Below are 115,343 nucleotides of genomic sequence, written 5' to 3' on the forward strand. Positions count from 1 at the left end.
CATCCTCATTTATAATTTTTTAGTTTTAGAAATATAATAAAATCATTTCATGCCTGAAGATAATGCACAGCCAATACCAAACACATATTTATTATTAACAATCAATAAGTTACCTAGCTAGATATGAAAAAAAATGTTTTTTATAACCGAAAAAAACAATAATTGAAAAAAATACCGACAATATAGTAATTTACTGTGACATATGTAACAAATACACCATACATTAAACCTTAACAATATCATGAAAATAAAAAGCCCGTATATTTTACTAATAAAAACAATAGGTTAAATATTTTCCTTTAAATAATCGCTGTCGAAATACTTTACACAACTTATTTATTGACATAGAAATCTGATAGCTTTTATCTAAAAAACACACATATAACTGTAGATACTATAAAAAAACATTCTGTTTTAACCAATTTAAAGCCAATGTTTATACTTAATTAATAAAAACACGTATCGCACAATATTATTTATGCCTAAAACTACATACTACATATATCCATTAAATTAATATAAAAATCATTTCACTAAACTTAAGTAAAGTCATATGTTAATTTTCTACAACGAGACAACATTCATAAAATAGCTTAGACTTCGTACTTACTATTAAACCCTTATCACAGCCGTTGTATATTAATAATGAACAAAAAATTTCAAGAAATCTTAGCTCTTGCTCAAACAGGGAAAGTAGATGGAGCATTACAAAAAAGCATAAAAGCTGTAAAGAAAAAACCAAAAGACATTAACTTTATATTATTAACCGCAAGTTTGTATGCTCAATTAAATGACTTTGATAAGGTTATTACTTATTGTTTAAAAGCTCTCGATTTAGATAAAAACAATGAAAGTGCTTTATATAATATTGGTATCGCCTTTTTAAAAGCGCATGATTATAAAAATGCCCTTCAATATAACAACAAGGCCATTGCACTAAACCCCAAAAACCCAAAAACACTTACCAATGCAGGTTTAGCTAGCTGGAATTTAGGTGATTTTGACAGCGCAACAAACAAATATATTGCTGCTCTTAAATTAGATGCCAATAATGCAAATACACATAACAATCTTGGTTTAGCTTATAAAAGTTTAAAAACTTATGATTTAGCAATAGAGCACTTCCAGAAAGCTATTAAATTGCAGCCAAGCATGGCAGAAGGTTTATACAACCTTGGCATCACCTTAATTGACACGGGTGATACATCAGGTAATGAATACGTTGACCGGGCATTATTGACAAACCCCAACTACCCTGAAGCAAACAACTTTAAAGGCCTGGCATTATTTGAAAACAACCAAAATACTCTGGCTATTGAGCATTTTACAAAGGCTATAAAAAACAAAGAAGACTACTTTGAGGCATACTGCAACCTTGGTAATGCATACATGCAAGATAGACTCTTTCATGCAGCTGAAAAAATGTACCGCAAAGCCATAGAATATAAGCCAGACTATGCAAATGCACTCAATAATTTAGGCAATGCCCTTCTAGATCAGGAAAATTATAGCCAACACTACGAAGAAGCTGAAGCGCTATATTTAAAGGCTATTGAACTTTCACCTGACATTCCAGATGCTTATAAAAATCTTGCGGTATGTTATCAAGGACAAGGCAAGCACGACCTAGCACTTAAATACTTTAATGAATATGACATAAAAATACCCAATGATGAAGTATGTGTTGCAGGCATGGCATCTATTTACGAACACCAGGCAAATCATGATCAGGGCCTGGAAATAATAAAACCATACCTTGATAAAGAAGAAGTACACACTGAAATTGTATTAGCGTACGGAAAACTGGCAAAACATCATAAACTTGAAGAACATGCTATTACACTATTAGAAGCTTTGGATGACGAGCAATTAATAACCAAGCATAAAGTAGAAAAATATTTTGCCTTAGGTAAGTTATATGAATCATCCAAAATTACGGATAAGACATTTATAAGTTACAAAAAAGCCAATGATCTTGACGAAGACAAACATGATTTAGATGAAACGAAAAAAATGTTTAACAACATTAAAGAGTATTTCACCAAAGAAAAAATACAAAGTTTAAAACGATCTGAAAACAATAGTGATATGCCTATTTTCATCGTTGGTATGCCGCGATCTGGCACTAGTCTTGCCGAGCAAATTTTAGCCAGTCACCCGACGGTATATGGCGCAGGTGAGTTAGAGAACATTCATAACATTGTGCAACAAATTGCAGTAGACCTTAAACCAGCTGATTCATATCCACAGTGTCTGGATAATATGAGCACAAAATATGCAACTGAAATTGCAACTCAACATCTGACAACACTCCAGGCTATGTCACCAGATGCTGCAAAAATTATCGATAAAATGCCACATAACTTTCTAGGCCTGGGAATAATTAATTTACTGTTTCCAAATGCGACCGTTATTAACTGCTTGCGAAGTTCAATAGATGTGTGTCTTTCCATCTATTTCCAGCATTTCAATAAACACCACTCCTACTCCAATAGCCTTGAAATGCTAGGCAAGTATTACAATTTATACGCTGATTTAATGGAACACTGGAAAGACACATTAGATATAAATCTCATCGAGCTTAAATATGAAAATGTAATAACCAACCCGGAGCAGGAAATAAGAGCACTTTTAGAAAAATGTAATTTGGAATGGAATCCTGCCTGCCTTGAGTTTCATAAAAACAAGCGTACGGTTATGACACCAAGCTATGATCAGGTAAGACGCCCTATCTATACTAGCTCAGTGGAAAAATGGAGAAAATACGAAACCTTTTTACCGGAATTAATTGATAACCTTGGCGACAGGGCTTTTTAAAAAAATCATTTTATATAATTAATACGACATTACTACAACACAGTTATTGGAAGAACATTGGCAAATATAAAACCTAAAGAGTTGAAAGCAATCAACCAGGCAAGAACTCTCATTTCTCAAAACAATGCACTTGCAGCCAAAGAGTCACTCTTAGCCTACTCGGCCAAAAGCAAGCTTAGCCCCTACGGTGGTTATATTTTATGCCTAAGCCATGCACTATTAGGTGAGTTTAATCACTCAAAAACACTTGCCTTACAACTATTAAAAAAAGACCCTCAAAATATTGATACGTTGAAACTGCTAGGCAGTTCATACCATGAACTGCGTGACTACAGCGCAGCTTCTAAAGCATTTACTAAAGCCGTTAATATCAATAACCAAGACATAACTGCACTATCCAATCTAGCAGGCGCATTAAAAGAAGAAGGTAAATTAGAAGAAGCAGAAAAATACTTCACCTCCTCCCTTCAAGTAAAAAGAGCACAACCAGCCGCCTTAACAAATTATGGCTTACTCAAACAAATGACTGGTAACCTGAATGAAGCGATTCTATTACATCAAGAAGCTTTAAATTACGATAACCAGAACCTGACCATGATATATAACCTCGCTTTCGCTTTAAGTGAACAGGGTTCATTTGATCAATCATTGGAAATATACGAGCAAATTTTAAAAATAACACCACAAAATATAAGAGCTATTTGTGATGTTTCACAAATTTACATTAAACAAAAGAGACTTGATGAAGCACTAAGCCTGCTTGATAACGCAAAATCAATTAATTCTAATGATGAACATATACATTTAAATATGGGCGTAATTTACAAATTAAAAGACCAGTTTGAAAATGCGGAAATCAGCCTTAGAGAAGCACTCAGAATCAACCCTAACAACTCAACTGCACAATACTATTTATCAATAGTTACTGGTGATACATCTATTCAAAGCTCGCCCGAAGACTATGTAACAGACCTGTTCGATGGATATGCTGAGACATTCGATGAACAATTAGTTGGTGAATTACAATACAAAACACCAACGCTAATTGGAGAACTGGTTAATAAATATATTTCAACCGACAGAAAATATAATATCTTAGATTTAGGTTGCGGAACTGGCTTAGCAGGGATTCACTTTGCCGATGTATCAGAAAAGATGGTAGGTATAGATTTATCACCCAAAATGTTAAACAAAGCCAAAGACAGAAATATTTATGATGAACTACTGGCTACCGATATAGAAAAATACTTTAACACATATGATTTTAAGCCAGACATTGTTATATCTGCTGATGTATTTGTATATATTGGTGATATTGACAGCATCTTCTCATGCGTATCAAACGCAATGAATGAAGGCGGAATATTTGCATTTTCAACAGAAGACACGACGGATACCGACAGTTTCCGACTTAAAGATTCTGGTAGATTTTCTCATAGCGAGACATACATCTCTGCGCTTGCTAAGAAATATAATTTTTCTATTGCCGAACAAAAAGCGACGACCATTCGTCATGAGGCAGGAAAACCTATCCAGGGAAAAATTTACATTCTTCAAAACTAATAAAGCATGGAAAAAATAGAGTCTCTGTATAAATCTGCACTTCACCTGATATCTACAGGTGATTTTGCAGGCGCAAAATTAAAACTTTTACTCTTACTAAAAAAATCACCTGCGTACGCACCTGCGTATTATCAAATGGCTTTAATCAACTTACATCAGGATGATGATAAGCAAGCCATAGCAAACTTAATAAAATGTATTGATATAAATATCAACACATCAAATGCTGCTCTACTTTTAGCTGAAACACAGCTACGCAATTCCCAACTAACAGAAGCCTTAGCAACTTACACTAAGACTGCACTACTTAAAGATTTCAAACAAGAAGCCATTTCAGGTCAGGCGAAATCACTTAGATTATTAGACCGAACACAGGAAGCATATGACCTTATACAACAAGAGGTTGATATCACTGACCACCCTTCACTTATATTAGCATTTTCAGAGATATGCATTGAGTTAAAATGCTATTCAGAAGCAACGGATAAAATAGAACGTCTCTTGTCAAAAGAAAATATGTCAGATATTGAAGTAAAGAAAAATTTATTACATACACTTGGAAAGTTATATGACAAGGAAAAAAAATATAAAGAGTCCTTTAAAGCACATAAAGATGCTAACAATTTAACACCTCATCTATATTTGCCAAACAACTTCAACCAATTGACGTTTAGAATTCAAAACACTTATTCAGAAGATTTCATTAACCATTTTCCAAAATCAAATAATAAAAGTAAGCATCAACCTATTTTTATAGTAGGTATGCCGAGATCTGGCACTAGCTTACTGGAACAAATTCTATGCTCTCACTCGGAGATATATGGAGCTGGTGAGCGTAACGAGGTACAACAAGCCATTTCCTTTATGTGCAAAGGCGGCTACCCTGAAAAGATGCAAGCCATCACCTCAGCCCAACTTGATCAAGCTACGAAATTTTATACGAATAGCGTCTGCTCAAAAAGGCATAAATATACGATCGACAAAATGCCACATAATTATCTACACATTGGCGCAATACTTCAGTTATTTCCTGAGAGTAAAATAATTAATATCACCAGAGACCCAATTGATAATTGTCTTTCCATCTATTTTCAATATTTCAACAGTTCTCACCGATACGCAACTAAACTGGATAATATTGCCCATCATTACTCAAGATATAATATGTTGGTAAGTTATTGGAAACAGCTCTTCCCGGACAATTTAATTAACATAAAATATGAAAACATCATCAACAACACAGAGTCAGAAATAAAGAGTTTGCTAAATCATTTATCACTAGAATGGGAAGACGGATGTTTAGAACATTATAAAAATAAACGACACGTTAAAACAGCTAGCCAACAACAGGTAAACCAACCTATCTACAATGAATCCGTAAGCCGCTGGAAAAATTATGAAGATGATATCCAACCCCTATTAACTCAGTTAAAGTCATATGACTTAATATAAAGCGCTTAAATTCAATACAAACCTATAAAAAGTAGACATATAGTCTTTATAAACTATATATGATAACAATATGAAATATAAAATTTCTAACGATGACATACTCAAACCGGAAAATTATTTTCACAAGTTTGATTTAAGAAATAATCAGGTATCATTTTTAAAAATGGATAGGGACTCATTTAAAAAAAGCCCATTTTTAGACCATAGAATTCAATGCGCGTCTATTACATCAACTTCTATCGACTTAACAGATAGCTGTATAGAAAGCTTATTTTCCACCAATCACCACTACACATGTAATTTTATCTTTCACACAGCATATTGCTGCTCAACCTTACTTAGCCGTGCAGTCGACATATCGAATAAAACAATGGTTTATAGAGAACCCGTGACTCTACACCAATTAGCTGTAATGCAACGTCGAAAAGAAGAGTTCCCTGAGCAACACATTAATTCATGGGACAAATACTTTCATTTTACTTTGAAAATGCTTTCAAAGACCTGGTCTAAGAATGAAATTTCCATCATTAAACCAACAGACTCTTGTAATAACATAATTCCACAAATAATGACCGTATCAGAGAATTCCAAAGCCATTTTACTTTACTCAAAACTGAAAGACTTTATAGCTTCCAATTTAAAATCAGAAGGCAGACGCAAGTTTTTAAAAAATTTTGTAATGCGCTCAACCAGAGATGCGAAAAAATATTCAATATTTAACTCCATCAACCCTGAAACATTAGACGATGCTAAATCTGCAACATTTGTCTGGATGGTTTCAATTATGCTTTATCTAGATGCTATTGATAAAAGTGCACATTGCAAGACTTTAGATGCAGAGAAGTTACTTGATGATCCATTTAATAAGCTCAAGCTTGTTAGTAAACATCTAAGAATCAATCTGACAGATAATGAGATTGAAGATATTCTAAGTAGCCCTTCATGGAATAAACACGCAAAAAATACAAACGATGTTACTTATAGCAACGCAGATCGACAAAAAGAAAAAATTAATGTTCTCAAACAGAATGCAAACCAAGTAGAAGAAGCTATAAAATGGTCTCAATCTATTTTTAACTGGGAAGATGCTCTTTTAAAACTAGAAAAAGTCGCTTTATAATTTTCACGTATACGAAACATTTACAGAAAATTAATAAATTATAAAAACTTAATAGAAAATACTTTTTATTATCTATCTTTCACAATTAAAAAGGGCTGCTAAATAAGCGGCACTTTTTAATTAATAGACTTATGAAACTGCATTACGCTTTACGGCGTTTTGCAACTCCAAACAATCCAATAAGACCTGAACCAAATAACCATACAGCAGCAGGTACTGGTACTGCAGATACAGACGCCAATGTTGCAGAATTTATAGCGGTATCATCAAAGTTCCCATCGGTATAAGTACCACCGATAAGAAGTGAAGCACCCTCAGCAGCTGTAAAATCAAAACTAAAGCCTAAAACTGAGCTTCCAACTTCACCATAGATATCACCACCAAACTGACGCCATCCGTTCCCGAAAACATCACCTAGATCTGAATCACCACCACCTACATTTGAAATACTACCTGACCCTGTAATATCCATTATGAAGTCATAACCATAACTGGTATCACCTTCAACATCATAATAAAGATCCAAACTCGTTGTACCCGCAGAAAGCGACAATGTATTTTGCGAACTTAAAAATGGATTTGCACCACTTTCAACGACCCAAACATTCATTGCTTGCGTTGATGCTGATCCCATAATTAACAGTATTGAAATAACATACTTAATCATTTTTTTCATATTTAACATCCTTCTCTCTTTTTATTAATACTATTTACTAATTACCCGCCGCGACACATACCTGACGAAGACCTGGAGGCAAACCGAGTAATGAGCGTTGAATTATGACGGCATCGGTATTTGTGCATGCACCATCGCCACTCACATCGCAGAAATCAACTTCAAACTTTGATGGTAAACCGATCAAGTGGCGCTTAATTAATACGGAATCTGTATTGGTAATTTTACCATCGCCATTAATGTCACCACACTGACACGCATCACCAATACCATCGGGGGAATTTGAATCAAGGCCACCATTATCTTTTTGATCTTGATTAAATGTATTGGGACAGTTATCAACCAGGTTTTGAATACCATCACCATCTGTATCAAATGGATCAAGGCTAGGTGCTGCATTAAAGTTGGCATAAAAACCAATAAACGGACCATCCACCATGGGTGAACCATTGATACCATCACCATTTACATCCGTTGAAACTAACATCCACGTAGACGCTGGATCAGGAGCTGAACCTGCATCACCACCAAACAAATTATTTTTAATATTCGACACGCCATCGGCATCATCCCATACCGCATCTCTATTCCAGACATTAACCATATCAATATTGGTATTTCCATTCCAGTCGATAAGAATATGTGCACCAACCTGCCCTTCTTCTACGGTCATACTTAAGAACTGCTCTGTTTGAGATTCAGATAAAGGATTATTACAAACATTCAATCCAGCCTCTAGTTGCCATACTGCACATGTAGTATCAAAAAGATAAGTACCAGGACCAAACACGCGGATATGATGAGTCACCCATGAAAAACCAAACAAGGGTTGGGGAAGCTCTGAACTAATAGTCATATTAAAATTAATATCGGTCTCAAACGTATTAAACGACTCATCCCAATTAAATACGACATCATTAGTGCCACCAAAGGTCGAACCTTCAGCCGTTAACAAAGTGAAATTTCCACCACCCTCATTAAGTCTAAATTCTACTTTTCGTGTCACTTGTACCGCTGAGTTTGAATCACTGTCTGTCACATCGTAATAAACGGTGTAAGGTCCATTATGCTCACTCGCTACAATTGAATTCACAATGGATGATGAGTTATCACGAATAGTAATATTATGTATCAAGTAATTTCCTAGTGCGCCAACACCGGCTGATGTTCCTGATGTGGTAATGGCCGTTAAGTCACCATCTTGTACATCATGCACATTGAAACCTTGTTCTACATATACATCATCTATAACTAAACTTACGTCACCGCCAACTAAAGTGATAACGGGTTCTGATCGGGTTACGGTTACGACCTGATTACTTTGTGTTTCGTTTGGCGTGTTTGCGCTATCTGTTGCAAAGTACCTTAAGGTACTTTGCAATGTATCTTGCCCAGCTGGGACAACAAAATTTACAGAATCCGTTGTTGTCGCCACTCCACCAAAAACAGGGTTACAGTCATTATTGGCATCAACAGCTGTTGCCATTGGCACAACATAATTATCAGCCTGACTAGATTCAATATTGATTGAAGCACCACCGAAAATGCTAACAATCGGTTTTGCTGTATCAACAATATTAATGCTTCTGGTTTCTGTAATTGCAGCTAACGGTGCGCCAGATGCATTACCCTCGCCTGAATCTGTCACATCATAATTAATCAGGTATGTATTTCCATTTTCGTTAAGTGTAAGCCCTTCGATGGTATTACCACTAACCACAATATTTTGTGTTAATACATTATCATCATCTTGTGGATCGGATGCAGTTGCACCGGCATCAAAATATGCCGTACATGCCTGATGAACAAATGGGTTATAACTGTTAATCGTTAAAACGGGACCATCAGGGTCTGTAACGAAAACGGTAAGAATTGCAGGTGCAGATGTATTACCGGCGTAATAGTCATTCAAAGGCTCATCATAAGCACTGTCTGTGCAACGATACTCAACCTGATACGAACCAACTACATCTGTATTAACGTTACTATTGACAGTAAAACTTAACCTAGGATTAACCCCTGGTGATTGAGTTATGATATCAATACCATCTCTATTATCTGTACAAGTGACCGTTACACCCGGGTTATATGGGTCAAACGAACTTGCACTGGTAAAAATATTATCATGACTTAATGTAACCACGGGCGGTGTTGTATCAGCAATATAGCCTGTAAAAGTTAATTTTGAGAAATCAAAATTTGCACTAAAACCCTGAAATGGGCCATTATCCATCGGCGAACCACCAAGACCGTCATCACCTGTGATTGAAACTCCATCCGTGTCTAAAGTAGATGTTGCAATAGGTAAAGGCCCCATTGGAAGCATTCCTTTCCTCATGCCGTCAGTGCCACCAAGCACACCCGTACCATCAATAACATCACCATTTTGAATGCTCGCTAATGAGGTTAACAAGCCTTGCATATCAATAACGACTGATATAGAAATGGAGCTATTACCATTCCAATCGAATAACATATTGGCTAGCCATAAAGTCCCTGTTGGATCACTCGCATCATCCAGATCGGTTAATGTAATATCATGGGGAACAGCAGGGCCTGAAGCAAAAAAATCAAATGGGTTAATTGTCATGGAACCCGTCCCTGCACCTGTATCAATCGTTAAGTTACCACCTAATTGAGTACGAAAACCATAATGCCATGTGTAATCACCGTAATACGGGTAACTTGTATTCATAATTGGATCACCACTGGGACTTACAATGGTAAAAAGAGCATCACCTGGTCCAGTACATGTACCTGTTGAACAGCCACCATTTTCAAAGGTAAACTCATAAACATCAGCTTGGGCACTAGATAACGAGCCAGCAGTTAAAATAGTTGCAATAGCCGTAGAAATAAATGTTTTTCGGATAGTATTTACTGGTTGTTTTTTCATCATTTTTTTCAGCCCGAGTAATTTATAATTTATTTTAATTAAATTCAAAAATATTATGCTTTACAAATGAAGCTGACATTAACTGCTAGATAGTTTCATGGAAATTCCTTTTTCATTTCTACTTTTTATTTTTTCATTAGATGTAATTGCAAGCTACGTGCCATACTCTACCTCCCCCATTCAGGGGGCTTTGTTATTCTAATGAATATTTTAACCACCTAAAACTGTAAATAATCCCGACGAATCCCCCGCTTAAATAAGCTAAATCGACACATTTTATATAAGAATATAACTCTTTATTAAATACTAATTAATAAATACAGCTAGAAAATCTGAACATATGCCACATATCAATTTCATGTCTGATCACCAATAAACAAGAATTAATAATTTGTTAATAATTGTTAAAAAGGTTTTTGAGCGGTAGAAAAATTTAAATTATAAAGTTTTCGTCATACCTGCGAAGGCAAGTATCCCGTTTCTTTAGTTAACAAAAATCACTGGATCCCGACTTAAAAGCATACCTGGATGATGAAGCTTAGTTTTTCTGAATTATCTGGTTTCGTGTAAAGTTTTCATAAAATATAAACAATTCACGCATATAGCCCTGAACAACATTACACCTTATTAAAAACAATTCATTAATAAGCTTTTCTATCGGCTATTAATTACACATAAATCTCACATTAATTTTTAATTATTTACAGACATAAAAAAGGCCGCCAATAGAGCGGCCTTTAAAAAGATTATTAAGTATTTACTAAGCGTTACGACGCTTAGCAAATGAGCATAACCCTATAAGACCTGAACCAAATAACCATACAGCAGCTGGTACTGGTACTGGTGATACCGCTGCCAATGTTGAAGCGTTTATAGCGGTATCATCAAAATTTCCATCGGTATAAGTACCAGCGATAAGAAGTGAAGCACCCTCAGCAGCTGTGAAATCAAAACTAAAGCCTAAAACTGAGCTTCCAACTTCACCATAGATATCACCACCAAACTGACGCCATCCGTTCCCGAAAACATCACCTAGATCTGAATCACCACCACCTACATTTGAAATACTACCTGACCCTGTAATATCCATTATGAAGTCATAACCATAACTGGTATCACCTTCAACATCATAATAAAGATCCAAACTCGTTGTACCCGCAGAAAGCGACAATGTATTTTGCGAACTTAAAAATGGATTTGCACCACTTTCAACGACCCAAACATTCATTGCCTGCGTTGATGCCGACCCCATAATTAGCAACATTGCCGTGATATGCTTTATAATTATTTTCATTACTTCTACCTCATTACTTCATTTAATTTTTTAAATATTTTTTAATTACCAGCTGCTGTACATGTTTGACGAATGCCTGGTGGTAAACCAAGTATTGAACGCTGCACTAAAACTGCATCGGTATTCGTACAATTACCATCGCCGTTTACATCGCAGAAGTCAGCATCAAAGCTTGATGGTAAGCCTAATAAATGACGTTTCATTAATACTGCATCTGAGTTAGTCACTTTGCCATCCCCACTTACATCACCACATTGGCATGCATCACCAATACCATCTGCTAAAGTTGAATCAACACCACCTTTATCACTTTGATCTGCATTTGCAGTATTTGGACAGTTATCAGTAAAATCATCAATACCATCACCATCAACATCACTTAAATTAGCAATCTGTTGAGAAATACCGCTTTCATCGTTGTTGTATGCATATTGCCCAATAACCGAAGGAACATTACTCAAATCTGAATACGCTGCGTAATCCATTGCTTCAATTACACGAATACCATCAGCACGTAAGATATAAGCATAACCACCATACGAATGATCTTGCCATGTACCACCGGCAGTAGTACATGAGGTCTCATCGGTCGCATCTAGCAATCCAGTATATTTTTTAACGCTAGTATTAGTAAGACCTACTCCACCAACCCAGTCAGGATTCAATATTCCGCATTGAGCTTTGCCTGCTTTTTCAAGCACCCCAGCACCCATAAAAGAAACCAAATTATACTGATTTGGATCTGCAGGCGCTCCACCTACTTGCGCAGTGTGAAGAAGAGGATCAGGACTTGTATTATTTACAACAGCGCTAGCACTATATACTTGAGGGTATTGCCCTAGCTCATTACGCACATCAACAGAAACCGTTCCGTAACTGCGCATTTCAAAATCTCTAACAATTTCAGTACTGCTGTAGGTGTATACGCCGGGCGATGTTTGATGGTAAACATCGAAAGCGAAATCAAAGGTAATCTGGCCAGCCATAGGCTCTAGTGCACCCGGATTAGTTGCCATTACCGAACCACACCAGCCTTTAGCATTAGATAAAACATAGGGCTGGAATGCGATATTTGTGTAGTATGTTCCGTCTACCTGATATTTAGGATCAGTGTCGGGCAGTGTACCGTGGTGCTCGTATGTGTCATAAAGAAGAAACGTCATGTCTTCCTGAGCAATAAAATAGTCGCCATCTGTATCAACAAGCATATTATTAAATGTTGAACCACCTTTTGTGGTGTATGCCCATTTATAAAAATTAACGGCACCATCCATATTACTACCACCGAACCAGGCACCACCCGTAACATCAGGTCTGTGATTATAAGTAGCATCAGGCGTCAGGTAATCAGGATCTCTGGTAACAACATGCTGTCTTTGGCCCACAGAATCGGCATTAAACCCGTTAACAGGTTCAAAATCAGTTGCTGTTCGACCATTTGGACCAATAAAACCCCAGTCATCAAATGTAATGGTACCAACATTACCGTATGTGGCTGCATCGATGGTTTTAACGTGAATATCAGCTTGCACTGGAATCGCACCAACGCTAACCCCTATGACCATTACAAGGCCCGCTTTAACAAATGACTTATTATTTTTCAACATGACGAATGTGCCTTTTTTCATTTAATATTTAGTTTAGAAATATCCGTATGTTGATACTAATTTTTATTATTTAGCCTGTATGTAATAAAACACACATACTCTTATATTATTAGAACTTTTTATTAATTAGTTAAAAAAACCAGCTATATTTTTAATTTCAAATCTTATCTATCAATACAACACATAGAACATATCAGCATTAATCTAGTTATATCCTTATATCAAGCTATTATAGGAGACTTACTATTACTCTCAATTCAAACTTATCTACTCAATAATAATTTAATTTTAATGATACTTAACTATAATACAGGACATTTACTCGCTAATAACTCATAAATAATGTAAATTTTTTAATAAAAAGTGTAAATATTTTACAATTACTAGATATAAATTAATTTTAACGACATCTTACTGATTTCATTAAACTTAATGAGAATTCACAAAATATAAAAATTGGATAAATAAAAAACACCAAGATACTTTAACTATTGATATGCAAAAATATTCATATAAATACAAATTAGCAAATAAAAACAAGACCAATATAGGTATTCATTTTAATATTTAAGCACAAACTTTAACTTTTGAAATCTTTCTTGAAGTATTACAGTGAATTACTTTTCTTATACAGAACCTATGATTTTATCCTGCGTCTAATTCACAATAACGAATTATATTGTGACAGGCACCTTAAATTTTAATCAAGAGCATTTTCAGCATGAGAAAATAAAAACCTCAAAAACTACAGCAAACAGAAGGTAGCCTCCATTATTCCATTAACAACCAGCCTGTTGCTGTATAACGCTTTCCTCTTGCATAATTAGCAACCTGAGAAACGTAATGCAATGCAGGAACTTTAAAAATTGTAAGCGAATTGAAAAATGGCTCTATGATATCCAAAATTGTTTGCTCTCCATCCAACATATGTAGCAGACCACCCCAATCATTATTCCAAATCGGTGTAAAGTTAAAAACATAGGCCGCCGCACGCTTTTCCTTGTCTGTTTTATCTGTATGCTTTCTCAAAAAACATCCAGGTGAAAAACTGGCCAACTGTCCATTTAAGTTATTAATAGTTAATTCGCCAGTAACATTTCGGCAAAAATTTAAGAACTCTTCTCCACGTAAATCTTGATAAAATTCTTGAAGCACTTTATTCGTTGAATTAACTAGATCTGATCGATAATAGAAATACGAAAAGCCTTTCTGTGCCATGGCCATTATATTTTGATTCAATTGAGAAGACTGCTGAGGAGTATATTTAGATAGCTCTTCTGCACTAATGGATACGGGTCCATTCTCAGATAAATAACATAGCTCCCATGTTATTTCTTTATAAATAGATTGCGCTATACGCTTCACATATCCATCTTCTAAAATATTTTCAATAGCAACATAACCTTGATTATTGAACTGATCTTTTATCGCTTCTAAATCCAATTTTTTATTTAACATCTACAGCTTCTTCTGCATCGGTTGATTAATAAGAGCCACATTAAAAGCGATAGACACTCTTTCCTCATTAGAATGATTGGCCTCTACACTATGCTCCATCCACGCAGGGAAAAAAAGCACGCTGCCTTCTTTTGGTGGTACTTTTATTGTATATGAGTTCATTAAATTCTGTTCCTGAAACGGCAATTGTAAATAACGCATAGGACGCGAAAAGTCTTCTAATACAAACTGACCACTATTTTTAGGAACTTTAACATAATAACACCCACTGATAACCAATGGATTTGGCATGCCTACAGGCGATTGATGAGAGTGCATTGCATTTGAACAAGCTTTATCATTAATATTTGCCCACATAGACGTCACTTTAAGTTTTGATGACATTGCACCAAAACCATAATCTTTACCCACCTGCAATAAATGTTCATTTATAAGGTCTACAAGATTTTTAAACTCTTCTTTAAAATGCAACTTACCATGACTCTGCCAGCCACCCCGATTTGATATTGACACACCAGAATCCATTTTCTTTTCTTCTTTAACTGCCTGAAGCAACTGTTTATTTAGCACTAAAGGACTTTCTGCTTTAAACGTCCATAATGGGACTGAAAATAACATTGATAAGTTTTGACTCATTATTCTTCTCTATAAATGACAATTATTTAGTTTGTGGATCTTTAATTATATCCATACACATATACCCTAAAAAACAATCCAATACTTTATAATTTATTAACAATAACAAATTATGCTTGATATATTGATAGACATCAAATTCCGGAAATATTATAAATATTAGTAATCAATTATTCATGTTTACACCCATCTATTTTAAACATAACTTTAAGCGATTTAAATTAGGCTACTTGAAATTTTTAATGATATATTATTTAACTCTAATAAAGTAAACCGAATACAGAAAAAATATAGTTTATACCCATAATAAACTCATTAAAATTACAAAAAATTTTAAACTATTTAATAAAGGATTAATTTATACGCTGGAACTATTAAAGTAACAATCAAAACTGTTGTTTATAGTTAGAGGTGTTGAATTTGAGATAGAGAATTCATCTTTTTTAAAGCTGATTCGACATTGCTAAAAAACAGCCTTCCCCTACAACAAATTACATAATGAAGCAGAGACATATCATTGACTGGGAAACAAATAAATACTTACACATTTATGCCTAATTTTTGTATCAAATCATAAAGTGTAGGACGACTTACACCTAACAACTCTGCCGCCGGTGAAACCTTTCCATTGGTATGATTCAATGCTTTAGTGATAACCTGTCGCTCAACAGCTACTCTAACTTCACGCAAATCAAATGAATTAACTTCATTAGAATCTTCAGCAGGGGTTAACTCCAAATCAACTGCTGTAATATGTTTACCATCAGCCATTATCACTGCACGTTTAATTCTATTTTTAAGCTCTCGTACATTACCGGGCCATTTGTGTGCATCTAGGGCAGTTAGTGCATCTTTAGTAAATCCTTTTAATTTTTTACCCTGTTCCAAATTTATTTGATCAAAAAAAGATCGAGCTAAAAGCAGTACATCCCCATCCCTGTCCTTCAATGGGGGGATATTAATTGGAATTTCATTGATACGATAATACAGATCTTCACGAAATTCTTTCTTTTCTATTTTATCTTCTAGATCCTGGTGGGTTGCACAGATGACTCGTACATTTACCGCAATTTCTTCACGCCCCCCTATACGTTCAACTACACGCTCCTGTAAAAATCGTAACAATTTTGCCTGTAGTGACATGGGTAATTCACCCATTTCATCCAGAAATAAAGTACCACCTTCTGCATACTCAATTTTACCTGGTGTTGTTTTCGTTGCGCCCGTAAACGCACCTTTTTCATAACCAAATAATTCACTTTCGAGCAGGTTTTCTGGAATGGCTGCACAATTGATTGCAACAAAACGACCGCTAATGGACGGGTTTTTGCCATGAAGTGCTCGGGCGCAAACCTCTTTACCTGTACCACTATCACCAAGTAACAGTACGGTAGCATCAGAGGGGGCTACTTTTTCAACACGCTGACAAACAGTCTGCATTTGCGGACTGTTCGCGATCATACCTTCCATAGAAACATCAATGTGCTCCATGGTTAATCTGCGATTTTCTTCTTCTAACTCAAAAACATGGTGGGCACGGGTAACAATTTGATTTAATAATTCAGAATCAATCGGTTTCTGGTAAAAATCATAAGCACCTGATGCAACAGCCTGAACAGCATTTGATCGCTCATCATTACCACTCACAACTATTACTTTTGTATTAGGTGCAGCTGCTAAAATATCTTCAACGGTTGCCAGACCTTCTGTTGAACCTTCCGGGTCAGGGGGCAAACCTAAATCAACTGTTGCAACAGATGGATGCTCTTTGGCGATTATCTTTAACGCTTCTTTTCTATCACCAGCAACAAAAACTTCAAAATCGTCAAAGCTCCATTTCATTTGTTTTTGCAAACCGGGATCATCTTCTACAACAAGAATTTTTTTAGTGCTTTCCATTTATATCGCTATTCACATATTTAACTGAATCATTGATTCTGCAACAGATATTTTGTGTAATCAAGTTAAAATTGTCGGTTTTTTTTACTATTTTTATATCCATTTTTTACCTGGTAAGTGGGGTACAATAACTGATGGTTGAGTATATTCTAATAAATTCTACCAAATTAATCATATTGGTGAAGTTACCTGAATATGTTACTTATTTGAGTTTGCCTGATAATCAGCATATGCCTGCTCAATAACTCGCTGCAAACGATCTAACTCTACAGGTTTAGGATAATACTCAAAAGCACCATTACTTCTTGCTAATTCTGCATTACCCACACCTTCTGAGCCAGAAACAATAACAATCTTTGTATCAGGCGCTTTTTGTAAAATTTCTTTAAGCGTAGCAAAACCTTCCGTAGTGCCTTCAGCATCTGGAGGCAAACCTAAGTCAAGTGTCACTAATGGTGGGTGATGAAGCTCAAACTGTTCTATTGCATGCAGGCGTGAATCTGCGGTAATGACATCATAACCCTCAAGCCCCCATTTAAGTTGTGTTCGCATTCCCTCATCATCATCAACAATTAGTATTTTAGGATTTGTCATTAACGCTTACGCTTCTCATGTTCATTTAAATGTACAACTTGCGGGTGACTTGTGGTTTCCTGAGACTGGCTCAAGGGGATATGCAAACGGAATATAGTGCCCTGACCTATCTGGCTCTCAACATCTAGCTGACCACCTAACTTATGCACGTATTCACGTACTTGAAACACACCAATACCCATCGTTCCTTTAGTCGACTCAAAAGGCTGGAATAGACGATCGTGGATAAAAGCTTCATCCATACCTTCTCCCGTATCTTCAACTTCTATAATAGCAAAATTGCCTTGCTTGCTTAATCTCACTGTAATACTGTCCTTTTCATTCGTTGCATCCTGTGCATTTTGAATAATATGGGCAATATTTGCTGACATACGATCTTTATCTGCAGTTACCTGTACATTCTGATTTAAACAATTTAAAACAGGAATTGGCAAGGTTCCAGCTTTAGTACAGTTACGAATACTATCTTCCAGCAACGCGCATAAACCAACAGGACCATACCCATCAGATTCACCGCCGCCTCGTAGACGCACGAGGAGTTTATTCATTTTATTCACTGAATTTTCCACAGTGATAATGGCATCATCAATAAACATCGGATTGCTTTTATGTTTGGCCGCATTAGAAACCACCATTGAAAGCTGTCCAACCATATTTTTAACATCATGAACGATAAATGCAGAGAGCCTGTTTACTTCTTCAAACCTTTTAGCACTGACTAATGCCTGGGCCGCATCGTATTGAGCCAGATGACTTGCCGCCTGACGACCAGCTGTTTTTAACAGGTCACTATCTTCCCAGTTAAAGTAACGTTCATGTGCAGGTGAACGTAATAAAACGACAAAACCCATCATATGATCCTGCAACATGAGAGGTACGACTAACCAGGCATCCTTATTGCCAGAAATCCACTCAGGTATCTCCAACGGACCTAGTCTGGTATACATATCCGGATCATTGTTATACTCATCAAGACTAATTACAAACTGCTGCTCTGAAAGGAATTTAATAAAAGCTGAATCTGCAGGCTCACGCACACTTATACTTCTATAGTTCCAGCGCTCATCTGATTCAAAACAACCATTTTCTCTCTCCATAACCAATAAGCCACCCGGGCTATCAATGATTTGAGCCAGAGCACGAATGGCTCTCTCATGTAAACGAATGGATTTATCATGTGATGATAATGTACGGATAATTCTCAGCCATTCTTCACGATAATCATATTTATAGTGAAAAAAGTGCTTATCAATGCCGACTTTCAAACGAGCTCGAATTCTCCCAGAAAATAGCAATACAGCTAAAATCATCACTGCTGCAAATAAAAAGGTTGCCTGCGCAACAGCCCCCCATTCTCCACCCATATCACGAACATAATAACCACCAAAACCGATAAATATAAGGTAGGCACCCGCACCTAATAAAGTAGTGGTATGAAAAACCATACGTCGGGACAGGAAGATATCAATTGAATCATCACCAATTGACCAACGCATTTCACGTTTGATTGCCACCGCAATTAACGGTACAACCATCGCATGAATAAAACCACGCGCATTCCAGAGCTCATTATCTATACGTTGAAAAAGGAATGCATCGGAGTAAAGATAAAAATCATAAGCAAACATACCACCTATGCCTATCCATAAATATTTCAGGGCCCAGCGATGCTCTTCAGACGTGTTGCGATAGAGTTGTTCGATGATAACAATACCGCCTATAGAAATAAGCAAATGCCCTATTAATACATCATTACCCGCTATTAACTCGAAGAATGAACCACCTGCCACACGATAAAGCACCAGAAGCATTAAACCAAGAATGAAAATACTTAAACCAGCAAAGGTAATTTTAAAGTTTTTATTTACCTGATCAGAGGATTTGTATGCTGTACGTAGCATAACCAGTAAGAATGCAAACCAGGCTAACGAACGGAACAATTCAAGTAAAAGAGTGGTTTCAAGTAAAAAACTAGAGTTGAGTGAACTTCCATATGCAGCAAGATAAGTTACAGCACCAGACCAGACAGCACTAGCAAGAGAAGCCACCGCCAACATAGTTTTTGGCAGATTATCACGCTGCCCTGTGAGCATTACCAGCCCTAATATTAAAAATAGAGCGGTAGAAATACCAAAACTGATGACTTCAATATACATTAAGGATTCGGGAGTTTCTCGTAATTACGTACACTTATAATAGTACAATTTACGCTCGCTGTTTTAAATACAATCAGCAAATAGATCTTCCGTGAGATTATCACTTTCGTTTGATTACCTCACAGAAGACCTATCAATAGCGGTTAAATTGACTTCAATAGTTTTGTAGCTTCATCCCTCCCTACAAACTCCTGCTCACTTGATGCAGCGATTTCTAAGTGTGATTTAGCTGCTGCCTTATCGCCCATATGATATAAGGCATAACCTAAATGATATCTAAACACAGCAATCTTAGGTGACTTTTCAACTATTGGTTTAAGAATTTCGACTGCTTTAGCATTTTTTCCTGTTTTAGCATATGCCCAAGCTAAAGTATCTTGAAGCGCAGATTGTTGATTTTTTTCAAAAGACTCAGATAAATCTAGTGCTTTTACATAATCCGACTGATTCCCATGATCAAGCAATAAAGATGCATAGTTGTTAGCTGCTAATTTATTAGTAGGATTATCAACAAGAATTTGTTTGTATATTTCCATAGCCTTTACAAAATCTTTTTGAAGCTCATAAAGTCCCGCTAGTTGTATTTGCGCTGTCGATTTATTTAACATTTTAGTAATAGCATTTTGATAAACCTCAACGGCCTTTTCAAAATCTTTTTCACTAATATATGTTGATGCTAGGCTAGAGTAAGGCACCATCCATGAACTCGAATCTTGTATTGCAATCTTGAATTTCGCTCTCGCATCATTCACTTTATTCTGCGACAAATACACTTGTCCAAGCAATTGGTTTGAAACAGCATCATTAGGGTTAATCTCCAATTGCTTTTGTAACCGTGTAAGCGCTTTATTATTTTGTTTATTATATACATATGTTTTAACTATAAGTTCGAGTGGTTTAAATTTATCAACTGACTTTTCAAAAGCCTTTTCAAACTCTTCGATAGCCTTATCCATATTACCTTTTGATAACTGAATTTTACCTTTTATAAGATTTACATCTGCTTTTGATGAATCGGCTACCTCCATTAAATCTAAGATGGACTGTACTTCTAATTTCTTACCTTGAGAACCTGCAATTTTTAATTTTATAGATAATAAGTCATAACTTTCTTTAAAATAAACCATAGCTTTATCAACTACATTAACAGCCTCATCGATACGCCCTTTACTTACAAGGTAACGTGCATAGTTTGCATGGGTAATATCATTAACTGGATTTGATTCAATTGATCTCTTTAACACTTCTTCAGCTAGCGAACTCTCAGCATTAATTTCATGGGCTTTAGCAAGCAATAAAGCTGCCTCAGAATTTTTAGGATTATTTTTAACAACGGTACGCAAACCATTAATTGCAGAAACCGGATCTTGATTTGCTAGAGAAATCTTCCCACTCAGTAACAAAGCATCATTATTACTTGGGTACTCAGTAATAACCTCTTTCAAATACACACTTGCACCCAGCTTATCTCCTTCATTAAGTAGAATTCTCGCTAGTTCATTCCTAGCTTTAGTGCCCTCAACATCAAAGCCTTTTTCACCAATAATTTGTTTTAAAACAGCTTTAGCTTCACTAGCTCTACCAATAGAATTATAAAATTTTATTAATGAAAATCTTAAGCTATATAACTCTGGTTTCGAATCAATGGCTTTTAATAATTCACGCTCTGCGATATTTGTGCCTTTTCTTGATGCCAGCAGTTCAATCAGCATCAAATAACGCCTCACATCATCGTCATCTTGTTTTATCGCATTTTTAAGAATAACCTCAGCCTTATCAATTTGATCTGTTCGTGCGTAAAAACCTGAAAGAGCTACTGTTAATGTGAAATTTTCAGGATCAATTTCAACAAGTTCCTTTAAAACTCTTTCACTAGAAACCGCATCTTTAAGCCCATTAGCATATAATTCTGCCAATCTCATACGTATTTTTATATCTTTTGGATTGTTCTCTGACGATTTAATTAGTAAACTTTTTGCCTTATCATATTGTTTATTTTTAATATAAATATTCGCTAGTAATAACGCCCCATCAACTAGAGTAATATCTTTATCAACAATTAATTCCAATGATTTTGTAGCTTTCTCTTTCGATCCCACTTTATACTCTAATGTAGCGGCAATCAAGCTGGCTTCAATATTTTCTGGTTCAGTTTTTTTCACTTCATCTAGAAGCCGCATTGCTTCTTTTATTGTATGATCAGTACCTGCTATTACATATATTCTGGCTGTATTTATTTTTGCCTGATTTAGTTCTGGATTAAGTTCTATAGCCTTTTGGTAATTCCCAATTGCTTTAATAAGTTCCATTTTACTTTCTTCTACTTTACCAAGAAGAAAGTAAGCTTCCGCAAATTTTGGATCAATCTGCAGTACATTTTTTATTTCAACTTTTGCTTTTTTATAATTTTTTTCTGCCAGGTACGCTTTACCCTTTTCTAAATATTTAATCTTACGTTCTTCCGCTCCACCACATGCATATAGTGAAACCACTAAAATTGATGTCACAGTTAATTTCGTTAATTCTGTAAAAAGTTGTTTCATTAACAGTATCCTGCCATATATTTAATTTATGTTTTCAGAACAACTACTTAATATGAGTAATGTTCTATCGTATTTTTTCTGTTGAAATAATAATATTTATGTACTTATTCATCGCTATTATAAACTTCATTTTTACACAATCTATTTTTTATGAACTTCACCTTACACTATTTGACCTTATTATTTTATAAAATATCAATGAGAAACCAATAACAACATGAATATAATATTTTATTCGACATTTATAATCTAGAATCAAAAACCTCTGATAGCCATAACTACTAAAGTCCCTATTGTACCAAAACGTATTAAGTCCCAATTACTCTTTCTAAGCCCCATCACGGCTTCACTAGCATAAAATAGAATAACTAACTTTACTGCCATTTCACCAATTCCGCTATCTTCAAGATGGGCTTCTGGGAGGTTGGGCACAATTATTACCAAAATAATTACAAGATAATCTAAGGGTGTAATTTGAAATGTATTTTCATAGGCAAAATGCACTCTTAATACAAATGCAACCACAAGCAATACAAATAATATATTAACTATATTGTAATTAACTAATTCACTATTATTTATTGACATTAGATAGACCGCCATTACAGCAACAATATAAACAACTGCCTTTTCAATTATCTCTACACTAGCAACCTTTAATAAAATTGAAGCCATTATAATTATTAAGAGAAAAGAAGATAGTATAGACATATCCCGCTGAATATCCGTCGCTAGAAAAGCAGCAATAAGCAACAGAAATGGGACTAAAAACTTTAGCACTAACGTAGGAATTGTTGTCAACCACCCCTTCTTAAGCATATAGCAAATAAACCCTCTTAATATGGATGATTCTGATAAACCACTTGCATGAAGTTTCCATTTCGAGATACGTGCATAATGAAAAAAACCTAATACGAAAAAACTGGTTATTGCATATATTAATAACAAAACAGCATCAGATTCATACAGCATAAAATATGCTACAGCTATAAGAACACTCTGTAGTAAGTATATTACGAAAACAGCCTCATATTGATCAAAGCCTATATCAAGCAACTTATGATGGATATGATTTTTATCAGGTGAAAAAGGAGAGCGCCTTTCATATAAACGCTGAACCATAACCGCCATAGTATCTAGTATCGGCAAACCAAGAATAAATAACGGAATTAGAGGGCTCATTGCTGAGTTAACCGATTGAGAAAGAATAATAACTAATACACCAAGACTAAATCCTAAAAACTGACTTCCTGTATCACCCATAAATAATTGAGCTGGATATGTATTATGCCTTAAAAAACCCAGTATAGAACCCGCCACAGCCATAGAAATAAGTACAACAATTTCACTGTTAGCATCAAAGGCTAACAATGCAATAATACTAATTGTTATTAATGATGTCCCTCCAGCTAAACCATCTAAACCATCAGAAAGATTAATAGCATTTGTTATACCTACTAAAGCAAAAATAGTTAGAGGAATAGCAAAGTAATAAGGCAGATGTTCGTCTATGAATGGAAAAGTGCGAACAACCACATCACCCCAGATCACAACAATAATAACAGCAAGCAACTGACCTAAAAATTTAATTTTATAATTTAAATCACACTTGTCATCCCATAAACCAAAAGCCCATATAACTATAAAGCCAACCAGAATTGCAATGAGTTGCTGATTTAATTCCGCCAGTAATAAAATAGAGATAACACTACCCGCTACCATAGCAATACCACCTACACGTGGTATTGCCTGCGTATGCACTTTACGCGCATCAGGTATATCAATAGCACCTATTTTATCCGCCCACTTCATAACAGGTGGAATTAAAATCATGGTTACTACCAGTGAAATAATAAATGCAAAAATAAATAACATATTAAAAGCGATTATTTACCTGGTATAAATTCTGGAATGATCGGTGATATTTTACGACTAAAGTCCTGCAATCGTTTATCTGCGATAGATATATCCTGCCCTGGCTTTAATATTGTAACTAAACGCATCAGTGCACCATCGGTTCGATGCATATTCATCGAATCCCAGAAAAGCCACCACTTCATCATATATTCGTTAGTTATGATACGACCACGCTGCTGAAACCAGTAATAAACCAATTGCCTGGTTTCATCTTTTTGAATGACAAGACGGTTTACTTCTAGTAGAACTCCACTAATTTCTGCACCTTCAATACTGTGCTGCGTAAGGCTGGCAATACGCCAACCACCGCCAGGAATACACGAACGTGGTGAATGAGCAGATGCACCTTTCTTTTGAGAAGAATAATATGCTGAATAGAAATTAACTGCCCCACCATCCTCACCCTGATAATCATTCATTACATAATCATTAAGCTTTAAAACATCAATATAAATTTGTTCTAAATAACCAGCACTACCCTGCCAACCATCAAATTCAAGAGGAAACTCAGCATACTGCTTGCGTTCCGGCTCAATTTCAACCTGATCAGGTAAAGCAAACACACTCACCGCCACTATTAATATAACCCCTAAAGATGCATAAAAAGGTTTCGGAATATCACGATAGACAATTTTTGTATCTTTAGGTGTAATCGCAGGAAAATCGAGACCAAAGGCCTCACGCAATGGCAACTTATCTTTGCCTACTTGAGCTAACAACCACATTTCACCAATAAGAATAGCAATGCAGCTCATAAATACTACCCAGCCTTCAAAGTCATGCAGGAAACCTTCTGCCATTTCAGGGCCCCAGTATTCAACTGTTACACCTATTGCTCCTATTCGGAAACTATTCATCAAAATTGTTATTGGAATAGATGACAAGAAAATTATACTTTTTTTCCAGATAGTACCCGTGAAGAAATATGCCGAAATAAACGCTAAAGTCATTAAAGGAAACAGGTAATTCAAACCACTACAAGCTTCAACCACCTGAAGTTTGTATACACCTAAATCGATTACATTTCCTTCGAGATATACACTAATATCAAACAACCGTATAACAGCTACACCAATTAGTGATGATATTAATTGAAGCTGTGAAGATAAATTATGAAGAATGAAATTAGGTAACGGTATCATAAACAATAAAATAATAAGGGGAACAAAAATAATTTTAAACGCAGATCCTCCCATTACAGATAAAATAACGCCAAATAATGCAATTATGAAGGCGTATTGAATCACCGTATATATTGAGCTTAACTCGCCCATATAAAACAATATTAAACCAAATATAACGACAATAAGACCCGCCCAGGATCCTTTAAAAGTCATTAACTCAAGCTTGTCACTTTTTTGCCAAATCAAAAATAATGTAATAAAAGGAATGATATAACCATGTCCATACTCTTCTTTAGCATCCCACATTTCCACCATATAAGATAAGCCTTCCTGATATATGAATATCAATGTTGCCAATATCAAAACACCAAAAAATATAAATACAGGTCCTTCTCTTAATATTTGAATATCTTTTTTGTCTAACATAACTTTCACTACTATTAACCTTTCATTAAGCCAAATTTAGATTTTAATATCATAAGCAAGAATAAGGGGCTAGATATGAAATTTCTTCTAAATAAACGACGAGGCTCACGCACTAAACGTGGCAGCCATTCCAATCCCATTTTACACGCCCACTCAGGAGAGCGCTTAACCGTTCCTGCATAAAAATCAAACACCGCACCAATAGCCCCCATAATCGGAACTTCTAATTTATCTTTATTTTGAAATATCCATTTTTCTTGTTTAGGAGCTGTCATACCAACCCATAGTACATCTGGTTTAGCTTTATTTATCTGCTCAATCATTGCTAGATTATCGCTATCAGAAAACTCTTGCTTGAAAGGTGGTGATAAAGTACCGCAAACTTCAATATTAGGAAATTCTTTAGCCATTCGATCAGTTATTTTACTCAATACTTCTTCTGTAGAACCAAGAAAAAAATACTTTAATCCATCTGATGAATTTGCTTTATGTGATAAGCCAAGAAACAAATCAGAACCAGCTACTCGTTCAGTTAAGTTAATACCTAGTATTTTTGCAGCAAGCACTATACCAATACCATCAGGTAATAGAATATTTGCATTTTGTAACGATTCACTAAAGTAAGAATCAGTTTTAGCTACTACAAGTGAGTGCGGATTAGTACACGCTATATAACTCCCTTTTGACCCAGATTTAATTAAGTCCCAGGTTGTTTCAACATCGCCTTTCACACCAGAGGCACTAGTTTGATAACCAAGAATGTCTACATTAATACCCATAAATCTACCACGCCCCGAATTTTTAAATAGTAAAAATAATAAATATTTTTTTACCGTATATAATTAATGCTTAGAGTTTTTCATATCAGATATAGCATCATTGTAAATATCCATTAAAATTTTAAAGTTAATATCTTGTGAATATTTTTTGTCAAACACAGATCTTGCATTTAAAGCCAATCTGGTTCTTTTTGCAGTATCTGCAAGTAAACCTTTTATTTTTTCAACTAAATCTTTCTCGTTTTTAGGCTCAAATAAAACCCCTGTTTCTTCATCATCAATGATTTCTTGCAAGCTCCCAAGACAAGAAGCTATCACAGGTGTACCACATGAAAAAGCCTCTAACACTGACACTGGAAAACCTTCATAACATTCTGATGGAATAATTTGAAGGGAGGCTCTTTTGATAACCTCTAACAACTCCTGTTGAGAACAAAAACCTAAAAACTCTACATTACTCTTTTTAGCTCTAACTTCTTCCTCAAGACTCTCTCTTAAATGTCCATCACCAAGAACTTTTAACTTAACATTATTAATTTCAGACCAGGCGTGAATAAGTGTTTTAATACCTTTTTCCTCACTTAGCCGACCAACAAAAACAACATAATTTTCTTTTTCAACACATAATTCAGTATTAACTCCGAGAAAATTAGGTTTAATGGTCAATTTACTCTCTAAAAGAGCACCTCGAATAAATCTATCTTTCGCGAACTGAGTCAGTGCAATATAACGATTAACGTATTTATTGTATGCCCCATTAAATCTATTTCTAGCAATCATTAAAGCTAAGGGTAAAGTTGCTGTAATTGAATTACGGTAACACTTATGCTTAATAGATGGTGTAGGAAATTTTGAGCCATCTAGACATAATTCGCATGAATTTGCATTTCGTAACAGCATACCACCCGGACAAACTAGACGATAATTATGTAATGTTTGAACCACAGCTACATTATTATCATAACAAGCTTTATATACACTAGGTGAAAGTTGTGGAAATGTATTATGAAAATGCACAACATCTGGGGAGTGCTTTTTAATAAGACCTACTAATTCACTATAACTAGAAGATGACCAAATAGTATTGATAGCCGTATTAACACTATCAAAAATTGTAGATATCTTTACATCATCATTATATTTCTCATAAGGAATAACTTCTACTTTGTTTATTTCTAAAAGCTCTTTTTCACTCCTAAAAACTGAATCTTCACCACTAGGTGCACTAGACCTATAATAGCAATGGGCTAGTAATACTTTCATATAACTTCTACCAAATTTAAAACATTACTTCGTAACAAACTCAAATCAATAAGTATATTATAATATAACTACATAAAAACATGTCTTTTGTTAATAATAAAGCTCGCGGTACAATATCAAACTTTAAAAATATATTATATACAAAGCATACAATTTACCCATGTATTTCATATAAAATCGATATATTAACTTATCTCAGTCTCACACTATCAAATTTTTCATTTTGTCCACCAGTTTCTACTTTTTCTATTACATTATTTGGCTCTTTATCTTCATCACTTAAATGAATACTTGACGATATAGCGAGCCCGATAAGTGCATATACATAATGTCCAAATTCTGTAACATAATTTAAAGAATTGTCTGTAAACAAAGTAATCAGATAAAAACCAATTCCGCCGATTGCAATAGCTGAATACATTTTACTAACATTATTCTGTTTAGAAACTTTTAAGAGTTTAAGAATAATTTGTAACAGACCTAATAAATACAATACTAAACCAATAACACCCAAATCTAGATACAATCTCAAATATTCTGAATGAAGCTCTAAAGACTTAAACTCCTTATCCATCAGCATATCTAATGAACCAACCCCACCCCCAATAAAACCGTTGGACTCTTCATAATGCTCTAAAACTTTTGACCAGAGAAATATTCGACCTGAAGTATCAAAGTTCTTTTCAAATTTTTCAGGACTTTCAATTGCTTCTGAAAAGTCAAACTCATCGGCATTATAAAACATTCTGTCTCTAAACTTATCCACAGTAAAAAGCATTAATATAAAACCAAATACAACAACTAATGGAAACACATATTTAACAAATTTATTTTTAATTAAAATAAACATGCATATACCACTTGCAAAAACCAAACCTGCCATTGATATTCTGGTAAAAGCAGCAAAAACAATAGCAGCTAGCACTAAGAAGACAATGAGATATTTTGTTTGCCTATAGTAAAAATAGTTACCTATGGAAAATATTGCGCCTATTGAGATAAAAAAAGAAAAATTAGCTGGACTCATGTATGGCGCGGTAAAAACACCTAAAGGAATCCATTTATATTTAACTTTATCCCCACCTATTGCCCCTCCAGATGCAAAATTTATTATAGCCAGTAGTATTACAACTATGACACATGCCAATAAAACCTTTTCAACATTTTGAAAATCTTTTTTTGATTTAATTGATCCCACTACAGCCATATACAATAAGAAAGGAGATATTATTTTGACTGTAAATCTTAAGCCATATATAAAACTATCACTCCATGTCAGTGAAAATAAAACATATATTATGAAAAGCGCATAAAATTTAAATTTAAATAAAGCCCTTAACATCATGCCATCAGAAAACATAATAATAAAAGCTAAAGCACCCACTATGAAAAATAAAAATGCTGCCTGAGGTGCCAAACCACCCAAAAAACCCAAAAGAATCAGGTCAGGCATAAAAGTCGTTAAAGGAATACCTCCAATAAATAATACATATAACACCAATTTTTTAGACGATGTAAACGTAAAATAACTTAGTGGTACTAAAAAAATAAGTAAACTTAAATATCCAATCATTTAAATTATCCAATAGCTGCTTAATCAGGCCATTTGGTTTTGACATTATGTTTAAATAGCTTATTTTTAAACAATGAATGAAGTTCATCCGTAACTTTTGAATAAGGGTAAAAGGCAACCCCACTATCCCACTTACTCCTTGAAAACCTTACTAGCTTTTCCACTTTATTAGAAGCACGAGTTGAAACAACTTTTCCATCTTTCTCAGAAACGCCCATAAGAACCACAACTTTCTCTGGGTCATCAACCTCACGCTTAACCAGATCAACATTCATAAAATCAAAATCACTTTTATAATTCATAGTATAAATCACATCAATTAAGCCTTTATTTAACCACTTTATTGCATTTCTACCCTGCCTTGATTGGCCCAGGAACAATGGTTTTGGGTGGGCATCTACACTAATAATTACTTTTGGTTTAATAGAGCGTATATTTTTAGATAATCTAATTACGATATCATCTATAGGATTATTTACAAAATCCTGTACATTATTATTCCAGGCATGATTACCGTCAATATCTTTTATTTCTGAAAGCAGTGCTTTATTATACTTTTTCAGAAACTTATTTTTAGACTTTATACTTTTAGATATTCCCATAGTTCTAATATAATCAAGATTTACACCATCCACATCGTATCTTTTTACTAAATCAGTAATGAACTCAACTATAAAATCTCTAAACTTGATATTTTGAACATCAAATGCTTTTGGTGGCGTACCTTTATCATAAAAATTTTTAAGAAATTTCTTTGATCTGTAAGTTACAGTTACCCAGGGGTGAACCTCAATACCAAACTCATGTGCTACTTCAATCAAGTACCTTAAAGGTTCTCCTTTCCCCTTGTAACTAGCAAATGGAGCTACGTTAGAATTAAATCTTGCACCATCACCATACCATACACACGGAATATAAACATTAATACCAGATTCATATAATTTTTTAACTGTTTTTAAAGCCTGCTCTCTAGTCTGCCAGGACGCAGGATAGCTATCAAACATAACACGATTTTCAGGTGCCTTTTCATCATGAGCGATCGTTCCTTTATTTTCATTCAAAAAAGCATGTTCAATATTGTCTATTTTATTTTTTGATATGCCAATACTTTTAAGAACTTCATTTTCAGATAATGTAACATTATATATTTTTACATCATCTATAACAGCATCAACCCATCGAGAAGCAAATAGGCTAGTACCTTTATCACACCCTATAATTAACTCATTAGCATAATTACCTGATCCAATTGTTTTTTCTCTACTAGATATTAATTTTCCATTTTTATATAAATTAATTTGTTTAGCAGTTTTATTCCACGTAACGGCCAAATTAACCCATTGATTTTTTTTGTATATAATTTTTCCATGTGTATGATTATATTTTTTATTATTGAATATAAAATACGTAAATTGACTACCCCCAGATTTCTCCCACCACCCATCACTTAGTACTAAATAACTACCATCACTCCACTTCATTGACATAAATGAGTGAGAAATTAACTTCCCATCATTATTTTTATAATAATCCCAATCTGGTTTTAACCACATTGAGAAACTTCCATTTTCAGACTCCAAAGTTTTTTTTAACTTTAGCGATATACACTCTTTTTTAAGAGCTAGCCCCTTACCTATCAGTCCATCTACATACCTTAAATCAGATTCATCACTATTATTTAAACTATTAAATTCATCTAGATTTTCCCCCCTGTCAAAATCTAACGTCATAATAGGTAATGGTATAGAAACTGCAGCTTCCGGTAGAACTAGCAGTAACAAATATATACACTTTTTGAGTATTCTTACAAACATTAGCTAGTTGTAATTCTTTCATACAACCTAGAGCATTCCATCAACAAATGAGTGTTTTCAGGCAATTCAAGCTGTTGTTTAAATTCTTGTTTAATATTTTTGCGACTATCTGATGGTCTTGCAACATGAGACTCCCTTAATCCACCTCCAGAATCCTCTATTTCCATGTCTTCAACTAATTTAAATATATTCTTTTCACTTTCTTTATTGTGATCAAACAACGAATATTCAGTTTTATATTTAATATTGACTTCATTTATAAATGAAGAAAAATCATTAGTTACTTGATTGAAATCTGCTATAACACAACCATCTATAATTGGTAATATAGATTGGTGATACCATATATATGTTTTCAGGGCATTTTTAAGAGAAATAGTTTCATCTCTTATTGCTAAGGATATAATTGCATCCATAGGCTTTCGTATTAGCAAGATAACGGGTAAGCCCGCTGCTACTGCAGACATAATTTGAGCAGGAGCATGAGTATGCCTTCCTATAACTACCTTTCTATTTTGTGAGTAATTAAAGGCAGCTACCGCAAATGTATTGGCTGACCTTGGATAACCTTCTATTACAATTTCTGTATCTTTATTCACTATTATATTTTTAAACTTAGACCGTTTACTCATTATCGCAATAAATAAACCAGGTCTGGTTCTAATATATTTATTAATAAATCGGCGTAACCACAAAAATCTAAACATATTCACCTCTACTATTTTTAAGCATTATAAATATCCATATTTTTTTAATCTAAAATATGTAAGAAGAGTTACAATATTATTATTTAATTTAGAAAGCCTAGAAACCCATTGATCATCCGATCTTAATTCTATGTCTCCCACCTTAAATCTCATAGGGTTGCCCGATACAGTATGATCTACAGCTAAATTTATTTTTCTTCCTTTAATGAAGGATAAATCTTTATTATGAAGACCTGCATCGGCTAATATATTTGAAATTGTACTTGTTGGTTCTTGCATGAAATCTTCATATTTAACCAACGAATAACTACACCTGCTTTTCATTATGTCCATCGAGTAATTCATTACATTCCATTGTAATGCAGTTTTATAAGCGGGTGTCACTGCCATATATTCATCTTTCCAGTGAATTTCTGGTCTTTTTTTCTTACGCAAACGCGAAAAAGCTACAGCTCTGCTATCTCGAACAAGGTGAATAACATGTAAATCTATATTATCTAAATTCATTAAATGCATTGCATAACTCGAGTTTTTTGATGAATCAATTATAAACTCGGGTGCAACTACATTTTCAATACTGCTATAAATAGTTTCAAGCGCAGCATGATATTCATTCATTTTTTTATTAAATTGAATATCTCTCAGAAAAGGAAACCAAATTTGTGGTATTTTTTTAAATCTATCTACATCACGAGATAGCTTATGAATTTGATTAGCATATTTTTTATCTAAATTAGAATCATCAACTATATTTTTCCATATATCACATTCGTTAAACTTATTACTACAGCCACATAACTGATTTTCTCCAAAGGATCTTAACCATATATTTCGAAGCTCACCTACACTAAAGCCACCTTCAACCTGACTTAAAACTCGGTCTAAAATAGTGCTCCCACTTCGACTATGAGCTGCTATATATAAAACTTTCTGTTTAGACACCTTTAATCACCTTTAGTGGATTTATAAAGGGTAATGTATATATATTCATAATTTTTTTCACTTTATATAATGAAATGATGTTTTGTATTGCCATGCTCAATGAAAATGATATAGCTGCGCCAACTAGGCCATATTCTGGAATTAAAACAATATTCATAACAATACATAAAAGCATTGTTATGAATAAGTTATTTCTCATTACCTTTTCATTTCCACTCATTATCAATAATATACCAACTGAACCAGTAATAATGTTCGCAAATTGACCAAAAACTAAAATCTGTAACACATTAGCATGATCTAAAAATTCACTACCAAATAATCCAAGAACAGTATCAGCGAATATAAAAATAATTAGACCAAAAGGCAAGGTAATGTACAAGAGTATTGTTGACGCACTTCTACACATATTTTCTAATGCGGAGTGGTTATTACTTTTATACATTTCAGCAATTTTTGGAGCTGTAATACTATTCACAGCCATCAAGAAAAAACCCATCAATGTAACTACCCTGATTGCCATACCTAGCACACCTACATCAGCCTCAGTTGAATATATGCCTAGCACTATAAATGACAACCAATTGATTGTCATTTGCATAACAGACACCCAGAACAGCGGAATACAACTATCTAGTATTTTTTTTGTTTCATATGTCTTATTAATACAAACATCTTTAGGTATTATTTTTTTCCATAAATACAATGATGCAAAGTACGTCAAAATTATTGACACTGTATACGCTATAACGACACCTAATACACTATATTTTGAGATCAATATCATAGCGCCTATAAGTGCTATGAGTGGCACAGATAAATTTAAAATAATGGTAGATTCTTTTATTCTCTTAAGGCCTTGAATGGCCTGAGCGTTTACTACACTAAGAGCTAAAGGTACGATAGAGATTGAGATCACTTCAAGATGAATGACCATTTCAGTAGAAGAGAACAAAATAACAGATAATGCTTCAGAGGTAAAAAAAACCCCCATGGCTGTAAATAATGAGAAAACAAAGGCAATTTGCATGCATTTTTTATGAGAACTTAATATTAGACCCCAATTATTATTATAAGATTCTTTCGCGACTATTCTTAATACTGTATTTTCTAGTCCAAATCTACCTATTACAGAACCAATAGTTAAAACTGTTAAGCCTAAAAAGAATATACCAGCACTTTCTGCTCCAAGCACTCTACCTAAATACAAATAAAACAAAAAAGTAACACCCGCTGATACTATTTTTATAACTAATGCAGAAGATGCCCCTTTTATTATCTCATTAATATGCTTATTAGCCATACATATTCCACATACATCTAAATTTATGCCTGTTACATATGCAACTTGACAGAAATTATTTCCTATACATTTCCTGATTACTTAAAAACCAGTCATATGTAGTTTTGACACCATCAATAAGCAGTACTTTAGCTTTCCATCCAGCTTGCTCTAACTTACTTACATCCAGTAACTTACGTGGAGTTCCATCAGGCTTAGTTGAATCAAATTTTAACTCACCTTCGAAGCCAACTGTCTTTTTAATTATTTCAGCTAGTTCCATAATTGATACATCTTCACCAACACCTACATTAATAAATTCTTCTCCATCATAATTATTCATCAGAAAAACTGAAGCATCCGCCATATCATCAACATGCAAAAATTCTCTTTTAGGTTTACCTGTGCCCCACACTTCAACTACTGACATGTTATTAATTTTAGCATCATGAAATTTACGTATTAATGCAGGCATTACATGTGAGTTTTCTAGATTAAAGTTATCACCTGGACCATACAAATTAGTCGGCATCAATGAAATAGCATTAAATCCATATTGTTTTTTATATGCCTGACACATTTTGATACCAGCAATTTTCGCTATCGCATACCATTCATTTGTCGACTCAAGCTCACCTGTCAATAAGTGTTCTTCTTTCATTGGCTGAGGTGAAAACTTTGGATAAATACATGATGAGCCTAAAAACAAAAGTTTTTTTGCCTTACTTCTATATGCAGAATCAATGACATTAGTCTGAATCTGTAAATTATCTCTTATAAAATCAGCAGGATATGTGTCATTAGCATGTATACCACCAACTTTAGCCGCTGCAAGGAAGACATAGTCAGGTTTTTCAGTTTCAAAAAACTGATTTACATCAGCCTGATTTGTAAGATCTAACTCATTACTCGTTCGAAATACAAAATTATTAAATCCATTTTTTTCTAAATTTCTAACAATTGCACTACCAACTAGTCCGCGGTGCCCCGCTACATATATTTTATCTTGATTATTCATAATAACGATTCGTTCTAAAACCTTCTTTTTCACACAGGGCATCACGTTTAGCAATCATAAGATCATGCTCAACCATTTCAGTAACCATTTCTTCTAATGTAATCTTAGGTACCCAACCAAGTTTTTCTTTTGCTTTTGTTGGGTCACCTAACAAAGTTTCTACTTCAGTGGGTCTGAAATATCTTGGATCAACTTCTACAAGGCACTTACCCGTAATTTTATCATAACCTTTTTCATCGGAACCCTCTCCTTTCCATTCCATTTCTATATCTACAGCTTTTGCGGCTTTATTTACAAAGTCTCTTACTGAATATTGAACACCTGTAGCAATAACAAAATCTTCTGCGTGATCTTGCTGAAGCATTAACCACTGCATTTCTACATAATCTTTTGCATGACCCCAATCACGCTTCGCACTCATATTTCCGAGAAATAATTTATCTTGCAAGCCGAGTTTAATTCGAGCAAAAGCACGGGTAATTTTTCTTGTAACAAAGGTTTCACCACGAATAGGTGACTCATGATTAAACAGAATTCCATTACAGGCATATAGACCATACGCTTCTCTGTAGTTAACAGTTATCCAGTATGCATAAAGTTTTGCCGCAGCATAAGGAGATCTTGGATAGAAAGGTGTTTTTTCTGTTTGTGGAGTTTCCTGCACTTCACCGTATAACTCTGATGTAGATGCCTGATAATAGCGTGTTTTCTTTTCCAGACCTGAGATCCTAATAGCATCCAATATTCTTAACGCACCTATACCTACCGTATCTGCAGTGTATTCTGGACTTTCAAATGAAACGGCTACGTGACTTTGAGCACCAAGATTGTATATTTCATCAGGCTCAATTTGCTGAATAATTCTTACTAGATTCATTGAATCATTCAAATCACCATAATGAAGAAAAAATCTCTGTTTATCTTCATGAGGATCCTGATACAGGTGATCTATACGATCGGTATTAAACGATGAAGCTCTACGTTTGATGCCATGAACTTCATAACCCTTATTTAACAGAAACTCAGCCAGATATGCACCATCCTGTCCTGTAATGCCCGTTATTAATGCTTTTTTAACCATTGTTATACCTAATTATTTAATATTAATCTGTTATCACGGACTTAAAGCAACTGCATGCTAAGTCTCTATTACATCCCATTTTTTATCAAAACAGGATTGGCCTACTACTTAATTGTCTTAATTTTTATCTTCTCTTCCATATACGTCATCAAACCTTACTATATCATCTTCACCAAGGTAACTACCTGTTTGAACTTCTATTAACTCTAGTGGAATCTTACCAGTGTTTTCGAGACGATGTTTTTCACCAAGAGGTATATAGGTTGACTCATTTTCTGACATTAAAAATACCTTGTCACCACATGTCACCCTTGCTGTTCCCTGCACAATTATCCAGTGCTCAGCCCTGTGATGATGAAGCTGCAATGACAACCGAGCACCCACGTTAACTGTAATACGTTTCACCTGAAAGCGCGAGTCATGATCAATGCATTCATACGCACCCCAGGGACGATAGGCCTTATGATGAATAATAGCCTCATCACGATTTGCATCTTTCAGTTGTTCCACAATCTCTTTTACATTCTGGGCTTTTTCTCTATGAGCAACTAAAATTGCATCCGCTGTTTCTACAACTACGAGATCATTTAAACCTACAGTTGTAACAAGCCTGCTATCAGCATGCACATATGTATTATTAGTATCTTCTAATACGACATCGCCATGGGTTACATTTCCCTTCGCATCTGAATCGCCAACTTCCCATAATGCAGACCATGAACCAATATCATTCCATTGCATATCAACGGGAATTACAGCTGCTTCACTGGTTTTTTCCATTACCGCATAATCAATTGAATCTGATGGACAATTTGCAAAGATATCCCGATCAAGTCGGATAAAATCCATATCCATCGCTGCAGTTTCAAGCGACTGCTTTGAACAGTTATACATATCATTATTATGTTTCTCAAGTTCCCGCAAATAAACAGAAGCTTTAAACATAAACATACCACTATTCCAGTAGTAGCTACCTTCATCAAGATAAGATTGAGCCGTGACTACATCTGGTTTTTCAACAAACTTATCTACACTAAAAACCTGATCATCTCCTGATTTAGAACCTGATTTTATATAACCATAACCTGTTTCCGGCGCATCTGGTATAATTCCAAATGTAACTAATTTGTTATCCATTGCAGCTTGGTAACCAGCCTGGACTGCCGAATGAAATGCTACTGTATTTCCTATAACATGATCAGCAGGTAAAACGAGTAACACCGGATCGTTTTCATTTTTTTGAGACTGTAAAGCTGATATAGCAACTGCTGGTGCAGTATTTTTTCCAAAGGGCTCAAGAATAATTGCTGATGGATTAATGCTCATTTCTCGCATCTGTTCCGCAATTGTAAATCTGTGTTCTTCATTACAGACGATAATGGGATCAGCGATATCCGTTATACCCGTTAAACGAGTAACCGTATCCTGAATCATGGTGTGATTAGACACCATACTGAGTAACTGCTTCGGGCGCATAGCTCGAGACAAAGGCCATAATCGAGTACCTGAACCACCTGAAAGTATTACTGGAATAATCATTACTTATCCTGTTTAATTTTTCTTAATTTTATTATATTCGTATTTTTATTTAAGACTTTAAGCAATATAACCTTCTTTAAATAAATAAAGCATTATTTTCTGCGCACATTCCACTGGAGTTTTTCCCATTGTATCTATTTTTATTTCGGGTTTAACTGGTTCTTCATATGGGTCACTTATGCCTGTAAAATTTTTAATAATACCTTTGCGTGCTTTTGCATACATCCCTTTTCTATCTCTGCCCTCACAGGTTTCTAATGATGTCGCCACATGTATTTCAATAAACGCCCCATACTGTTCAATCATGCTTCGCACTGATTCACGAGTATTTTCATAAGGTGCAATAGGTGCACATATTGCGACACCTCTATTCTTTGTTATCTCACTAGCTACATAACCGATGCGTTTTACATTTATATCACGATGCTCTTTAGAAAAGGTAAGTTCACTGGATAAATTTGTTCTAACCACATCACCATCAAGCAAAGTAACAGGCCTGTCACCCTGCTCTATAAATTTTGCATCAATTAGTTTAGCTAACGTTGATTTCCCTGAACCAGACAAACCCGTGAAAAATAAAGTAAGGCCTTTATGTTTACGCGACAACCTAACCTTACTTAGTTCGGATATCACTTCCGGGTATGAATACCAGTCTGGCACAGGCTGATCATGTTCTAGCGCCTGATTCAAATCTTTTTCACAGTAATTATGGGTTTCTAATTTTTCTTTTTCTGCAATTACACAGGGAACATATATTCTGCGTTCTTCTGAGTACCCCATTTCTTCAACCGGTACCATTTGTATATCTAGTTTGTTTTGAAATTCAGCAACCAGTTTTTGTGCCGAATAACGCTCATAAAAACGCCGGCTACCCGATCTAACCCCAGGAGGTGACGTATGCTCAGGCCCGATAATAAAATGAGAGCAACCATAATTCTGGCGAATAATCATATTATGAATTGCTTCACGAGGCCCCGCCATTCGCATAGCCTGTGGTACCAGTGATAACATGGCCAGGTATTTTGGGTAATATTGCATTATAGCCTGGTAACAATGCACTCGACTATAATAGGCAAGATCTCCCGGTTTACCCACACCAGAAAGTGGGTGAATTAAAACATTAGCTCCAATTGACTTGGCTGCATTTGTCGTTATTTCATAATGTACGCGATGCATCGGTTTACTAGTATGAAAAGCAACAACATTATCCCAGCCAGATTTTTTGAATTCACGGCGTAAAGCGTCTGGAGTGTGTCTAATAGATTCAAAATCATAATGAGTGGGTAACTGCATACCCCTGACTTCACCACCGATATAGTATTCTTTTACTTCCGAAATTAAGTACTGAACACCAGGGTGTGCCGAATCTATTGTGTTATATATTTTTTCCGCTTCTTTATTTTTATCAGCCTTCCAGACCGATCGAACATCCATAACCGCCAGCATGAAACCTTCTTCATCACATAGGCCTATCTGAGTATCTCCATCAAAGCCATCTAACTGTTCTTTTGATATATCCAGTGTAACGGGTAATGACCACAATAAAGAATTATTCAGAGTCATATTTTCAAGCACTGAATTATAATCTAATTCATTCATGAAACCATTTAATGGATTCATTGCACCATTCATAATCATTTCCAGATCACATAATTGACGCTGACTTAACGTCACTGTGCAATTAACCGGAATTTCTTTTTTTAATTGTTCACTTTCTTCTTCTGATAGAAGAGCTGAAAATAATTCGGTGCCGTAATATTTCATAGTATCTCTTTGTCAGTACCCTTTCAGGTATACATTCCTTAGTAGTTCTTCCTATAATCTTTCATCAACCAGATAAAGCTAACGATGGGTAAGCTCAATATTAATTAACTGTGGTACTCTTTATACCAGTCAACAAATTTTTGTATTCCATCTTTCAATGGTGTTGCAGGCTTAAAACCAACCGCTTCTATTAATGCATCTATATTTGCGAAGGTCGCAACCACATCGCCATCCTGCATACCCATCATATTTTTTTCAGCTTTTTTACCGACTGCATTTTCAATAGTTTCAATAAACTCCATTAATTCAACTGGCTCATTGTTACCTATGTTATAAACTCGATATGGCGCATAACTTGTAGCTGGATCAGGCAATGATTTATCATACTGCTCGTTAGGTTCTGCAACCTTATCAATCACACGTATGACACCCTCTACAATATCATCAATATAAGTGAAATCTCGCTGCATCCTACCTTTATTAAACACGTTTATCGCTTCATCACGTAAAATAGCACCCGCAAACAATGAAGGTGACATATCAGGTCGCCCCCAAGGGCCGTAAACGGTAAAGAAGCGTAAACCCGTTGTCGGTAGATTATATAAATGACTATAAGTATGCGCCATTAACTCACCTGATTTTTTAGTAGCTGCATACAAACTAACAGGATGATCAACATTGTCATGCACACTAAACGGCATATCCGTGTTTGACCCGTAGACACTTGAACTACTCGCATAAACCAGATGCTCCACTTTGTTATGCCTACAACCCTCAAGTATGTTGGCAAAACCAACCAAATTACTATCGACATAAGCAAGTGGATTTTCTAAAGAATAACGAACACCAGCCTGAGCAGCTAAATTCATTACGCGATTGAATTGCTGCTCTTTAAATAGCTTAGCCATCGCTTCACGATCAGCCATATCCATTTTAATAAAAGTAAATTTATCAAAATTTGCCAGCTGTTTTAGTCGATCATGCTTTAGTTGAACCTCATAATAATCATTAAGATTATCAATACCAACAACTTCGTCACCTCTTTCTAGAAGACGCTTTGAAAGATGCATACCTATAAAACCAGCTGCACCGGTTACTAAAATTTTCATAGCATTACCATTTCACTCTTTACTTTAGTGCTTCTACAGGTGCACATATATCAATTTTTTCATTAGTTTAAAAATATGCACCTTAAGGAGCACCTACAATCAATTCACTACCTGCCTACACAGGTGTATTTAAACCCATGTTCTTCCATGATTTCTTTTTCATATACATTTCTCAAATCTACAAATACATTTCCTTTCATCATCGATTTAACTTTTGCCAAGTCCAGACCACGATATTGATTCCATTCCGTCATCAAAACAATCGCATCTGCGCCCTTTATTGCTTCATCAATGTTATTCATATATTGAATTGCTTCAGGTAATAATTTTTTAGCCTCTTCTACACCTTCAGGATCATGTGCTTTTATAGTCGCCCCCTTATCTACCATAGCAGGTAATATTGCCAAAGAAGGTGAATCACGCATATCATCCGTTTCTGGTTTAAACGTTAAACCTAGAACAGCAATCGTTTTTTCTGCCTCTGATCCACCAAGTGCATTTCGAATTTTAGAAACCATTCTTGCTTTCTGCGATGCGTTAACCTCAACGACTGATTCAACTATTCGACTAGACACTCCATGTTCTTGTGCTATACGTATTAAAGCCAATGTGTCTTTTGGAAAGCATGAACCACCATAACCAGGTCCTGCATGTAGGAATTTTTTTCCTATTCGGCCATCAAGCCCCATTCCTTTGGATACTGAATGTACATCCGCACCTACTTTTTCACACAACTGGGATATTTCGTTAATAAAACTAATTTTAGTTGCTAGAAACGCATTTGATGCATATTTTATAATCTCAGCACTTTCAAGGTTTGTTATATGCAGTGGCGCTTCAATTAAATTTAACGGACGATAAAGCTCACGTAATAAATTTTCTGCTTTTTCTGATTCAACACCCAGAACAACTCTATCTGGCCGCATAAAGTCACCAATTGCAGAACCTTCTCTTAAAAACTCAGGATTAGAAGCCACATCAAAATCAGCTGATGGATTTGCCTTTTCGATTATTCTATGCACTTCACGTGCGGTTCCAACAGGAACCGTCGATTTATCAATAATTACGGTATACCCCGTCAAATAACCGGCCAGCTCTTCTGCAGCCGCATAAACATACTTTAAATCAGCATGGCCATCACCTCGACGTGTAGGTGTGCCTACAGCAATAAAAACCAAATCAGCTTTTGATACTGCATTTTCTAATTCTAGCGAAAAATTTAAACGCCCTGACTCAACGTTTCGCCTGACAAGATCATCAAGACCAGGTTCATAAATGGGAATTGCACCCTTTAATAAAGCATTTATTTTAGACTCATCTTTATCTACACAAATTACATTTGCACCAAATTCAGCAAAACAGGCACCAGAAACCAAGCCTACATAACCTGAGCCAATCATTACAACTTTCATTTTAGTATCCTAAATTTAATAAGCTCACTTTCACTAACTTTAATTACAATTTCGAGATTCTCGACTAACATAATTATCAATTTCATTTTTTAAAAACCGTACAACACCTTTTCGATTAATATGTAATTTACAGTCTTTATATGGTGAAGCTAATGGCTCACCAACAAATAAACCCTGTCCCGGCATTTGAACGCTTTTCCAATAAGCCTCAAGTAATGTTTCGCCTGACATATACCTTTGCATTAAAATAACCGGGTTAGGAAATTTTTGTGCAAAATTACATGGCTCAACTACTGTTCCATATGTTCCAGTTACGCCTGCATCAATCCATTCGATCACGCTCATTTGCTTACCATTAAACAGATGACCACCGGTAGAAGTCAAATGATCAGCAACAGCCCCAGGTAAATATTTATTTTTATTTACCCATTTTACTTTCTCTTGCCCCGTAAAATAAAACATAACATCATTTGCATTTTTTATAGCATCAGCTTTTATAACTTCAACATTTAAAACATCACCTAGTGTTTTCTTTATATGTGGGTAATATACTGCCCTCACATTACGCTGCTTGTCACTAGTACTGAGAAGATAAGCAGATGCAACTGGCCGACTATAATCGGCTAACTCACCTCTATCAATTAACTGTTTTACACCTTCAACTGTACCAGCCGACAACATCATAGATGGTCTTATTTTATAATCCATATAAGGTTGCTTACTATGGCTATTAAAATACTTAACCGGCTTAGATAGTTTACATCCCTTAGCACAATAGTCCTTACTAAAACCAAGCGAAAGCGCAGAGGTCATTGACATACAATCTGCTCGCCAGGGCTTTCTCCACGCTAAAACATAAGCCTGTATATTTTCTGGTACTCGATCTTTAAGCTGCATTTCTATTTCTTTAAACTCTGCCTCGCTAAGCGAACTTAACTTTGCACTAAAGCTTAAATAAATAATATTTCCATCAGGTATTAACCTTGTTTTTTGATAGTGTTTTGCTATCTCTAAACTTTCAGGGTCATTTTGATTAACCAGAACAGCTAATGTCTGGTTATTTATTTCCGCTTTTACAGAAGTAATTACCAGTATAGCAATCACTGTTAATAAAATTTTATATTTGAAAATTACTTTCGTATCCACTTATCTGCATATTCACTGGCAAAAAACACCTATATAATGAGTTTACATCCAGAATATAAAATTAAACTATTAATTAACAACTTTAACCTATGCCGACTTCTTACCTAATTTCGATAAAATCTGTGCAAATAAACCTGGTTTCAGATCTAAACCAGCATAATCTTTATCAGTTGTATATGCTTTATTTAACACAGTACCTATCACCTCATTACCCTGTAATATTTCAAACGCCTGCTTCAATTCTGTCTCCTGTGTTTTCCCTTCCTCTATTACTACCAGAGTTGTATCTGCATTGGGTATAAAAGCTAATGTATCTGAACTTTCCAGTAAAGGAGGTAAATCAAAAATAACAATACGCGATGGATACCTGTGTTTTACTTCTTCTACCAATCTTTGCATTTTTGGTGAACTTAACATTTCAGATGAGTTTGCAATGGCACGACCCGCAGGTAAGACAACAAAACGTGAAACTCCTTCTGGATTAACCAGCATTTCATCCAACGGTTTATCGTTCAATAAATAATCACTTAATCCATAGTCGGTATGAAAATCAAAATACTTATCCAGCTTGGGTGAGCGTAAATTTGCATCTACTAATAATACAGTATTATCAATTTCACGCGCCAGGCTCATTGCTAGATTAATCGCTGTAAGTGACTTACCTTCTCCATTACCAGGACTTGTAATAGCCAGTGTATTCCAGTTTTTTTCATTTAGCCGCTGCAATACCTGGGTACGCAATATTCTATAGGCATCTGAAATATTATTTTGCTGTTCAGTAATAATTCGTTTTTCTCTGAATTCATTCACTGGCATGGGTACGGTACGGGTATTTGTATACTTAATATCCTGACCTTCAATACTCTGCTGATTTGTTACGGGTTTTGCTATTGACCCAGTAATTCTGCCGCCATTCTTAATACGTTCCTGACGGGCAAGCTCTAATGCCTGTTTAATACGCTCCATTATAAACCCCTCTTATAAATCCATCACGTTTTCAGCTTTACGCAACCCTCTAAACCAGAGAACATCCAGCGGGGTCCAGAAAAAATGAATTAATAACATCACGCTAATAATGCTGCCTACTACCGAACCAATGATTAACTGATTTGTGCGCTGTTTATGTCGTAAATCATAAGTATTATAAATAATTGGAATAACTGCCAACGGTGCAGCTGTTAATATTTTATGTATGCTTGCTACACCACGAACTGAACCATCCATAGCCTCTTTCAGAATTGCCACACCTAGTCCTGCTGCAATTGAAAATATTAGTGACAAAAATACAATGGCTACCCGATTAGGCTTAACCGGTTTCTCTGGAAACTGAGCGGGATCAATTAATAAAAATGACTCTCCTTTACTCTCTTTTTCAAGTTCCTGCCCAATTTCTGCTTCCATTTGTCGTGCTTTGATATCCTGAAAACGTGATAATGCACTTTGTTGCTCACGAGTCAGCACCATAAATTCTTTTTCAACCTGTGGACTTTTTGATATTCTTTCCTCAAGATCCAAAAGTTTCTTATCAAGTCGCTTTTTTCTTGAACTGTTTGATGTAATTTCTGTTTCTACTGTTTTAAGTTGTGTCTGAACGGTAATATAAGCTGGATTATCTGGCTGGAGTTTCATTACCCCTTTCTCAATTTTCATAGGATTATCAGCAATCAGTTTTTCAAGAACGACTATTTCCGATTCAAGCTTTATAACATCAGGATGGCTTACAGAATATTTCTCTTTAACTAATGCATATTCACTACGTTTTTGGGTTAATTTTATTGCATGCTCCTGAAGATTAATTCCATGACCCGTAGTCTGACGAAGGCCCGCTATTTCTCTTTTTATTTTAACAATATCCGGATGCTTGTCTGAGTACTTTGTTGATAAGCTTGCGAATTCAGATTCAAGTGCTTTTAACCTTGATACAGGATCAAGAATTGATTGCCCGGTAGCTGAACGCATATTGGTTAAAGGATTGATCTGGTCTAGCTGACTTTGTAAATAGAATTTTCTCTCTTTTAATGCCCTTAACTCAGCATCTACTGAATCAAGTTCCGACTCTGTTCGATTTAGCATCGATAAATTCATTGCCGACATTTCTGGCAAGCTGTGAGCATTTTTTTCTTTAAATTCAGCTAGTTTTTTTCCAGATTCTGCAATTTTATCTTCTAATTTAGACGTTTCATCTGTTAAAAACGAGTAGGTTTCAGCCGCTTTATCTTTACGTGTTTTCAGGTTTTCGGCTAAAAAAAGGCTAGTTAATTCACCTGCTACTTTTTGTGTTGAGTCAGGGTCGCTACCTTCATAAGACAACTTAAAAGCAATTGTTGCCACACCAGGCCTGCCAGTACGTGGATCCATAACATCGGCACTAATCATGTTCAAACCAATATCATCACGCATTTCTTCTAACACTTCTTCAGTGGTATTACGTTTTCTTTCTTTTACATAAAGTTTATACTTTTCGACTATTTCCATTAAATTAGGTCGCGTCATCACACTCTGACTAATTGTTTGAATACGCTGAGCAGCAAACGAGGTAACTGTTGAACGAACAAGCTCAGTTGGAATTTCCTGCTCTTTAATCAAAATAGTTGCAGATGACCGATAAGTAGGCGGCCATACAAGCGCAGTAATCAGACCCAGTAGAAACACTACCAATCCTGTGGCAATAATTGCTGCTTTTCTACGACTTAAAACTGCCAGATAATCTTGGATACTTTTTTCTTGCTCTTCCATATTTATTTCTTATTAATAAGTTGAGGCCAATTTCGGCCAATGTAGATTTAGATTAACATAGACAGCATTTGAAGAACTGCCTTCATCACTATTTGATATATTTTGTTCAATATACCTATACAAAACATCCAGGTTCCAGTTTTTATTTAGCTTATATCTAACAGATGGCTCGAACCTATAACGGGTTCTATCATTTGATGAATCAACACCACTTATGGTTTCTGTCTTATATGCATTTAGTATAAAACTGGTCGAAAATCTTTCTGTATTTTTAATACTGAACTGATAGGTAGCACTACGTTTCTCCTGTGCCCCCCCGAAACTGGAAGGTATTACTGTTCTTCCGCCAGTAAAATTATGTGATGTTGTTTCTGATTTACTACTATATGACAAATTAACAACTGTTCCATCATCTTTACTTTTAACATCGTCAAAAATAGGTATGACTCTTAGAACCAGGAATGATGGAGGGCATAGTCCATTAGAATAATTTTCAATAGGTTCGACACCGAAATTTTCACCTGTAGCTGTATTTATCAACTCACACCCTATTAGCTGGTCTTTTATTAATGACTCCAGTCTACGTCCCCCGACGGATAAACTTACATCTGAAATCTGATTTATTGTGTACGTATAATCAACCTGTAATATAGATTGATCGTAAGAAAAGCCAGCATCTGGGCTATCATATTCCGAATATGATCCTGTAAATCCTACTTGATGACTTTGTGTAATTATCCAGAGCGAATTAAAACTAGCACTATCATAATCATAGTCCTCATAATTCAGATTTGTTTTCTCATCATAAGCCACATTCGTATTATTTAAGCTAAAACTAATTTGAGAAGTTTCACTCAAACTCCATCTAACAGAAGGAGAAACTGAAGCCGTTTTACGCTCAGTATGGTCATCCAGCAAACCTGCATCTGGGCTTTCAGTATCAAAATCAGTATCAAAATTTGAGTTTCGTTGAAAACTGGTATTTAATCGCCAATTAGATCGTTCAGTCTGTCTACCACCATCAAATATAAAGAAAGCATTATCACTATCAGCATCTTCAACATCTTGATATTGAGTGACTTTACCTCTGGCATCAATCGCCACATCCCACACTCTTTGTTCTTCACCTGAAAACTTGACCCTGGGTTCGAATGTAAAACCAGTTGAACTCTCTGGATTGCTATTATCAGGACGCATTCTAACATTATCGTTATATAGTGCTTTTAGAAAAATACTGGGCTCAACTTTCCATTCTGCCGCATTTACTGTTGTTATTGAAAACACACAAACACTCAATACGGTTAATTTGATTTGAAATAATTTCAACTTAAAACTCATAAAATCAACTACTCAACAAGTTTTAAGGAACTACAACAACATCACCACTTTGCAGTATGATGTTCTGTTTTAATTTATAACCACCAGCAACTTCATCATACTCAAACAACATACTTTTAATATTGCCATTTACTCGGCGTAAAATTTTAATATTGTTGGAGCTAGCGTAAGCATTTAAACCGCCTGCCATTGCTAATGCCTGCATAACATCTATGTAAGATGTACCAATATATTCACCCGGGCGATTTACCTTTCCAACAACAAAAATTTTGTTATTTTCAATTTTACGTACCGCAACTGTTACCACAGGATCTGGAATATATTGCTTAATTTTACTGGCAAGTAACTTTTGAAGTTGACTCACACTTTTACCACCCGCATGCAAATCACCTGCAAGTGGAAAACTCATACCTCCATCAGGGCGTATTAATACTTCCTGCTGCAAACCTTCTTCTTTCCAGACGGAAATATTTAAAATATCACCCGGGCCAATCTTATACGATGGCATTGAAGTCGCAGTTTTTGAAGGCGCCGCCAGCACAACCGAACTGGACAACATAAATATAATTAAACCCTGAAAAAATGTTTGTAATACTGTTTTTGATGATTTTCTAATATATCTATTCATTAATAATCGCTAATATAGTTCCATTTAAATATGACACATAATAGGCAATCTAGGGGTTTGATGCAAAGCTTTTAAGGCATTAAGTCCTTCAACTTCTTAAGGAAATTTTGTTTTGCCTAAATTATTCGTTTTTTGTAAGAAAGTACTAACCCGTTTGAAGTATTAACATGAAACTAATTTAAATTTACTGGCAGAATATCAATATTTTAATTTCCAGATCTGGGCAAGCAAAGTAAAACCCATTTATCATGATTTTCTAATATTAGCCTATCATTACCTCTTTAGGCACACCCAGATGATAACCCTGCACATAATCTACCCCCATATCTTTTAACATATTGAGCGTGTCTTCATTCTCCACCCACTCTGCAATTACTTTTACCTTCATTACATGCCCTACACGAACAATTGCTTCAACCATTGCCCTGTCGATCGGATCATTAATCATATCCACAACAAATGTGCCATCTATCTTGATGTAATCTACTGGTAAGGTTTTAAGATAGGTAAATGAACTGAGGCCGCTACCAAAATCATCCAGTGAAAAACGACACCCCTTATCTTTTAGGGCTTTAATAAACTGAGTTGCTTTAGCCAGGTTGCTAATGGCTGCGGTTTCTGTAATTTCAAAGCAAATTCTATTCAGGTCTGTCTGATGCCTGTCTGCCAGTTCCAGTATATATGTCAACAGGTTCTCATCTGCCAACGACGTACCTGACAGATTTATTGCCACAACATTGTCCATACCAGCGCAACTTGTCGAGCCCATGTACTCAAACACCTGGCTAATAACCCAACGATCAACTGTTGTCATTAAGTTATAACGTTCTGCGGCTGGAATAAATGCATCAGGGCGAACAATATCATCCTTTTCATCTCGCATACGAATCAGAATTTCACAATGCTTACGCTCAACCTCATTCTCCTTAATACCCACAACTGGTTGTTCAAATAGCACCATACGCTGATCTTCTAGCGCTTTGGTAATACGACCTGCCCAGTGCATCTGACCATGACGCTCAGATAACAGGGCATCTGAAGGCTCATAAACATGCACCCTGTTTCGCCCCATATCTTTAGCTGCATAACAGGCCATATCAGCTGATGCAAGAATGGTTGCAAGATCCATATTATCAATATTAATACCCACTACACCGATACTCGCACCAATTTCAAATGTTCTGTCCTGCCAGACAAAGCGAAAATTCTTTACCGATTCTCTTACTTTTTCTGCAACCTGAGTCGCCTGTTTTAATGCGCAGTTTTCCAGTAATAAACCAAATTCATCTCCACCTAAACGAGCAAGCGTATCACCCTCTCGTATACAGGATTTAAACAGATCACCCAACTGACGCAACAACTCATCACCCGCCACATGACCACAGGTATCATTGACGATTTTAAACTGATCAAGATCGAGATAACAAAGTGCATGATGTCGATCTTCTACCCCCACATTCATTAATGCTGCTTCTAGCTGCTCTTCAAACATACGGCGGTTAAACAGGCCTGTAAGCATGTCGTGGCTTGCCTGATAAGACAGCTGACGACTTAATTTACGCTCCTGACTAACATCCTGAAACACCATTACCGAACCAATAACTTCACCTTTATCATTACGCATAGGCGCAGCTGTGGCTTCTATCGGAATTGCTTTACCGTCATTTCTGATTAGAGCTGAGTGATTTACCAGCACTTCAACCTGCCTGTTTTTTAAACAGGAAACGGTTGGACTAGGCACATCCTCCCCTGTATCTTCATTAATAAGCTTAATCGCATCACTTAAATCAGAATCTTTTACCTGACTCGAACTCAAACCTAATAAACGCTCTGCAACCGGGTTAAAGTACTGAATAACATTACTTGAATTGGTGGTTATCACGCCATCCATGATTGAATGCAGAGTAACCTCTGCCTGCACCTTTTCTTCAAAAAGTGCTTTTTGTGATACCTCAAGCTCTCGCTGGTGAGAAATCACCGAATCCAGAGCCTGATTAATGAATTTCGCCAGATAACCAAATTCATCATTTCGATTTTCATTAAATCGAACCGACTGGTCTTCTTTCGCAAATCTCTGCGCCGATGTCATCATATTCAAAAGAGGCTTCGATAACACTTTTTGCAGTATTTGCTGCAATATCATGCCAAATGTGAAAACCAGCGTGCCAATTATCAATAACATCTGTTTTCTGGAGTCGGTTATCGTTTGCTCAAAACTGCGCATATACACATCTAAATCGACCACCTTGATATCGGTATTAGACTCTACCCTTAGAAGCAACTGACCTTTTATCTGCACCTGATCACGACTTAGCTCACCAAAATGATATTGATGACCTGCAAACTCATAACGAATAGACTCAATTGGGTATTTATCTGAAAAGGACTGAAAAAGGCCTGCGACCCTATTAGACATATATTGATGGTCAAAAATATTTTTATGATGAAGGATATAGAGGTTTTCTATTTCATGCTTAACATAGAGAATATTATTATTATATTCGTCAGTGAGCTGAGATTCTCTCTGATTAAGAATATAAGTGGCAACCAGCAAGCCTACTAACACCATACCCCAAAACACAATGCCCGTAACCTTAGCGGACAATGACGTACTAACCGGTTGATTCTGCTGCATTTTATTTTTATTCTGACTCATTTAAACCCAAGCCAGCGTACTGCTAGCAAAACAGGGCAAATACCGCTTAAACCAGCACCAAATATAGCAAATCCCATAAACCAGGGGAAAAACCAGAGCGCTTCAACCAGAAAATAACCGACACACAGAAAAGAACCAACAATGATTCGCCACAAACGCTCAGACTCTATATCAAACTTCGCATTTTCAACAAGAGCAGAATCTGCATACACATACTCCTGTTTAAGCACATTACTTCGCACCAGACCAACTAGCATCGGCACACGCATATTGGTTATGCCTTCAAAAAATAAAACACCAATAATTGCATACATCACATAATTAAGGTCAAAATACAGCACCACCAGTAACGCAAGGCCCATTATAGTTCTATAGGTTCTATCGGACATATCCATCTCCAAACCGGAAAGTAACACTCAAACAACTTAATACCATTTGCTTTATCAAATCAGGGCCGTAATCAGCACCAATTTAGCAATTTTCATTCATATCTACTTACTAATATTAGCAGTTCATTTATAAAATGAACTGTAATTGAGGCAATTATAAAAAGAAAAATACTGAAATTAACTACATAACAAAGCTTTCCATGCGTAATCGCTCCCGATTAAGCTGCAACCATTGCAAAGCAATAAGAGGAATTGCAGCGCAGATCTTGCCCGAAACCATCAGATCATGTAAATCGGTATAATCGACAACAAACACTTTAATATCTTCACCTTCATGCTCAACACCATGTATACCTTCTGCCCGAGCACTATCTACCAGAGCACATAAAACGTGAATTTTTTCAGAGCAACCGCCCGGGCTTGAGTAAAAACTATGCACATTTTCAAAACTATGCACATCTAAACCCGCCTCTTCCATACACTCTCGACGAGCCACATCGACAACGGACTCTCCCTGTTCAACCATGCCCGCAACAATCTCCATCAACCAGGGGCCATTTTCATCATCAATAGCCCCTACTCGAAACTGCTCAAGTAAAACAATTTTATCTTTAGACGGGTCATACATTAAAACAGCAACCGCATCACCTCGGTGAAATAACTCACGTTTTACTTCAATCTCACCACCCTGATAAGTTTCATGCTGTATATGGCATAAATCGACTTTAAAAAAACCACGATACTTAGGCTCTGATTTAAGCAATTTCCACTTCATGTTTTTTCACCCTCTAAATAAATAGATGATATTATTGAAATATAATGCATTCACAACTACACAAGTTAATCGGTCAGCAGATTACCCATGATAATAAATCATGTATGTTAATCGAAGTAATTGATAATGGTCCATTATTAGTCTTTCAATGCCTGGCTAAAAAAGAAATACAGCATGACCAGCACGGCAACGCCAATAGAAGATCATTACCTACCTTTACAATTCATTGCTTAAATGAATTTAAAACTGATTTACACCCTGTACTTAAAGAACTACTGAGTACAACAGAACAGAAAACGTTACTAAATAAACTTGTTTAAGCACAACCACTCTATCCGGTGAACGCTAAACAAATACTCACAACATATACGCCCTATTGTAGGAGTTAGCTTTAGCTGACGATTTTCGAAGCAAGTAATAAACGATATGGCTCACTTCAAATTGCTACAACTACCATCAGCTAAAGCTGACTCCTGCAAACATAAATAACGTTTAAATTCGCTCTACACATTCATGCACCAGCCCAGGCCCCTGATAAATAAAACCGGTATAAATTTGCACCAGACTAGCACCTAACTGTATTTTCTTTTCCGCATCATCAGCACAACTAATTCCACCCACGGCAATTACAGGAATTTTCTGTTTTAAATGTGCTGCCATTACCTGTAACGAATGATCTGCTTTTTCTTTTAAAGGTCTTCCGCTTAATCCACCTTGCTGGCTACCATCGGGTAAATTTTCAACACCTTCTCTGGAAATCGTCGTATTACTAACAATGACACCATCAATAGAATACTCAATAAACGTATTAGCTAATGATTCAATTGCATCATCATCCATATCGGGAGCAACCTTTACAACAAGAGGCACATACCTATCAAACTGCTGCGTCAGCTCTCTTTGTTTAAATTTTAAATCTCGCAACAAACCCTGCAAGGTTTCACCAAACTGTAAATCACGTAATCCCGGAGTATTAGGTGATGAAATATTAATCGTAATGTAATCCGCATGATTATATACTTTTTCCAGGCAGATCAAATAATCAACAACCGCATTTTCTTCTGTCGTATTTTTATTTTTCCCTATATTTATTCCAAGCACACCCTTAAAGCCAGATCGAGTTACATTTTCCAGTAGATTATCTACACCTTTGTTATTAAAGCCCATACGGTTGATAATCGCCTCTGCACTTTCCAGTCGAAATAACCGGGGTTTATCATTACCATCCTGAGCCAGAGGCGTTACTGTGCCTATTTCAACAAAACCAAAACCACAACTGGATAGTGCATGAAAGTACTCACCATCTTTATCAAGACCAGCCGCCAGGCCTACCTTGTTTGGAAAGTTAATACCCATTACATTAACGGGCTTAATCTTATTTTTTCCAAAAAATAGTTTTATTAGTTTAAATTTATGTAATAAGTTTAATCCACGCAAAGATATTTCGTGCGCCGTTTCAGGGTTAAACATAAACAGAATTTTCTTAACGAGTCCGTACGGCATTAATGCCATATTATTACCTTTTCCTTAAATCATTTTTCTTAATATTCTGTAGGCACACCTACATTTAAAATTACATTGCTTCAAAATACTCTACAATCAACTGAGCTGTTTTTTTATTTCTAAACTCATTAACATCGAGTCGATAAGCAGCACGAATATAACCATCACTTTCCTGCATTAATGAAGCTGGAGCATTAAATGCAATTGCTGATATGGGTTGCTCAGCATCTGAAGACTGCAACTCCATTTTAAGGTGTTTTTCACCCACCACTCGCCAGTCAATCACTTCAAACTCACCATCAAAAGTAGGCTCAACAAACCCCTGCCCCCAGGGTCCCGCATTTCTAATTGACTCCGCCAGTGATAAGCCAAAATCATCACCCTGTAATTCTCCGTCTGACTCTATAACACCCTGTAAAGCGTCATCATCTAACAGTTGTTTTACTACATCATTGAAGCTTTTTTCGAATAATTTAAACTCAGATTTGTTTAAACTTAAACCAGCTGCCATAGCATGGCCGCCAAATTTGATAATCATACCCGGATGCTGGCTTGAAATCGTTTCTAAAACATCACGAATATGCAGGCCTTTTATAGACCGCGCAGAGCCTTTAATAACCGTTTCATTATCATTTGCAAAAACAATAACAGGACGATTGAATTTCTCTTTAATTCTTGAAGCTAAAATACCTATGACACCCTGATGCCAGTCTGCATTATATAAACACATTCCATATGGCAGTTCAGTCTGACTCATCGACACTTCTAAATGTTTAAGACTTTTCATCGCCTGCTGTTGCATTTGCTGCTCAATCTCGCGCCTGTTTTTGTTTAACTGATCTAATTGCTCTGCAATAGCCATAGCCTGATTAGCATCATCGGTTATTAAACACTCTATGCCTAATGACATATCTTCAAGCCGACCCGCAGCATTTAATCTGGGACCAATAGCAAAGCCAAGATCACTGGAAACAATGCGATGTATATCACGACCCGCAATTTTTAAAATAGCCTGAATGCCTACACATGCTTTACCCGCCAGCATGCGTTTTAAACCTTGGGCAACAAGAATGCGATTATTACCGTCCAGTGGCACCACATCTGCTACTGTGCCCAACGCGACAAGATCCAGTAACTGCCCCATATTTGGCTCAGTTCTATTTTCATTAAAATAACCAGCTTCACGCAAACCTGCTCTAACCGCGAGCATTACGTAAAAAATCACTCCGACACCAGCGAGATTTTTGCTCGGAAAAGAACATCCCGGCTGATTCGGATTAACAATGGCATTGGCATTCGGTAACTCGGCTCCCGCCAGATGATGATCAGTGACCAATACATCGACACCCGCATCCCTTGCTGCCTGCACTCCCTGTATACTTGAAATGCCATTATCAACTGTGATTAATAAATCGGGTTTATTCTGACAGGCAACAGCAACTATTTCAGGGCTCAATCCATAACCATAATCAAACCGATTGGGCACAAGAAATGAAACATCTAAATGACCCAACATTTTTAATGCACGCATACACACAGCAGTACTGGTTGCACCATCTGCATCAAAATCACCAACGATTAAAATCTTCTGTTTATTCTGTATGGCATTTACGACTAAAGCGACGGCCTGCTCTATTCCCATTAACTGGTTAAATCCAGTTAATTTACCCAAAGCATAATCAATATCATCAGTCGAATTTATTTTTCTATGACTCAATACTTTCTGCAAAATCGGGTGCAAATCAGACTGTTTCAATGAGTCTGATATTTCACCTGAAATTCGTCTTATTTTTTTTGCTTGCATTATAACTGTCAGTTTCCAAATAACGTTTAAGACACGCCTAAAGGGCCGCCTATAAACTACTCATATATTTATAAAGAGGTTTATTCTTTTTCCAGAATTTTAATAAATTCATTCTATTAATTTTAAATATCTGCCCATTACAGGGGTATATATTTACTTCATCCACTTTCTTTGACGCTAACAGATCTATAACCTGCTTAAGTTTATCTTCACAGAATATTTTTAAATCCTCCAGCCATACATCGACATCACCGTAACAAACCGACTCATATAACTGATCAAGCACGAGTACAGAGTTGGAATCAACACTATCTATTTCTTCTGTTGCTAATACCGATACACCTGCTTGCTTAGCCAATGCTATTGCCAATACTTCATCAGCAAATAACTGCCTCGGTATTTGTGTGCCCGTACAATCTGAATCGAACCGAAGATCCCATAACCACAAGCCATTAATAGTCATTTCACCTTTCGCTTCTCTGCCTTGATTCACTTCGTGCGAAAAGAACAACATCTGCGCTTCATTAACTATTTTACGCCACCAGATCTCATCTTCACCCTGTGGCATAAAATGTTTTATATCACGACCTAATGCATAATCCAGCGCATTAAATTCAAGCTTAAGTGGTTTATTACTTTTTAAATACCAGCGATGCTCATGAGTTGAATGCAGGGATAAATCATCTTCAGCAAAGTGTTGATTAAAACAGGTTATTAGTTTTTCAACTTCCTCAGATTCAGGTAAAACCAGTTCAGTTCCTATTAAAATAGCATGATCAGACTCAGCCTTATAATGCACAGGGTCAGCACGATAAAAATAACCCTCGGATATATCAACACCATCATACTCAGCGGTTAACTGACATAACGACTGTTTACATTCGGGGTTAATTAACTGTACGAGCGTTTCATAATACGAGCTATTTTTTTTTGAACCTGATTGATCACTGTACATATCAGATCGGGATAAAATTTTATTAACTAATTTAAAATCAGATTTATTTAACTGCTGTTGAATATGAGCAGGCATATCATTTGCGAAAGGCCCTAATAAACCGGGTATAACCATATTTAACTGTTTCATTAAAGCTGACTACGCTGCCTGACCGCTTCAAATAAACAGACACCCGTAGCAACAGAAACATTCAAACTTTCAACCTGCCCAGCCATAGGCATTTTAATCAGCTGGTCACAGTTTTCACGGGTTAATCTTCTCATGCCTTTTTCTTCCGCACCCATAATCAAGGCCAGTTTTCCGGTTAATTCGGCATCATATAAGCTAATATCAGCTTCTCCTGCCGTACCAACAATCCATACTTCGTTTTCATTAAGCTGCTTTAATGTACGAGCAAGATTAGTCACCTGAAAGAATGGCATCGTTTCAGCAGCACCGCAGGCCACTTTTCGCGTTGTTGATGTAATGCCTGCTGCCCTGTCTTTCGGCACAATAACCGCATCCACACCAGCCGCATCAGCTGTGCGCAAACAGGCACCCAGATTATGCGGATCAGTCACACCATCTAATACCAGCAAAAGCACATCTTCTTTTTGCATGATATCTTCCAGTGAATGTCCTTCGATTTTAGCGGACGCTTTATATCGAATAACAACGCCCTGCGTTTTATGACTATCAGCCTGTTTCTGTAAATCTGTTTTCTTTAAATAATCAACCGAGATGCCCTGAGATTTTGCATAATCAACTAACTGTGTGATTCGTTTATCATGGCGATTTTTTTCCACCATTAATTGAAGCACATTGACCGGGTCATTGCGCAAAACTGATTCAACAGCATGAAAACCAAAAACAATTTCAGATTGTGTAGATTGCATAATTATTACCGGATCACAAACGACTTAACGGGGCTCATAAGCAATTAATTATTTTCTTTAAGCATTTTAGATTGAGCACGCGAGATACTGGTACTCAGTAATTTATCAAAATAGTCCAGACTATTAATCCCGACAATTCGATCACTTAACTCCTGCCAGTCGGAATTTACAAATAAAATGGTCGGTGTTACATCCACATTATATTTCAGTGCGATGCTATCACCTGATATCAGTTTTCCCTGCTCATCTCTTATGTAGCTAAAATACTCCATATAGATCTGTCTGAATAATATCCTTGAAGCGTAATCACCTGAATCGATCATCGGTAACAGATAGTTTTTACGTATAGCTTCACAGTATTCACAATCTTCAGTTGTAAACAGCAATAATACAGGCAGGCCACTTTCTTCAATCTGTCTTTTAAATTCCCGTAAATCTTTGACTGTTTGTATTTTTGTATCCGCTACAACACTAAAAGAACACAACAATAAAAGCACGTACGCAAACGGCTTTATCTGCGTCAACCCTGAAAACATACACACTACCTACCTACACATACTCATTGTTTATGTCATCAAAACCAAACGGGAAAGAGCCTGAACAAAACTTAAAATCATTCAGGCTCTCAACACCTATTTCTTTTTAGCCTTCTTTTTTACTGCTTTTTTCTTAGGCGTTACTTTCTTAACTACCTTCTTCTTAGGCGCTACCTTCTTAACTGCTTTCTTCTTAGGTGCTACCTTCTTAACCGCTTTCTTCTTAGGTGCTACTTTCTTAACCACCTTCTTCTTAGGTGCTACCTTCTTAACTGCTTTCTTCTTAGGCGTTACTTTCTTAACAACTTTCTTCTTAGGTGCTACCTTCTTAACAGCTTTCTTCTTAGGAGCTACCTTCTTAACAGCTTTCTTCTTAGGAGCTACCTTCTTAACAGCTTTCTTCTTAGGCGTTACCTTCTTAACTGCTTTTTTCTTCGGTGCTACCTTTTTAACTGCTTTCTTCTTCGGTACTACCTTCTTAACTGCTTTCTTCTTCGGTACTACCTTCTTAACTGCTTTCTTCTTCGGTGCTACCTTCTTAACTGTTTTCTTCTTCGGTGCGACCTTCTTAACTGCTTTCTTCTTCGGTACTGCCTTCTTAACGGCTTTCTTCTTAGGTGCTACCTTCTTAACTACTTTCTTCTTCGGTGCTACCTTCTTAACTGCTTTCTTCTTAGCAACAGCCTTTTTAGGTGCAGTTTTCTTAACTGTCTTTTTCTTGGTTACTGCTTTCTTAGGTGCAGCTTTACTAACAGCCTTTTTCTTAGTTGCTGTTTTCTTAGCTGCCGCTTTCTTAGTAGCTGCTTTTTTAGCTACTGGTTTCTTAGACTCTGTTTTTTTAGAAGCTGCCTTCTTTTTAACCGTTTTCTTCTTGGGCTCTTCTTTTTTAGCTACCTTCTTCTTAGCCGCAGGTTTCTTAGTCGCTGCTTTCTTACTTGCTGCTAACTTCTTACCCTCTTTAGGTTTCTTAGAAGATTTTTTCTTATCTTTCTTTTTCTTCTTAGCCGTTTCAATTGAAACAACCGTAGCTGATTTCTTCTGTTCTTCATGGCTCAACAGTTCAAAATCAATCTTGCGCTCATCCATATTCACGCCAGCTACATTAATAGTAACCGAATCACCTAACTGGAAGACTTCACCTGCTCGCTCACCAATCAAACGATGTGTTACTGGTTCGAACTGATAATAATCTTTTGGCAAATTGGTAATATGTACCAGACCTTCAACAAATATTTCATTTAACTCTATAAATATGCCGAATGACGTAACCGAAGTAATCGTACCTTTGAAATCGTTACCAATACGAGCTTGCATGAATTCACATTTCAATGACGATACTGCATCACGAGTTGCTTCATCTGCACGACGCTCATTAGCCGAGCAGTGCTCACCCAGGTGCACCATATCGCTTTCACGATAAAAATAACCTGCCACTTTCTGACCCTGAATAACATGACGAATTGCACGATGCACCAATAAATCAGGATAACGACGAATTGGCGATGTGAAATGAGCATAATGATCTAATGACAGGCCAAAGTGACCTTCATTTTCAGGTGAGTAAACCGCCTGCTGCATAGAGCGTAACAATACCGTTTGAATTAAATGGAAATCATCACGTTCTTTTGCCTGATTAATGATACTGGCATAATCCAGCGCTTTCATTTCACCTTTAAGTTTAATCTTCAAACCCAGGCCTTTAACAAAATCAATTACATCATCAATTTTATCAGTCTTAGGGCCGTTATGAGATCTGAACAAACCAGGTATTTCATGCTTTTGAATAAACTGTGCCGCTGCAATATTGGCCGAAATCATGCACTCTTCAATAATCTTATGTGCTTCATTTCTGGAAGTTGGAACAATTTTTTCAATACGCTGATTTTCATCAAAAACAATGCGTGTCTCAGTTGTTTCAAAATCAATCGAACCACGTTTCTTACGTTGTTTGATTAATACTTTATACAGTGAGTAAAGTGTTTCAAGGTGAGGTAATACATCTTTATACTCTTCACGCAGTGCCTGATCATTATCTTCAAGCATCGCAGAAACCTTATTATATGTAAGGCGTGCATGTGAATACATTACTGCTTCTGAGAAATCACTGCTTATCAGCTTGCCCGCTTTATTAAAGTGCATTTCACACACCATACATAAACGGTCAACTTTAGGATTTAATGAACACAGGCCATTAGAAAGCACTTCTGGTAACATCGGAATAACACGTTCTGGGAAATAAACCGACGTTGCACGGTTATACCCTTCTTCATCTAATGGTGTTCCACGCTGCACATAATGAGATACATCGGCAATCGCAACCAGTAACTTCCAGCCTTTTGCTGTTTCTTCGCAATATACCGCATCATCAAAGTCACGGGCATCTTCACCATCAATAGTAACCAGAGGTAAACCGGTAATATCACGACGGCCTTTTTTATCTTCTTCTGTAACGAAATCCTTAATGCCTTTAATCTGCTCTTTAACTTCATCGGGCCATAAGAAAGGCAGGTTATGTGCATGAATGGCTATATCAATTTCCATACCCGGCGCCATATGATCACCAATAATATCGGTGATTTTGCCTGTTGCTTTATGTCTGAATGTTGGCTGTTGAGTGATTTCAACAATAACGATCTGCCCGTGATTGGCTTCATTAAGCTGATCCTGAGGCACCATAATATCCTGAGTAATGCGTTTATTATCCGCCACAACAAAGCAGATACCCGATTCAATAAATAAACGCCCAACAATACGATCATTGGCACGTTCGATAACATCAATCACTGCACCTTCACGGCGACCACGACGATCAATACCGGAAACCTGAACCACAGCACGATCACCGTGTAATAAAGAGCGCATCTGACGACCGTGTAAAAACAGGTCATCACCACCTTCATCAGGCACAAGGAAACCAAATCCATCAGGATGCGCAATAACACGACCACTGATTAAATCTTCTTCATTTACCGGGATATATCCATCACGACGATTACGTATCAACTGACCATCACGCACCATCGCATTCAAACGACGGCGTAATGCTTCTTTCTGTTCTGGTGAATGCATTTTAAGGGCATTAAGCAAATGATCATGTGACATCGCCCCCTCTTCCTGAACTACCTGAAGAATCAGCTCCCTACTGGCAATAGGGTTTTCATAATTACTGGCTTCGCGCTCACTTTGCGGATCAACAAGCGGCTTATTGCTTTTATTATGATCAGGTTTATTTGAACCTGACTTTGAATGTTTTTTTGAATGTGACTTTTTATGACGCTTTTTGTTTTTCTTGTGATCGCGCTTACCGTCTTTTTTACTATCTTTTTTATTAAAGTTTGCCATTTTTTAGGGTTCTGATTTTTTCGAGGCCCAATTGTACACAAAGCAGCCAAAGAATGCGCCATTTAGATGCACCGTTAATGCTTTTGATTGACAAAAATATGGCTAAACGGTAAAGTTCGCGCCGTCTCGGATCGATCGATCCAACGCACCCACATGCCGAGGTGGCGGAATTGGTAGACGCGCTAGCTTCAGGTGCTAGTGGGCTTCGGCCCGTGGAGGTTCAAATCCTCTTCTCGGCACCAAACACTATACAACTCATTGATTCTATTAAAAACAGTAGCTTACACTCCCCTATTGGGGTACATTTGTGGGGTACATTGTGTTTTTTGAGATGAATAAATGGGCAAGAAAACCAACTTAGAACTGCATGGAAATACGTGGCGAGTCACTGTCAGTATTCCTGTTTCACTGCGTGAAATAATTGGTAAATCCCACTTTAAAGAATCACTAAATACTTCCGATCTTGATGAAGCTGCAAGGTTAAAACACGGGGTAGTTGGTAAGTATAAAAAACTTATTGAAACTTATAAAAAAATAAAGCCACAGAAAACACTTCAACCATTGAATTCTACAATAACTTCTTAAGAGAAGTTGAAGCTGGTTTACACGGCACTACTGAAGCAGAAAAAAAAGAAGCACTAGAGAACGCTTCACTTAGCATCGAAACAGAAGCCCATGAATACTTATCACCAATAGGTGGTGTAGAACTAGATCCTGAGACAGGTCATAGATATGATCTCGATGAAGGCAAGTTAAACGAATATCGACAAGCAAGTAGAGCAATAGGAACAAGAAAAGAAGCACTAACAGTATCTAAGTTATTAGAACGCTACCTAACTGATCAAGACCACCTACAACCCTCAACTCTTAAAGCTGTAAAGAACAATACTGAGTCATTCATATATAGTTTTTAATTCCTTATCAGCCCACTTTAACGGGTCGGTTATAGGAAGACCATCTCTATCCTCTTTTGTCACTTTGTCGTGAGCAGAACCTGATGCTCCTTCAAAAATACGACCAATAGCAAAATCCGTTGTTGGACCTGACAAACGCATTAAAATACCGATTGGTGTATTTTCTGCCTCAGAATCAGGGATTGTTTTATTCTTTATACCATTTATAAACTCTCTGCCAACTTGAAAGCCAACTTCAAATAGTCGCTTTTGTTCATTTCTATTGCCATAAATCCCTGCATATTCTGAACAAACGAATGCAGACCAGATTACATTTCCGAGATTTGGCTGAGTATTAGAAAATACACTCTGACTAAACAACAACAAATAAACTAATGTAATAGATAAATTTATTCTACTTTGTTTCATTCCTTATTCTCACCTTGTATGTTCGTGCAAAAATATTAATGATGAACTACATTTTTCACCTAACGCTGAGTTAAACGGTAAGCCGCTTTTTACTTGTCCGAGCTGTGCGCTTTTTTGCACAGCGATATAAACGTTTTGTTAGCCATTTGTGTTTTTAAGTGAAAAAATGAATAGAAGATCTTTTTACATTATAAAGCATTGGTGGGTACTTGTTTTCCATATGTTCTTCGAAGCCTTTAAAGTCATTAACTGGTAGACTTGCTAGTATAAGGTCTTTATCTTGTAATGACTTATAAAAACGAAGTCCAATACAACCAGCTTTTGGTTTTTTATTTAGTATATGTCGATAAAGCCTATAGCCTACAGCCGCATCTTTACCCCAATATAGTGGTATCAATTCATTATTATTTTCGATTTTAATTCGCTTAATGTTTTTTATTTTAGTTTTAAGACTGTTTTTTGATATGGCTTCATTTTCAAGTTCTACTTGCTCATCTGCAGATAATATAACAGCCACACAATAAACTGAGCCGTACAAAACACCTTCCGCATCTTTATTCTCAGAAATCTTGAATGTCCTACTTGTTGATTTTGGTTTGAAGCCTGATGCCAGTGCTTCATCAGCAAGAAAGCTTAGTAATTTATTGTTCATTATTTTGTCTTTTGGCTAACAGCTGATTAATGGAATTAACTCCTATTATCTCACAGCATCCTCTCACCAATCATACTTCCAAGACTATTGACCTATACAAGCCATTTAGAATTATGACTTGATCGTGATCTGATAAAAAGATACATGGGGGTATTGAATTGTATTAGTTCCGAATTAATCTAGCACTTAACAAACATCATCCCCAGCCCTTCAGTTCACTGAACCTGTAGTAGCGATACAAATACCATAGACTTCTTCGGATGCTTGTTTTGCCGACTTTAGATTTGATGAGCTGTAAGTATGATGGAGATACTGGCGGAGCTCGTTAGGTACTTCAAGTCCGGAGTTTACGAGCTGCGTCATTAATGCTGACAATGAAACACCTGCTTCTTTTTGCTGCCACCCAAAGGCAGCAAAATCTCCTGCACTTTCACACATATTTATAATATTCTCAGTTTCAGATTTGGCATAAGATACTGTCGACGCACTCATCAAAACTCCTATCAATGCCGTTTTAAGAACCCTGTTCATGATTATCTCCCATAGATTATTATTCTTAAATTATTTGATACTTTCTTCAACACTACTACAATTTTACAAAGAATTAAAAAATATAAAGTTACCTATAATGTAGACTCTAAATACTCTACTTTACATAGCATTCCCGCTTGTCGAACACTCATAGGCTTTCTATTTTGCCAACGCTCACTCAGAGCCTCTACTCCAGCCAACAAATCATACACTGCATCTGCACTTATCCTATAATACTTTTCATGAAAAGAATCAACATTATCAATCCACATTTTAACTCTTGATATTGCTGTCTTCTTAGATAATCTATCTCCAGACCTGCTGAGCTCGTCAGCAATTAAGCCAGCTATCTTTTCACAGTTATTACCAACATTTGATGCATCAGCAATGTTTCCTGAGAAGACTAAACCTGACAAGGTCAAACCAAATACAAAAATTAAAATCTTTCCCATGACACGCCTTTACTTCGTATTGATATTATCACCGCTAAAAATATATGGCTTACATTCGTTAGTCAACAAACAATTTAGAATCAAAAGAAAACCCTTAAAAATAATCGGTTATAGCGGTAGGGACAGCTAGTAAAATTTATGGGTGATTTGAAAATCAGGCTATATTGTAACTATTACAGGCTCAATACTATCAATATATGGTTAATGATAAATTTAAAGAATTAGGATTAAAAACGTAGAGAGCACAGGTGCAAGCTCTCTTCTTGGCAACATTTTTACACCACTCTCACACACTAACTATCATATACTTGTTTTCATCACATAACTTAATCAAACGATGAGCACCAAAACCCTTTACTCTGTCCTCAAATACTTATTCCACATGACACAACAACAATTAAAATCGCCACTATCGTAGTTAGACTATTTTTTTATTTGAATACCTTAATTGGTGAGGATTTATTTTTTTATAACATAAAACTTTAATGATTAGCATTATTTTTATTGCTAGGATCTATTATTTTGAGATAGCAGACGGAAACGAAAGCTAAATTACCGCATAAAAAACCATGAGTGGACATATAACGTCCATTTTATAAAATCCAAATCAGTAAATGCAATTAAGTTAATTGATATTCATCATAAGTTAGTAACTGCGTATTTTTTATTAAATATATTATTTTATATCACAAAGATCTCTATGTGTTAGTTGTTACAGACAATAAAAACTCATTACAATAAACTGCTTGTAGTCTTGATGGGTATAGCACCAATCAAGCCCTATTAAACAAAAGGACTCAAATGAAAAAAATAACTATTCTACTGGCAGCCCTAACTCTTATAAGTGGTGTTGGTACGGTAATCGCTACCAACATCATTGCTACAAACCACATACATGACAACAAATCTTCTATATCTCATAGCGGTAGAACCAATGCTGAAGGCTGTCATAACGATTATAAAAATAACTCCTATCACTGTCATTGAAACACATTAGACAAAAAAACAATCACCATCAAGTTTTCATTATTAGATTATGACGTGATCTAACACATAGCCATTAACCTTAATTAAGAGATAAAAATGATATTAAAATTATTAGCGATCAACCTTCTATTTATTTTTCTAGCTGCTTGTGGCGGTGGTGGTGGAGGAACCAGCACTACAACTATTACTGATGACAGTCCTGATGGTATATGGACAGGAACTATCAGTGACAGCGGGGCAACATTTGGACTAACAGCACTTGTTTATGATAATGAAATGTATGGCTTTAGTAACGATGGGGATGCACTCATTCAAGGAAGCTTATTTGTATCAGGAACTACAGTTTCAGGAACTGCTAAATCCTATGCAATATCAACAGGTGAATTTATTACTAACTCTACTATAAGTGGTACGGTGCAGCAGGGTATATCATTCACTGGAAGTACATCTGGGGGCTCTACTTTTAATCTTACTTATGACGATTTTTATGATCGAGCTAAATCATTGCCTGATACATCTGGTATTTGGTCAGTGACAAATGGATTTTATACCGCAACTATTACTGTCCAAAACGATGGGTCTTTTACTGGTTCTGATACAGAAGGCTGCGTATTTTCTGGTAATCTAATTGATCCAGATTCTACAAAAAATATTTTTAATTCACTTATAAATGTTAGCAGCTGTGGCATTTTAAATGGCGCATACGGTGGTCTAGCTAGTCTGGGGGAAATAGTAGTAGCCGATGATGTATTAGTAATCACAGGAACCAATACTAACTTCACCTTTCTCTTTGGTTTCCAAAGACAATAATGCTATTTATAATTGAATAAAACTTATTTATTAAGAAGCCTGCTTAGATCGGGCTTCTTAATGGCATTTAAAAAGCACTAATCGTCAATACCTATCAGGCTGCAATATCGATAGATTTTGTAAATACCCCCCTTCCATAGTTAGTAGTTAATATAATAAATAAATTGGGGTACATCTGTGGGGTACACACATCACAAACAAAACAATAACCTATTGATTTTGTTAGCAATATATTTTAATAGATAGAGTCCTCTTCTCGGCATCATTTTAAATATGTATTATTTATCAGTCTAGACGCAATAAACGGGGATCAGGTTGTTGCTATCTCCTGTGCTTCTATATCTTCAATCTTCTTTAATAATTGCTGGGACTCGGGGTCATTATTTAATAATGATTGAATAACTTTAGTGCTTAATTTTTTATAACAGGCATTTCTTAAATAGATATGTTGCTGATCAGTTTCCTTACCTAATGCTTCACCATGAGCCCAGTCACCATTATTAATCTCATTTAAATATGCCTGAAAATAATTACGATAGGCATCTCGACACTGGGTAGTATCGGCCTGAACTGAATTTGATAGAAATAAAATAGATAGTATTAACAATCTCATGATGATGCCCCTTTATGAGTGAATCTATTATATAAGCCGATATTCCTGCTTACTGAGGCCTGCATCACATCAGCGACAATTAAACGCCGTTAGATGTAAGGAGCGTATTAGAATGTTTTTTACAGAATAACAGCCTGTATCACTTCAAACTCATCAAATGAACCTTCAAGATTTCTTCTAAATAACTGCCTTGACCAGTTTTCTATGCCTTTAAGATGCTGCTCTTTTTTAAGCAATGAAGCGACTACATCCAGTTTTACCGTATTGGGTGTGTAATGTTCCACCAGCTCATGCCAGGCATTTATTTGATTAGCCCGTACCCCGGGCATGGCATACGTTGTGCACTTCACCGATTGAAAACTAAGCTCTGAGAAAAATGCGCGTAGCTTTTTATTCACTTCCTCGCGAGCAAATTTACAGGCAAACCATGAAATGGTTTCTGTTGCATCTAACAGGTCCTGTTCAAGATCTCCCTGCTTTTCCAGAAACTCTAATGCGGGAAAATAACTGAGTTTATGCTTTTTTACTGCGGTAATTACCTGCTCTGTCAAAGCCTCACCAACCACTTCTGCCGATGAAGGAAGATGACGCTCCAGTAGTTCATGAGGAACTTTTATCTGCAGCGTAATATGGATTTTTGTTATGTGTAATGAGGGCATATTATTCTAATAATTATCAGCTAAAGCTAACTTCTTAAAATTTTCGTTTGCTCTTTCATTGGGTCTGTCAGGTGTTTAATGCGTTTTCTCATTACAGAACCAATAGCATCTGTTTGACCAAACACCGGAAAAGTAAGCTCTTCACAATAACCTGAAAGAATCATCATCGCATTCAGGTACAACTCTGCTTCAGGCAGTATTGTTTTAACTTCTGCTAATTGCTCATCACACTGTGAGCATTTTTCCTGTGCTTCATCCTTTATTAAATCAATATCGCGTCGATTTTCAAAACCGGGACAGATATCTTTAAAGTAGTTTTCTATAGTCATAAATAAAGATATAACTACATTTTGATCACTGGGGCGTTTAAGAGAAGCATCAATTGCATTTAAATAATTCTGCCCCGAAGCGGATAAAATTTTAATTAATAATTTTGCCGGTTTATTACCTTTTTCTATTAAATCATTTAGCTTTTCTTTAAAGTTTTCATGATTTATATTTGCAGGCGCATCACCGGGCAGGTCATCAGGCATCGCCTGTAAGAAACCGACAAAATAAGCGCCTTTCATTTTAGCTTTTGCCCATAGGCTCTGCTTCTGCTCATCTGTAATCAGACCAAACTGCAATGATGCCTTTACACTATCAATCATTGCCAGCGCATCTTCTTCAAAGGGTAAATGCTCTATTAGAAACTCGGACAATATCGGCCCCATTTCTCCCTTCACTACCGCTTCTTTTTCCAGCATTCGTCGCGCATTATCAGAGGTTGGCATACACCACCACGCACGGCGAGCCAGCTCATCAGTTAACCCCGGCGCATGCACTACCGCAACTACCGCTTCTTCTTCACCTAAGACTAATAACTGATCAAGGCTGTCATCCTTTGCCTGTCCCATGCGAGTCCAACGCTTTAAATAAACCGGATAACCACCAGGAGAGCCGAGCGAATGAGATGATAATAGAGACTTAACATTACGAATATATTGTTCATCACGGCAATTAGAATTTAACGGCACTTTAGCTTCACCGCGTTCGGTTAATGCATAAACAACCATACGTGATTCATCAACACGTAAGGCCTGTAAACCCTGATGGAGTAATACATTTAATCGAAGACTGTCTTCGGGGGAGAGATCCATATAAAAAATCGTCTTAAGTCGTAAGCCTTAAGTCAAAATACTTAAGACTGGTTTTAATTTAGCTGTACTCGCTGCCCCCAGGGAACAGGTGTTTTACCTTTAACTAACCATACTACCGGAAATGCCGGTTCTTTTTCAGGAAATTCTCCCTGCGCATCGGTAAAATAAACAATTAAATTGGGCGCTTCATCCTGTTCTTCTGCCCATTCAATAACGGGTTTAAAACTGGTGCCACCACCGCCTTTAAATTTTTCAGGTAGTTTAAATTCATCCCAGGGCTCAAATAACCAGGGGCTACCTTCTGCCAGATTTGAGTCACAGGCCAGCAGGGTTATTTGCGCACGCATTTGCGCTTTAATTGAATCAACCTCTGACATGAATTCATTTATTTCATTATTTGAAATTGAACCACTGATATCCAGAGCAATTACAATATTTAATTGCGCACTACGCAAACTAGGATAAACAGCCGGATCACCCCGTCGCGATGAAGGACGCATATATGTGTAATCATCACGAGCCACCATGGTCATATATCGTGATAACAACATGCGCCAGGGCAACCTTGGTTGTAACAGATGATCAACCATGCGAGCCAAGGACCCACCCATTTTACCTGCCTGTATTGCTTGCTGTGCTGCACTTGCCATACGCTGCTGCCATTGCAAACTGAGTGATTCTATTTCCTGTGGCGTTAACGGATCAGGTTCGCCTTCACCCTCTTCAGGTGGACCTTCTTTCTTTTTGCCCTGCCCATCACCTTTATCTGAATTATCTTCTCGTACACCACCGTCCTCTTCACCCTGACCTTTGGAATCATTTTTTTGTTTTTGGTCACGGCCTTCTTTTTGATCGTGCTGATCAGGGCTACCACCCGAATCATCATCCTTATCATTATCAGAATCCGGATTTAGTTCCTGTTCCAGTTCGCGTTCCTGGTCATTGTCATTATCCTGCAACATCGGATAGATTTCTTCCGCGGTCATACCATCGTATTCACGCAAATAATTCGCATCAACAGGCGGTGTCATTCCGTCATTAATGAGCATGGGGTTAATGGCAAAATCACAGGCCATATCCCAACGATGTTGCACACGGTTTTGACGGCGTGCGAAATGAGACAAAGCACAATGCAAAGCTTCATGAGCTAAAACAAATTGCGTTTGTTCAGGGCTTAGAGCATCGATGTAATGTTCGTTGTAATAGAACTTTTTACCATTACTAAACGTAGCATCACACCAGTCATCCTTGGCGCGAACCATAGGCAAACGCAAAACCAGCGCACCCAGAAAAGGTTTCTCCAGGATAAGTTTGGTTCGAGCAGTGGCTAGTTTTTTATCAAGATCTAATGGCATAATTCTAATACTAACTTGTATTCGTAAATTACTGTTCAGATTGCCCATTTTCGACTTCAGGACAAGGCGGAAAAGTGAGCTTACAAATGTAAGTGTCTATTTTTCAACGCAGGCGTGGAGTCACAAATGAGTGAGCTGGGCTGTAATTTTTAGTAAATCATCAATTCCGCAATGTCGTTTGCCCAATCAGCAAACTCAGGCACTGCAAATATCTCTTCACCAATTGCACGATGCAAATCAGACACCATCATCACACCCATCTCTTTCTGGCGGAAACTTTTTGCATACTTTAAAATATTGCCCAGTACTTTTTGTGAATCAGCTTCACCTTTAACACGAATAGCACGACCTACTAATGCAGCCGCTACTGCATATTGCAAATCAATTTCTTTTGGTGAGCTAACTTTTTCACCCGCGACAATCGCATCTAAATCAGGCATCTGATCCAGGCTGTCAATAAATGCATTTAATTCAACACCGGCTGCCGGGCCTACACAGGCCTGTAAGGTACCTAACAATAAATCAGGGTGATCTTCAAATTTATGCAATGCATTATGTGCAAACTCCCACGAACGAGGTGACGGGAATGCAACCGGATTATGTGCCGGATCAAAATCAAATAATAAATCAGGACGGAAACGTAAAAAGCCAATCACTCTTTCATTGATATTATGTTCCCATGCCCATGCCACCCAGTCATCCAGATTCACATCCACTTCATAGTGTGAAAAACGATTCGCTAAAGGTGCTGGCATTGTATAAGTTACACCCCTGTCACCCTGTCGGTTACCCGCAGCAAAAATAGCCCAGCCTTCTGGCACTTCATAGTTGCCGAGTTTTCTATCCAGAATCAACTGATAAGCTGCAGCAGAAACACTCGGTGGTGCAGATGTAATTTCATCGAGAAACAGAATACCTTTTTCTCCATGTCGCTCAGCATTAGGCAACATGGCGGGCACTGCCCATTCTACCGACTCACCTTTTTTAAAAGGTATGCCACGTAAGTCACTGGGTTCCATTTGTGAAAGACGAATATCTATTACCGGTATATTATTTTTCTCAGCAACCTGGGACACCATTTGAGATTTACCCACACCCGGCGGCCCCCATAACATAACAGGGGTATGGTGACCGGTTGCTGTACTAATGAACTCTTTGTTTAAAACTGATAATAATTTAGCGGGACGCATGCTCTTTCCGGTGAATCCTGAGGGTAAAATTGAGTCGGGAATATTAACAGTTTTTAAGTGAATTTAAACCTACAGACACAAGGTCATAGAAAAACACCTGTTTTTTTGCCGCAGAAAAAATCCCTGACAGCAAATCGGATGTCACTTCATAGAAATTACAATACCCTGCCACAGGGCGATTTAAGCCCTTATAATAATATACCGCCTAACAGTTAACCAAAATTCATCACCCGTATGAGTTATGCCTTTTATCTCATTGGCATAGCTTATGCTTGATGATAAATATAATAAAAATTAGAATATACTTATATTTAACAAGGAACTTAAAAATGAAAACCAACTATTGGAAAGCAGGCATTGCGTCTGCAGCATTACTTATCTCTGGAACCTCTCAGGCAGCACTGGTTACCCTTACTTATTCCGGCACTTATGAATCATTTGGTGGCGCTGCAATTGAAACCGTTATTACATTCGATACAAGCGTTTTACCAGAGACGCCTGTTATTGGCTCAGCCAATTTACAGCACATTGATATACTATCTGCTGAATACACAACTGGCGGTGTAACAACTCAAATCAATCTTGCTGGTGCAACATATGGAAATCCCGAATCAACAAGATTTTCTTTTGATTCGGGGTTTTATCAGGGCTCGTCAAATGGCTCAATGTTTTCACTTGATTCAGGCACAAACAATGTAACCTATGCTGGCCAATACAATCCAGGTAGCGGATTTACTGACTTTGCTTTTTCAGGAACTAGCTACGACGTTGATTTAACCAGCTCGGGTATTTTAACTGGCACATATGATTTTGAAGGTTATGCAAACGGTTATTTTATTGCTGAAAGCTTACATGTTGAAGTTAGTGGTGTTTCAGCGGTTCCTGTACCTGCAGCAGTATGGTTATTTGGTTCTGGTTTAATAGGTTTGGCAGGTATAGCGAGAAGACGCAGCATTTAATTACCGCCTTTAAACTGAGCATAAAAAAAGCCCCTGAACGGGGCTTTTTTTATGCTCTGGAAAAATACTAGGGCATGATAATAATGTTTATTAAAAACCAGCTTTTTTATACCATTCCTGTGCAATTTCCTGATTTTTCTCAACACCCTTACCTTCTTCATACATCATGGCAATCGTTGTCATTGAACCCAGCATTTCCTGCTCTGCTGCTTTCTTGAACCAGACTAATGCTTCTGTGAAATCCTGAGCCACACACTCACCTTCCATATACATAAAGCCTAAACCATGTTGCGCAATAGCATCACCTGCTTCTGCTGCTAACTTCATGTATTTAAACGCATTATCATCGTTAGCTACCACACCCAGACCATTCTGATACATAATGGCTACTTTATGTTGTGCATTTGCATCACCTTCATCTGCATATTGCAGTAACAGACGCATTGCCTGCGTAAAATCTCTTGATTCAAATGCCGCATAACCACTGGCCAGGCCAGGATCGATATTAGGTGCGTCAGACATGGGTAAACCTCTTTAACTATTAAAATTCAGTATGCTGGAAGTACAGAGAATAATTCTCATTTCAGCCAGCTATTTTAACAGAATTAATCCTGCTACATAAACTGATTGCTTGTGTGGATTAACTAATAAGTAAGTTGTTTCACTAAAAATACAGCTCAAAATCCCTAATCTGACTGACAATCATCAGATAGACCTTGATTTTTAGCTTTTTAACCTTAAAATTCCCACTCCAAGCAGGGATAGAGGGTATACCCTCCCTATAGGGATATATAGACGGCTTATATGTCTGCTATAATACTGCCCATTACGAAATTGACTACTATTAGTTATTTCAACTTTTTTAATGTCGCTGGTACTAATATCAACGACGTGACTTAAATAAACAAGATCCTTACCCAGGAGTAAGCTATGAACCAAGAATATTACGATACAGTTGTTAAACTGGAAAAAGATGGTATCGATCCAGAGTATATCCAGGGCTGGCAGGGCGGTTATGTATGTAACCCAGAGCGTGAAGAGCAGCGTACTAACGATGCATATGATGCTGGTTTTGAAGACGGTAGCGATCACAACACAGATAACGCTTCTAAATTTAAAGCTTAATTTTAGCTTTTAGTTAGACGTAAAAAAGGCCGGGCCCTGTTATTAGGTAGCCCGGCCTTTTTTTGTGCGTGAAATAAAATTATTAGCTGGTAAATTGCACTGTTCAGCCACATCTTCTCCGCTCTGTCACCTGTTGTGATGCCATCAAAAGTTTTACGGAGCGACTTACTACACTGTCAGCTCCTGATGGTATGGGTTAAGGGGACAGGGCTTAAAAAGCAAGACTTATCCCCGATGGAGATGTGCCATGACAGTGTAAGTTAGTTTCTTACCCCAGCTTCGCTGTACTTCGTCCATCCACCATTTCGTATTTAGATTTCTTCAGATTTTCTATCATCTCCGGCACTTCAATCTCGATAATCTGGTCTGTAATCCATTTATTATCTCTGGCACCCATTTCAGCACTGATAAAATCACCAAAATCACGCTTATATTGAAAACCCGGCATTTCTTTATCATCTATCCATGAACACTCGGCATAAGCATTCAGACGTTTATTCAGTGTATCTATAAAGTCTTTTTTATAATCGACATCTCTACCAAGTAAATCCTCACAGTTTTCCTGAAAGGTTTTTGAGAGTTTAATAGCATATTTAGCAACAAACTCCTGACGCTCCTCAGCACTCATCTGTCCTGCAACTAAACGATCAGTAACAGACACTAAAAATGCCAGTGCTTCACGTATCACATCCAGTCTTTGCTTATGTGTATCAGTCTGAAAATTTTCATTCTCAAGGTTCAATACTAGTGCCGCAGCAATACGCCATGAAATAAAGGCCATGGTATTGGCTTTTTCATCAACAGACACGGTGCGTTCTTTATCGTGCCACTTGGTTCTCATTCTCATGGTGTGTACTCTTAATGCTTACGGAAGATATTAATGATTAAATAGTATACTATTTAAGTCAGGAATTATGCTATCCCTAATAGGTATATGAAAACAATTGCCCAACAAATTCAGCAAAACTGTCATATTTCGGATGCTCAATATGCAGGCAACTACACCCTGTGTATCTACTTACTAAAAATGCGTGAATTTTATCGCTGGGAATCACAATTACCCTTCTCCCAGAAACTTGATAATAATGATATTGGTGACTGGCTCACTCAACGAGAAGGGCTTTGGGATGAAATTGATGAACAACCGCTTACAAACCTGTTAATTGATAATGAAAAATTTAACTGCTTTGAAAGTGACAAAATAAATAAACAACTGGAAAAGCATAAACTGGTTTATAGCGGCGGTTATGGTTTATATGGAAAACCGGTTTTCTTTTTAGGGGAGTTACTACATAAGGAAGCGCATGATGATTACACCCTTTATATTTCCGGTAAAGAACTAGCCAGAGATTTAGCTGCACCGCCTGGCATGGCTCAGGATAAAACAGTTTATATAAGGCGTGAATCATTACGCAGATTTATCTGGGAAAAGTTTGAAGAATCTCACTGGCACAAACAGGAAAACCCCTTATCAAGAGCCCTTGCCTGTTATGATTTCAACAATCAGCCAGAATATGCTTTAGAAAAAATGACTGATAATGAAGTAAATACGGTTTTACAGCATGAAATAGGTGAGATTCAGGCGGGTAAAATTTTAGGTGACCAATGGGAAGAAATGTTAATTAATCTGCCCCACTCTCAGGCAGAAATTATGGCCCGGGCAGTACGTGATAATATTGCTGATATGCTCTCTACCCTGCCAAAATTACTGGATAAAAATGAAGCAGCACAAATACATTTTTATTTTGCCAATATGAGTGCCATGCGTAAAATGATTTTCCCGGGACTACCCGATGCTTATAAAAGCTGGCTTGTAAAAGGTGATTCAAAAGAATTTAAAAACATGTTTTCTGTTGCCAGTAGTCACTGGATCAACATGGCAGAACAGATGCTTGGCATTTACAAACAGCACGGTGATAAAGCCCATACTAAAATAGAAACATTGATTAATAACAATTACCTTTAATCAATAACAGATAAAATCGAATAACTTACCTACCACCCTGAACCTGATGAAGGGTCTGGTGTAATGATTTATTACTAAAGAGCACGAAATCAGAACCTTCGGTTTCGCTCGGAATGACAAAGAAGAAACTTAACTATGTACCACGACTCTACACAAAGAAAACCACTCGTTAACTTTAAAGAAGTTAAAGAAAACAGCTTTATTTTTATCAATGAGAATGCCCTTCCTAAAGATATATGCAGGGAAATGATTCGTCGGTTTGAAAGTGATAAAGAAGCGCAATATCGAGGGCGTATAGGTCAGGATTTTAAAGAAGATCATAATATAAAAAAATCAACTGATTTAGCTATTCATGCACATGAGCACTGGCGCGATATCTCACAGGAATTGATGCGCTCTTTAGGCCAGTCTTTACGTGAATTCTCAGATGCTTTTCCCTTTTTCAAAGGCCCGTTTAAAGACGTTGGTTACAATATGCAGCGTACATCTGAAGGCGAGTATTATAACTGGCACATTGATGGTGGCAGCCATGAATTTGCTGATAGACAGTTAGTCGCATTATGGTACCTGAATGATGTTGAAGGCCCGGGTGGCGCTACGGAATTTATGTTTCAGGATGTTGCAGTACAACCCAAAGAAGGTGCTTTAGTATTATTTCCTACATTCTGGACACATGAACACAGAAACTCACAATTAGAAAAAGGCGTGAAATATGTAGCCACAACCTGGTTATCTTTTGCTTAAATTTTAAGTTCGTATTTTGAAAATAACATCACCAAAAACTGAAGAAGAATTTCGACAATACTATAATTTACGCTGGCGTATTCTACGTAAACCCTGGAACCAGCCTGAAGGAAGCGAACGAGATAAATCAGATACTGATTGTTATCATATTATCGCCATTGATAATAAAATTATTTATGGCGTTGCTCGTTTAGAATTCCCGACAAATACAAGTGCACAACTTCGTTATATGGCTGTAGATGATTCATATCAGGGCCAGGGTATAGGTCGCCATATCGTTACACACATGGAACAGTATGCTAAGAATAACAATATGGATAAACTGTTTTTGAATGCCAGAGAAAATGCCGTGGGTTTTTATGAAAAACTAGGGTATAAAATAACTGACAAAACTTATATTTTATTTGACTCGATTCAGCATTATAAAATGATAAAAAAATTATAAATATATTTTCACGAAGAAAAAATTCACAGTTTAATTTTCTAGTGATAGTACATGCTGTTAAGGAACATATCCCTCGGGGAAAGAGCATCTTTCCCGCTCTGTCCCCTGTTGTGATGCCATCAAGCGTTTTGCGGAGTCGGCTCACTACACTGTCAGTGCATAGTGGTATGGATTAAGGGGACAGGGCGCAGAAAACGCGACCTTTCCCCGAGGGAGATGTGCTTTAACAGGGCACAGATATTAAAAAATAAACCTGATTAAATTATATATTTTACACTTCAATATCTATATCACTTATTTCAAAATCTGAGCTTACTGTTACTCTTTTTAAATCAGGAAACTTACTTAAAATATAAGAAGCCTGTAAATAAAAATCACGAATTTTTTCCTGGTGTATCGCACTTACAACATTATTAGCTGTAAATTGACAGCGCTGCTCTAAATCTGGAGTATCAATCCAGTAACGACCTAACTGTATACCCTTATCAAACTCTGCATCCATATCGTTATGAACATTTTGCAACTCCTGCATAAGTTCATCTTTCACTTCCAGTGTATAAGACTCTTCATCGATGGTAATATTAAAGTTCATAAAGTTAACTCTGCTCAATGTCGAAATTTTATTTGATGCTATTATACCAGAGTAAAACACCTCTAAATACATTAAAAAGAGAAGATTATGCTTGTTATTGTTCCTGAAGTTTTGAATACAGATCAATTAAAAAAAGTGCGGGACCTTTTACAAAACGCTGATTATGTTGATGGAAGATTAAGTGCGGGTAAAACAGCACGTAAAGTTAAAAAAAATCACGAATTAGCTGCAGACTCAAAACTACATGGTCAGTTAAATAATATTGTAATGAATTCACTATATAACCACCCTGTTTATCAGGCGGCTGTATTACCGCATCGATTAGCAACTCCTTTCTATGCACGTTACGAACCGGGTGAAACTTATGGTCAGCATGTGGATGACCCCATTATGGGACCAATGCAGGGGCGTTACCGTACAGATGTTTCTACAACCATTTTTATAAATGATCCTGAAGACTATGAAGGTGGAGAAACAGTTATACAAACCCAGGCAGGTGAACAACGAATCAAATTAGCCGCTGGCAGCGCTGTAACCTATCCTTCTGGTTCACTGCACTATGTAGCTGAAGTAACCAAAGGAACCCGTCTGGTGGCTGTTACATGGGCGCAAAGTTTAATAAGAGAAGCTGAAAAACGTGAATTGCTGTTCAATTTGCATAAAACACGTGAAGCGTTACAGAAAAAATACCCGGATGATGAAGAAGTGGTGAAAGTTGATCATACGTATATTAATTTGATGCGTATGTGGGCTGAGATTTAGTCGTACATTTGGAAATAATTAGCCTGTCATGGAACATCTTTCCCGCTCTATCCCCTGTTGTGATGCCATCAAGAGCTTTACGAAGTCAACTCACTACACTGTCAGTACATAGTGGTATAGGTTAAGGGAACAGGGCGCAGAAAACGCGACCTTTCCCCGATGGAGAAGAGCCTAAACAGTACAACCTACCAAAACATAAATCACTTTATTTTTCCCACAAAAAAGGCCGGAACTAGTCCGGCCTTTTTAATCAACATTAAGATTAGATCTTAACGATGAGAACCTTTATCAGCATGAGCTGCATCAACAAGAGCCTGTGACTTCTCGTTGAAAGATTCACGGTAACCGTCAAGTACTGAACCAGACTCTGGTGTGAAATATTTCTCAGCACTGTAACCGTTCTTGTGCTCATCTTCGATGAATTTCTTCTGCATATCGATCAGTTCTTTGATCATTGCATCTCTATCAGCCATGGTATTACCCTCATGAATTCTTTTGTTTGCGTATTAACCGCATCGTGTGACGGATTATAGACGCATTTATAGTAAAAAGCCTCTACCCCATTAGGAATAGAGACTATATTTTTTGCAAAACAGCTATTAATAGCCGCCTTTACGAGTCGACATTGGGCAACCACCGATTTTCAGGCCTTGCTTAGATGGCATACCAGGAAACATTTCATACATTTCCTTAGACTTAACCTTACGACCCCAGATTTTGCCCATAGCTTTCATAATGCCACGCTCATTTGGCTCATCACCACCAACCACTTCTTCACGAACGTACTTAACTACATCCCAGTGCTCTTGTGTTGGATCGATTTCTTCTTCAGCGAAAAGCTCAGCTGCGATTTCTTCGTTCCAGTCGTTAATGTCAACTAGGTAACCTTTTTCAGTTCTTTCAACAGAATCAAGTGCTGCCATGATATTGCCTCAATTTTAATAAATTCGTTAAATGTGTAAAATTATGGGGTCGTACTTTAAGACAAAATAATGAAAAAGTCGATTATCCCATTAGATATATATCAGGATAAGTTGTGTTAATACCGAAAACAACAAATGGCTATGAACTGTAAGATTTTACACCGTTAAGGCTTATCCATCGGGGAGAGAGCATCTTTCCCGCTCTGCCCCCTGTTTTTAGACCACTAGAAGTTTTCAGAGTCTGTTCATGACACTATCAGCTCTTGGTGGTATCAATAAGGGGGACAGGGCGCAAAAAGCTGCGACCTTTCCCCGATGGTTATGCTCCTAAGCAATAAATCGTTTGTTACGTTCCATCAAAATGCTGCATTTCCGACATATCACCTACTGCTTTTATGCCCTTATGCGCTAAAAACAGACCAAATCCAGCTTTACGCCCCTCTCCAATCCCTTCCACCTGAAGCGTTACTGCATCCTCCGGGTCCAGATCAGCCACCATGATACTCATCGTTTTAACTGGGCCAGCTGTCATGTTGAACGTATGCCCCATACCGCAAAGCGCCTTGGTTAAATTAATACCCATGGCTTTCATTTCTGTCGCCACACGACTCACAAACTCATCTTCAGTTTCTTCATTACCTACAATGACATAGCGACAAAACAAAGTTCCTAATGGCGAAAATGGTTTTACCTGATAATCACCAAAAGTAACATCATGACCATTTAACTGAATCGTTTTACCAATTAATTCATCCATATCCGCATGGCGCACTTTCGGTACACGAATCAACATTTTTGAACGTTTTGAAAGATATATACACGCATCATCACAATCATCTTCTGGACGATTCCAGCCATTACCTGTAGTTGCCCCATGAATCATATGCACACCCGCATGAGGGTCATCATCTATCCAGGGCAGTATTCTCAAAATTTCATCTGAGAGCTGTTGCGCATGATCCAGAGGCACCTGCTTACTAATTAATTTAAACGATAGATCAGCTACCGTATCCGGCACTGAAAAAGGCGCTGCTTTTTTATCTTCTTGCCATAACATAATTTCAAATTCTCTTTAAATACAGTCACTTATCTATTCGGAAATGTAAATGCCATTTCTATCTGATTTTGCCAGTCTTTTGGAGCTTCATTAAATGGGGGTTTAATATCCACATCCAGATGTATTTCACCATCACGTGCTTTTTGCCTTACTATTTCCAGCAAACCCTCGAATGTTTCGAGTTCATGCTCCTGGGTTAATATGTCACTTAAATATATCATTCATGTTTCTCTTAATTTTCATTCCTGCTCTTAAGTCACTGTATTCCTGTCTTCTTACAGATATCCGAAACACATTTTATTGACTTACGATTGACGACTAGCGACTTCATTCACTCTGTCGTAATACCGCGCCCGATACAGCAACCGTTTTTCATCCACCGCCTCAGAATCAATAAATGCAGTGCGATTATGCAGTACATTATTAGCAATTATACCTTCTCCAGCCTGCATTCTATAGGTAATAACATAGGGGTTATTACTGTTCAACAGGCCTTTCATACAATCAACAGCTTCCCCGGTGATACTGTTATCTTTCCATTCAATATTTCGAGTTCGAGCAGAAAAACGCATATGCAGGCTTGAACTTTGCGAATCCATAGTAAAAACAGGACCACTTTGTGCACCCCGTATCTCTTTGCCACTCTCAATGTTAGGAGGGATAGTCAAAGCATCTGACTGCAAAAACGCCTCGATAAACCGGGGATTTTCATCACGAAGCTGAATATAGGCCATTTCGTGATCAAGCATTAAATTCTCACCACCACTTTGAGCGGGTCTGACACAATGAAGTATCATTGCACGTATGGTTTTTGACTCTTTATTATAATAACCATCCGTGTGCCAGGTTAATTTTCTGTCGGTATACGGGATATAAACCGCATGCCTTCCCTTATCCACGACCTGTATAGAGGTAATATTATCTTCATCAGAACACAAATTACCGTCCAAATGCTGTAATCCTAGCAATGACCCAGTTTCATGCACAAAATGCTTGGTTCCAGATTCAGCATTATTCAATCTATAAATAGAATAATTAAACTGACTACATGCTGATTGAATTTTATGTAATTCAGCGGGATCAGGTTTATCACCCTCTATATCCACGATAGATTCATGCCCACCACAACTGTAAGCACGTAACTTGAGCTCACGCCACTTCTGGTAAGCAGATTCATCACTTAAATTGAGCGGGTCAAATATCAACGTAATAAATTCTCATAAATAAAGGTATATATAGTATCTAAACTCATCGCCCCTGGTGCAATACCCACTTCAGGCAGATATAACACTTAATATTAGACATGAGTGATAGATGTGGTCTGCTTGAGGTAAAACAAGTAGGGAATGAACACCAAAAAAAAATTTATAGTTGGATTAACGAAATAACAAATATTGTGCTATATTATTGCACCGAATTTTTATGCGGAATGTAAGTATTTAGGGCGTGTTGCGTAATTAGCACCAAACAGCCCTATCCCATTTGGGATAGATAGAACTTCTTACACCCTCCCAAGGGATAGATGTTCTGAATGCTCAACTGCCCCTAAACTACATCCACTAAATTTGGGCGGCTCGTGTGCGTAAGCATTTGAGTCAAACAAAAGAATTTTTAATCGTATGGATTAAGTCTATTTAGACGAAACCATATATTTAAACTTAGCTAAGGGTAAGGCAGTAGCCCCCCCTATTTATAATAAACTGTCTTCCCTACTACGGAGATCGCCATGGCAGCAAAGAAGATTTATCCAACACCAATGCTTGATGTACTTGAAGAAGGTCCTTGGCCCTCATTCATTACAGGTATTAAAAACTTACGTGATAACCACGAAAACCAGTTCATCGCTGATGTAACTAGCTCACTTTTAGGTCAGCTTGAGCATTCATATGAAACTCGTAAGGGTTACTGGAAAGGCGGCACAGTTTCTGTATTCGGTTACGGCGGTGGTGTTATTCCTCGTTTCTCTGAAGTAGCGGATGCTTTCCCTGAATCTAAAGAGTTCCATACCATTCGTGTACAGCCTACTCCAGGTAACTACTACACAACTGATATGCTGAACAAGCTTGGCGATAGCTGGGAAAAGAATGGCTCAGGCCTTCAAACTTTCCACGGTCAGACGGGTAACATCATGTTCATCGGTACAACAACTGATGGCACACAGAAATTCTTTGATGATATCAACGACTACGGTTGGGATATGGGTGGTGCGGGTCCTTGTGTACGTACTGCTATGTCATGTGTTGGTGCAGCTCGTTGTGAAATGTCTAACTGTAATGAGCATGCTGCTCAGCGTTGGTTGGTTAACAACTTTACAGATGACGTTCATCGCCCAGCTCTTCCTTACAAATTTAAATTCAAAATCTCTGGTTGCCCTAACGATTGCCAAAATGCTATCGAACGTGCTGACTTTGCTGTTATTGGTACATGGCGCGATGATATGCGTGTTGACCAAGGCGAATTCAAAAACTACGTTGAAGCTAAAGGCCGTCAATACATCATTGATAACGTAATTACTCGTTGCCCAACTCAGGCACTTGCACTTAACGATGACGACACAATTGCTGTTGATAATCGTAACTGTGTACGTTGCATGCATTGCATCAACGTTATGCCTAAGGCACTTCGCCCTGGTACTGACAAGGGTGTAACTATCCTTATCGGTGGTAAGCGTACACTGAAAATCGGTGACCTTATGGGTACAGTTGTTGTTCCATTTAGAAAGCTTGATACTCGTGAAGATTACGAAGAAATGGTTGAGCTTGCTGAAGAAATCATTGATTTCTGGGCAGAAAATGGTCTTGAGCACGAACGTTGTGGTGAAATGATCGAGCGTATCGGTCTAGTTAACTTCCTTGAAGGTATCGACGTTGAAGTTGATCCGAATATGGTTAGCTCTACACGTCAAAGCTCTTACGTTCGTATGGACGGATGGGACGACGAAGCTATCAAATGGTTTGAGCGTAAAGCTGAAGCATAAGTAGCCGTTAAAAAAATCGGATAGCCGTGGCTTACCACGGCTATTTTTATAAGTTTAAATTTAAATATTTTTTGAGGAAATAATCATGGCAATGGCAGATATGCGTCCACCCATCGAGTCTGGATGCCCAGACGGTTTCCAGTACATGCATCCTACGATGCGTCGTAACTTTGGATTATGGAAATACCACACAGACCCTAAGCCTGGTGTTTTACGCCACGTTGCTGAAAGCGGCGAAGAAATCTTCACTGTTAAAGTAGGCACTCAACGTATCCTTGATATCTTTTCACTACGTGAACTGACTTCAATTGGTGATGAGTTTGCAGACGGTTACATTCGTTTCACTATCCGCTCTAACATCGAGTTTTACGTAACAGACGAATCTAAGGTTGACCCTTTGATCGAAGCTGTTGAAAAGCTAGGTTATGTTGTTGGTGGTACTAAGAACTCAGTAACTTCACTATCTCATACACAGGGCTGGTTACATTGTGACATCCCTGGTACTGATGCATCTGGCGTTGTTAAGTCAATGATGGATGAACTAATCGGTGAATTTAAAGCCTGGAACATGCCTAACCGTGTTCATATCACAACTTCTTGCTGCCAGATCAACTGTGGTGGCCAGGGTGATATCGCGATTAACGTACAGCACACTAAGCCACCTAAGATTGACCATGCACAAGTTTCAAACGTTTGTGAGCGTCCATCTGTTGTGGCACGTTGCCCAGTAGCTGCGATTCGTCCAGCAATGGTTGACGGCAAACCTTCATTAGAAGTTGATGAGAAGAAATGTATCTGTTGTGGTGCATGTTTCCCTCCTTGTCCTCCAATGATGATCAATGATGCTGAGCACTCTAAACTAGCTGTATGGGTTGGTGGTAACCACTCAAACGCTCGTGGCAAGCCTACTTTCCAGAAGCTTGTTGCTTCAGCTATTCCTAACAACCCACCTCGCTGGCCTGAAGCTGCGGGCATCGTTAAGTTAATTCTTAAATGCTACAAAGAAGATGCGCGCGACTGGGAACGTGTTGGTGAATGGGTTGAACGTATCGGCTGGCCTCGTTTCTTCGAGCTAACTGGCTTACCGTTCACTAAGTACCACATTGATAACTGGCGCGGAGCTCGTGCTAGCCTTAATGCTTCTACTCATATCCGTTTCTAAGAGGTTTTATGAAGATGAAATATAGCATTATGGTCAATGAGGGCCCTTATACTCATCAGGCATCTGATACTGCTTTGCAATTTTGCAAAGCGGCGTTAGACGCTGAACATGAAATCTTTCGAGTTTTCTTTTATCACGACGGCGTGAACAACGGTACTCGTTACACTGTTCCACCTCAAGATGATCGCAACATCCAGAAAGAATGGTCAAAACTTGCTGAAGCACATGAAATTGATTTAGTTATCTGTATTGCAGCGGCTCAACGCCGCGGCATCATGGATGCTGATGAAGCAAAACGTCAAGGTCTTGATGGCGATAACATCGCTCCTGGCTTCCGTATTTCTGGTTTAGGCCAGTTAATTGAAGGCGGCATCATTGCTGACCGTCAGTTAGTGTTTGGAGATTAAGATGGCGACTAAAAAATTCATGTTTGTAAATAGAAAAGCACCATACGGAACAGTGTATGCGCTTGAATCTTTAGAAGTTGTGTTAATCGGTGCTGCTTTTGAGCAGGACGTATCTTTAGCATTTATTGGTGACGGTGTTTTCCAGATTGCAAAAGGTCAGTCTACTGATGGCATTGGCATGAAGAACTTCTCTCCTACGTATAAAGCGTTAGGTGATTACGAAGTTACTAAACTTTATGTTGAAAAAGAGTCTCTTGAAGCTCGCGGACTAACATTAGACGATCTAATGCCTCTAGTCTGGGAAGATGAAGATGACGATTACGCTGAAAAGCCTTCTATTCGTCTAGTAAGCGCAGCAGAACTTGCTGAAGTTTTCGACGAACAAGACGTTGTTCTAAGCTTCTAAGGGGTAATAGATATGTCAACTTTACACACAGTAAATAAATCACCTTTTGAGCGTGACTCTCTGTCAGCTTGCATTCGTTTAGCCTCTAAAGGCCACGCGATTCTTCTTATTGAAGATGGCGTTTTCGGTGCACTAACAGGTACTGACCATTCTGATATGGTTTCAGGCGCAATGAAAGATGCATCAGTTTATGTATTAGGTCCCGATCTTGCTGCTCGCGGTATGAGCGAAGATCGTATAATCGACGGTATTCAGGTAGTTGATTATAGCGGATTTGTAGAACTAACGGCGAAGCACGACACGTGTCAGTCCTGGTTATAAACCTGTTTAACATTTCATACTTGGAGTATAGATATGCCTTTTGAAGCAAACGGTAAAACTTTTGAAACAGACGAAGAAGGTTACATGGTTGACCTACTATCTTGGGAACCTGATTGTGCAACTGTAATGGCTGAACTTGAAGACCAGCCTTTAACAGAAGCTCACTGGGAAGTTATTAACTTCTTACGTGAATACTATGACGAATACCAGATCGCTCCTGCAGTACGTGTACTGACTAAAGCGATTGGTAAGAAGCTTGGTAAAGATAAAGGTAACAGCAAGTACTTATACGAGCTATTCCCATACGGTCCTGGTAAGCAAGCATGTAAATATGCTGGTCTTCCTAAGCCAACTGGTTGCGTTTAATCTTAAACGTAATTAGATAAAGTTGGGGGAGATTCGTCTCCCCTGCTTTTATTTATTAAATATATTTTTTACAGATGTATTTAATAAGTAAAAGAAAACAAACTAAATCGTCAGCTGAAGCTAACATCTGCAGAATAACTGCAGGAGTTAACTTCAGCTGACGATTGGTGTACCCATAATTAATTTAACTGAATGAAGTAGCGGAGTACGACTAAAACATGTCAACTTTTATTGCATTACTTTTATCTGCAGCCACCGTATTTATGATACTTGGCCTGATGAGAAAAGCTCGTCAATATCGTGCAACCCCTGCACCTCTAAAAATCCCTGTTACTCCTGCACCAAAAACAACAGGTGGTGTTGTTCTTCGTTTAGCAAAAGAAGTTGTCTTGTTTGCATCTCTTTTCCGCTCAAACAAATGGACATGGTTATTTGGCTGGTTATTCCACGTCTCTCTATTATTGGCATTTGTACGTCACCTGCGTTACATCATTGATCCTGATGGAATGTTTGGTTTTATGATGCCAGTTATTGGTTTATGGATTGTACAAATTGCAGGCCAGTATGCAGCCTTCGGTATGCTTATTGGTTTAGGTGGTTTGTTAGCACGTCGCTTCCTGGTTGCACGTGTACGTTATATCTCAGCGCCTTCTGATTACCTGATGCTCATTTTAATTATGATGATTGCTTTTAGTGGTTTCTTAATGAGCTTCGTTTCTGGTTTTACTGTTGATATTGTTGCTGTAAAAGTATTTATGCTGGGAATTATGAATTTTGATTTACAAAATTTGCCTGAAGGCACAGCCCTTCTTGTACATTTATTATTAGTTGCTGTCTTAGGGTTTGTATTACCCATCAGTAAGCTGTTACACATTCCGGGCGTATTTTATGCACCGACTCGTAATCAGGTTGATAACCCTCGTGAAAAACGTCATATCGCTGACTGGGCAAAACCACTTGATGAAACACGTGAAAATTATCCAGAATTAGTAGCTGCACGCCAGCCTAAAACTGAAGAAGCTAAATAAGAATTTTTAATCTGAAGTTATTTAAAAGCTTCAGATTACTTAAAACGAATTAAAACGAACATAAGGTTCGTATAACGAGGAATCCAATAGTGGCTGATTACGAAGTTCCTGAAGTCAAAGAGTATGCGGTAGTACCATTGCCGAAAGATGATGTAACAAATCATCTTAAACCTTTTGTGGCAAAACCGGAATTCCAGGAAGCGATGGGCTATGAAGGCAAAAAAGTTCATGATGACCCTAAAGAAATGCCTGAATATGTTTTAGTTGATGGCTGGAAAGATAAAGCACTCGATAAAATGGGTGATCTTCTAGGTCGTTACCGTAGTTTGCAGGTTTTTATGGATTCTTGCGTTAAGTGTGGTGCCTGTACTGATAAGTGCCACTACTTTTTAGGCTCGGGCGATGCGAAAAACATGCCTGTTGCACGTCAGGATTTACTGCGCAGCGTTTACCGTCGTTACTTTACTTTTGCCGGTAAGTACTTCCCTAAACTGGTTGGTGCAAAAGATTTAACTGAAGACGTTATTGATGACTGGTACAGCTACTTCTACCAGTGTTCAGAATGTCGTCGTTGTGCAGTTTTCTGCCCATACGGTATTGATACCGCTGAAGTGACTATGGCTGCTCGTGAGATCCTGTCGCACATTGGTAAAGGCATGAAATACTCTAACGAGATCATCGGTAAAGTATTCACCATTGGTAACAACCTTGGTTTACCTGAAAAAGCATTAAAGAATGTACTTGAAGGTCTTGAAGAAGACGTTGAGTATGATATCGAAGTGGAAGTTAAATTCCCACTTGATGAAAAAGGTAAAGACGTTCTATTGGTTACACCTTCAGCTGACTTCTTCGCAGAACCTCATATTGATGGCTTGATTGGTTACGCAAAAGTATTCCACCAGACTAACACTAGCTGGACATTAAGTTCGATTGCATCTGAAGCCGGTAACTTTGGTTTATTTGTCGGTTCTTACGAAAATATGCAGCGTATTTCAATGCGCGTTCGTGAAGCAGCATTACAGCTTGGCGTTAAACGTATTGTATATGGTGAGTGTGGTCACGCATGGCGCGTTGGTTACAGCTTCTTAAATACATTAGCCGGCCCATTTGATTTCTTAGATCAAAACTACCCTATTCCTCAGCATATCTGCGAGTTTACTTTAGATAAACTTGAGAAAGGTGAGCTGACAATTGATAAATCACGTAACGATGATAAAACCGTTACTTTCCACGATTCATGTAATGTGGCACGTGGTTCAGGCATGGGTACCGAGCCTGGTGGTCAATTTACAATTCCTCGCGCAGTTATTAAAGCAGTATGTAATAACTACGTTGATATGGAAAAAGACACAATCCATGATGCTACTTTCTGTTGTGGTGGTGGCGGTGGTCTGTTAACAGACGACCTGATGGAAATACGCGTTAAGGGTATTTTACCTCGTGCAACTGCACTGATTAATGCGAAAGAAGAATCTGGTGTGACTCACATGGCGGCAATTTGCGCTATTTGTAAGAGTCAGTTCACCAAAGTACTGCCATATTATGGCTTTACAATGGACCAGATAGTGAGTGTTCACCAATTAGTAAGTGATGCGATTGTTCTGGAAGGTCAGGTAGACCCTGAAGATTAACGCTTATTATTTGGGGTAAAACTCAAAAAAACAGAATTTTATAAACGATTTTGTTGCAGTACATCATCTGAAATTAACGGATGGTCAAATTTGGAAAAGGTTTTTTTACAAAAGTAAATACCTCTTTTTCAAAAGAGACATATCCCTATAAACCAGTATGATACGCCGCAACTTAATTTTTAACTATACGTTTAGCCTATAGGAGAACAGCATGGCAACTTCAAAAGAAGACATGCAGACTAACAACTTGACTACTCGCCGCTATAAAGAAGGCGATTCAGAATGGTCAAGCATGCACGATAAGATATTTTTAGAAGACACTTCATATAAGTGTCCTACATACGTGCACCGCACTCCACCTTGTCAGGGCAGCTGTCCTTCAGGTGAGGATATTCGCGGTTGGTTAGATATCGTTCGCGGTATCGAAACTCCACCAGAAGGCATGACTAAAGAAGAGTATGCATTCCAACGCTCAACAACTGCTAACCCTTTCCCTGCAATGATGGGTCGTGTTTGCCCTGCTCCTTGTCAGGACGGTTGTAACCGTAATGATCTTGATGACTTCGTTGGTATCAACTCAGTTGAGCAGTACATTGGTGACAGTGCATTCTCTGAAAAATATAAATTTGCTGGTCTTCCAGACTTAGGTGATAAGAAAGTTGCTATCATCGGTGGTGGTGTTGCCGGTATGTCAGCTGCATATCACTTACGTAAGTTTGGTATTGCTTCTACTATCTTTGACGATCACGCTGAACTTGGCGGCATGATGCGTTACGGTATCCCTGGCTACCGTACTCCACGTGATGTAATGAATCACGAATGCATGCGTATCCTTGATATGGGCGGCATTGAAACTAAATTAAATACACGTGTTGGTAAAGACGTTCCTGTTGCAGATCTTGAAAAAGATTACGATGCAGTATTATGGGCATTAGGTTGTAAGAATGGCCGTGGTCTGTTTATCGAAGACTGGAAAGACGTTCCTAACTGTGTAACTGCTGTAGATTTCCTTGAGCAATTTAACCTGGGTGAAATGAAGTACACAGGTAAAAAGATTGTTTGTGTAGGTGGTGGTGATACCTCTATCGATGTTGTTTCAGTATCACGTCGTATCGGTACATTAAAAGCAATGGGCGACGAAAAGCCTGAAGATTCAGCAGAAGGTCGTGTTAAGCACGGTGATATAGCTGATGCAGATAAAGAGCCATGCACAAATGTTACGCTAACTGCACTTTTCAAGCAGGAAGAAATGACTGCTGCAGAGCACGAAGTTAATGATGCGCTTGTAGAAGGCGTAACAATCATGAACGAAGTAATGCCTGTTGAAATCATTAAAGATGCTGATGGCCGTGCAACTGCACTTAAATTAGTAGACAGCAAGTTCGAAAATAATGCACCTGTTGCAGTTGAAGGCGGCAAAGAGTACATCGTAGAGTGTGATCTTATCGTTTCTGCAATCGGTCAGTTTGGTGACCTTGAAGGCACAGAAGACATGGACAACGGTCGTTCATTAATCGACGCTGACAAGTTCTTCCAGGTTCCTGGTAAGCCGGGTCACTTCGTTGCTGGTGATATTGTTCGTCCTCACCTGTTAACAACTGCGATTGGTCAGGGTTCTGTTGTTGCTGAAACTATCAAGCAATTCATTGAACAGAAAGAAGTTAAGAAACGTCCTAAAGTTGATGTTCATCACTTCAATATTATGAATAAGTTAAACGAAGCTGATCTGGCACCAACCGATTATAACTACGGTTTATCAGAAGATGAGCAACGTGGTACTGATAGCAGTGATTATGCTATTCATAACTACCAGGATCGTTCTGAAAAAGAAATTATATCTACTGATAGAATGTTCATGGGACATTTTGAAGCTGAAGCTCGTAACCTACGTACTGAAGATGTTCCATCATCAGATGCGGTATTAGGTCACTTTGCTGAACGTATGAACGGTCTGGCTGAAGAAGGCGCTGTTGCTGAAGCAAATCGTTGCATGAGCTGTGGCATGTGCTTCGAATGTGATAACTGCGTTATCTTCTGTCCTCAGGATGCTGTATTCAGAGTGAAGAAAGATCAGGCTACTACTGGTCGTTATGTAGACACTGACTACTCTAAATGTATCGGTTGTCACATCTGCTCAGACGTATGTCCTACTGGTTACATCGACATGGGTATGGGTGAGTAATTAATTAACCTGCACCTGGCAAACAGTTTGTTTGTCAGGTGTTTTTTTATTAATTATTAATTATTTTTAACTTTTGGAGTTACTAATGCAGCAGTTGAAAAAACGCATGCATAACACTTTAATCACAATCGCGGGATTAGTCGTACTGGCTACTTCCGCTTTTGCGTTTGCAGGTGAAAAACCATCTTTTGCACCTAAAGTTCCACATCCAACAAATGGAACTACGGAATGCGTGCAACCTGAAGATGAAATGAAAAAGAATCACATGAATTACATACTTCATCAACGTGATGAAACTATGCATAATGGGATTCGCACTGAAACTTATAGCCTTAAAAAATGCATTAACTGTCACGTGCCTGAAAATTCAACAGCACGCTTTGGTGATGACAAGCATTTTTGCAGTAGTTGTCATAACTTTACTGGCGTGAGCATTGACTGCTTCCAGTGTCATATGGATCGCCCCATGAAAAATAAAGCTATGGGCAAAAACCCACATAACGCGCAAGTTTCAAAACCTGTATCAACTGTCATAGCAGACACTTCAAAAGAGGGAGATAACAATGAGTAATACTGACGTTAATATTTCCCGCCGAAGTTTTGTAAGTAATTCAGCAACTGCTGCAGCAGCTTTAACCATTGCACCAGGTGTGTTTTTGCATACAGTAGCTGAAGCAAAACCTGCTGATCAGGCTGTTACCAGTGATGTTCGCTGGGGTATGCTGATTGATACGGCTAAATGCGCTTCTGGGTGCACCGCTTGCGTAAGTGCCTGTAATACTGAAAACGGTATTGCATCACACGACCGTCCAAGAACTGACCAGCAGTGGATTCGTAAAGTAACACTTCGTGACAAGCAAACTAAACACGAAATTTCACTTCCAATGATGTGCCAGCACTGTGAGTCACCTCCATGTGTTGATGTATGCCCTACTGGTGCTTCAATGAAGCGTGCTGATGGCATTGTACTGGTTGATCGTCACATCTGTATTGGTTGCCGTTATTGCATGATGGCCTGCCCATATAAAGCGCGTTCATTTGCACATGAAACAGTTGAAAATGTCGTTGATTACCAACCACGTGGTAAAGGAACAGTTGAATCCTGCACGATGTGTGTTCACCGAGTTGACGAAGGCGGTACACCTGCCTGTGTTGAAGCCTGTTCAGAAGCTGAGCACGGTGCAATGATCTTTGGTGATATTAAAGATCCTGATAGCGAAATATCTAAGCAGTTAGTTGAACACGGTGGTAAGCAAATCCGTGCTGATCTGGGCTTAAATACAGGTGTTCGTTACCGCGGTATTTAAAATATATTTGCCACAGCCAGTCTGTGGCAAAGCTTTAAACAAATTTACAGGTATTAGAGATTAGTTGAAGACTATGAAAAAAATACATTTAGAACATATAGAAGGTAAAAGCACTGGCTATCTGGGTTTAATCGCTCTATTGGGCATGTTTATACTAGGCGCAATTGGCTCAATGCTTTATATGGAGCATGAAGGCCACTGGGTTTCAGGCATGGACAACCAGATAGTATGGGGTCTGCCTCATGTATTTGCGGTTTTCTTAATCGTTGCTGCATCTGGTGCACTTAACGTTGCATCTATCTCTTCTGTTTTCCAAAAGAAAATATATAAACCCTTAGCACCGCTATCCACGTTAGTTGCTCTTGCACTACTAACCGGTGGTTTAATGGTACTGGTACTCGATTTAGGTCGCCCGGATCGTTTAATCGTTGCTATGACTTACTATAACTTCAAATCTATCTTTGCATGGAACATGATTTTATATAATGGTTTCTTCGTGATAGTCGGTGTTTATGCCTGGTTTATGCTTGACCGTACAATGAAAAAATATAGCCGCTACGCGGGTATTGCAGCATTTGTATGGCGCTTAGCATTAACAACTGGTACTGGTTCTATATTCGGTTTCATCGTTGCACGCTCTGGTTATGACATGGCAATGATGGCGCCTATGTTTGTGATTATGTCGTTCTCATTTGGTCTGGCATTTTTCATACTTGTATTACTTGCCTCTTATAACGGTACCGGTCGCCCACTCGGTGATGCTGTCGTTAACCGTTTACGCAGCCTGCTAGGTACGTTTGTATTCGCAACACTTTATTTTGTAATCGTATATCACTTATCTAACCTGTATGCGACAGAGCATCATGGTTATGAAGCCTTTATTCTTTTAGGTGAAAGTGGTGGCGAGACTTACTCTAATATATTCTGGATCGGTCAGATTTTCTTAGGCAGTCTTTTACCCATTGCTATGATATACGCACCTGGTGTTAAAAACTGTCGTAAAACATTAGCCGCTGCATGTTTACTGGTTGTACTGGGTGGTTTTGCTGCAATGTACACAATCATTATTGCAGGTCAGGCATACCCAATGGAAATGTTCCCGGGAATGGAGGTAGTAAGTACTACTTTCTTTGATGGCGCAACTACACAATATTCAGCTAGTCTACCTGAGTTATTATTAGGTTTAGGCGGTTTAGCCATGACACTGATTATGATTGCACTGGGCATTAAAGTGCTGGGTTTCTTACCTGCAACTTTAGAAGACTCGGTTGCTGATCCACACCATAAGGCTGACTAAGGTTTAGTACACTTTTTCAAGCTTTAAGCAGACGGCTCGAAGATTACTTCGGGCCGTTTGTGTTTTAGATTCTGCGAGATAACGTAAATAAAGATATGTCACATTTCTTAATTTCAGCGGCACATAAGTCCTCAGGCAAAACGACCCTGAGCATAGGGTTATGTGCCGCATTAGCCGAATCCGGTTCTATTGTTCAACCATTTAAAAAAGGCCCTGACTATATTGATCCAATGTGGTTAAGCAAAGCAGCTAATCGCCCCTGCCATAATCTTGATTTCTACACTATGCAGGAAAGTGAAATCATAGAGACTGTAGCAAGATATTCAAACGATGCAGATATAACGGTTATTGAAGGAAATAAAGGTCTGTACGATGGCCTTGACCTGGATGGTAGTAATTCAAATGCAGCCCTCGCTTCACTCGTTAAAGCACCTGTCATTCTCGTTTTAGATGCTCGTGGTATGACCCGGGGAATAGCACCATTAATTCTCGGTTATCAGGCTTTTGACAATGATATAAATATTGCAGGGGTGATATTAAATCAACTGGGCGGTAGTCGTCACGAAAGTAAACTTCATGCGGTTATAGAACATTATACTGATGTAAAAGTTATTGGTTCAGTGTATAAAAACCCTGCCCTGTCAATTGATGAGCGTCATCTAGGTTTGATGCCGAGTAATGAAGATGATTCTGCCGATGTTAAAATCAGGCAGATTCGCGACATTGTTAAAGATCAGGTAGATTTAGATTTATTACGCTCTATTGCAAATAAAGCCCCGGCATTACCTGAGTCTGACATTCAGAAACAGGAAACAATACAAATCACTTCACCACTTAAAATTGGTATTGTCGAAAATGATGCATTTGGTTTTTATTACCCTGACGACCTGGATGCCATTCGTGAAACCGGTGCTGAACTAGTCAGTATCGACAATATACGTGATAAGTCACTACCAGAGATAGACGCTTTATTTATCGGCGGCGGCTTCCCTGAAACTCGCATCAATGAACTTCAGGAAAATCGTGTTATACGCGAACAAATAAAACAGTCTTTAGAAAATGGCCTGCCCTGTTATGCCGAATGCGGTGGTTTAATGTATTTAAGCCGCAGCCTCAGCTGGAACGAGCAGAAAGGTGATATGGTTGGATTCATTCCAGCTGATTGCGTTATGCACAAAGCGCCTCAGGGCCGTGGTTACATTAAACTCGAAGAAACAGCCCATCACCCATGGGCAACATTTAAACCTACTCCAGAGCCTGTTATCGCGGGCCATGAATTTCATTATTCTGCGCTTGAAAATCTCGATGCGAATGTTAAATTTGCTTATCAGGTAAAGCGTGGTTCAGGTATCAATGGTAAGTCTGATGGAATCGTAATCAATAATACACTGGCCTGTTATGCTCACTTGCGCGACACAGCCGCCAACCACTGGGCACAACGTTTTATTCAGTTTGTGCAAGATTGTAAACAAAAAAACCGGAATTCTTAATATGAATATGATCAAATTAACACCCGCAGCCGCCAAGATGATAAAACATTCGGCCAAAGAAGGTAATCTGGATGGCTTACCACTACGCCTCGCCTGCACAAAAATGCAGGACGGTAGTTATCATTACGGCATGGGTTTTGATGATGTAAAAGAAGATGATATTACTCATACGTCTGAAGGCATTGACCTGATCGTATCAGTGACTGCCAATGAATTTATGAATGGCATGACCATTGATTATGTTGAAATTGAAGAAGGTAAAGAACAGTTTATTTTTATGAACCCGAATGATCCAGCTTACGTTAAACCAGCTGAATAAAAATGAGCTTTTGAGTAAACAGATAACATGTCATTTTCAGAACGTATTTATTATGAGGTTAAACAAATGTCCAACCGGCATTTGTTTAACTGTATTTCTGCGTTATTTATATTATTGCTTTCTCTGATACTTAGTAGTTTCTGGTTAGCAAATACAGAAACCAGCAAATCACTTGCTCTGAGTGTTCAGATAACATTAATCATTTCAATCTTTATCAGTATTTCCTATATAGCCCTGACTAATCAGAAAAAACAGTCATCAAATAGTCAGCAGCAACACAGGGCTCAACAAATTCTTTATAACATCACTACCGCTGTTAATACGGGACGTGAATTAAAAGAAATTTTGGGCCTTTTCTGCAAAAACACATACGAAGAATTACAGGCACTAAATGTTTCTGTGTGGCTAATCACTGAAAATAACTGGCTTGAATATATTACTGGCTCCGGAATTGATCCAAACATAGTCTCTCAACAAAAACGAATTAAAATTACCCGCGAACTCGCCAGTACATTAATTGAAAATTCGATTATTCATGACAATGAACACGTTACCCGCCTGGCTGAAATACTGCAGTGTGATGTTTCTGATGATAACCGTTCATATTATTTACCTCTGCACCACAATAATCGTACGTTAGGTGTTGTCAGAATAAAATCAAACCAGTTACCTATTATCAATCAAAACAATTTATATGAACTATTTTCTACATTAGCAGAGCAACTTTGCAACTCGATAGAAAAAGCCAAGCAGGATCAGGAATCTCGTCGCATGATCATTATGCAGGAACGTAGTTTGATTGCGAATGAACTACATGACTCATTGGCTCAAACACTGGCAAGTTTACGTTTTCAGGTGCGAGTACTTGATGAAACATTACAACCAACAGCTGAATATCAGTCCATTCGAGGTATAGAACAAGTTGAGAATAGCCTTGATGAAGCCTATTCTGATTTACGTGAATTAATAGCACATTGTCGAACACCTATAGATAAGCAGGGCCTCATACCTGCTGTTGAAAAAATTATTTCTCGCATGCGTAAAGACTCTGGAACACATATTCTACTGCAGAAAGAATGGGATGATTCTGACTTACCACCAAACCTTGAAATGCATATATTCCGTATTGTTCAGGAAGCGATGAACAATATTCGTAAACACAGTAACGCTCAAAATGTTCGCCTGATGTTTCGCTGTGATGAGCATGGACATCATCATATTTTGATAGAAAATGATGGCCGAGGATTTAAAATTCCCAAAGAAAATGACCACCCGGGAAAACACGTAGGTCTGAGCATTATGAGTGAACGTGCAAACTATCTGGGCGGTGAATTGCGGGTAGAAAGCGATCCGGATGAAGGCACTCGTATCGACCTTAATTTTACATATAGTAGTGATACAGATCATGACCCACTACAAAGACTATCGGAGATAAGCTCTTGAGTATGCGCGTATTAATTATTGATGACCACGCACTATTTAGAGTTGGCTTACAGGGCCTGCTTGAACAGCGAGGAATTGAAGTTATCGATGCGGTAGCTGAAGGATCAAAAGGCCTCATCCTAATTGACGAACTAAAACCGGATATCGTACTGCTTGATTTACGTATGCCGGATATGAGTGGTCTTGAAGTTTTACAGAAAGCCAAAGAACAAAAAGTTGAAATACCGATTGTAATGTTAACAACAAGTAATGAAGAGCAGGACCTTGTTGAAGCACTTAGAAATGGTGCTCAGGGTTACCTGTTAAAAGATATGGAACCGGATGAACTGGTTAGCGCTTTACGTGACATTGAAAAAGGTAAAAGTGTTGTTGCTCATGGACTCACTGATGTACTGGCCAAAATGGTTCAGGGTGACCCTATTGAAGTTAAACAAAAAGAAACGCCTTTCTCGGCACTCACTCCACGAGAACTTGAGATTTTATGTTTACTTGCTGACGGACAAAGCAATAAAGTAATCGCCAGAAATCTGGGCATATCAGATGGCACGGTAAAACTTCATGTTAAAGCAATACTCAGAAAGCTGGAAGTACACTCACGAGTTGAAGCCGCTGTAATAGCCGTTGAGCAGGGTCTCAGACAAAAGCAGAAAAAAGATAGCTAAGCAGGGTATAAAAATGAAAACGTTCAGATCACTTATTGATGATGTACTACCTAATATAAACGAAATATTTCCCTGGGATCTGGAAGAAAAACTGAATGAGTCAGAAGAAATTCTGCTGATTGATATAACCGAAGCAACTGAATATGCCACAGTGCATATTCACAATTCAATTAACCTTCCACGCGGCGTTCTTGAATCTGGTTGTGACTGGGGTTACACAGATACCCTGCCTGAACTCGCTTCAGCGAGAGATAAAGAGGTTATTGTTATTTGTCGATCAGGTAATCGTAGTGCCCTGGCCGCATTTACAATGCAACTTCTAGGTTTTACTAATGTAAGCTCATTAAAAACCGGTTTACGCGGCTGGTTTGATTATGAACTCCCCCTTTATGATAACAATAATAATGAAGTAGATGAAGATGATGCTGATGCATATTTCAGTCAAACCCCTTCGGCCGAACAGATGGGGCCAGGTGAGTGATATAACGAAAATAGATAATATCAGCAAATAATTAAAAATTATTTCGTCTATTTTCGTTCATTTTTTTTAAACCAGACAATTTAACATCAAATTTTATTATTATTTTCAAACAGTTATAATTCATATCTATTTTAATTGCCGCACTGAAAATTGAACTACCTTTAAGGGTGGTTTACATCAATTCTTATACACCTAAACTATAAAATATAGTCATTAACTGAATCATGGTGTAAGAATTATATATGGTTAATACAAGCCTACACACTAGACCTGGAGCAATCAAACTACTGCTGGTCATTGGTTTTTCTCTGGTTCTTTTCATACTACTAGTCATTGCTTTACTAGGCTTAAGCAGTGCATCATCATTTTCCAATAAACTAACCCAGACGGTCCAAAATAATAATATCCGAACACAATACGCAAATAAAATGCGTAACTCATCATACGAACGAATTAATCTATTACACCAGATGGTACGTACCGTAGATCCATTTGAGCGAGATGCACTCTTTATAAAATTTCGTGAACGCGGCAGTGTATTTTTAGAGGCCAGAGAGAAAATCATCCAATTGGGTCTAAACAGGGAAAGCCAGAAACTTATAGACCTACAACGTAAATTCTCCTCTATTGCTGGGCCAATTCAATATAAGGTTATTGAGCTATTAAATGTAGGTCAAACAGAAAATGCTATTAATATTTTAATTAACAAGGTTATTCCTGCACAGGATAATGCAATTAAAAAAGTAGATGAATTCATTCATTTACAGCAACTATATAACAATAATTCACTGCTCTTAACGAATAAAGAGTTTAAAAAATCATTTGAAATAATTACATTACTAACAATACTGAGTATTCTGATTGCTATATTAGCATCTGGATTTATACTGAAACGCACTAATCTCATCTTCAAAGCTTTATACAATAGCGAGTTACGTGAGAAGGTAATACGAGAAAATATTGTTGATACCGTAGTCACATACAATGACCTGGGAATCATAAAATCATGCAACAAAGCTGTCAGCCATGTATTTGGGTATAAAGCAGAAAATATTATTGGCGAACAGATTACCAGACTTGTATCAGCCGATGATATTATGCATACCGACATTGAGCTGGAAACATCTCAGACAGATAACATAGTTAACACTTCACGCCAGATCACCAGCTTCCATAAAGATGGTACTCAAATATATCTGAATATTGGCATCAGTAAAGTCATTGTTAATAACAAGGTATTATATATCGCTATATTAAGCGATATCACCGAACAAATTCATGCTGAAGAATCACTGCGAAAACTAAATGAAGACCTTGAGACAAGAGTTGCAGATAGAACAACCGAACTGCAACTAGCAAATACACAATTAAAATATCAGGCAAATCACGATACTGTCACTAACCTTCCAAATAGAATTTTCCTTAATGAACATCTGCAAAAAACCTTGATCAACGCAAGAAGACAGAACAAAAAAACGGCTGTATTTTTTCTTGATATTGATGGATTCAAAAACATTAATGATACCCATGGCCATGAAACCGGCGATCTACTTCTAAAAGAAATTGGTAAGAAAATCACTAGTTCACTTCGCCTGTCAGACGTTGTTGCACGTGTTGGTGGTGATGAATTTATAGCTATATTAGACGACATATCTAACACTAGCCCGGTTGAATTAATAGCACATAAAATAATTGATGCCATCAGCACACCTTTCAATATAAATAATAATTTTTGCAACATTGGCGTTAGCATTGGTATCAGCATTTATCCAGATGACGGGCGCGACATGGACACGCTAATAAAACATGCTGATCAGGCTATGTATAAGATAAAAAGTACTGGTAAAAACAATTTGTATTTCTATAAAAAAATAGCTGGATGTTAGTAACCCTTAATTAAACTACATTATAAATATTTAAATAATATGAAATATACAACAATAAATCTAAAGCAACCAACATTATCAACAGGAGATGCCGGGCCATGCCTGAGCAAACCAGCATCAATTAGATGTGCTTCCTGTATTATGGATACATCATATTACTTTGATGAACTAAGCATAGAAGCGAAACGTGATTTGCAACCAAGTCTTAATCTGAAACTTTTTAACAAAAAAGATTTTCTATACAAGGAAGGAGATAAAAGCAAACATCTTTATATTTTGTTATCAGGTGAAGTTAAAGTATTCAAAACTCTCCAAAATGGAAACCAGCAAATCCATAAACTGGTACAGATTCCGGGGGATTTGATTGCATGTGAAGATTTATATCTTGAATCTCATGGAAGCACAGCCGAGGCACTAAATGATGTTAGCGTATGCCACTTGAGGTGTGATGACCTACATAGAAGCACTGAACGTTACCAGGAGATAGCATCCACCCTGATGCAGGCCATGTCACGAAATTTAAACTCTTACATTAAACATATCGCAAATCTTGGCCAAAAAAATGCACTTGAACGACTTGCATCATATCTTGTTTATTTAATTGACACACATCATGAACGACATTTGAAAAATCATTATCTGCATGACTTATTATCCAGAATTGAACTGGCAGATATGCTTGGTGTTACACAAAGAACACTTATTAGAAGCATCAAACAACTTGAATCCAATCATTATATTAAAATAAATAAAGACGGGTTTGTTATTCTCAATCAGCAAGCACTTGAAAAAATAAGCTCTGGAAATAACTAATTTACTAAACATACTCCACCCCTAACATTATTTTTTAAATTCATCTGTGCCATATACACTCTAATAGAATATATTTTTTTTAACACAAGTGACATTTTTCATTGCTGACACTTTCCCTCTAAGTAATTATTAATTTGCATTGATTAAAAGATACTGGCTGCTTGCTTTCATACAGGTTTAATCCCAACGACATAACAATGCATCTTTATATTTCTTAAATGAATAGCGGGTGAAGTGTTATGGCATCAAATAAAAATGAAATTACCGTCAAGGTATTCAGCAAACAGGATATTGAGGATCTAAAAAATGATCCCAATATCGCAAATCATGGTCGGCGTAGCTTTTTAAAATGGAGCGCAATCGTTTCATCACAGGCAGTGATTGGTGGTGGCATAGTCAACTTATTAGCCAGCGGTAAAGCTCAAGCCAATGATACATTTGATAACGTAACAGAATGGGTTTATTCCGTATGTGGTTATTGTTCTTTTGGTTGTGGGCTTAACATTGGCGTTAATTCAACGGGTGAAGCGGTTGCAGTACGCGGCAACTCTAATCACCCGACCAATAAAGGTCGCGTTTGCGTTAAGGGCCTGTATGAACACAAAATTCTGGAAGCACCGGATCGTGGTAAATGGCCACTAATCAGGGATACCAATGGTGACTGGAAAAAAATTACCTGGGATGAAGCAACCACCATACTTAGTCAGAAAATAATTGATGGTGTTGATGCTAAAGGTAAAGATTCCATAGCAACTTACAATACCGGTCAATGGACACTGGAAGAATATTATGCTTTTGGCAAGCTGGGTAAAGGCGCAATTGGTACTGGCACCATGGATTCCAATACACGTTTATGTATGGCTGCAGCAGTAGTTGGTTACTTAACTACTTTTGGTTCCGATGGTCCTCCAGGTTGTTATGATGATGTGGAAAATACCGATTGTTTCTTTGTTATTGGTATGAATCCCGCAGAGATGCATCCACAACTCTGGCGTCGCATTGCACTTGCACGCTCAGGTAGTCGGGCACCAAAATTGATCGTGGTTGACCCACGCCGAACACTCACTGCCCGCAGTGCTGATTTGCATCTGGCGCTTAAACCCGGTACTAACCTGGCGTTAATGAATGGTCTGATACAGCAAATTATTGCAAACAACTGGACTGACAGTGCTTACATTAATGCACATACTCGTAACTATGATGCTATGGCTGCAACAGTGGCTAAATACACGCCTGAGTATGTATCAAACATTACCGGTTGCCCTGCTGCTGATATTGCACTGGCGGCAAAATGGATAGGTGAATCACCTGAAGCCCTGTCGTTATTTATCCAGGGTGTATATCAATCTATGGGTGCCACCGATACGGTACGTATGATTTGTGCCATGCATCTAATCACAGGCAAAATTGGTCGCCCGGGTTCTGCACCATTTAGCATCACGGGTCAGGCCACCGCCATGAGTAATCGTGAAGCCGGAGCTTCATCTGCGTTGGCGGGTTACAGAAACCCTTACAATCCTGCCCATACAGGTTGGCTGGAAGATTTCTGGAATGTAGACAGGGGTAAAATTCCACCACGTAAACCAACGCCAATAACATCTAATAAAGAGTATCAGGATATCAACAGCCATGTGGAAATGATGAAGAATGGTGAGCTGAGTCTTTTCTGGATTCAGTGCACCAACCCGGCGGTTACATTGCCGGATTTGAATAAACTGTACTCCTACATGGATTTCGATAATCCAAACCGCCCCTACATTGTAGTGCAGGATATTTATGAACCGATGGAATGTACACACTTTGCTGATATGTTCCTGCCCGCTGCTATGTGGGGTGAAAAAACCGGTACGTATACCTGCTCTGAACGCAAAGTAAACCTGGGCCGTCAGGCAGTACAACCCGCCGGTTATGATTTACGTGCAGATGGTTATGGAGCTTATGCGGATCTTGAGATTACCAAAATGATGGCAGATAAAATCGCTTCCATGGATTCACGTTTTGCCGATAAAGACGGTAACTCAGTGATTGGCTTTAATTCATATGAAGAAGCCTTTGAAGAATGGAAACAGGTATCCACAGGCACCATCTGTGATATGAGTGGTATGACTTATGATCGCATTGAAGCCAATGAGGGTATTCAGTGGCCATCCACCCCATCAGATATTTATGGTGGTACTCGTCTGTATTCCGATGGACGCTTTAATACCAACTGGGATGATACGCAGGGCGGCACTTCAGATGCCCTGTGGGTTGATCCGGATAATCTAAGCCGAGCTTATCTATGGGCAAAAGATTATATCGAAGCACCAGAAGTGCCAGATGTTAATTATCCATTCTGGCTTATCACGGGGCGTGTCATCGAACATTTCCATAGTCGAACCAAAACTAAACGTGTGCCTCAATTACATGAAATGGTGCCGGAAAACTATGTTGAAATGCATCCAGCTGATGCTGCAGCAATGAATATTTCTCAGGGCGATCTGGTTCGCCTGACAACACGTCGAGGTGAAATTGTAATCAAAGCACTGGTTGTTAGCACTGTACGACAGGGACAGGTATTTGTTCCTATGCACTTTGCAGATCTCGATCCGCAGGATGTTGCACAAAATGGAGGACGCTTAACTGCAACCAACCGACTCACCATGAACTGGGTCGATCCGGATTGCAAACAACCTATCTATAAACACTGTGCCGTTAAACTAGCTAAGGCTTAATGGAGGAGAATGAACATGAAATATTTAAATAAATCCATTAAATCGTTACTGGCTTGTCTGGTGATTCTAGCCCTGGGTTCTTCAACTGCTCTTGCAGCAAAAGTAAGAGTCAGTTTGTCGGCGGCACCTTCAACCATTGATACAGGTCAGTCAACAACACTGAGCTGGAGTGCAACCAGTGCAACCAGTTGTTCCGCAAGCTGGACAAGCAGTACTGCAACAAGCGGCTCGCAGTCTGTTAGCCCGAGTACAACTACAACTTATAGTATTAACTGTACAGATGGTCGTAGAAGTACAGGCGAGAGTGTAACAGTGACAGTGAATGTACCGCCACCAACAGCCAGTCTATCGGCCTCACCTTCAACCATTGATGAGGGGCAGTCAGCAACATTAAACTGGAGCTCAACCGATGCCAGTAGTTGTTCAGCAAGCTGGACAAGCAGTACCGCAACTAGTGGTTCAGAATCTGTTAGCCCGGTTGCAACCACAACTTATAACATCAGCTGTGATGGTGATGGTGGTAGTGCAAGCAACAGCGTAGATGTGACAGTAAATACGGCTGGCGGTGGTTATGATCTTGTTGGAGATTATATTGGTGGAACCCATGATACACAGGTCTACGATACCAGTTTCGCAGTAGAATTCAGCTATTCCTGTTTAACTGGTGGCTGTCATGAAAATGATCAGCAGTTAGTGGATGAATATGCAGCAGCCAATATGACTCATACCATGGTCAAGTGTAATGCCTGTCATGGAACACATACGGCCGATACAGTGGGGCTTGAAAAGCCTAATCTTACAGGTCATTACCCAGGTATCGGAGCGACTGGTTATATAGTTGGCACCGATCGTTGCAAAACGTGTCACAGCAACCAGCATACCGGAGGAAGAGCGAGTAAAAATGACTGTAAGAGCTGTCATACACCACATGTGTTTGCGCCACCCAATGGTGGTAGCAGATGGTAGAAACAACGCAGACTCCAGCTTCCAAAGTTAGATAAAGAAGTCTGGTAAAAAAGGATTTAAATAATAACTACCGGTATTTAAAGGAAGCCACAGGTATTTATTTTAACCGGGGATAGAACGCCAATATGTGTGATCTATCCCCGGGGAAGGATACCTGAATCTGGCAAAAATATGTGATTTACACTTCTGGCGATACAGAAATTAAATACCACACTGACAATACTAGTAAAATTTTCGATCTTTACGGCGTTTACCTGCCTGCTGAACAACGACACCTTTAATATGTGTTGGCCCTTTAAATTCTTCAGTTTCATATAGATCATTTAAAGGCACGAGAAAATGTTTTTCATCATGCTCTCTATACTGTCGAAATGTATACTCTTCTTTCAAATCCAGTGCAACTACATAACAGCCATCACGGATAACACCTTCCGGGTCTACAACAATAACAACCCCATCCATAAATTCAGGTTGCATAGAATCACCTAAAACTTGCAATGCAAAAGGTTCGGCTTTACTACAGGATGATGCTTCCATAGGGGACTCGTTTTGGTAATGAATTAACTGGTCAATAATTATACACTAATATTGCAACTGTAGGCAGAACCACCTGATAAGAGATTGATTATATACTCTGACTATCACCATATTAATGGTGCTAATTATGGTGTATCAATTAATAAAGGTATAATAAAACCCAATTCCGTTAAACACAGTAGTTAGATTATGCCAGCACAGAAAATATGTAGAAATAAAGCAGTCCAGTTCACCTATACCATTAAAGATGACGAAGGAAATGTCGTCGAACAGGTAGATTTACCTGTTAATTATGTTCATGGCGCTGGCAATATGGGCCTTATAGACCAACTTGAGCGAGCAATGGAAGGCCGCACAATGGGTGATAGCATTGAAGTTGAGATTCCACCCGCCGAAGGTTTTGGTGAATATGATCCTGATTTGACATTTACCGACGATCTGGAAAATGTCCCTCCCCAATTTAGAAAAGTTGGTGCACAGGTTGAAATGGCTAATGGTGCGGGAGAAACTAAAACGTTTATTGTTTCAAAAATTGAGGGTGACAAATTAACGGTTGATGGTAACCACCCTCTTGCAGGTAAAGTGGCTACATTTACAGTTAAAGTGCTGGAAGTACGCGATGCAACTGCAGATGAAATTCAAAATGGCATCGCAAACGCTGATACATCAGTACATTAAATTAGAAAAAGCCGTAAACACACTGTCATGTCATGACAAATATGACATGACAGTGTAAAATGTCACTTCAACAATTAATCATAATAAATCTAACTTATTGATTAGTCAGTCAAAATAAACTTGGCCTGATACTTGTAATGTTCCTTAGTCATTATTCCCTCATGACACACCAAGGACATATCTAATGGCACATATTGCAATAATCGGCGCAGGCGTAGGCGGACTTCCCTGTGCATATGAGATGCGTGAAGAGTTAGGCAACGAACACACCATCACCGTTATCAATAATCGCGACCACTTTCAGTTCACCCCGTCTAACCCATGGGTTGCCGTTGGCTGGCGTACAGCTAAAGATATTGCCGTGCCATTAAAACCGATACTTGATAAAAAAGGCATCGAATTAATCGTTGATACAGTAACTGAGCTTGATGCGGAAAATAACATGCTCAAGTTCACCACTACTGCACCACTTCAGTACGACTATCTGGTTATCGCAACCGGGCCAAGACTGGCATTTGAAGAAGTTCCCGGCTCAGGCCCTGATGGCGGTCACACCTCATCCATCTGTACATCTGAACACGCTTTGACTGCATATAAACAATTTCAGGACTTACTGGATAACCCGGGCCCGATTGTTATCGGTGCTATGCCGTTTGCAAGTTGTTTTGGACCCGCTTATGAATTTGCATTCATTGTTGATGCTGAATTACGTAAACGTAAAGTTCGTAACAAATTCCCTATGACATATGTTACGTCTGAACCCTACATTGGTCACCTTGGTCTTGGTGGCGTAGGCGACTCCAAAAGCATGCTTGAATCTGATTTACGTGCGCATGACATTAAATTCATTACAAATGCTAAAACGACCAAAGTTGAAGAAGGAAAGTTATTTGCTGAAGAACTTGATACAGCAGGAAATGTATTAAAAGAGCATGAAATTGATTTCAACTTCTCTATGATGTTACCTGCATTTAAAGGTGTAGATGCTATTGCTAATGTAGAAGGCCTATGTAATCCACGTGGTTTTGTACTCATCGATGATCACCAACGCAACCCGAAATATAGTAATATTTACTCAGCTGGTGTTTGCGTTGCGATTCCGCCTGTTGAACCAACACCCGTACCAACGGGTGCACCTAAAACCGGTTATATGATTGAAACCATGGCAACCGCTATTGTTAAAAACATTGGTCATGAACTAAAAGGTGAAGCACCAGAAAAATGTGGCACATGGAATGCTATTTGTTTAGCTGATATGGGTGACACCGGAGCCGCATTTGTAGCAATACCTCAAATACCACCTCGCAATGTTACCTGGTTCAAGAAAGGAAAATGGGTTCATCAGGCAAAAATTGGTTTTGAAAAATACTTCTTACGTAAAATGCGTAAAGGTAAAACAGATTCTGTATTTGAAGTATTTATTTTAAAAGCACTAGGCATTGAAAAACTTGAAAAATAACTTTTAACTATCAATTTTTTTCATGAAGTAATACCAGCGATTAGAAATAATCAGCTGGTATTATTTTTTGGGCTATCTAATCACACCACCCTCTTGATCCACATCAATAACATCAATCTTGACGAATCGCATTACTTGTATTGTTTGAATATTAATTTATTCTAATGGTTAAATTTAATTCAACAACAAATGATCACAGTAATTGTTTATTCCTGATACAAAAAAGGGAAGTTCTATTAATTACATAATCGATTAATAGATTTTTAATTCAGCAATATAGGTGATTGTTATCATGTCTAAATTATACAAATTTCTATCTTCGTTTATATTATTGTTTTGTCTGTTACTACCGACAAACAGTTCAGCCGAAATTAGTAGTTTATCGTCTGCTATTAACAAAGCAGGCAGACAGCGAATGCTTAGCCAACGTATAGTGGCAACTTATAGCCAGGTAGGTCAGCAGATACAAACCAAAAAGAGCAGAAAACAGTTAAAGAACGCAATTATCCTGTTCGATCAACAATTGAATGAACTCAAAAAATACCAACCCATTGGCAGCATCAATAAACAACTTAAAAAAGTGGATGTATTATGGCAACCGATGCGCCTGATTGCACTTGCACCTGTAAACCGAAGTAAAGCTGAAGAACTCAGGGAGCACGCTGAAGATGTACTCAGAGCCTCTCATCGAGTTGTCATCATGCTTCAGGACAAATATGGTTCTCGGTTAGGCGAGCTGGTAAATATTTCTGGTCGACAACGTATGCTCTCACAACGAATGTCTAATTTATACATGTTACAAAGCTGGGGATTTTCCAGCTCTGAATATACGGGAGATTATTCACGTGCATTAAATGAATTCAAAGGCGCATTATCTGAACTAAATAACTCCAGTTTGAATAGCAGCCAGATAAACAAAAAATTAAATAAAGTAAGAAAAGAGTTTGCCATGTTAGAAAGAAGCAACCATAAAGCAAATGGTGAATATATTCCTTTAATGATAAAGATGTCTACTGACAAACTTTTAATTATTATGAATGACATTACTATGTTATACGAACAACTAGAGTAATTAAGATTTAGTTATATTTTTAAAATAGAATAAGCTAGTTCAAATCTACCGCATATTGACGCATTAATTCAATAGGAATAATTTCTAAAGCTTTAATATGTGTACGGGTCAAGTGCAGCCTCGGGGCTCTACTTTCTTTTTGGGCTTCCAACCATCTTGCCGCACATAAACACCAGCTATCTCCCGGCTTTAACCCGGGGAAACCGTACTCGGGCATAGGTGTACTTAAGTCATTACCCTTAAATCGTGAGTATTCTAAAAATTCTTTAGAAACTTCTATACAAACCGTATGAGATCCCACGTCCTGTAAACAGGTATTACAAAATCCATCCCGATAATAACCGGTTAACGGATTATCTCCACATACTATTAAAGGCTCACCGAATACATTTTTAGATTCATCCATTTCTGAATATGACATAACACACCTACTACAAATTTAATGGATTCTTTATATCGATTTCATCCATAAACGGTTTCTTACGATCAGAATGAGTTAACTGATAAACCAGGCCTACCCAGTTCCCCACCACTTCACCAGCTGTATCATGCCAGGTATTATCCAGATAATGTACAACTAAACTTTCTGGAAATTCTGCCACATCCAGATTATTTTTTAGAGCATTCACTACCTGAGACTTATATTCACGTAAAATAGCTGAAGACTTCAAATTAAAATAGTGCTCAGGAAACGGAGGATAATCACTACGTAGACCTTCAATAAATAATAAGACTTCACGTTTATATTCTTTTAATAAAGAGATAGTATCGTATTCAGGATGCCCCTGAAAAAAAATTGTCCGGAACCCATCTTCTGATGCTGCCAAATGCACACACTCATTATCACCTACAGCAAGCACTTTTAAATTAGCCTGCTCAAACTGCTGTCTACTTACATCATTCCATCGTGAATGAGGAACATCAAAACGTGTATTAATATCAGTAACCAGAGGATGCGATTGATCCGTAACCCTATGAGGAAAAACACCCCACTTCTTACCTCCCTGAGGCACACGCTTTTGATTATAACGAAACTCCAGAACCGCATGCGTCGCGAGGCAGGAGCACAAAGTTGAAGTTACATTTTCATGAGCCCAGTCAGCAACTTCAATAAGAGGTTTCCAGAATTCCTGATTAGACAATTCTGAACCAATGACATTTGCACCGGTAATAATTAATGCATCTAAACCCTGTTCTTTTATTTGCTCAAACGTTTCATAGTATTGATCTATATGTAATTGAGTTTTCTCACTACGAGGTAATTCACTTAAAGTAAAAGGGTGCACATAAAACTGCGCGATAGGGTTGCTCTCACCAATGAGTCTAAAAAATTGACGTTCAGTTGCAGCAAGAGCAGCATCCGGCATCATATTTAATAAACCGATATGCAATTCACGGATATCCTGATGTTGTGCAGCATCAGGTGCGAGCACTTTTATACCCTCGCCACGTAGGCGATTGAATGAGGGCAATTGATTATGGGCAACTAATGGCATTTTGATTACTTAACTTAATATTTATTTAAATGAGAATACATTGTTTTGACAAAGACACTGAGTTTTTAAAAAGAAGATACTCTGTGTCTCAGCATCAATAATTTATTCCGTGCGCTTAATTGCCATTTCTAACAATTTAAGAAAATCATCTTCATTTTTTACTTTAGAAACTTCTTCAGACGTTACTGTATACCCTTGCTTAGCAATTTCTTCATAACGAGGAATACGCGAATGAAATAATCGTGGAAATACCCAGCGGGTAAATTCATCAGGATCCATTTCCGCAGCATATTGCAACTTGTTTTCTTTAAGATAAATTGCAAGCTGCTCCTGTAAAAACTCAGCTCTGTAATATAGTGGCTTGGGAGCACTTTGCGCCCTTGCTATGAGCTTCTCTTCCTCTTCCTTATTGGTTACCTGAATATAGAGCATCAATGTGTGCTCTGCTAGTGTATCAATAACCCCCGGCTCATCCAGTTCACACAAACTACCACCCACATCATTAATGAAATGCTGATAGCCATAAATGCTTTGTGCTTTCTCAATAAAATCAGGTACGTCAAACATCGTTGCCACTTCCGCTTCACGATAAAGAGACTGATGTCTTACAAAGTCATCCAGTTCTACACCACCTAATTCAGGGTTACCCAGCTTACCAACAAAACTTAGAACCGGCCCAAGGTCATGCACTTTGATATTATTTCGAATATAGATCCAGTCATTGCGTAATAGCTCATTTAAGAATGGAACCTGCATTGCCTGCTGTTTGATCATATCCAGAATTGGCTCATCCAGATAACGGGTACCAATACGGTAGTCACCTGAAAAGTGAAACCAGTGACTGTCTCGCAACATGCTTGATAAATACGTTTTACCTACCCCGGACATACCTAACAGGGTGACCTTCTTGTTTTCCCAGGCCCGAAATTCGTCAACGGTGAACTTCACTCAATAATCTCCAGTTTTATATACTCAACCACCAGCAGCTTAACATACCGACCAACGGTTTTTTATTTAATATTTTCAATAACTTATATCAAAATATGTGTTCAATACCACATATATAAGCATTTTATTATATTCTAATCAGTGATAATCTCTCGCCACATAATTTAACAGAGGACGGTATTTATGCAAAAGCGTACACGATTAGCCACATTTGGCGTTATTTTACTATCATCAAGCATTCTTTTCACGGCATCAACAAAAACTGCAAATGCATGGTTTTTTGACCCATTTGAAAATATGGTTGATCAGTCTCTCGCCACAATTGAAAACTTAATAACAACCCTGTCCAATGATATAGGTACGATGGCAGATCGCATCTTACTCATGTCTGATGATATCGGATTAATGGCAGACCGTATCGGCGAAATGGCAGACCGCATTGTTCATACTGAAGAGATGATATTGGCTTCAACTACAGATAGCGGTATTTCAAGTGTAATTACCTACCCTACAGAGGGCACAGTAGTAAATTCTGTTACACCTGTTAACATCACATTATCCAGCCAGAACCCTGATTACATATTATACATTTCAAATAATGCTGATATGTCTGGCTCTACAAACGCGTTAGTTCAAAACAATGATACATCTATCGCCTGGAGCAGAGTGACTGATTTTGCTACTGGAAATAAACTATATATCGCAGTTCGCACAACTAACAGTGAATACTCAAATACTGTGATGCTTAATCTTCAATAAGACATACTTTTAAGTCATAAGCAGCCTCTCCCAAGGGAGAGCTGTTTATATTTTTTGACTGACGACTAATGACTATCTTTAAAACGGATGCCCGTACATAAACCAGAAAGCGGCCCCTTCATCAGACCATGCTATATCAAGCCGTCCAATATCATGATTCGCCATTACCCGTAAACTAATCCCAAAATCTGATTTCATTGATTGATGTAATTCAGAGACATCCCAGTCCGGCGCTACTCTGCCTATTTCATAAAAACCTGCAATTTCCCACCATTCTAAATTTGCAAATTCAAGAAAGGTTATTTTTCGTAACAAATTTGAGTTAGGAATTATCCTGTACTCAGCAGAGTAATAAATTGCACTGTTATCATGAAAACGCTCTATAGGGTAAGCCCGCATTCGATACAGGCCCCCCAGAGTTACTCCATAATAATGGGGCGGTGGTGCGTCACTCAGTGTATGAGCTGTCCATGTATTGAACGCGATTACCTGTTGATCAATTTGCGAAGTGGTCGGCAATGTAAAAAACTTACTATATTCCAGCTCAACCAGACTCCAGGATTCATTATCACCAAAGCCCGGATCATGCTTTAATCCAACATTCAAAATACTGCCTTTACTCGGATTAACCGGAAAATCAGTATTATCATATTTAAAAGATAAACCCATTCCGGTTGTGGATAATGGAAATTCAGAATCCACATCATAATCACGATTATGATGAAAAAAAGTAGTTTGAAGATAAGTACGTCCGGATTTAAATGGATTAAACACCTCCCCCCCGCTTGCACCACCCACCAGTAAACCTTCACTCAGTGTATAAATATTAACCGGGTTTGATTCTGCACTGCCAATATCAAAAACATATTTAAAATCAATTTCAATCCAGTTAGAAAAACCTTCTGCATCAAAATAATTATCCGCTGTAGAGTCATTACTTCCTGCTGGTGGGTTATTAACGGGAGGTGATGTATCAAGGTAAGCTCTTTGCTGTGGAAACTCACCTAACCCCATACTGGCGTCCATAAAAAAATGAGAGTTTTTCTTAAACTGATAATTATTAAAAAAGGCATACACTGCGGCAGCACCTTCATTACTGACAAGGGCCGTTACAACAAGGCTATTTTGCTCCTGAGGTAAACCACTAATTCCACCGGCAACTCCCGCAACAAACCCCATTGCATCAGAAGCAAAACCATAAGGAAACACATAGGGTTCAGGTTCACCATCGACACGCCCCAACTCGCGAATAACCCTGTCAGCAAAAACATTATCACTAACACATAACAGTAATAATGTTGTCCAAATTTTTCTATATTTCATAATTTATGGCGATGATAGGTACTGAGTAATATCCACTGCATCAATCTGATCTTGTGAGAGAAATTTTTCTGCATATTCCAGATAAACGCCCGAACGTAAAAAAAGGTCAAACAGATCAGTATCAATATGTTTTCTATCTCGCATACCCGACATGATTTTTAAAGAAACGGTTAATGATTTTGCTTTTTTATAAGGGCGATCTGAAGCGGTTAATGCTTCAAAGATATCAGCGATAGCCATCATACGTGCCGTCAGTGACATATCATCTTTTGTCAGGCGCTTAGGATAACCCGTACCATCCATAGACTCATGATGCCCACCGGCAATTGCCGGCACCTGTTTTAAATGCGAAGGGAAAGGTAACTGATCTAACATTTTTATGGTTTGTACCATATGCTCATTAATTATATAACGCTCTTCATTCGTTAACGTGCCCGCTTTCACAGACATATTATATAACTCACCACGATTAAACTTATATTCTGGAATATCCAGATTAAACCCCCAGGGGTTATCATCTGCTATTTTTTCAGAATCAGGACGTTCAATAATATGCTCAGCCTTATCGGCCAATAAATACTCTTCTACCGGCAATTTCTGTTCAGGAGTTGACTCCATTCGTTTTGCTTCTTCCCACGAAACACCTAATCGATCATTAAGGGTTCTCACCCATCGTTTATCTGAAATTTCACTGAGACGAGCCAGTTTTTCATCTTCCATAAATTCACCACCCTGGTTACAGGTGGCAACAAATTCGAAATCATCATCTAGTTCATTAATTGTCTGCTGTAGTGAAATTTTGAGTTTATCAATATCACCTCCTTTAGATACGGCCTTCCAGTACTCTATTTCAGCATCTCTTTTCAAAACTTCAAATCGAGTTCGAATTTCATGAATACGATCATAAATAGTTTCAAGTTTGGTGGATTTATCCACAACATATTCTGGTGTAGTTACCTTTCCACAATCATGTAACCAACTCGCTATATGTAATTCCTGCCATTGCTCATCATCTAATGAATAATCAATAAAAAACGGCTCACTTGAATCACAGGCGGCTTGAGCAAGCATTTTTGCAATTTCTGGTACACGCTGGCAATGACCTCCTGTATAAGGCGATTTAGCATCAATTGCTCCGGCAATTAATTTTATAAATGCGTCTAATAATTCTTCCTGCATTTTTAATAACTGTTTGCTCTCTAATGATACTGCTGCAAACCCGGAAAAAGCCTGTATAAAGGAGAGTGACTGCTGATTTGTCTCAGCTGCTTCATCACTGTGAGGATAAATCAGGGCAATCATGCCCATAAACTCAGCCTGACGGTTTCGCAGTGGCAATAAAATAACATTTATTACTGGTTCATTTAACTGACTAGCGAATTCAACCCAACACTGATCATCATTCGAATTCTGTTGAAAATACTTACACTCCTGAGATATAAATAGATCTGATATTTTTTCATTTGATTCTAAAGAAAACACAGGAAGTTTTTTAGAATCTAAATTAACACCCATGCCAGTCTTTAATGAATCAACCCGTAATGTAATCTCTTCTTCATCAATCAGGTAGGTCGCAACTGCCATCGCTTTACTTGCATATAAGGTTTCTACTGTGATTTTATCTAATAACGATTCAAAATCTTTCTCAATAACCAGAGAATTAATCAAACTCATAAATTGACCTAAACTCGATTTCATCAATCCTTGTGCTTTTGCCAGGTCATCAACCTCTTCAATTTTACTTTTTGGCGAGTTTGAATCTGAAAAATCAAAATTCATTATTTGTTTTGCATCTACTCCCAGCTGATGCATAGATATTGACATTCTTTTTGATATATACCAGACAACAGGTAAAGCAAATAAGATAATCACAAATAAAAGATAAATACTCATTAAACCTATTTCAACAGCATCCTTTAACAGCTCCCTAACAGGTGTCATCGATAACAAATACAGATCATCACCTCCAAGCGCCCCTACCCGTTTAATTACGCCTTGCCAATATTTCCCCTGATACTTGAAGCTAATCTTTTTTTCTTCATATTTATTGTTAGCTACCAGATAAGAAAGCAATTCATTTGATGATTCACTTACATTTTTAAGAATTACATTATCTTTAATTGTTTTTATTAACTTATCATTAGTATTAGTACTGGCAATCATTAAGCCTTTTTCTGTTACCAGATACATTTCTGAAGCAGGCGTCATCTTTGATTCAATCAAATGATTTGACATATTTTCCAATGTCAAATCAGTAGCGATAACTGTATTTGATTGATACATTTTCATAGTTACTGTCGTTCCCACTTGATGCATAAAAAAGAAATAATAGGGGGCTATAGCATGTGGTTCCTGCGACGCCTGCTTAAACCATGGACGCGTTCTTGGGTCATACGTCGTCATCGTATCTTCAACACGTTTTATTACATGTAAATTTTTATTCAGGAATACTCGAGATAACAATATACTCCCGGCATCATCCTCATTCGTGTTATCCACTACAAATTCAGCGTCTTCAGGTGCACTAAATTTTTTCTTCAAATTTTCAGTATTAATTTTTCTAACTATAAAATAATCACCATTTTCATAACCAAACTGCATTGCCGTTATGGTATCTTCTGTATCCATTGCTTCTGTTATAAGGCCGATATAACCTAATCGTTGCTTAAATGTCGTACTATTTGAAATATCTGAATGTGATAATAGTTTTATAGAATTTCTTACCGGGCTATAGGTATTCTGAAAGTTTAATACAAACTCAGTAGCCACCCTGTCATATATATTATCTGCTGCTGAAAGTAGAAGTTTAGTAATTTGTGTATAATTTAAGCTAGCAATGACTCCGCCTACGCAAAGCATTAATATTGTAAATAAACTTGTGAGTATAAAGCGAAGGGAATATTTTTTAGATTTTGTCATATATGGACCATTACCAATTTTTATATGACTATATCATAGGTTGATATCTACATTTACTGAAAGGGAAATATCAGGTATCGGAGCCGTGTGAAACAGGATCCGACACCTTAATTATATGCTAATGCCCTGCACTACCGGTCACAGCACTCGGATCAACTTCATACAATGCTGGTAGTGAATGCGCTATACCTTTGTGGCAATCAATACAGGTCTCGCCTTCTGAAAGACCTTTATCATGACTTGCAACCGCTCGACGCTGCTGTTCACCAAAGTCCATAGACTCATAGTTATGACAGTTACGGCATTCACGCGAATCAGTTTGTTTCATAGAGCGCCATACATTCTGAGCCAGCTGTAAACGTTTCTCTTCAAACTTTTCAGGTGTATCAATTGTACCCAGGGCTTTATGTAATAACTCATTACTTGCCTGTACTTTACGAACCATCTTATGTATCCAGGGTTTAGGCACATGACAGTCAGGACATGTTGCTCTTACACCGGTACGATTTGCATAATGAATGGTTTCTTTATATTCCTGATACACGTTATCTTTCATTTCATGACAGCCAATACAGAATTTTTCTGTATTCGTTGCTTCCATGGCCGTATTAAATCCACCCCAGAAAATAATACCGGCTACAAAACCAGCTATTAGCAGACTCCCAAGAGTTGCTGTACTAGGGCGTCTCATTTTATTTATCAATGATTTTATACTCATTGTTATACCCTTTTATCTTAGTGAATTGTTTTTACAGGCTGAAACGAATTTTCTACTAATGGTTTAGCATCCGCCTGAGGAACATGACATTGATTACAGAAATATCGTCTTGGCGCTATATTCGACATCGCTTCCCCATCACGTCCTGA

102 protein-coding genes, 1 tRNA gene and 1 pseudogene (1 of these 104 running past the window's edge) are annotated in these 115,343 nt (G+C 37.6%); 40 read left to right on the forward strand and 64 right to left on the reverse strand.

Going from position 1 to position 115,343, the window contains the following annotated elements; genetic code table 11:
• The first annotated feature begins 645 nt into the window (after positions 1-645).
• The 4 genes from DIZ80_12875 (at position 646) to DIZ80_12890 (ending at position 6,952) form a co-directional block, all read left to right on the forward strand.
• Entirely contained in the window at positions 646-2,817 is a 2,172-nt protein-coding gene (locus DIZ80_12875; protein ID RDH81011.1) for a hypothetical protein, read from the forward strand.
• A gap of 57 nt (positions 2,818-2,874) precedes the next feature.
• Complete coding sequence (locus DIZ80_12880; GenBank protein ID RDH81012.1) at positions 2,875-4,380, forward strand: hypothetical protein; 1,506 nt, start codon at positions 2,875-2,877, stop codon at positions 4,378-4,380.
• Positions 4,381-4,386: 6 nt separating this feature from the next.
• The gene (locus DIZ80_12885) at positions 4,387-5,832 is read left to right on the forward strand and encodes a hypothetical protein (protein RDH81013.1); all 1,446 of its coding nucleotides are present in this window, start codon (positions 4,387-4,389) and stop codon (positions 5,830-5,832) included.
• A 70-nt stretch (positions 5,833-5,902) separates the two neighbouring features.
• Positions 5,903-6,952, forward strand: a complete 1,050-nt coding sequence (locus DIZ80_12890) for a hypothetical protein (GenBank protein RDH81014.1) — start codon at positions 5,903-5,905, stop codon at positions 6,950-6,952.
• A 142-nt stretch (positions 6,953-7,094) separates the two neighbouring features.
• On the opposite strand, the gene DIZ80_12895 is transcribed toward DIZ80_12890, so the two are convergent.
• The 33 genes from DIZ80_12895 to nudF form a co-directional block, all read right to left on the reverse strand.
• Positions 7,095-7,628 carry a hypothetical protein gene (locus DIZ80_12895; GenBank protein RDH81015.1) on the reverse strand — a complete coding sequence of 178 codons (534 nt, stop codon included), beginning with the start codon at positions 7,626-7,628 and terminating at the stop codon, positions 7,095-7,097.
• Between the two features lie 37 nt (positions 7,629-7,665).
• On the reverse strand, positions 7,666-10,572 hold the full coding sequence (locus DIZ80_12900; GenBank protein ID RDH81016.1) for a hypothetical protein: 2,907 nt from the start codon (positions 10,570-10,572) through the stop codon (positions 7,666-7,668).
• 712 nt (positions 10,573-11,284) lie between these two features.
• On the reverse strand, positions 11,285-11,818 hold the full coding sequence (locus tag DIZ80_12905; protein RDH81017.1) for a hypothetical protein: 534 nt from the start codon (positions 11,816-11,818) through the stop codon (positions 11,285-11,287).
• A gap of 41 nt (positions 11,819-11,859) precedes the next feature.
• The gene (locus DIZ80_12910; GenBank protein RDH81677.1) at positions 11,860-13,092 is read right to left on the reverse strand and encodes a hypothetical protein; all 1,233 of its coding nucleotides are present in this window, start codon (positions 13,090-13,092) and stop codon (positions 11,860-11,862) included.
• A gap of 1,104 nt (positions 13,093-14,196) precedes the next feature.
• The gene (locus DIZ80_12915) at positions 14,197-14,883 is read right to left on the reverse strand and encodes a hypothetical protein (protein RDH81018.1); all 687 of its coding nucleotides are present in this window, start codon (positions 14,881-14,883) and stop codon (positions 14,197-14,199) included.
• A complete protein-coding gene (locus tag DIZ80_12920) occupies positions 14,884-15,519 on the reverse strand; it encodes a hypothetical protein (GenBank protein RDH81019.1) in 636 nt (211 codons plus the stop codon).
• Between the two features lie 540 nt (positions 15,520-16,059).
• Positions 16,060-17,418: a PEP-CTERM-box response regulator transcription factor gene (gene prsR / locus DIZ80_12925; protein ID RDH81020.1), complete on the reverse strand. Its 1,359-nt coding sequence runs from the start codon at positions 17,416-17,418 to the stop codon at positions 16,060-16,062.
• A gap of 198 nt (positions 17,419-17,616) precedes the next feature.
• A complete protein-coding gene (locus DIZ80_12930; GenBank protein RDH81021.1) occupies positions 17,617-18,012 on the reverse strand; it encodes a hypothetical protein in 396 nt (131 codons plus the stop codon).
• The gene (gene prsK / locus DIZ80_12935; protein ID RDH81022.1) at positions 18,012-20,168 is read right to left on the reverse strand and encodes a PEP-CTERM system histidine kinase PrsK; all 2,157 of its coding nucleotides are present in this window, start codon (positions 20,166-20,168) and stop codon (positions 18,012-18,014) included. The genes DIZ80_12930 and prsK overlap by 1 nt, the downstream gene beginning before the upstream one ends.
• Positions 20,169-20,311: 143 nt before the next feature.
• The gene (locus tag DIZ80_12940; protein ID RDH81023.1) at positions 20,312-22,711 is read right to left on the reverse strand and encodes a hypothetical protein; all 2,400 of its coding nucleotides are present in this window, start codon (positions 22,709-22,711) and stop codon (positions 20,312-20,314) included.
• Between the two features lie 255 nt (positions 22,712-22,966).
• Positions 22,967-24,586, reverse strand: a complete 1,620-nt coding sequence (locus DIZ80_12945) for a hypothetical protein (protein RDH81024.1) — start codon at positions 24,584-24,586, stop codon at positions 22,967-22,969.
• A gap of 11 nt (positions 24,587-24,597) precedes the next feature.
• On the reverse strand, positions 24,598-26,178 hold the full coding sequence (locus DIZ80_12950; protein RDH81678.1) for a VPLPA-CTERM-specific exosortase XrtD: 1,581 nt from the start codon (positions 26,176-26,178) through the stop codon (positions 24,598-24,600).
• 14 nt (positions 26,179-26,192) lie between these two features.
• The gene (locus DIZ80_12955) at positions 26,193-26,957 is read right to left on the reverse strand and encodes a glycosyltransferase (protein ID RDH81025.1); all 765 of its coding nucleotides are present in this window, start codon (positions 26,955-26,957) and stop codon (positions 26,193-26,195) included.
• Positions 26,958-27,020: 63 nt separating this feature from the next.
• Positions 27,021-28,220, reverse strand: coding sequence for a glycosyl transferase family 1 (locus DIZ80_12960; protein ID RDH81026.1), 1,200 nt, complete (start codon positions 28,218-28,220; stop codon positions 27,021-27,023).
• A 190-nt stretch (positions 28,221-28,410) separates the two neighbouring features.
• Positions 28,411-29,793 (reverse strand): hypothetical protein, encoded by a 1,383-nt coding sequence (locus DIZ80_12965; GenBank protein RDH81027.1) that lies wholly within the window; start codon positions 29,791-29,793, stop codon positions 28,411-28,413.
• A gap of 20 nt (positions 29,794-29,813) precedes the next feature.
• A complete protein-coding gene (locus DIZ80_12970) occupies positions 29,814-31,607 on the reverse strand; it encodes a hypothetical protein (GenBank protein ID RDH81028.1) in 1,794 nt (597 codons plus the stop codon).
• The gene (locus tag DIZ80_12975; GenBank protein ID RDH81029.1) at positions 31,607-32,314 is read right to left on the reverse strand and encodes a hypothetical protein; all 708 of its coding nucleotides are present in this window, start codon (positions 32,312-32,314) and stop codon (positions 31,607-31,609) included. The genes DIZ80_12970 and DIZ80_12975 overlap by 1 nt, the downstream gene beginning before the upstream one ends.
• A gap of 24 nt (positions 32,315-32,338) precedes the next feature.
• Positions 32,339-33,256, reverse strand: coding sequence for a hypothetical protein (locus DIZ80_12980; protein RDH81030.1), 918 nt, complete (start codon positions 33,254-33,256; stop codon positions 32,339-32,341).
• Positions 33,249-34,559 carry a hypothetical protein gene (locus tag DIZ80_12985; protein ID RDH81031.1) on the reverse strand — a complete coding sequence of 437 codons (1,311 nt, stop codon included), beginning with the start codon at positions 34,557-34,559 and terminating at the stop codon, positions 33,249-33,251. The genes DIZ80_12980 and DIZ80_12985 overlap by 8 nt, the downstream gene beginning before the upstream one ends.
• Before the next feature lie 55 nt (positions 34,560-34,614).
• Entirely contained in the window at positions 34,615-35,556 is a 942-nt protein-coding gene (locus DIZ80_12990) for a GDP-fucose synthetase (protein RDH81032.1), read from the reverse strand.
• Positions 35,549-36,637 (reverse strand): GDP-mannose 4,6-dehydratase, encoded by a 1,089-nt coding sequence (gene gmd, locus DIZ80_12995; GenBank protein RDH81033.1) that lies wholly within the window; start codon positions 36,635-36,637, stop codon positions 35,549-35,551. Before gmd ends, DIZ80_12990 begins: the two co-directional genes overlap by 8 nt.
• 117 nt (positions 36,638-36,754) lie before the next feature.
• Complete coding sequence (locus DIZ80_13000; protein ID RDH81034.1) at positions 36,755-38,176, reverse strand: mannose-1-phosphate guanylyltransferase/mannose-6-phosphate isomerase; 1,422 nt, start codon at positions 38,174-38,176, stop codon at positions 36,755-36,757.
• A 57-nt stretch (positions 38,177-38,233) separates the two neighbouring features.
• Positions 38,234-39,940: an adenylyltransferase gene (locus DIZ80_13005; GenBank protein ID RDH81035.1), complete on the reverse strand. Its 1,707-nt coding sequence runs from the start codon at positions 39,938-39,940 to the stop codon at positions 38,234-38,236.
• Between the two features lie 104 nt (positions 39,941-40,044).
• Positions 40,045-41,049, reverse strand: a complete 1,005-nt coding sequence (locus DIZ80_13010; GenBank protein ID RDH81036.1) for a protein CapI — start codon at positions 41,047-41,049, stop codon at positions 40,045-40,047.
• A gap of 107 nt (positions 41,050-41,156) precedes the next feature.
• A complete protein-coding gene (locus DIZ80_13015) occupies positions 41,157-42,461 on the reverse strand; it encodes a UDP-glucose 6-dehydrogenase (GenBank protein RDH81037.1) in 1,305 nt (434 codons plus the stop codon).
• A gap of 39 nt (positions 42,462-42,500) precedes the next feature.
• Entirely contained in the window at positions 42,501-43,607 is a 1,107-nt protein-coding gene (locus DIZ80_13020; protein RDH81038.1) for a TIGR03790 family protein, read from the reverse strand.
• A gap of 87 nt (positions 43,608-43,694) precedes the next feature.
• Positions 43,695-44,573 carry an exopolysaccharide biosynthesis protein gene (locus DIZ80_13025; GenBank protein RDH81039.1) on the reverse strand — a complete coding sequence of 293 codons (879 nt, stop codon included), beginning with the start codon at positions 44,571-44,573 and terminating at the stop codon, positions 43,695-43,697.
• Positions 44,574-44,585: 12 nt separating this feature from the next.
• Positions 44,586-46,343 carry a lipopolysaccharide biosynthesis protein gene (locus tag DIZ80_13030; GenBank protein RDH81040.1) on the reverse strand — a complete coding sequence of 586 codons (1,758 nt, stop codon included), beginning with the start codon at positions 46,341-46,343 and terminating at the stop codon, positions 44,586-44,588.
• Positions 46,344-46,355: 12 nt separating this feature from the next.
• Complete coding sequence (locus tag DIZ80_13035; protein RDH81041.1) at positions 46,356-47,681, reverse strand: hypothetical protein; 1,326 nt, start codon at positions 47,679-47,681, stop codon at positions 46,356-46,358.
• 22 nt (positions 47,682-47,703) lie between these two features.
• Positions 47,704-48,309, reverse strand: a complete 606-nt coding sequence (locus tag DIZ80_13040) for a sugar transporter (protein RDH81042.1) — start codon at positions 48,307-48,309, stop codon at positions 47,704-47,706.
• A 262-nt stretch (positions 48,310-48,571) separates the two neighbouring features.
• The gene (locus DIZ80_13045; protein RDH81043.1) at positions 48,572-50,965 is read right to left on the reverse strand and encodes a hypothetical protein; all 2,394 of its coding nucleotides are present in this window, start codon (positions 50,963-50,965) and stop codon (positions 48,572-48,574) included.
• The gene (locus DIZ80_13050; GenBank protein ID RDH81044.1) at positions 50,962-51,360 is read right to left on the reverse strand and encodes a hypothetical protein; all 399 of its coding nucleotides are present in this window, start codon (positions 51,358-51,360) and stop codon (positions 50,962-50,964) included. The genes DIZ80_13045 and DIZ80_13050 overlap by 4 nt, the downstream gene beginning before the upstream one ends.
• Before the next feature lie 175 nt (positions 51,361-51,535).
• Positions 51,536-52,129, reverse strand: coding sequence for an ADP-ribose diphosphatase (nudF, locus tag DIZ80_13055; GenBank protein ID RDH81045.1), 594 nt, complete (start codon positions 52,127-52,129; stop codon positions 51,536-51,538).
• 44 nt (positions 52,130-52,173) lie between these two features.
• Between nudF and DIZ80_13060 the strand changes: the two genes are divergently transcribed.
• Positions 52,174-52,449 (forward strand): hypothetical protein, encoded by a 276-nt coding sequence (locus DIZ80_13060; GenBank protein ID RDH81046.1) that lies wholly within the window; start codon positions 52,174-52,176, stop codon positions 52,447-52,449.
• A 172-nt stretch (positions 52,450-52,621) separates the two neighbouring features.
• Here the strand turns inward: DIZ80_13060 and DIZ80_13065 are convergent, their stop codons facing one another.
• The 6 genes from DIZ80_13065 to rnr form a co-directional block, all read right to left on the reverse strand.
• Entirely contained in the window at positions 52,622-53,632 is a 1,011-nt protein-coding gene (locus tag DIZ80_13065) for a quinone-dependent dihydroorotate dehydrogenase (GenBank protein ID RDH81679.1), read from the reverse strand.
• 70 nt (positions 53,633-53,702) lie between these two features.
• The gene (gene recJ / locus DIZ80_13070) at positions 53,703-55,436 is read right to left on the reverse strand and encodes a single-stranded-DNA-specific exonuclease RecJ (GenBank protein ID RDH81047.1); all 1,734 of its coding nucleotides are present in this window, start codon (positions 55,434-55,436) and stop codon (positions 53,703-53,705) included.
• Positions 55,437-55,485: 49 nt separating this feature from the next.
• A complete protein-coding gene (locus DIZ80_13075; protein RDH81048.1) occupies positions 55,486-56,520 on the reverse strand; it encodes a hypothetical protein in 1,035 nt (344 codons plus the stop codon).
• Positions 56,520-57,266, reverse strand: a complete 747-nt coding sequence (locus tag DIZ80_13080; protein RDH81049.1) for a 23S rRNA (guanosine(2251)-2'-O)-methyltransferase RlmB — start codon at positions 57,264-57,266, stop codon at positions 56,520-56,522. Before DIZ80_13080 ends, DIZ80_13075 begins: the two co-directional genes overlap by 1 nt.
• 44 nt (positions 57,267-57,310) lie before the next feature.
• A complete protein-coding gene (locus DIZ80_13085) occupies positions 57,311-57,802 on the reverse strand; it encodes a hypothetical protein (protein ID RDH81050.1) in 492 nt (163 codons plus the stop codon).
• 96 nt (positions 57,803-57,898) lie between these two features.
• Positions 57,899-61,144 (reverse strand): ribonuclease R, encoded by a 3,246-nt coding sequence (gene rnr, locus DIZ80_13090; protein RDH81051.1) that lies wholly within the window; start codon positions 61,142-61,144, stop codon positions 57,899-57,901.
• A 155-nt stretch (positions 61,145-61,299) separates the two neighbouring features.
• Between rnr and DIZ80_13095 the strand changes: the two genes are divergently transcribed.
• Together DIZ80_13095 and DIZ80_13100 are read left to right on the forward strand one after the other, a co-directional pair.
• A tRNA-Leu gene (locus tag DIZ80_13095) sits at positions 61,300-61,386 on the forward strand.
• A gap of 97 nt (positions 61,387-61,483) precedes the next feature.
• Complete coding sequence (locus tag DIZ80_13100; protein ID RDH81052.1) at positions 61,484-61,729, forward strand: hypothetical protein; 246 nt, start codon at positions 61,484-61,486, stop codon at positions 61,727-61,729.
• A 308-nt stretch (positions 61,730-62,037) separates the two neighbouring features.
• Here the strand turns inward: DIZ80_13100 and DIZ80_13105 are convergent, their stop codons facing one another.
• The 4 genes from DIZ80_13105 to DIZ80_13120 form a co-directional block, all read right to left on the reverse strand.
• On the reverse strand, positions 62,038-62,466 hold the full coding sequence (locus DIZ80_13105; protein ID RDH81053.1) for a hypothetical protein: 429 nt from the start codon (positions 62,464-62,466) through the stop codon (positions 62,038-62,040).
• 154 nt (positions 62,467-62,620) lie between these two features.
• Positions 62,621-63,118: a hypothetical protein gene (locus DIZ80_13110; GenBank protein RDH81054.1), complete on the reverse strand. Its 498-nt coding sequence runs from the start codon at positions 63,116-63,118 to the stop codon at positions 62,621-62,623.
• A gap of 210 nt (positions 63,119-63,328) precedes the next feature.
• The gene (locus DIZ80_13115) at positions 63,329-63,649 is read right to left on the reverse strand and encodes a hypothetical protein (GenBank protein ID RDH81055.1); all 321 of its coding nucleotides are present in this window, start codon (positions 63,647-63,649) and stop codon (positions 63,329-63,331) included.
• A gap of 92 nt (positions 63,650-63,741) precedes the next feature.
• The gene (locus DIZ80_13120) at positions 63,742-64,101 is read right to left on the reverse strand and encodes a hypothetical protein (GenBank protein ID RDH81056.1); all 360 of its coding nucleotides are present in this window, start codon (positions 64,099-64,101) and stop codon (positions 63,742-63,744) included.
• Between the two features lie 801 nt (positions 64,102-64,902).
• Between DIZ80_13120 and DIZ80_13125 the strand changes: the two genes are divergently transcribed.
• A complete protein-coding gene (locus DIZ80_13125) occupies positions 64,903-65,088 on the forward strand; it encodes a hypothetical protein (GenBank protein RDH81057.1) in 186 nt (61 codons plus the stop codon).
• A gap of 96 nt (positions 65,089-65,184) precedes the next feature.
• Complete coding sequence (locus DIZ80_13130; GenBank protein RDH81058.1) at positions 65,185-65,898, forward strand: hypothetical protein; 714 nt, start codon at positions 65,185-65,187, stop codon at positions 65,896-65,898.
• Positions 65,899-66,208: 310 nt separating this feature from the next.
• Here DIZ80_13130 and DIZ80_13135 read toward each other — a convergent pair whose 3' ends face one another.
• The 5 genes from DIZ80_13135 to DIZ80_13155 form a co-directional block, all read right to left on the reverse strand.
• A complete protein-coding gene (locus DIZ80_13135) occupies positions 66,209-66,511 on the reverse strand; it encodes a hypothetical protein (protein ID RDH81059.1) in 303 nt (100 codons plus the stop codon).
• Between the two features lie 119 nt (positions 66,512-66,630).
• On the reverse strand, positions 66,631-67,170 hold the full coding sequence (locus tag DIZ80_13140; GenBank protein ID RDH81060.1) for a hypothetical protein: 540 nt from the start codon (positions 67,168-67,170) through the stop codon (positions 66,631-66,633).
• Positions 67,171-67,196: 26 nt separating this feature from the next.
• Complete coding sequence (locus DIZ80_13145; GenBank protein RDH81061.1) at positions 67,197-68,309, reverse strand: sulfur reduction protein DsrS; 1,113 nt, start codon at positions 68,307-68,309, stop codon at positions 67,197-67,199.
• Positions 68,310-68,362: 53 nt separating this feature from the next.
• On the reverse strand, positions 68,363-69,664 hold the full coding sequence (locus tag DIZ80_13150) for a hypothetical protein (protein ID RDH81680.1): 1,302 nt from the start codon (positions 69,662-69,664) through the stop codon (positions 68,363-68,365).
• A 149-nt stretch (positions 69,665-69,813) separates the two neighbouring features.
• Positions 69,814-70,854 carry an ATPase gene (locus tag DIZ80_13155; GenBank protein RDH81062.1) on the reverse strand — a complete coding sequence of 347 codons (1,041 nt, stop codon included), beginning with the start codon at positions 70,852-70,854 and terminating at the stop codon, positions 69,814-69,816.
• An 872-nt stretch (positions 70,855-71,726) separates the two neighbouring features.
• Between DIZ80_13155 and DIZ80_13160 the strand changes: the two are divergent.
• Positions 71,727-71,813: pseudogene (locus DIZ80_13160) on the forward strand (hypothetical protein).
• Positions 71,814-71,903: 90 nt separating this feature from the next.
• Here DIZ80_13160 and DIZ80_13165 read toward each other — a convergent pair.
• A complete protein-coding gene (locus DIZ80_13165; GenBank protein ID RDH81063.1) occupies positions 71,904-72,335 on the reverse strand; it encodes a sel1 repeat family protein in 432 nt (143 codons plus the stop codon).
• Positions 72,336-72,743: 408 nt separating this feature from the next.
• On the opposite strand from DIZ80_13165, the gene DIZ80_13170 reads away from it, so the two are divergent.
• Positions 72,744-72,938, forward strand: a complete 195-nt coding sequence (locus DIZ80_13170; protein RDH81064.1) for a hypothetical protein — start codon at positions 72,744-72,746, stop codon at positions 72,936-72,938.
• 268 nt (positions 72,939-73,206) lie between these two features.
• Here the strand turns inward: DIZ80_13170 and DIZ80_13175 are convergent, their stop codons facing one another.
• Positions 73,207-73,785 carry a hypothetical protein gene (locus DIZ80_13175; protein ID RDH81065.1) on the reverse strand — a complete coding sequence of 193 codons (579 nt, stop codon included), beginning with the start codon at positions 73,783-73,785 and terminating at the stop codon, positions 73,207-73,209.
• Positions 73,786-73,872: 87 nt separating this feature from the next.
• Between DIZ80_13175 and DIZ80_13180 the strand changes: the two genes are divergently transcribed.
• The 3 genes from DIZ80_13180 (at position 73,873) to DIZ80_13190 (ending at position 76,093) form a co-directional block, all read left to right on the forward strand.
• The gene (locus DIZ80_13180; protein RDH81066.1) at positions 73,873-74,904 is read left to right on the forward strand and encodes a hypothetical protein; all 1,032 of its coding nucleotides are present in this window, start codon (positions 73,873-73,875) and stop codon (positions 74,902-74,904) included.
• A gap of 135 nt (positions 74,905-75,039) precedes the next feature.
• Positions 75,040-75,648 (forward strand): 2OG-Fe(II) oxygenase, encoded by a 609-nt coding sequence (locus DIZ80_13185; protein ID RDH81067.1) that lies wholly within the window; start codon positions 75,040-75,042, stop codon positions 75,646-75,648.
• 13 nt (positions 75,649-75,661) lie between these two features.
• The gene (locus tag DIZ80_13190) at positions 75,662-76,093 is read left to right on the forward strand and encodes a GNAT family N-acetyltransferase (GenBank protein ID RDH81068.1); all 432 of its coding nucleotides are present in this window, start codon (positions 75,662-75,664) and stop codon (positions 76,091-76,093) included.
• 271 nt (positions 76,094-76,364) lie between these two features.
• Here the strand turns inward: DIZ80_13190 and DIZ80_13195 are convergent, their stop codons facing one another.
• The gene (locus DIZ80_13195) at positions 76,365-76,757 is read right to left on the reverse strand and encodes a hypothetical protein (GenBank protein RDH81069.1); all 393 of its coding nucleotides are present in this window, start codon (positions 76,755-76,757) and stop codon (positions 76,365-76,367) included.
• A 15-nt stretch (positions 76,758-76,772) separates the two neighbouring features.
• On the opposite strand from DIZ80_13195, the gene DIZ80_13200 reads away from it, so the two are divergent.
• Positions 76,773-77,447, forward strand: a complete 675-nt coding sequence (locus tag DIZ80_13200; protein RDH81070.1) for a Fe2+-dependent dioxygenase — start codon at positions 76,773-76,775, stop codon at positions 77,445-77,447.
• Between the two features lie 269 nt (positions 77,448-77,716).
• Here the strand turns inward: DIZ80_13200 and DIZ80_13205 are convergent, their stop codons facing one another.
• The 5 genes from DIZ80_13205 to DIZ80_13225 all read right to left on the reverse strand — a co-directional run bounded on the left by DIZ80_13205 (position 77,717) and on the right by DIZ80_13225 (position 80,638).
• Complete coding sequence (locus DIZ80_13205) at positions 77,717-77,920, reverse strand: hypothetical protein (protein ID RDH81071.1); 204 nt, start codon at positions 77,918-77,920, stop codon at positions 77,717-77,719.
• A 126-nt stretch (positions 77,921-78,046) separates the two neighbouring features.
• A complete protein-coding gene (locus DIZ80_13210) occupies positions 78,047-78,370 on the reverse strand; it encodes a sulfur relay protein DsrC (protein RDH81072.1) in 324 nt (107 codons plus the stop codon).
• A gap of 346 nt (positions 78,371-78,716) precedes the next feature.
• Entirely contained in the window at positions 78,717-79,427 is a 711-nt protein-coding gene (gene cas6, locus DIZ80_13215; GenBank protein ID RDH81073.1) for a type I-MYXAN CRISPR-associated protein Cas6/Cmx6, read from the reverse strand.
• A gap of 29 nt (positions 79,428-79,456) precedes the next feature.
• Positions 79,457-79,648: a sulfur relay protein DsrC gene (locus DIZ80_13220; protein RDH81074.1), complete on the reverse strand. Its 192-nt coding sequence runs from the start codon at positions 79,646-79,648 to the stop codon at positions 79,457-79,459.
• An 84-nt stretch (positions 79,649-79,732) separates the two neighbouring features.
• Positions 79,733-80,638, reverse strand: a complete 906-nt coding sequence (locus DIZ80_13225; protein RDH81075.1) for a taurine catabolism dioxygenase TauD — start codon at positions 80,636-80,638, stop codon at positions 79,733-79,735.
• 515 nt (positions 80,639-81,153) lie between these two features.
• Here DIZ80_13225 and dsrA point away from each other — a divergent pair.
• The 21 genes from dsrA (at position 81,154) to DIZ80_13330 (ending at position 103,285) form a co-directional block, all read left to right on the forward strand.
• Positions 81,154-82,404, forward strand: a complete 1,251-nt coding sequence (dsrA, locus tag DIZ80_13230; protein RDH81076.1) for a dissimilatory-type sulfite reductase subunit alpha — start codon at positions 81,154-81,156, stop codon at positions 82,402-82,404.
• Positions 82,405-82,495: 91 nt separating this feature from the next.
• Entirely contained in the window at positions 82,496-83,566 is a 1,071-nt protein-coding gene (gene dsrB, locus DIZ80_13235) for a dissimilatory-type sulfite reductase subunit beta (protein ID RDH81681.1), read from the forward strand.
• Positions 83,567-83,580: 14 nt separating this feature from the next.
• Positions 83,581-83,973, forward strand: a complete 393-nt coding sequence (gene tusD, locus DIZ80_13240; GenBank protein ID RDH81077.1) for a sulfurtransferase complex subunit TusD — start codon at positions 83,581-83,583, stop codon at positions 83,971-83,973.
• A 1-nt stretch (position 83,974) separates the two neighbouring features.
• Positions 83,975-84,379: a sulfurtransferase complex subunit TusC gene (gene tusC, locus DIZ80_13245; protein ID RDH81078.1), complete on the forward strand. Its 405-nt coding sequence runs from the start codon at positions 83,975-83,977 to the stop codon at positions 84,377-84,379.
• A gap of 12 nt (positions 84,380-84,391) precedes the next feature.
• Positions 84,392-84,700: a sulfurtransferase complex subunit TusB gene (gene dsrH / locus DIZ80_13250; GenBank protein RDH81079.1), complete on the forward strand. Its 309-nt coding sequence runs from the start codon at positions 84,392-84,394 to the stop codon at positions 84,698-84,700.
• Between the two features lie 33 nt (positions 84,701-84,733).
• A complete protein-coding gene (locus tag DIZ80_13255; GenBank protein ID RDH81080.1) occupies positions 84,734-85,066 on the forward strand; it encodes a sulfurtransferase TusE in 333 nt (110 codons plus the stop codon).
• 218 nt (positions 85,067-85,284) lie between these two features.
• Positions 85,285-86,094: a nitrate reductase gene (locus DIZ80_13260; GenBank protein RDH81081.1), complete on the forward strand. Its 810-nt coding sequence runs from the start codon at positions 85,285-85,287 to the stop codon at positions 86,092-86,094.
• Between the two features lie 89 nt (positions 86,095-86,183).
• Positions 86,184-87,725: a reductase gene (locus tag DIZ80_13265; protein RDH81082.1), complete on the forward strand. Its 1,542-nt coding sequence runs from the start codon at positions 86,184-86,186 to the stop codon at positions 87,723-87,725.
• A 211-nt stretch (positions 87,726-87,936) separates the two neighbouring features.
• Positions 87,937-89,907 carry a glutamate synthase gene (locus tag DIZ80_13270; protein RDH81083.1) on the forward strand — a complete coding sequence of 657 codons (1,971 nt, stop codon included), beginning with the start codon at positions 87,937-87,939 and terminating at the stop codon, positions 89,905-89,907.
• 85 nt (positions 89,908-89,992) lie between these two features.
• Positions 89,993-90,478 (forward strand): hypothetical protein, encoded by a 486-nt coding sequence (locus DIZ80_13275; GenBank protein ID RDH81084.1) that lies wholly within the window; start codon positions 89,993-89,995, stop codon positions 90,476-90,478.
• Entirely contained in the window at positions 90,471-91,214 is a 744-nt protein-coding gene (locus DIZ80_13280) for a 4Fe-4S ferredoxin (GenBank protein ID RDH81085.1), read from the forward strand. Before DIZ80_13275 ends, DIZ80_13280 begins: the two co-directional genes overlap by 8 nt.
• Before the next feature lie 73 nt (positions 91,215-91,287).
• Positions 91,288-92,511 (forward strand): molybdopterin oxidoreductase, encoded by a 1,224-nt coding sequence (locus DIZ80_13285; GenBank protein ID RDH81086.1) that lies wholly within the window; start codon positions 91,288-91,290, stop codon positions 92,509-92,511.
• A 95-nt stretch (positions 92,512-92,606) separates the two neighbouring features.
• Positions 92,607-94,001 (forward strand): cobyrinic acid a,c-diamide synthase, encoded by a 1,395-nt coding sequence (locus DIZ80_13290; protein RDH81087.1) that lies wholly within the window; start codon positions 92,607-92,609, stop codon positions 93,999-94,001.
• The gene (locus tag DIZ80_13295) at positions 93,910-94,320 is read left to right on the forward strand and encodes an iron-sulfur cluster assembly accessory protein (GenBank protein ID RDH81088.1); all 411 of its coding nucleotides are present in this window, start codon (positions 93,910-93,912) and stop codon (positions 94,318-94,320) included. The genes DIZ80_13290 and DIZ80_13295 overlap by 92 nt, the downstream gene beginning before the upstream one ends.
• 27 nt (positions 94,321-94,347) lie before the next feature.
• Positions 94,348-95,763, forward strand: a complete 1,416-nt coding sequence (locus tag DIZ80_13300) for a hypothetical protein (protein RDH81089.1) — start codon at positions 94,348-94,350, stop codon at positions 95,761-95,763.
• Complete coding sequence (locus DIZ80_13305; GenBank protein ID RDH81090.1) at positions 95,760-96,425, forward strand: two-component system response regulator NarL; 666 nt, start codon at positions 95,760-95,762, stop codon at positions 96,423-96,425. The genes DIZ80_13300 and DIZ80_13305 overlap by 4 nt, the downstream gene beginning before the upstream one ends.
• Before the next feature lie 13 nt (positions 96,426-96,438).
• Positions 96,439-96,906: a sulfurtransferase gene (locus DIZ80_13310; protein RDH81091.1), complete on the forward strand. Its 468-nt coding sequence runs from the start codon at positions 96,439-96,441 to the stop codon at positions 96,904-96,906.
• Between the two features lie 242 nt (positions 96,907-97,148).
• Entirely contained in the window at positions 97,149-98,792 is a 1,644-nt protein-coding gene (locus DIZ80_13315; protein RDH81092.1) for a hypothetical protein, read from the forward strand.
• Positions 98,793-98,831: 39 nt separating this feature from the next.
• Positions 98,832-99,605 carry a hypothetical protein gene (locus tag DIZ80_13320; GenBank protein RDH81093.1) on the forward strand — a complete coding sequence of 258 codons (774 nt, stop codon included), beginning with the start codon at positions 98,832-98,834 and terminating at the stop codon, positions 99,603-99,605.
• A gap of 239 nt (positions 99,606-99,844) precedes the next feature.
• The gene (locus DIZ80_13325) at positions 99,845-102,319 is read left to right on the forward strand and encodes a molybdopterin oxidoreductase (protein RDH81094.1); all 2,475 of its coding nucleotides are present in this window, start codon (positions 99,845-99,847) and stop codon (positions 102,317-102,319) included.
• Between the two features lie 15 nt (positions 102,320-102,334).
• The gene (locus DIZ80_13330; GenBank protein RDH81095.1) at positions 102,335-103,285 is read left to right on the forward strand and encodes a hypothetical protein; all 951 of its coding nucleotides are present in this window, start codon (positions 102,335-102,337) and stop codon (positions 103,283-103,285) included.
• A gap of 222 nt (positions 103,286-103,507) precedes the next feature.
• On the opposite strand, the gene DIZ80_13335 is transcribed toward DIZ80_13330, so the two are convergent.
• Complete coding sequence (locus DIZ80_13335) at positions 103,508-103,822, reverse strand: peptidase (GenBank protein RDH81096.1); 315 nt, start codon at positions 103,820-103,822, stop codon at positions 103,508-103,510.
• A 189-nt stretch (positions 103,823-104,011) separates the two neighbouring features.
• Here DIZ80_13335 and DIZ80_13340 point away from each other — a divergent pair, with 189 nt between their 5' ends.
• The 3 genes from DIZ80_13340 (at position 104,012) to DIZ80_13350 (ending at position 107,031) form a co-directional block, all read left to right on the forward strand.
• Entirely contained in the window at positions 104,012-104,500 is a 489-nt protein-coding gene (locus DIZ80_13340; GenBank protein ID RDH81097.1) for a peptidylprolyl isomerase, read from the forward strand.
• Between the two features lie 184 nt (positions 104,501-104,684).
• Positions 104,685-105,959 (forward strand): pyridine nucleotide-disulfide oxidoreductase, encoded by a 1,275-nt coding sequence (locus DIZ80_13345; protein RDH81098.1) that lies wholly within the window; start codon positions 104,685-104,687, stop codon positions 105,957-105,959.
• Between the two features lie 292 nt (positions 105,960-106,251).
• Positions 106,252-107,031, forward strand: coding sequence for a hypothetical protein (locus DIZ80_13350; GenBank protein ID RDH81099.1), 780 nt, complete (start codon positions 106,252-106,254; stop codon positions 107,029-107,031).
• Positions 107,032-107,065: 34 nt separating this feature from the next.
• Here DIZ80_13350 and DIZ80_13355 read toward each other — a convergent pair whose 3' ends face one another.
• From DIZ80_13355 to DIZ80_13365, 3 genes are all read right to left on the reverse strand, one after another.
• Positions 107,066-107,452 carry a DUF2237 domain-containing protein gene (locus DIZ80_13355; GenBank protein ID RDH81100.1) on the reverse strand — a complete coding sequence of 129 codons (387 nt, stop codon included), beginning with the start codon at positions 107,450-107,452 and terminating at the stop codon, positions 107,066-107,068.
• 10 nt (positions 107,453-107,462) lie between these two features.
• Positions 107,463-108,527 carry a homoserine O-succinyltransferase gene (locus tag DIZ80_13360; protein RDH81101.1) on the reverse strand — a complete coding sequence of 355 codons (1,065 nt, stop codon included), beginning with the start codon at positions 108,525-108,527 and terminating at the stop codon, positions 107,463-107,465.
• Between the two features lie 102 nt (positions 108,528-108,629).
• The gene (locus DIZ80_13365; protein RDH81102.1) at positions 108,630-109,475 is read right to left on the reverse strand and encodes an ATPase; all 846 of its coding nucleotides are present in this window, start codon (positions 109,473-109,475) and stop codon (positions 108,630-108,632) included.
• Positions 109,476-109,658: 183 nt separating this feature from the next.
• On the opposite strand from DIZ80_13365, the gene DIZ80_13370 reads away from it, so the two are divergent.
• Positions 109,659-110,234 (forward strand): hypothetical protein, encoded by a 576-nt coding sequence (locus DIZ80_13370; protein RDH81103.1) that lies wholly within the window; start codon positions 109,659-109,661, stop codon positions 110,232-110,234.
• Between the two features lie 78 nt (positions 110,235-110,312).
• On the opposite strand, the gene DIZ80_13375 is transcribed toward DIZ80_13370, so the two are convergent.
• The 4 genes from DIZ80_13375 to DIZ80_13390 all read right to left on the reverse strand — a co-directional run.
• The gene (locus DIZ80_13375; protein RDH81104.1) at positions 110,313-111,557 is read right to left on the reverse strand and encodes a hypothetical protein; all 1,245 of its coding nucleotides are present in this window, start codon (positions 111,555-111,557) and stop codon (positions 110,313-110,315) included.
• Positions 111,558-111,560: 3 nt separating this feature from the next.
• The gene (locus DIZ80_13380) at positions 111,561-114,476 is read right to left on the reverse strand and encodes a hypothetical protein (protein ID RDH81105.1); all 2,916 of its coding nucleotides are present in this window, start codon (positions 114,474-114,476) and stop codon (positions 111,561-111,563) included.
• 118 nt (positions 114,477-114,594) lie between these two features.
• The gene (locus tag DIZ80_13385; GenBank protein ID RDH81106.1) at positions 114,595-115,194 is read right to left on the reverse strand and encodes a butanol dehydrogenase; all 600 of its coding nucleotides are present in this window, start codon (positions 115,192-115,194) and stop codon (positions 114,595-114,597) included.
• 17 nt (positions 115,195-115,211) lie between these two features.
• Positions 115,212-115,343, reverse strand: partial view of a periplasmic nitrate reductase electron transfer subunit gene (locus DIZ80_13390; GenBank protein ID RDH81107.1) — the final stretch only. The gene runs 312 nt beyond the window's last position; the window shows 132 of its 444 coding nt (coding positions 313-444); the start codon falls outside the window, past its right edge; it ends in the stop codon at positions 115,212-115,214.

The organism is endosymbiont of Galathealinum brachiosum (genome assembly GCA_003349885.1).
Classification (GTDB): Bacteria; Pseudomonadota; Gammaproteobacteria; order SZUA-229; family SZUA-229; genus SZUA-229.

What these genes read in the sequence shown, in the direction of transcription:
- DIZ80_13035 (RDH81041.1), bottom strand. Translation starts at nt 47,681, where the DNA reads ATGAGTTTTAAGTTGAAATTATTTCAAATCAAATTAACCGTATTGAGT.
- prsK (RDH81022.1), bottom strand. Translation starts at nt 20,168, where the DNA reads ATGTATATTGAAGTCATCAGTTTTGGTATTTCTACCGCTCTATTTTTA.
- DIZ80_13015 (RDH81037.1), bottom strand. Translation starts at nt 42,461, where the DNA reads ATGAAAGTTGTAATGATTGGCTCAGGTTATGTAGGCTTGGTTTCTGGT.
- DIZ80_13270 (RDH81083.1), top strand. Translation starts at nt 87,937, where the DNA reads ATGGCAACTTCAAAAGAAGACATGCAGACTAACAACTTGACTACTCGC.
- DIZ80_13345 (RDH81098.1), top strand. Translation starts at nt 104,685, where the DNA reads ATGGCACATATTGCAATAATCGGCGCAGGCGTAGGCGGACTTCCCTGT.
- dsrB (RDH81681.1), top strand. Translation starts at nt 82,496, where the DNA reads ATGGCAGATATGCGTCCACCCATCGAGTCTGGATGCCCAGACGGTTTC.
- DIZ80_13195 (RDH81069.1), bottom strand. Translation starts at nt 76,757, where the DNA reads ATGTATTTAGAGGTGTTTTACTCTGGTATAATAGCATCAAATAAAATT.
- DIZ80_13045 (RDH81043.1), bottom strand. Translation starts at nt 50,965, where the DNA reads ATGAGTCAGAATAAAAATAAAATGCAGCAGAATCAACCGGTTAGTACG.
- DIZ80_13005 (RDH81035.1), bottom strand. Translation starts at nt 39,940, where the DNA reads ATGAAATATTACGGCACCGAATTATTTTCAGCTCTTCTATCAGAAGAA.
- DIZ80_13125 (RDH81057.1), top strand. Translation starts at nt 64,903, where the DNA reads ATGAAAAAAATAACTATTCTACTGGCAGCCCTAACTCTTATAAGTGGT.
- DIZ80_12950 (RDH81678.1), bottom strand. Translation starts at nt 26,178, where the DNA reads ATGTTAGACAAAAAAGATATTCAAATATTAAGAGAAGGACCTGTATTT.
- DIZ80_12920 (RDH81019.1), bottom strand. Translation starts at nt 15,519, where the DNA reads ATGAGTCAAAACTTATCAATGTTATTTTCAGTCCCATTATGGACGTTT.
- DIZ80_13135 (RDH81059.1), bottom strand. Translation starts at nt 66,511, where the DNA reads ATGAGATTGTTAATACTATCTATTTTATTTCTATCAAATTCAGTTCAG.
- DIZ80_13285 (RDH81086.1), top strand. Translation starts at nt 91,288, where the DNA reads ATGAAAAAAATACATTTAGAACATATAGAAGGTAAAAGCACTGGCTAT.
- DIZ80_13310 (RDH81091.1), top strand. Translation starts at nt 96,439, where the DNA reads ATGAAAACGTTCAGATCACTTATTGATGATGTACTACCTAATATAAAC.
- DIZ80_13030 (RDH81040.1), bottom strand. Translation starts at nt 46,343, where the DNA reads ATGGAAGAGCAAGAAAAAAGTATCCAAGATTATCTGGCAGTTTTAAGT.
- recJ (RDH81047.1), bottom strand. Translation starts at nt 55,436, where the DNA reads ATGCAAGCAAAAAAAATAAGACGAATTTCAGGTGAAATATCAGACTCA.
- DIZ80_13295 (RDH81088.1), top strand. Translation starts at nt 93,910, where the DNA reads ATGCTCACTTGCGCGACACAGCCGCCAACCACTGGGCACAACGTTTTA.
- DIZ80_13220 (RDH81074.1), bottom strand. Translation starts at nt 79,648, where the DNA reads ATGATATATTTAAGTGACATATTAACCCAGGAGCATGAACTCGAAACA.
- DIZ80_13120 (RDH81056.1), bottom strand. Translation starts at nt 64,101, where the DNA reads ATGGGAAAGATTTTAATTTTTGTATTTGGTTTGACCTTGTCAGGTTTA.
- DIZ80_13385 (RDH81106.1), bottom strand. Translation starts at nt 115,194, where the DNA reads ATGAGTATAAAATCATTGATAAATAAAATGAGACGCCCTAGTACAGCA.
- DIZ80_13185 (RDH81067.1), top strand. Translation starts at nt 75,040, where the DNA reads ATGTACCACGACTCTACACAAAGAAAACCACTCGTTAACTTTAAAGAA.
- cas6 (RDH81073.1), bottom strand. Translation starts at nt 79,427, where the DNA reads ATGTTATGGCAAGAAGATAAAAAAGCAGCGCCTTTTTCAGTGCCGGAT.
- DIZ80_12875 (RDH81011.1), top strand. Translation starts at nt 646, where the DNA reads ATGAACAAAAAATTTCAAGAAATCTTAGCTCTTGCTCAAACAGGGAAA.
- DIZ80_13340 (RDH81097.1), top strand. Translation starts at nt 104,012, where the DNA reads ATGCCAGCACAGAAAATATGTAGAAATAAAGCAGTCCAGTTCACCTAT.
- nudF (RDH81045.1), bottom strand. Translation starts at nt 52,129, where the DNA reads ATGAAGTGGAAATTGCTTAAATCAGAGCCTAAGTATCGTGGTTTTTTT.
- DIZ80_12970 (RDH81028.1), bottom strand. Translation starts at nt 31,607, where the DNA reads ATGTTTGTAAGAATACTCAAAAAGTGTATATATTTGTTACTGCTAGTT.
- rnr (RDH81051.1), bottom strand. Translation starts at nt 61,144, where the DNA reads ATGGCAAACTTTAATAAAAAAGATAGTAAAAAAGACGGTAAGCGCGAT.
- DIZ80_13075 (RDH81048.1), bottom strand. Translation starts at nt 56,520, where the DNA reads ATGAAACAGTTAAATATGGTTATACCCGGTTTATTAGGGCCTTTCGCA.
- DIZ80_12890 (RDH81014.1), top strand. Translation starts at nt 5,903, where the DNA reads ATGAAATATAAAATTTCTAACGATGACATACTCAAACCGGAAAATTAT.
- tusC (RDH81078.1), top strand. Translation starts at nt 83,975, where the DNA reads ATGGCGACTAAAAAATTCATGTTTGTAAATAGAAAAGCACCATACGGA.
- DIZ80_12885 (RDH81013.1), top strand. Translation starts at nt 4,387, where the DNA reads ATGGAAAAAATAGAGTCTCTGTATAAATCTGCACTTCACCTGATATCT.
- DIZ80_13380 (RDH81105.1), bottom strand. Translation starts at nt 114,476, where the DNA reads ATGACAAAATCTAAAAAATATTCCCTTCGCTTTATACTCACAAGTTTA.
- DIZ80_13275 (RDH81084.1), top strand. Translation starts at nt 89,993, where the DNA reads ATGCAGCAGTTGAAAAAACGCATGCATAACACTTTAATCACAATCGCG.
- DIZ80_13205 (RDH81071.1), bottom strand. Translation starts at nt 77,920, where the DNA reads ATGGCTGATAGAGATGCAATGATCAAAGAACTGATCGATATGCAGAAG.
- DIZ80_13200 (RDH81070.1), top strand. Translation starts at nt 76,773, where the DNA reads ATGCTTGTTATTGTTCCTGAAGTTTTGAATACAGATCAATTAAAAAAA.
- dsrA (RDH81076.1), top strand. Translation starts at nt 81,154, where the DNA reads ATGGCAGCAAAGAAGATTTATCCAACACCAATGCTTGATGTACTTGAA.
- DIZ80_12895 (RDH81015.1), bottom strand. Translation starts at nt 7,628, where the DNA reads ATGAAAAAAATGATTAAGTATGTTATTTCAATACTGTTAATTATGGGA.
- DIZ80_13315 (RDH81092.1), top strand. Translation starts at nt 97,149, where the DNA reads ATGGTTAATACAAGCCTACACACTAGACCTGGAGCAATCAAACTACTG.
- DIZ80_13105 (RDH81053.1), bottom strand. Translation starts at nt 62,466, where the DNA reads ATGAAACAAAGTAGAATAAATTTATCTATTACATTAGTTTATTTGTTG.
- DIZ80_12990 (RDH81032.1), bottom strand. Translation starts at nt 35,556, where the DNA reads ATGAATAATCAAGATAAAATATATGTAGCGGGGCACCGCGGACTAGTT.
- DIZ80_12910 (RDH81677.1), bottom strand. Translation starts at nt 13,092, where the DNA reads ATGGATGGTGCCGTTAATTTTTATAAATGGGCATACACCACAAAAGGT.
- DIZ80_13065 (RDH81679.1), bottom strand. Translation starts at nt 53,632, where the DNA reads ATGCCGTACGGACTCGTTAAGAAAATTCTGTTTATGTTTAACCCTGAA.
- DIZ80_12975 (RDH81029.1), bottom strand. Translation starts at nt 32,314, where the DNA reads ATGTTTAGATTTTTGTGGTTACGCCGATTTATTAATAAATATATTAGA.
- DIZ80_13350 (RDH81099.1), top strand. Translation starts at nt 106,252, where the DNA reads ATGTCTAAATTATACAAATTTCTATCTTCGTTTATATTATTGTTTTGT.
- DIZ80_12945 (RDH81024.1), bottom strand. Translation starts at nt 24,586, where the DNA reads ATGTTATTTATTTTTGCATTTATTATTTCACTGGTAGTAACCATGATT.
- DIZ80_13290 (RDH81087.1), top strand. Translation starts at nt 92,607, where the DNA reads ATGTCACATTTCTTAATTTCAGCGGCACATAAGTCCTCAGGCAAAACG.
- DIZ80_13010 (RDH81036.1), bottom strand. Translation starts at nt 41,049, where the DNA reads ATGAAAATTTTAGTAACCGGTGCAGCTGGTTTTATAGGTATGCATCTT.
- tusD (RDH81077.1), top strand. Translation starts at nt 83,581, where the DNA reads ATGAAATATAGCATTATGGTCAATGAGGGCCCTTATACTCATCAGGCA.
- DIZ80_13115 (RDH81055.1), bottom strand. Translation starts at nt 63,649, where the DNA reads ATGAACAGGGTTCTTAAAACGGCATTGATAGGAGTTTTGATGAGTGCG.
- DIZ80_12915 (RDH81018.1), bottom strand. Translation starts at nt 14,883, where the DNA reads ATGTTAAATAAAAAATTGGATTTAGAAGCGATAAAAGATCAGTTCAAT.
- DIZ80_13175 (RDH81065.1), bottom strand. Translation starts at nt 73,785, where the DNA reads ATGAGAATGAGAACCAAGTGGCACGATAAAGAACGCACCGTGTCTGTT.
- DIZ80_13280 (RDH81085.1), top strand. Translation starts at nt 90,471, where the DNA reads ATGAGTAATACTGACGTTAATATTTCCCGCCGAAGTTTTGTAAGTAAT.
- DIZ80_13140 (RDH81060.1), bottom strand. Translation starts at nt 67,170, where the DNA reads ATGCCCTCATTACACATAACAAAAATCCATATTACGCTGCAGATAAAA.
- DIZ80_13130 (RDH81058.1), top strand. Translation starts at nt 65,185, where the DNA reads ATGATATTAAAATTATTAGCGATCAACCTTCTATTTATTTTTCTAGCT.
- DIZ80_13325 (RDH81094.1), top strand. Translation starts at nt 99,845, where the DNA reads ATGGCATCAAATAAAAATGAAATTACCGTCAAGGTATTCAGCAAACAG.
- DIZ80_13110 (RDH81054.1), bottom strand. Translation starts at nt 63,118, where the DNA reads ATGAACAATAAATTACTAAGCTTTCTTGCTGATGAAGCACTGGCATCA.
- prsR (RDH81020.1), bottom strand. Translation starts at nt 17,418, where the DNA reads ATGGAAAGCACTAAAAAAATTCTTGTTGTAGAAGATGATCCCGGTTTG.
- DIZ80_13260 (RDH81081.1), top strand. Translation starts at nt 85,285, where the DNA reads ATGTCAACTTTTATTGCATTACTTTTATCTGCAGCCACCGTATTTATG.
- DIZ80_13000 (RDH81034.1), bottom strand. Translation starts at nt 38,176, where the DNA reads ATGATTATTCCAGTAATACTTTCAGGTGGTTCAGGTACTCGATTATGG.
- DIZ80_13100 (RDH81052.1), top strand. Translation starts at nt 61,484, where the DNA reads ATGGGCAAGAAAACCAACTTAGAACTGCATGGAAATACGTGGCGAGTC.
- DIZ80_13145 (RDH81061.1), bottom strand. Translation starts at nt 68,309, where the DNA reads ATGGATCTCTCCCCCGAAGACAGTCTTCGATTAAATGTATTACTCCAT.
- DIZ80_13180 (RDH81066.1), top strand. Translation starts at nt 73,873, where the DNA reads ATGAAAACAATTGCCCAACAAATTCAGCAAAACTGTCATATTTCGGAT.
- DIZ80_13335 (RDH81096.1), bottom strand. Translation starts at nt 103,822, where the DNA reads ATGGAAGCATCATCCTGTAGTAAAGCCGAACCTTTTGCATTGCAAGTT.
- DIZ80_13080 (RDH81049.1), bottom strand. Translation starts at nt 57,266, where the DNA reads ATGCAATCTACACAATCTGAAATTGTTTTTGGTTTTCATGCTGTTGAA.
- DIZ80_13040 (RDH81042.1), bottom strand. Translation starts at nt 48,309, where the DNA reads ATGAATAGATATATTAGAAAATCATCAAAAACAGTATTACAAACATTT.
- DIZ80_13330 (RDH81095.1), top strand. Translation starts at nt 102,335, where the DNA reads ATGAAATATTTAAATAAATCCATTAAATCGTTACTGGCTTGTCTGGTG.
- DIZ80_13025 (RDH81039.1), bottom strand. Translation starts at nt 44,573, where the DNA reads ATGGAGCGTATTAAACAGGCATTAGAGCTTGCCCGTCAGGAACGTATT.
- dsrH (RDH81079.1), top strand. Translation starts at nt 84,392, where the DNA reads ATGTCAACTTTACACACAGTAAATAAATCACCTTTTGAGCGTGACTCT.
- DIZ80_13355 (RDH81100.1), bottom strand. Translation starts at nt 107,452, where the DNA reads ATGTCATATTCAGAAATGGATGAATCTAAAAATGTATTCGGTGAGCCT.
- DIZ80_12965 (RDH81027.1), bottom strand. Translation starts at nt 29,793, where the DNA reads ATGATTGGATATTTAAGTTTACTTATTTTTTTAGTACCACTAAGTTAT.
- DIZ80_13060 (RDH81046.1), top strand. Translation starts at nt 52,174, where the DNA reads ATGCATTCACAACTACACAAGTTAATCGGTCAGCAGATTACCCATGAT.
- DIZ80_13050 (RDH81044.1), bottom strand. Translation starts at nt 51,360, where the DNA reads ATGGATATGTCCGATAGAACCTATAGAACTATAATGGGCCTTGCGTTA.
- gmd (RDH81033.1), bottom strand. Translation starts at nt 36,637, where the DNA reads ATGGTTAAAAAAGCATTAATAACGGGCATTACAGGACAGGATGGTGCA.
- DIZ80_13155 (RDH81062.1), bottom strand. Translation starts at nt 70,854, where the DNA reads ATGCGTCCCGCTAAATTATTATCAGTTTTAAACAAAGAGTTCATTAGT.
- DIZ80_13170 (RDH81064.1), top strand. Translation starts at nt 72,744, where the DNA reads ATGAACCAAGAATATTACGATACAGTTGTTAAACTGGAAAAAGATGGT.
- DIZ80_13210 (RDH81072.1), bottom strand. Translation starts at nt 78,370, where the DNA reads ATGGCAGCACTTGATTCTGTTGAAAGAACTGAAAAAGGTTACCTAGTT.
- DIZ80_13150 (RDH81680.1), bottom strand. Translation starts at nt 69,664, where the DNA reads ATGCCATTAGATCTTGATAAAAAACTAGCCACTGCTCGAACCAAACTT.
- DIZ80_13370 (RDH81103.1), top strand. Translation starts at nt 109,659, where the DNA reads ATGCAAAAGCGTACACGATTAGCCACATTTGGCGTTATTTTACTATCA.
- DIZ80_12930 (RDH81021.1), bottom strand. Translation starts at nt 18,012, where the DNA reads ATGACAAATCCTAAAATACTAATTGTTGATGATGATGAGGGAATGCGA.
- DIZ80_13300 (RDH81089.1), top strand. Translation starts at nt 94,348, where the DNA reads ATGTCATTTTCAGAACGTATTTATTATGAGGTTAAACAAATGTCCAAC.
- DIZ80_13320 (RDH81093.1), top strand. Translation starts at nt 98,832, where the DNA reads ATGAAATATACAACAATAAATCTAAAGCAACCAACATTATCAACAGGA.
- DIZ80_13255 (RDH81080.1), top strand. Translation starts at nt 84,734, where the DNA reads ATGCCTTTTGAAGCAAACGGTAAAACTTTTGAAACAGACGAAGAAGGT.
- DIZ80_13375 (RDH81104.1), bottom strand. Translation starts at nt 111,557, where the DNA reads ATGAAATATAGAAAAATTTGGACAACATTATTACTGTTATGTGTTAGT.
- DIZ80_12940 (RDH81023.1), bottom strand. Translation starts at nt 22,711, where the DNA reads ATGAAACAACTTTTTACAGAATTAACGAAATTAACTGTGACATCAATT.
- DIZ80_13085 (RDH81050.1), bottom strand. Translation starts at nt 57,802, where the DNA reads ATGTTTTCAGGGTTGACGCAGATAAAGCCGTTTGCGTACGTGCTTTTA.
- DIZ80_13165 (RDH81063.1), bottom strand. Translation starts at nt 72,335, where the DNA reads ATGTCTGACGCACCTAATATCGATCCTGGCCTGGCCAGTGGTTATGCG.
- DIZ80_12985 (RDH81031.1), bottom strand. Translation starts at nt 34,559, where the DNA reads ATGGCTAATAAGCATATTAATGAGATAATAAAAGGGGCATCTTCTGCA.
- DIZ80_12955 (RDH81025.1), bottom strand. Translation starts at nt 26,957, where the DNA reads ATGGGTATTAATGTAGACATTCTTGGTTATCAAACTAGTGCCTCTGGT.
- DIZ80_12960 (RDH81026.1), bottom strand. Translation starts at nt 28,220, where the DNA reads ATGAAAGTATTACTAGCCCATTGCTATTATAGGTCTAGTGCACCTAGT.
- DIZ80_13360 (RDH81101.1), bottom strand. Translation starts at nt 108,527, where the DNA reads ATGCCATTAGTTGCCCATAATCAATTGCCCTCATTCAATCGCCTACGT.
- DIZ80_12905 (RDH81017.1), bottom strand. Translation starts at nt 11,818, where the DNA reads ATGAAAATAATTATAAAGCATATCACGGCAATGTTGCTAATTATGGGG.